General features: G+C 54.3%; 97 protein-coding genes, 4 tRNA genes, 1 pseudogene and 1 other annotated feature (1 of these 103 running past the window's edge). Of the genes and pseudogenes, 46 read left to right on the top strand and 56 right to left on the bottom strand.

The genetic code is table 11. The annotated features are described in order from the left end of the window. Positions 1 to 2,101 carry the 3' portion of an RNA polymerase-associated protein RapA gene (gene rapA / locus AAGR08_RS15520; RefSeq protein ID WP_345827283.1) on the top strand. 806 nt of this gene lie to the left of the window's left edge, so the window shows 2,101 of its 2,907 coding nt (coding positions 807-2,907); its start codon lies off the left edge, out of view; its stop codon occupies positions 2,099 to 2,101. A gap of 19 nt (positions 2,102 to 2,120) precedes the next feature. Beyond that, complete coding sequence (gene rluA, locus AAGR08_RS15525) at positions 2,121 to 2,780, top strand: bifunctional tRNA pseudouridine(32) synthase/23S rRNA pseudouridine(746) synthase RluA (protein WP_345827284.1); 660 nt, start codon at positions 2,121 to 2,123, stop codon at positions 2,778 to 2,780. Positions 2,781 to 2,926: 146 nt separating this feature from the next. Here the strand turns inward: rluA and djlA are convergent, their stop codons facing one another. Further along, complete coding sequence (gene djlA, locus AAGR08_RS15530; protein ID WP_097094961.1) at positions 2,927 to 3,739, bottom strand: co-chaperone DjlA; 813 nt, start codon at positions 3,737 to 3,739, stop codon at positions 2,927 to 2,929. A gap of 182 nt (positions 3,740 to 3,921) precedes the next feature. On the opposite strand from djlA, the gene lptD reads away from it, so the two are divergent. Genes lptD through apaH form a run of 6 tightly spaced genes read left to right on the top strand, consistent with a single transcriptional unit; the run spans position 3,922 to position 10,750 of the window. Beyond that, positions 3,922 to 6,300, top strand: a complete 2,379-nt coding sequence (lptD, locus tag AAGR08_RS15535; RefSeq protein ID WP_345827285.1) for an LPS assembly protein LptD — start codon at positions 3,922 to 3,924, stop codon at positions 6,298 to 6,300. A 54-nt stretch (positions 6,301 to 6,354) separates the two neighbouring features. Continuing rightward, positions 6,355 to 7,650, top strand: coding sequence for a peptidylprolyl isomerase SurA (gene surA / locus AAGR08_RS15540; RefSeq protein WP_097094962.1), 1,296 nt, complete (start codon positions 6,355 to 6,357; stop codon positions 7,648 to 7,650). Then, on the top strand, positions 7,640 to 8,632 hold the full coding sequence (pdxA, locus tag AAGR08_RS15545; protein ID WP_345827286.1) for a 4-hydroxythreonine-4-phosphate dehydrogenase PdxA: 993 nt from the start codon (positions 7,640 to 7,642) through the stop codon (positions 8,630 to 8,632). Before surA ends, pdxA begins: the two co-directional genes overlap by 11 nt. Beyond that, the gene (gene rsmA / locus AAGR08_RS15550) at positions 8,625 to 9,449 is read left to right on the top strand and encodes a 16S rRNA (adenine(1518)-N(6)/adenine(1519)-N(6))-dimethyltransferase RsmA (protein ID WP_097094964.1); all 825 of its coding nucleotides are present in this window, start codon (positions 8,625 to 8,627) and stop codon (positions 9,447 to 9,449) included. Before pdxA ends, rsmA begins: the two co-directional genes overlap by 8 nt. A 4-nt stretch (positions 9,450 to 9,453) precedes the next feature. Beyond that, complete coding sequence (apaG, locus tag AAGR08_RS15555; RefSeq protein WP_097094965.1) at positions 9,454 to 9,831, top strand: Co2+/Mg2+ efflux protein ApaG; 378 nt, start codon at positions 9,454 to 9,456, stop codon at positions 9,829 to 9,831. A gap of 49 nt (positions 9,832 to 9,880) precedes the next feature. Continuing rightward, positions 9,881 to 10,750, top strand: coding sequence for a bis(5'-nucleosyl)-tetraphosphatase (symmetrical) ApaH (apaH, locus tag AAGR08_RS15560; protein ID WP_345827287.1), 870 nt, complete (start codon positions 9,881 to 9,883; stop codon positions 10,748 to 10,750). A 47-nt stretch (positions 10,751 to 10,797) separates the two neighbouring features. Here apaH and folA read toward each other — a convergent pair whose 3' ends face one another. The 10 genes from folA to ribF form a co-directional block, all read right to left on the bottom strand. Beyond that, positions 10,798 to 11,277, bottom strand: a complete 480-nt coding sequence (gene folA, locus AAGR08_RS15565; RefSeq protein ID WP_097094967.1) for a type 3 dihydrofolate reductase — start codon at positions 11,275 to 11,277, stop codon at positions 10,798 to 10,800. A gap of 285 nt (positions 11,278 to 11,562) precedes the next feature. Next, complete coding sequence (locus AAGR08_RS15570) at positions 11,563 to 12,705, bottom strand: autotransporter domain-containing protein (RefSeq protein ID WP_097094968.1); 1,143 nt, start codon at positions 12,703 to 12,705, stop codon at positions 11,563 to 11,565. A gap of 236 nt (positions 12,706 to 12,941) precedes the next feature. Next, positions 12,942 to 16,166 carry a carbamoyl-phosphate synthase large subunit gene (gene carB, locus AAGR08_RS15575; protein ID WP_345827288.1) on the bottom strand — a complete coding sequence of 1,075 codons (3,225 nt, stop codon included), beginning with the start codon at positions 16,164 to 16,166 and terminating at the stop codon, positions 12,942 to 12,944. A gap of 13 nt (positions 16,167 to 16,179) precedes the next feature. Next, the gene (carA, locus tag AAGR08_RS15580; RefSeq protein WP_097094970.1) at positions 16,180 to 17,328 is read right to left on the bottom strand and encodes a glutamine-hydrolyzing carbamoyl-phosphate synthase small subunit; all 1,149 of its coding nucleotides are present in this window, start codon (positions 17,326 to 17,328) and stop codon (positions 16,180 to 16,182) included. A 469-nt stretch (positions 17,329 to 17,797) separates the two neighbouring features. Beyond that, positions 17,798 to 18,613 (bottom strand): 4-hydroxy-tetrahydrodipicolinate reductase, encoded by an 816-nt coding sequence (dapB, locus tag AAGR08_RS15585; protein ID WP_345827289.1) that lies wholly within the window; start codon positions 18,611 to 18,613, stop codon positions 17,798 to 17,800. 223 nt (positions 18,614 to 18,836) lie between these two features. Beyond that, complete coding sequence (gene ispH, locus AAGR08_RS15590; RefSeq protein ID WP_064737614.1) at positions 18,837 to 19,790, bottom strand: 4-hydroxy-3-methylbut-2-enyl diphosphate reductase; 954 nt, start codon at positions 19,788 to 19,790, stop codon at positions 18,837 to 18,839. Continuing rightward, on the bottom strand, positions 19,771 to 20,241 hold the full coding sequence (gene fkpB, locus AAGR08_RS15595) for an FKBP-type peptidyl-prolyl cis-trans isomerase (protein WP_097094972.1): 471 nt from the start codon (positions 20,239 to 20,241) through the stop codon (positions 19,771 to 19,773). The genes ispH and fkpB overlap by 20 nt, the downstream gene beginning before the upstream one ends. Positions 20,242 to 20,244: 3 nt before the next feature. Further along, entirely contained in the window at positions 20,245 to 20,745 is a 501-nt protein-coding gene (gene lspA, locus AAGR08_RS15600) for a signal peptidase II (RefSeq protein WP_097094973.1), read from the bottom strand. Continuing rightward, a complete protein-coding gene (gene ileS, locus AAGR08_RS15605) occupies positions 20,745 to 23,564 on the bottom strand; it encodes an isoleucine--tRNA ligase (RefSeq protein ID WP_345827290.1) in 2,820 nt (939 codons plus the stop codon). Before ileS ends, lspA begins: the two co-directional genes overlap by 1 nt. Positions 23,565 to 23,591: 27 nt before the next feature. After that, on the bottom strand, positions 23,592 to 24,530 hold the full coding sequence (gene ribF / locus AAGR08_RS15610) for a bifunctional riboflavin kinase/FAD synthetase (protein WP_097094975.1): 939 nt from the start codon (positions 24,528 to 24,530) through the stop codon (positions 23,592 to 23,594). Positions 24,531 to 24,848: 318 nt separating this feature from the next. On the opposite strand from ribF, the gene rpsT reads away from it, so the two are divergent. Next, on the top strand, positions 24,849 to 25,112 hold the full coding sequence (gene rpsT, locus AAGR08_RS15615; RefSeq protein ID WP_036619798.1) for a 30S ribosomal protein S20: 264 nt from the start codon (positions 24,849 to 24,851) through the stop codon (positions 25,110 to 25,112). A 61-nt stretch (positions 25,113 to 25,173) separates the two neighbouring features. On the opposite strand, the gene nhaR is transcribed toward rpsT, so the two are convergent. The 4 genes from nhaR to dnaK form a co-directional block, all read right to left on the bottom strand. Next, positions 25,174 to 26,067 (bottom strand): transcriptional activator NhaR, encoded by an 894-nt coding sequence (nhaR, locus tag AAGR08_RS15620; RefSeq protein WP_345827291.1) that lies wholly within the window; start codon positions 26,065 to 26,067, stop codon positions 25,174 to 25,176. A gap of 37 nt (positions 26,068 to 26,104) precedes the next feature. Beyond that, positions 26,105 to 27,283 carry a Na+/H+ antiporter NhaA gene (nhaA, locus tag AAGR08_RS15625; protein ID WP_345827292.1) on the bottom strand — a complete coding sequence of 393 codons (1,179 nt, stop codon included), beginning with the start codon at positions 27,281 to 27,283 and terminating at the stop codon, positions 26,105 to 26,107. A 227-nt stretch (positions 27,284 to 27,510) separates the two neighbouring features. Then, the gene (gene dnaJ, locus AAGR08_RS15630) at positions 27,511 to 28,644 is read right to left on the bottom strand and encodes a molecular chaperone DnaJ (protein ID WP_097094978.1); all 1,134 of its coding nucleotides are present in this window, start codon (positions 28,642 to 28,644) and stop codon (positions 27,511 to 27,513) included. Positions 28,645 to 28,748: 104 nt separating this feature from the next. Continuing rightward, complete coding sequence (dnaK, locus tag AAGR08_RS15635) at positions 28,749 to 30,653, bottom strand: molecular chaperone DnaK (protein ID WP_097094979.1); 1,905 nt, start codon at positions 30,651 to 30,653, stop codon at positions 28,749 to 28,751. Between the two features lie 298 nt (positions 30,654 to 30,951). Here dnaK and satP point away from each other — a divergent pair, with 298 nt between their 5' ends. Beyond that, on the top strand, positions 30,952 to 31,512 hold the full coding sequence (gene satP / locus AAGR08_RS15640; protein WP_345827293.1) for an acetate uptake transporter: 561 nt from the start codon (positions 30,952 to 30,954) through the stop codon (positions 31,510 to 31,512). 33 nt (positions 31,513 to 31,545) lie between these two features. Here the strand turns inward: satP and AAGR08_RS15645 are convergent, their stop codons facing one another. The 4 genes from AAGR08_RS15645 to AAGR08_RS15660 form a co-directional block, all read right to left on the bottom strand. Beyond that, complete coding sequence (locus AAGR08_RS15645) at positions 31,546 to 32,856, bottom strand: MFS transporter (protein WP_345827294.1); 1,311 nt, start codon at positions 32,854 to 32,856, stop codon at positions 31,546 to 31,548. A gap of 111 nt (positions 32,857 to 32,967) precedes the next feature. Continuing rightward, positions 32,968 to 33,555: a molybdopterin adenylyltransferase gene (mog, locus tag AAGR08_RS15650; protein WP_345827295.1), complete on the bottom strand. Its 588-nt coding sequence runs from the start codon at positions 33,553 to 33,555 to the stop codon at positions 32,968 to 32,970. A gap of 107 nt (positions 33,556 to 33,662) precedes the next feature. Beyond that, a complete protein-coding gene (tal, locus tag AAGR08_RS15655; protein ID WP_097094983.1) occupies positions 33,663 to 34,616 on the bottom strand; it encodes a transaldolase in 954 nt (317 codons plus the stop codon). Between the two features lie 162 nt (positions 34,617 to 34,778). Next, complete coding sequence (locus AAGR08_RS15660) at positions 34,779 to 38,207, bottom strand: inverse autotransporter beta domain-containing protein (protein WP_345827296.1); 3,429 nt, start codon at positions 38,205 to 38,207, stop codon at positions 34,779 to 34,781. A 381-nt stretch (positions 38,208 to 38,588) separates the two neighbouring features. Here AAGR08_RS15660 and yaaA point away from each other — a divergent pair, with 381 nt between their 5' ends. After that, positions 38,589 to 39,365 carry a peroxide stress protein YaaA gene (gene yaaA, locus AAGR08_RS15665; protein WP_097094985.1) on the top strand — a complete coding sequence of 259 codons (777 nt, stop codon included), beginning with the start codon at positions 38,589 to 38,591 and terminating at the stop codon, positions 39,363 to 39,365. Between the two features lie 74 nt (positions 39,366 to 39,439). On the opposite strand, the gene thrC is transcribed toward yaaA, so the two are convergent. From thrC to AAGR08_RS15685, 4 genes are all read right to left on the bottom strand, one after another. Continuing rightward, positions 39,440 to 40,723 carry a threonine synthase gene (gene thrC / locus AAGR08_RS15670; RefSeq protein WP_097094986.1) on the bottom strand — a complete coding sequence of 428 codons (1,284 nt, stop codon included), beginning with the start codon at positions 40,721 to 40,723 and terminating at the stop codon, positions 39,440 to 39,442. A 3-nt stretch (positions 40,724 to 40,726) separates the two neighbouring features. Then, positions 40,727 to 41,656 (bottom strand): homoserine kinase, encoded by a 930-nt coding sequence (gene thrB / locus AAGR08_RS15675; RefSeq protein WP_097097598.1) that lies wholly within the window; start codon positions 41,654 to 41,656, stop codon positions 40,727 to 40,729. Positions 41,657 to 41,658: 2 nt separating this feature from the next. Then, the gene (gene thrA, locus AAGR08_RS15680) at positions 41,659 to 44,121 is read right to left on the bottom strand and encodes a bifunctional aspartate kinase/homoserine dehydrogenase I (protein ID WP_345827297.1); all 2,463 of its coding nucleotides are present in this window, start codon (positions 44,119 to 44,121) and stop codon (positions 41,659 to 41,661) included. A gap of 26 nt (positions 44,122 to 44,147) precedes the next feature. Continuing rightward, positions 44,148 to 44,270, bottom strand: a sequence feature (Thr leader region). A gap of 196 nt (positions 44,271 to 44,466) precedes the next feature. Then, the gene (locus AAGR08_RS15685; protein ID WP_345827298.1) at positions 44,467 to 45,171 is read right to left on the bottom strand and encodes a tRNA/rRNA methyltransferase; all 705 of its coding nucleotides are present in this window, start codon (positions 45,169 to 45,171) and stop codon (positions 44,467 to 44,469) included. Positions 45,172 to 45,760: 589 nt separating this feature from the next. Here AAGR08_RS15685 and arcA point away from each other — a divergent pair. Further along, positions 45,761 to 46,477 (top strand): two-component system response regulator ArcA, encoded by a 717-nt coding sequence (gene arcA, locus AAGR08_RS15690; protein ID WP_097094989.1) that lies wholly within the window; start codon positions 45,761 to 45,763, stop codon positions 46,475 to 46,477. Between the two features lie 47 nt (positions 46,478 to 46,524). On the opposite strand, the gene creA is transcribed toward arcA, so the two are convergent. Further along, positions 46,525 to 46,998: a protein CreA gene (creA, locus tag AAGR08_RS15695; protein ID WP_097094990.1), complete on the bottom strand. Its 474-nt coding sequence runs from the start codon at positions 46,996 to 46,998 to the stop codon at positions 46,525 to 46,527. Positions 46,999 to 47,192: 194 nt separating this feature from the next. Between creA and robA the strand changes: the two genes are divergently transcribed. Continuing rightward, on the top strand, positions 47,193 to 48,071 hold the full coding sequence (gene robA / locus AAGR08_RS15700) for an MDR efflux pump AcrAB transcriptional activator RobA (protein WP_097094991.1): 879 nt from the start codon (positions 47,193 to 47,195) through the stop codon (positions 48,069 to 48,071). 69 nt (positions 48,072 to 48,140) lie between these two features. Here robA and gpmB read toward each other — a convergent pair whose 3' ends face one another. Continuing rightward, positions 48,141 to 48,788 (bottom strand): 2,3-diphosphoglycerate-dependent phosphoglycerate mutase GpmB, encoded by a 648-nt coding sequence (gene gpmB, locus AAGR08_RS15705; protein WP_097094992.1) that lies wholly within the window; start codon positions 48,786 to 48,788, stop codon positions 48,141 to 48,143. Positions 48,789 to 48,839: 51 nt separating this feature from the next. Here gpmB and yjjX point away from each other — a divergent pair, with 51 nt between their 5' ends. Further along, positions 48,840 to 49,361: an inosine/xanthosine triphosphatase gene (yjjX, locus tag AAGR08_RS15710; protein WP_345827299.1), complete on the top strand. Its 522-nt coding sequence runs from the start codon at positions 48,840 to 48,842 to the stop codon at positions 49,359 to 49,361. On the opposite strand, the gene trpR is transcribed toward yjjX, so the two are convergent. Both trpR and sltY read right to left on the bottom strand, forming a co-directional pair. Continuing rightward, entirely contained in the window at positions 49,358 to 49,681 is a 324-nt protein-coding gene (gene trpR, locus AAGR08_RS15715; RefSeq protein WP_097094994.1) for a trp operon repressor, read from the bottom strand. The two genes, yjjX and trpR, sit on opposite strands and share 4 nt — an antisense overlap. A 1,010-nt stretch (positions 49,682 to 50,691) precedes the next feature. Beyond that, positions 50,692 to 52,611 carry a murein transglycosylase gene (gene sltY, locus AAGR08_RS15720; protein ID WP_345827300.1) on the bottom strand — a complete coding sequence of 640 codons (1,920 nt, stop codon included), beginning with the start codon at positions 52,609 to 52,611 and terminating at the stop codon, positions 50,692 to 50,694. Between the two features lie 258 nt (positions 52,612 to 52,869). On the opposite strand from sltY, the gene atzF reads away from it, so the two are divergent. From atzF to urtE, 8 genes are all read left to right on the top strand, one after another. Next, positions 52,870 to 54,666: an allophanate hydrolase gene (gene atzF / locus AAGR08_RS15725; RefSeq protein WP_345827301.1), complete on the top strand. Its 1,797-nt coding sequence runs from the start codon at positions 52,870 to 52,872 to the stop codon at positions 54,664 to 54,666. A gap of 2 nt (positions 54,667 to 54,668) precedes the next feature. Beyond that, positions 54,669 to 58,286, top strand: a complete 3,618-nt coding sequence (gene uca, locus AAGR08_RS15730; RefSeq protein ID WP_345827302.1) for an urea carboxylase — start codon at positions 54,669 to 54,671, stop codon at positions 58,284 to 58,286. A 9-nt stretch (positions 58,287 to 58,295) separates the two neighbouring features. Then, entirely contained in the window at positions 58,296 to 58,994 is a 699-nt protein-coding gene (locus AAGR08_RS15735; RefSeq protein WP_345827303.1) for a GntR family transcriptional regulator, read from the top strand. 28 nt (positions 58,995 to 59,022) lie between these two features. After that, positions 59,023 to 60,291, top strand: coding sequence for an urea ABC transporter substrate-binding protein (gene urtA, locus AAGR08_RS15740; protein ID WP_097094999.1), 1,269 nt, complete (start codon positions 59,023 to 59,025; stop codon positions 60,289 to 60,291). 140 nt (positions 60,292 to 60,431) lie between these two features. Beyond that, positions 60,432 to 61,997, top strand: a complete 1,566-nt coding sequence (urtB, locus tag AAGR08_RS15745; protein WP_345827304.1) for an urea ABC transporter permease subunit UrtB — start codon at positions 60,432 to 60,434, stop codon at positions 61,995 to 61,997. Next, positions 61,997 to 63,073: an urea ABC transporter permease subunit UrtC gene (gene urtC / locus AAGR08_RS15750; protein ID WP_345827305.1), complete on the top strand. Its 1,077-nt coding sequence runs from the start codon at positions 61,997 to 61,999 to the stop codon at positions 63,071 to 63,073. Before urtB ends, urtC begins: the two co-directional genes overlap by 1 nt. Next, the gene (gene urtD, locus AAGR08_RS15755) at positions 63,066 to 63,857 is read left to right on the top strand and encodes an urea ABC transporter ATP-binding protein UrtD (RefSeq protein ID WP_097095002.1); all 792 of its coding nucleotides are present in this window, start codon (positions 63,066 to 63,068) and stop codon (positions 63,855 to 63,857) included. Before urtC ends, urtD begins: the two co-directional genes overlap by 8 nt. A 1-nt stretch (position 63,858) precedes the next feature. Next, positions 63,859 to 64,557 carry an urea ABC transporter ATP-binding subunit UrtE gene (urtE, locus tag AAGR08_RS15760; protein ID WP_345827306.1) on the top strand — a complete coding sequence of 233 codons (699 nt, stop codon included), beginning with the start codon at positions 63,859 to 63,861 and terminating at the stop codon, positions 64,555 to 64,557. A 71-nt stretch (positions 64,558 to 64,628) separates the two neighbouring features. Here the strand turns inward: urtE and AAGR08_RS15765 are convergent, their stop codons facing one another. Genes AAGR08_RS15765 through rbsK form a run of 3 tightly spaced genes read right to left on the bottom strand, consistent with a single transcriptional unit; the run spans position 64,629 to position 67,891 of the window. Continuing rightward, positions 64,629 to 65,642 (bottom strand): aldose 1-epimerase family protein, encoded by a 1,014-nt coding sequence (locus tag AAGR08_RS15765; protein ID WP_345827307.1) that lies wholly within the window; start codon positions 65,640 to 65,642, stop codon positions 64,629 to 64,631. Continuing rightward, complete coding sequence (fucP, locus tag AAGR08_RS15770; protein WP_345827308.1) at positions 65,639 to 66,964, bottom strand: L-fucose:H+ symporter permease; 1,326 nt, start codon at positions 66,962 to 66,964, stop codon at positions 65,639 to 65,641. The genes AAGR08_RS15765 and fucP overlap by 4 nt, the downstream gene beginning before the upstream one ends. A gap of 9 nt (positions 66,965 to 66,973) precedes the next feature. Then, a complete protein-coding gene (gene rbsK / locus AAGR08_RS15775; protein ID WP_345827309.1) occupies positions 66,974 to 67,891 on the bottom strand; it encodes a ribokinase in 918 nt (305 codons plus the stop codon). 360 nt (positions 67,892 to 68,251) lie between these two features. On the opposite strand from rbsK, the gene deoR reads away from it, so the two are divergent. The 4 genes from deoR (at position 68,252) to AAGR08_RS15795 (ending at position 71,742) form a co-directional block, all read left to right on the top strand. After that, positions 68,252 to 69,016, top strand: coding sequence for a DNA-binding transcriptional repressor DeoR (gene deoR, locus AAGR08_RS15780; RefSeq protein WP_345827310.1), 765 nt, complete (start codon positions 68,252 to 68,254; stop codon positions 69,014 to 69,016). Between the two features lie 238 nt (positions 69,017 to 69,254). After that, positions 69,255 to 70,922 carry an energy-dependent translational throttle protein EttA gene (gene ettA / locus AAGR08_RS15785; protein ID WP_345827311.1) on the top strand — a complete coding sequence of 556 codons (1,668 nt, stop codon included), beginning with the start codon at positions 69,255 to 69,257 and terminating at the stop codon, positions 70,920 to 70,922. Positions 70,923 to 70,972: 50 nt separating this feature from the next. Continuing rightward, the gene (locus AAGR08_RS15790) at positions 70,973 to 71,140 is read left to right on the top strand and encodes a YhfG family protein (protein ID WP_345827312.1); all 168 of its coding nucleotides are present in this window, start codon (positions 70,973 to 70,975) and stop codon (positions 71,138 to 71,140) included. Between the two features lie 5 nt (positions 71,141 to 71,145). After that, entirely contained in the window at positions 71,146 to 71,742 is a 597-nt protein-coding gene (locus AAGR08_RS15795; protein WP_345827313.1) for a putative adenosine monophosphate-protein transferase Fic, read from the top strand. Positions 71,743 to 71,776: 34 nt separating this feature from the next. Here AAGR08_RS15795 and nadR read toward each other — a convergent pair whose 3' ends face one another. The 3 genes from nadR to serB all read right to left on the bottom strand — a co-directional run bounded on the left by nadR (position 71,777) and on the right by serB (position 75,485). Further along, entirely contained in the window at positions 71,777 to 73,003 is a 1,227-nt protein-coding gene (gene nadR / locus AAGR08_RS15800; RefSeq protein ID WP_097095008.1) for a multifunctional transcriptional regulator/nicotinamide-nucleotide adenylyltransferase/ribosylnicotinamide kinase NadR, read from the bottom strand. A gap of 105 nt (positions 73,004 to 73,108) precedes the next feature. Then, positions 73,109 to 74,494: a DNA repair protein RadA gene (gene radA / locus AAGR08_RS15805; RefSeq protein WP_345827314.1), complete on the bottom strand. Its 1,386-nt coding sequence runs from the start codon at positions 74,492 to 74,494 to the stop codon at positions 73,109 to 73,111. 13 nt (positions 74,495 to 74,507) lie between these two features. Further along, positions 74,508 to 75,485: a phosphoserine phosphatase gene (gene serB, locus AAGR08_RS15810; protein WP_097095009.1), complete on the bottom strand. Its 978-nt coding sequence runs from the start codon at positions 75,483 to 75,485 to the stop codon at positions 74,508 to 74,510. 107 nt (positions 75,486 to 75,592) lie between these two features. Between serB and AAGR08_RS15815 the strand changes: the two genes are divergently transcribed. After that, the gene (locus tag AAGR08_RS15815; RefSeq protein WP_345827315.1) at positions 75,593 to 76,273 is read left to right on the top strand and encodes a YtjB family periplasmic protein; all 681 of its coding nucleotides are present in this window, start codon (positions 75,593 to 75,595) and stop codon (positions 76,271 to 76,273) included. A gap of 138 nt (positions 76,274 to 76,411) precedes the next feature. Here AAGR08_RS15815 and yjjG read toward each other — a convergent pair whose 3' ends face one another. The 3 genes from yjjG to AAGR08_RS15830 are packed head-to-tail and all read right to left on the bottom strand — an operon-like array spanning position 76,412 to position 77,937. Continuing rightward, positions 76,412 to 77,095, bottom strand: coding sequence for a pyrimidine 5'-nucleotidase (gene yjjG, locus AAGR08_RS15820; RefSeq protein WP_345827316.1), 684 nt, complete (start codon positions 77,093 to 77,095; stop codon positions 76,412 to 76,414). A gap of 19 nt (positions 77,096 to 77,114) precedes the next feature. Further along, on the bottom strand, positions 77,115 to 77,555 hold the full coding sequence (gene rimI / locus AAGR08_RS15825) for a ribosomal protein S18-alanine N-acetyltransferase (RefSeq protein ID WP_097095012.1): 441 nt from the start codon (positions 77,553 to 77,555) through the stop codon (positions 77,115 to 77,117). Continuing rightward, complete coding sequence (locus tag AAGR08_RS15830; RefSeq protein WP_097095013.1) at positions 77,527 to 77,937, bottom strand: DNA polymerase III subunit psi; 411 nt, start codon at positions 77,935 to 77,937, stop codon at positions 77,527 to 77,529. The genes rimI and AAGR08_RS15830 overlap by 29 nt, the downstream gene beginning before the upstream one ends. 106 nt (positions 77,938 to 78,043) lie before the next feature. Between AAGR08_RS15830 and rsmC the strand changes: the two genes are divergently transcribed. The 4 genes from rsmC (at position 78,044) to AAGR08_RS15850 (ending at position 79,543) form a co-directional block, all read left to right on the top strand. Continuing rightward, complete coding sequence (gene rsmC, locus AAGR08_RS15835) at positions 78,044 to 79,075, top strand: 16S rRNA (guanine(1207)-N(2))-methyltransferase RsmC (protein ID WP_345827317.1); 1,032 nt, start codon at positions 78,044 to 78,046, stop codon at positions 79,073 to 79,075. A gap of 142 nt (positions 79,076 to 79,217) precedes the next feature. Next, positions 79,218 to 79,304, top strand: a tRNA-Leu gene (locus tag AAGR08_RS15840). 36 nt (positions 79,305 to 79,340) lie between these two features. After that, positions 79,341 to 79,427: transfer RNA gene (locus AAGR08_RS15845), tRNA-Leu, on the top strand. 29 nt (positions 79,428 to 79,456) lie between these two features. Continuing rightward, positions 79,457 to 79,543, top strand: a tRNA-Leu gene (locus AAGR08_RS15850). 102 nt (positions 79,544 to 79,645) lie between these two features. Here AAGR08_RS15850 and AAGR08_RS15855 read toward each other — a convergent pair. Further along, positions 79,646 to 79,930 (bottom strand): DUF1435 domain-containing protein, encoded by a 285-nt coding sequence (locus AAGR08_RS15855; RefSeq protein WP_097095015.1) that lies wholly within the window; start codon positions 79,928 to 79,930, stop codon positions 79,646 to 79,648. 228 nt (positions 79,931 to 80,158) lie between these two features. Between AAGR08_RS15855 and AAGR08_RS15860 the strand changes: the two genes are divergently transcribed. The 3 genes from AAGR08_RS15860 to AAGR08_RS15870 all read left to right on the top strand — a co-directional run bounded on the left by AAGR08_RS15860 (position 80,159) and on the right by AAGR08_RS15870 (position 82,960). Continuing rightward, positions 80,159 to 81,253 carry a diguanylate cyclase gene (locus AAGR08_RS15860; protein WP_345827318.1) on the top strand — a complete coding sequence of 365 codons (1,095 nt, stop codon included), beginning with the start codon at positions 80,159 to 80,161 and terminating at the stop codon, positions 81,251 to 81,253. A 352-nt stretch (positions 81,254 to 81,605) separates the two neighbouring features. Beyond that, positions 81,606 to 82,400: a siderophore-iron reductase FhuF gene (gene fhuF, locus AAGR08_RS15865; RefSeq protein ID WP_345827319.1), complete on the top strand. Its 795-nt coding sequence runs from the start codon at positions 81,606 to 81,608 to the stop codon at positions 82,398 to 82,400. Between the two features lie 95 nt (positions 82,401 to 82,495). After that, on the top strand, positions 82,496 to 82,960 hold the full coding sequence (locus tag AAGR08_RS15870; RefSeq protein WP_345827320.1) for a YbaK/EbsC family protein: 465 nt from the start codon (positions 82,496 to 82,498) through the stop codon (positions 82,958 to 82,960). Here the strand turns inward: AAGR08_RS15870 and AAGR08_RS15875 are convergent. The 4 genes from AAGR08_RS15875 to AAGR08_RS15890 form a co-directional block, all read right to left on the bottom strand. Further along, positions 82,957 to 84,177: an MFS transporter gene (locus tag AAGR08_RS15875; RefSeq protein WP_097095019.1), complete on the bottom strand. Its 1,221-nt coding sequence runs from the start codon at positions 84,175 to 84,177 to the stop codon at positions 82,957 to 82,959. The two genes, AAGR08_RS15870 and AAGR08_RS15875, sit on opposite strands and share 4 nt — an antisense overlap. A 253-nt stretch (positions 84,178 to 84,430) precedes the next feature. Continuing rightward, positions 84,431 to 85,414, bottom strand: coding sequence for a nucleoside hydrolase (locus AAGR08_RS15880; RefSeq protein WP_097095020.1), 984 nt, complete (start codon positions 85,412 to 85,414; stop codon positions 84,431 to 84,433). 12 nt (positions 85,415 to 85,426) lie between these two features. Beyond that, positions 85,427 to 86,449, bottom strand: a complete 1,023-nt coding sequence (locus tag AAGR08_RS15885; protein WP_345827321.1) for a LacI family DNA-binding transcriptional regulator — start codon at positions 86,447 to 86,449, stop codon at positions 85,427 to 85,429. Between the two features lie 75 nt (positions 86,450 to 86,524). Beyond that, on the bottom strand, positions 86,525 to 87,922 hold the full coding sequence (locus AAGR08_RS15890; protein WP_097095022.1) for an MFS transporter: 1,398 nt from the start codon (positions 87,920 to 87,922) through the stop codon (positions 86,525 to 86,527). Positions 87,923 to 88,506: 584 nt separating this feature from the next. Here AAGR08_RS15890 and AAGR08_RS15895 point away from each other — a divergent pair. After that, positions 88,507 to 89,061, top strand: coding sequence for a histidine phosphatase family protein (locus AAGR08_RS15895; RefSeq protein ID WP_097095023.1), 555 nt, complete (start codon positions 88,507 to 88,509; stop codon positions 89,059 to 89,061). Here the strand turns inward: AAGR08_RS15895 and AAGR08_RS15900 are convergent. Next, positions 89,054 to 90,004: a WD40 repeat domain-containing protein gene (locus AAGR08_RS15900; protein ID WP_345827322.1), complete on the bottom strand. Its 951-nt coding sequence runs from the start codon at positions 90,002 to 90,004 to the stop codon at positions 89,054 to 89,056. The two genes, AAGR08_RS15895 and AAGR08_RS15900, sit on opposite strands and share 8 nt — an antisense overlap. A gap of 417 nt (positions 90,005 to 90,421) precedes the next feature. Between AAGR08_RS15900 and AAGR08_RS15905 the strand changes: the two genes are divergently transcribed. Beyond that, positions 90,422 to 91,435, top strand: coding sequence for a capsular polysaccharide synthesis protein (locus AAGR08_RS15905; RefSeq protein WP_345827323.1), 1,014 nt, complete (start codon positions 90,422 to 90,424; stop codon positions 91,433 to 91,435). Here the strand turns inward: AAGR08_RS15905 and AAGR08_RS15910 are convergent. Further along, entirely contained in the window at positions 91,409 to 92,332 is a 924-nt protein-coding gene (locus AAGR08_RS15910) for a LysR family transcriptional regulator (RefSeq protein WP_097095026.1), read from the bottom strand. The two genes, AAGR08_RS15905 and AAGR08_RS15910, sit on opposite strands and share 27 nt — an antisense overlap. Positions 92,333 to 92,452: 120 nt before the next feature. On the opposite strand from AAGR08_RS15910, the gene AAGR08_RS15915 reads away from it, so the two are divergent. Together AAGR08_RS15915 and opgB are read left to right on the top strand one after the other, a co-directional pair. Then, positions 92,453 to 92,842, top strand: a complete 390-nt coding sequence (locus AAGR08_RS15915) for a tautomerase family protein (RefSeq protein WP_345827324.1) — start codon at positions 92,453 to 92,455, stop codon at positions 92,840 to 92,842. Positions 92,843 to 93,057: 215 nt separating this feature from the next. After that, positions 93,058 to 95,349: a phosphatidylglycerol--membrane-oligosaccharide glycerophosphotransferase gene (opgB, locus tag AAGR08_RS15920; protein WP_345827325.1), complete on the top strand. Its 2,292-nt coding sequence runs from the start codon at positions 93,058 to 93,060 to the stop codon at positions 95,347 to 95,349. 66 nt (positions 95,350 to 95,415) lie between these two features. On the opposite strand, the gene AAGR08_RS15925 is transcribed toward opgB, so the two are convergent. After that, on the bottom strand, positions 95,416 to 96,123 hold the full coding sequence (locus tag AAGR08_RS15925) for a GNAT family protein (RefSeq protein ID WP_345827326.1): 708 nt from the start codon (positions 96,121 to 96,123) through the stop codon (positions 95,416 to 95,418). A gap of 107 nt (positions 96,124 to 96,230) precedes the next feature. Here AAGR08_RS15925 and AAGR08_RS15930 point away from each other — a divergent pair, with 107 nt between their 5' ends. Continuing rightward, positions 96,231 to 97,679, top strand: a complete 1,449-nt coding sequence (locus tag AAGR08_RS15930; RefSeq protein WP_097095030.1) for a PLP-dependent aminotransferase family protein — start codon at positions 96,231 to 96,233, stop codon at positions 97,677 to 97,679. Here the strand turns inward: AAGR08_RS15930 and AAGR08_RS15935 are convergent. The 3 genes from AAGR08_RS15935 to AAGR08_RS15945 form a co-directional block, all read right to left on the bottom strand. Beyond that, a complete protein-coding gene (locus AAGR08_RS15935; RefSeq protein WP_345827327.1) occupies positions 97,676 to 98,161 on the bottom strand; it encodes an RcnB family protein in 486 nt (161 codons plus the stop codon). The genes AAGR08_RS15930 and AAGR08_RS15935 overlap by 4 nt on opposite strands. 202 nt (positions 98,162 to 98,363) lie before the next feature. After that, positions 98,364 to 99,146, bottom strand: coding sequence for a MetQ/NlpA family ABC transporter substrate-binding protein (locus tag AAGR08_RS15940; protein WP_345827328.1), 783 nt, complete (start codon positions 99,144 to 99,146; stop codon positions 98,364 to 98,366). Between the two features lie 17 nt (positions 99,147 to 99,163). Then, entirely contained in the window at positions 99,164 to 100,180 is a 1,017-nt protein-coding gene (locus tag AAGR08_RS15945; protein WP_345827329.1) for an isopenicillin N synthase family oxygenase, read from the bottom strand. 213 nt (positions 100,181 to 100,393) lie between these two features. On the opposite strand from AAGR08_RS15945, the gene AAGR08_RS15950 reads away from it, so the two are divergent. Continuing rightward, the gene (locus AAGR08_RS15950; protein WP_345827330.1) at positions 100,394 to 101,071 is read left to right on the top strand and encodes a YecA family protein; all 678 of its coding nucleotides are present in this window, start codon (positions 100,394 to 100,396) and stop codon (positions 101,069 to 101,071) included. Between the two features lie 85 nt (positions 101,072 to 101,156). Here AAGR08_RS15950 and AAGR08_RS15955 read toward each other — a convergent pair whose 3' ends face one another. The 4 genes and pseudogenes from AAGR08_RS15955 to AAGR08_RS15970 all read right to left on the bottom strand — a co-directional run bounded on the left by AAGR08_RS15955 (position 101,157) and on the right by AAGR08_RS15970 (position 105,449). Then, entirely contained in the window at positions 101,157 to 102,212 is a 1,056-nt protein-coding gene (locus tag AAGR08_RS15955; RefSeq protein ID WP_345827331.1) for a DUF1176 domain-containing protein, read from the bottom strand. 79 nt (positions 102,213 to 102,291) lie between these two features. Further along, positions 102,292 to 103,476: pseudogene (locus AAGR08_RS15960) on the bottom strand (arabinose transporter); the annotation flags it as partial. Positions 103,477 to 103,515: 39 nt separating this feature from the next. Then, the gene (locus AAGR08_RS15965) at positions 103,516 to 104,385 is read right to left on the bottom strand and encodes an SDR family oxidoreductase (protein WP_345827332.1); all 870 of its coding nucleotides are present in this window, start codon (positions 104,383 to 104,385) and stop codon (positions 103,516 to 103,518) included. Positions 104,386 to 104,558: 173 nt separating this feature from the next. Further along, positions 104,559 to 105,449: a LysR family transcriptional regulator gene (locus AAGR08_RS15970; protein ID WP_345827333.1), complete on the bottom strand. Its 891-nt coding sequence runs from the start codon at positions 105,447 to 105,449 to the stop codon at positions 104,559 to 104,561. Positions 105,450 to 105,539: 90 nt separating this feature from the next. Here AAGR08_RS15970 and AAGR08_RS15975 point away from each other — a divergent pair, with 90 nt between their 5' ends. Continuing rightward, entirely contained in the window at positions 105,540 to 106,319 is a 780-nt protein-coding gene (locus AAGR08_RS15975) for an NAD(P)H-dependent oxidoreductase (protein WP_345827334.1), read from the top strand. Between the two features lie 30 nt (positions 106,320 to 106,349). Here the strand turns inward: AAGR08_RS15975 and AAGR08_RS15980 are convergent, their stop codons facing one another. The 3 genes from AAGR08_RS15980 to AAGR08_RS15990 form a co-directional block, all read right to left on the bottom strand. Continuing rightward, a complete protein-coding gene (locus tag AAGR08_RS15980) occupies positions 106,350 to 106,679 on the bottom strand; it encodes a DUF1493 family protein (protein WP_345827335.1) in 330 nt (109 codons plus the stop codon). A gap of 313 nt (positions 106,680 to 106,992) precedes the next feature. After that, positions 106,993 to 107,286 carry a contact-dependent growth inhibition system immunity protein gene (locus tag AAGR08_RS15985; RefSeq protein ID WP_345827336.1) on the bottom strand — a complete coding sequence of 98 codons (294 nt, stop codon included), beginning with the start codon at positions 107,284 to 107,286 and terminating at the stop codon, positions 106,993 to 106,995. Positions 107,287 to 107,294: 8 nt separating this feature from the next. Further along, entirely contained in the window at positions 107,295 to 108,119 is an 825-nt protein-coding gene (locus AAGR08_RS15990; protein ID WP_345827337.1) for an RNase A-like domain-containing protein, read from the bottom strand. 1,959 nt (positions 108,120 to 110,078) lie between these two features. Between AAGR08_RS15990 and AAGR08_RS15995 the strand changes: the two genes are divergently transcribed. Continuing rightward, positions 110,079 to 110,612, top strand: coding sequence for a hypothetical protein (locus AAGR08_RS15995; protein WP_345827338.1), 534 nt, complete (start codon positions 110,079 to 110,081; stop codon positions 110,610 to 110,612). A gap of 253 nt (positions 110,613 to 110,865) precedes the next feature. Next, the gene (locus tag AAGR08_RS16000) at positions 110,866 to 111,195 is read left to right on the top strand and encodes a hypothetical protein (RefSeq protein ID WP_345827339.1); all 330 of its coding nucleotides are present in this window, start codon (positions 110,866 to 110,868) and stop codon (positions 111,193 to 111,195) included. Between the two features lie 463 nt (positions 111,196 to 111,658). Here the strand turns inward: AAGR08_RS16000 and AAGR08_RS16005 are convergent. Further along, positions 111,659 to 111,743, bottom strand: a tRNA-Leu gene (locus AAGR08_RS16005). 300 nt (positions 111,744 to 112,043) lie between these two features. Here AAGR08_RS16005 and AAGR08_RS16010 point away from each other — a divergent pair. Next, complete coding sequence (locus AAGR08_RS16010; RefSeq protein ID WP_097095043.1) at positions 112,044 to 112,553, top strand: DUF2501 domain-containing protein; 510 nt, start codon at positions 112,044 to 112,046, stop codon at positions 112,551 to 112,553. A 45-nt stretch (positions 112,554 to 112,598) separates the two neighbouring features. Here AAGR08_RS16010 and AAGR08_RS16015 read toward each other — a convergent pair whose 3' ends face one another. Next, entirely contained in the window at positions 112,599 to 113,975 is a 1,377-nt protein-coding gene (locus AAGR08_RS16015) for a PLP-dependent aminotransferase family protein (protein WP_345827340.1), read from the bottom strand. A gap of 127 nt (positions 113,976 to 114,102) precedes the next feature. Between AAGR08_RS16015 and AAGR08_RS16020 the strand changes: the two genes are divergently transcribed. After that, entirely contained in the window at positions 114,103 to 114,582 is a 480-nt protein-coding gene (locus AAGR08_RS16020) for a carboxymuconolactone decarboxylase family protein (RefSeq protein WP_097095045.1), read from the top strand. Positions 114,583 to 114,677: 95 nt separating this feature from the next. Next, complete coding sequence (locus AAGR08_RS16025; protein WP_097095046.1) at positions 114,678 to 115,313, top strand: hypothetical protein; 636 nt, start codon at positions 114,678 to 114,680, stop codon at positions 115,311 to 115,313. Positions 115,314 to 115,343: the final 30 nt, after the last annotated feature.

The following is a 115,343-nucleotide window of genomic DNA, read 5'->3' on the forward strand; positions in this document are numbered from 1 at the left end:
GGCGGATGCCGATTGGGATCTGCTGGTGGTCGATGAAGCGCACCACCTGGCGTGGAGCGAAGACGCACCGAGCCGTGAATATCAGGTTATTGAGCAGCTGGCCGAGAAAACGGCTGGCGTGCTGCTGCTGACCGCAACGCCGGAACAGCTGGGCTTAGAGAGCCACTTTGCCCGTCTGCGCCTGCTCGACCCGAATCGCTTCCACGATTTTAGCCAGTTCGTTGAAGAACAGCAGCATTACCGCCCGGTGGCGGATGCCGTCAGCTCGCTGCTGGCCGATCACGCCATCAGCAAAGATGAAATGAATCTGATCAACGATTTGATCGGTGAGCAGGATATCGAGCCGCTGCTGCAGGTGGCTAACAGCGATCGCGACGGCAAAGAAGATGCGCGTAAAGAGCTGGTTTCAATGCTGATGGATCGCCACGGCACCAGCCGCGTGCTGTTCCGCAACACGCGTAACGGTGTAAAAGGCTTCCCGAAACGCGAGCTGCATCAGATTCGCCTGCCGCTGCCGGCGCAGTATCAAACCGCGATTAAAGTCTCCGGCATTATGGGCACGCGTAAAAGCGCAGAAGAACGCGCGCGTGACATGCTGTATCCCGAGCAGATTTATCAGGAATTTGAAGGCGATAGCGGAACCTGGTGGAACTTTGATCCGCGCGTAGAGTGGCTGATGGGCTATCTCACCAGCAACCGCAAAGAGAAAGTGCTGGTGATCTGCGCTAAAGCGGCCACCGCGCTGCAGCTGGAGCAGGTGCTGCGTGAGCGCGAAGGCATCCGCGCCGCCGTCTTCCACGAAGGTTTATCGATCATCGAGCGTGACCGCGCGGCAGCCTTCTTCGCCTCAGAAGAGGATGGTGCGCAGGTGCTGCTGTGCTCAGAAATCGGTTCTGAAGGCCGTAACTTCCAGTTCGCTAGCCGCCTGGTAATGTTCGATCTGCCGTTTAACCCGGATCTGCTCGAGCAGCGTATCGGTCGTCTCGATCGTATCGGCCAAATGCATGACATCCAGATTCTGGTGCCGTGGCTGGAAAAAACCGCACAGGCGGTGCTGCTGCGCTGGTATCACGAAGGTCTGGACGCGTTTGAGCATACCTGCCCAACCGGCCGCGCCATTTACGATAAAGAGTACTCTCAGCTGATTGAATACCTCGCCGCGCCGGAGAATCCGCAGGGGCTGGATGCGTTCATCACGGAAAGCCGTAAGCAGCATGATGCGCTGAAATCTCAGCTGGAACAGGGGCGCGATCGCTTGCTGGAACTGAACTCCAATGGCGGTGAAGCGGCGCAAGCGCTGGCGAACGCGATCGGCGAGCAGGACAACGATACCGATCTGGTCAGCTTCGCGCTGAATTTGTTCGATATCGTCGGCATCAATCAGGAAGATCGCAGCGATAGCCTGATCGTGCTGACGCCTTCCGATCATATGCTGGTTCCCGATTTCCCAGGCCTGCCGGAAGACGGTTGCACCGTGACCTTTAACCGCAATCAGGCGCTGTCGCGCGAAGATACCCAGTTCATCACCTGGGAGCATCCGCTGATCCTCAATGGTCTTGACCTGATTCTTTCGGGCGATACCGGCAGCTGCGCGCTATCGCTGCTGAAAAACAAGGCGCTGCCGGTAGGCACGCTGTTGGTCGAGATGATCTATGTGGTGGAAGCTCAGGCACCGAAAAACCTGCAGCTCACCCGCTTCCTGCCGCCAACGCCAGTGCGTTTGTTGATGGACCGTGCCGGTAATAACCTGGCTGGCAAGGTCGAGTTCGAAAGCTTCAACCGTCAGCTGAATGCGGTGAATCGTCATACCGGCAGCAAGCTGGTGAATGCGGTGCAGCAAGACGTGCATGAGATTCTGACCCAGGCGGAAAAAGTGATCGTGCCGGAAGCGCAGGCGATTATTGCTGCGGCGAAAGTCGAAGCCGAAGAGAAGCTGGGAGCCGAACTGTCACGCCTTGAAGCGCTGCGCGCCGTTAACCCCAACATCCGTGATGATGAGGTTGAAGCGCTGGAAAGCAATCGCGAGCAGGTATTGGAAAGCCTCGGCGACGCCGGCTGGCGTCTTGATGCGCTGCGCCTGATCGTCGTGACGCACCAATAATGTTCAGGACCACGACATCATGCTGATGGAAGCGTACAACCCGCCGCTCGAACCCTGGCTGCATATTCTGTATCAGGACGAGCACATTATGGTGGTGAATAAACCGAGCGGGTTGCTGTCGGTGCCGGGCCGCCTGGAGGAGCACAAGGATAGCGTGATGACGCGCATCCAGCGTGATTTCCCGCAGGCGGAATCGGTGCATCGTCTTGATATGGCGACCAGCGGCGTGATTGTCGTGGCCCTGAATAAAGCCGCTGAGCGTGAACTCAAGCGCCAGTTCCGTGAGCGTGAGCCCTCTAAGTATTATGTGGCGCGCGTTTGGGGCCATCCGGCCGCCGAGAAAGGCTTAATCGATCTGCCGCTGATTTGCGACTGGCCAAATCGACCGAAGCAGATGGTGTGTTTCGAGAACGGCAAAGCAGCGCAGACCGAATATCAGGTGCTGGAGTATGAAACCACCAACAGTGCGCGCGTACAGCTGAAGCCCATTACCGGGCGTTCCCACCAGCTACGTGTGCATTTGCTGGCGCTGGGGCATCCGATTCTTGGCGACCGCTTTTATGCGCATGAGGAAGCGTTGGCGATGGCACCACGTTTGCAACTGCATGCCGAGTCGCTGACGATTACCCATCCAGCGTTTGGTAACAGTATGACGTTTAGACAGCCGGCAGATTTTTAGTTTCGTCCCTCACCCTAGCCCTCTCCCGCAAGCGGGCGAGGGAACCGTTTTGTGCGATGTTAAAGTGAATCACTCAACCTCAAAATTTGCTCGATCAGCCCCCTCTACCGCTTGCGGGAGAGGGCCGGGGTGAGGGAAAAACAACCTTACTTAAACCCCTTCTCCTTACGAATCAAATCGTAAGCCGCCTGAATTTCCTGGGCTTTCTGTTTCGCCATCTCCATCATTTCCGGCGGCAAGCCTTTCGCCACCAGCTTGTCGGGATGATGCTCGCTCATCAGCTTGCGGTACGCGCGCTTGATGGTGGTGCCATCATCGCTGCTTTTCACGCCCAGCACGCTGCAGGCATCTTCTAACGTAGGCCCACGTTGCGACTGTTGATAGGCCCCGCCGGAGTAAGAACCGCCGCCACCAAACTGCTGGCCGCCTTCCATCATACGCAGGAACTGATCAAACTGTGCTCGTGAAATGCCCAACTCTTCGGCGATGACATACAGCACCTGCCGCTCGTTGGGATGCAGTGAACCATCGGCGAACGCCGCCTGAATCTGGATTTCCAGAAACATCCGAATCAGATCGAAACGACCAAAGCAGGCGCTGCGCAGCTCGCGTAGTTTACTACGCAATGGATAGTCGCTCTGTTTGCCTTCACGAAAAGCCCGCTGTGCGGCGGTACGTGCATCACCGTGCAGCTGCATACGATCCATAAATAAGGAAGCAATCTGGATATCTGCTTCGGTCACGCGCCCTTTTGACTTGGTCAAATGGCCCATCACCTGGAAAGTGGTACTGAAAAACAGCGTCTGACGCGCCTGGTTATTGGCAAAATAACCCTGTCCCTTCACGCTGCGTACTTTGTCAAACATGTGACCAATGATCAGACCCAGTACAATGCCCCAAAAGCCTGCACCGGAAAATATCCCGATAGCCAGACCGATTACTTTTCCCCAGTAGCGCATAAACTCCTCAATTCGCCATGCTTGCGGCTGAAAATTGCATTATCATACCTGTCATTTATCTCAGCGCCTAACGGCAACGCGGACAGACAAGGATTAACACTGGCGCAACGCCGGGCAGTAAGTTAGTCTCTGACCGGATTGTCGGCATGATGCCAGTTTTCATGGAATTATCGAAACCGCGTATGAAAAAACGTATACCTACCCTGCTGGCTACCATGATTGGTGCAGCGCTTTATAGCCAGTCATCACTTGCCGACGATCTGATGTCGCAGTGCATGCTGGGCGTGCCGAGCTACAACCGCCCGCTGGTTAATGGCGATACCAATTCGCTGCCGGTCACCATCAATTCTGATTCAGCCAAAGGCAATTATCCGAATGACGCGGTGTTCACTGGCAACGTCGATGTGCAACAGGGCAATAGCCGCCTGCGTTCCGACGAGGTGCAGCTGCATCAACGTCCGCAGGATGGCCAAACCACGCCGGTTCGCACCGTGGATGCGCTGGGTAATGTGCACTATGACGACAATCAGGTCATCCTCAAAGGTCCGAAAGCTTGGTCAAATCTGAACACCAAAGACACCAATGTGTGGAACGGTGATTATCAGATGGTTGGCCGCCAGGGCCGCGGCGATGCCGATCAGATGAAACTGCGCGGTAATAATCGCTATACCATTCTGGAAAACGGCAGCTTTACCTCCTGCTTGCCGGGTTCCAATAGCTGGAGCGTGGTGGGTTCCGAAGTGATTCAGGACCGCGAAGAAGAAGTCGCGGAGATCTGGAACGCCCGCTTTAAACTCGGCAATGTGCCGGTGTTTTACAGCCCCTATTTGCAGTTGCCGATTGGCGATCGTCGTCGTTCTGGCTTCCTGATCCCGAATGCGAAGTACGGTAGCAATAACGGCTTCGAATTCATGCTGCCGTATTACTGGAATATCGCGCCACAGGCCGATGCCACCATTACGCCGCATTATATGGAAAAACGCGGTCTGCAATTGCAGAACGAATTCCGCTATCTGACGGTGTTTGGTGCGGGTCTGATGGAGCTGGATTATCTTCAGTCAGATAAGCAGTACGATAACGACAAAGCCGTGCGCGGAATCGCACAGAATGACAGCTCCGATCGCTGGTTATTCTTCTGGCGTCATGCAGGCGTTTACGATCAGCACTGGCGTTTCAATGCTGACTACACCAAAGTGAGCGATCCGTATTACTTCAACGATCTCGACTCGAAGTACTACAGCTCCACCGACGGTTACGCCACGCAGAAGTTCAGTTTTGGCTATGCGGACACCAACTGGGATGCCACCCTGTCGAGTAAAGACTTCCAGGTCTTTGGTAACACCAGCAACAGCAATGTCTATCGCGCTCAGCCTCAGCTCGATCTGAATTTCTATCAGAACGATATGGGACCGTTTGATGGCCACGTCTATGCGCAAGCGGTGAAATTTACCAACGTAAACAGCCGCATGCCTGAAGCGACGCGTTTGCACTTCGAACCTACGCTGGATCTGCCACTGTCAAACGGCTGGGCAAGCCTGGATACCGAAGCGAAATTCCTAGCAACCCATTACCAACAAGAAAATATCAACGCCTATAACAACGGCGAAATTGCGAACGTCGGCGGTTCAAGCGGTCGTTTGGATGATTCGGTTAACCGTACTCTGCCGCAGTTCAAAGTCGATGGTCGCTTAGTATTTGACCGCGATATGGATTGGGAACCTGGCTATACGCAGACGCTGGAACCGCGTGTGCAGTACCTTTACGTTCCTTATCGTAACCAGAGCAATATCTACCCTTACGACTCAACCCTACTGCAAACTGATTACACCGGTTTGTTCCGCGATCGTACCTACAGCGGCCTGGATCGCATCGCTTCCGCTAACGAAGTGGCTTCTGGTGTTACCACGCGTATTTATGATAACGATCTGGTTGAACGTTTTAACGTTTCTGTGGGTCAAATCTACTCGTTTACCCCGTCTCGTACCGGCGTAAACCAGACGAACAAAGAAGATGACACCGGCAGCCTGGTCTGGGCCGGCGACACTTACTGGAAAATCAGCGATCGCTGGGGCGCGCGTGGTGGACTGCAATATGACACGCGCCTCGATAACGTGGCGCAGGGCAACGCCGTGGTTGAGTATCGTCAGGATGCCGATCGCATGGTACAGCTGAGCTACCGCTACAGCAGCCCGGAATACGTAGCGCAGGCGTTGAATAACTCAAACCTGGTGACGGATCCGATTTACAAAAACGGGATTTCGCAGGTGGGTGCCACCGCCAGCTGGCCAATTGCCGATGCCTGGTCACTGGTTGGCGGTTATTACTACGATACCCGCAACAGTCGTCCGGCTGAGCAGCTGGTCGGCCTGCAGTACAGCTCGTGCTGCTACGCCATCCGTCTGGGTTACGAACGCAAGATCAACGGTTGGGAAAACAACGACAGTAAGTATGACAACCAAATCTCATTCAACATTGAGCTGCGTGGTCTGAGTTCCAACTATGGCTTAGGCACCAATGAAATGCTGCGTCAGGGCATCATCCCTTACCAGCGCGCTTTCTGATGTTGTGATATTTGACAGGCTATCCCGCAGTGCGGAAACAACAATGGATAAAGTATGAAGAACTGGAGAATGCTGATTCTTGGTGTGGCGATTACCGCCAACACTGCGTTCGCAGCCCCACAAGTGGTTGATAAAGTTGCCGCTGTCGTGAATAACGGCGTGGTACTGGAAAGTGACGTTGATGATATGATGCGCACCGTGAAATCACAGGCGCAGCAGGCAAAACAGCAGCTCCCTGATGACAAAACATTGCGTCATCAAATCCTGGAACGCCAGGTCATGGATGCCATCATTCTGCAGATGGGTGAAAGAGCGGGCGTTCAGATTACCGATCAGCAACTGGATGAGGCTATTCAGAACATCGCCGCGCAGAACCGCATGAGTCTCGATCAGCTGCGCAGCCGTCTGGCGTACGATGGCATGGACTATAACGTGTACCGTGCGCAGATTCGCAAAGAGATGACGATCGCTGAAGTGCGTAATAACGAAGTGCGTCGCCGCGTCACTATCCTGCCGCAGGAAGTCGACACGCTGGCCGCTCAGGTTGGCGCACAGAACACGCAGGGTACCGAACTGAATATCAGCCAGATTCTGTTGCCGCTGCCAGAAAATCCAACGCAACAGCAGGTTGACGATCAGGAAACGCTGGCTCGCCAGCTGGTCGGTCAACTGAAAGGCGGCGCCGACTTTGGCAAACTGGCAGTGACCTACTCTGCCGATCCGCAGGCGCTGAAAGGCGGCAACATGGGTTGGGGCAAGATTGAAGAGCTGCCAACGCTGTTCTCGCAGGCGCTGAGCACGGCGAAGAAAGGCGATATTGTCGGTCCAATTCGTTCAGGCGTGGGCTTCCACATCCTGAAAGTGAACGATCTGCGTGGCGAAAGCAAAAACATCTCCGTGACCGAAGTCCACGCGCGCCACATTCTGCTGAAGCCGTCACCGATCCTGACTGATGCGCAGGCACAAGCCAAGATCGAACAGATCGCAGCTGATATTAAAAGTGGCAAAACTACCTTCGCCGCTGCGGCTAAACAGTTCTCTGACGATCCGGGCTCAGCAAACCAGGGCGGCGATCTCGGCTGGGCATCCCCGGAAATTTACGATCCGGCGTTCCGTGATGCATTGCTGAAACTGCAGAAAGGCCAGGTTAGCCAACCGGTTCACTCCTCATTTGGCTGGCACTTGATTCAGCTGCTGGATACGCGTCAGGTTGATAAGACCGACGCAGCGCAAAAAGAGCGCGCGTATCGTATGCTGTTCAACCGTAAATTTGCGGAAGAAGCGCAAACCTGGATGCAGGAACAACGCGCCGGTGCTTACGTGAAGATCCTGGATAACAATGGTCAGTAATTATCGTGTAGCGATCACCCCCGGCGAACCTGCCGGGATTGGTCCCGACCTCACCGTTCAACTGGCGCAGCAAAACTGGCCAGTTGAGTTGGTAGTCTGCGGCGACGGCGAGCTTCTGCGCCGTCGCGCTGCTTTACTGGGTTTACCGCTGACGCTACGCGATTATCAGCCTGGCGTCGCAGCACAACCGCAGCAGGCGGGCACCCTAACGCTGCTGCAAGTAGATATTGCTCAGCCGGTCACGGCTGGCGAACTCTGTGTCGCGAACAGTCACTATGTGCTGGCAACGCTGGCACGCGCCTGTGACGGCTGCCTCAACGGTGAGTTCGCCGCGTTGATTACCGGCCCCGTGCATAAAGGCGTTATCAATGATGCCGGCATTCCATTTACCGGCCATACCGAGTTCTTTGCCGATCGCGCTGGCGGCGATTTGGTGGTGATGATGCTGGCAACGGAAGAGCTGCGCGTTGCGCTGGCCACCACCCATCTGCCGCTGAAAGAGGTTTCCGCTGCGATTACCCGCGAAAGTCTGCATGAAGTGATCGCCATTTTGCATCGCGATCTGCAGCAAAAGTTTGGTTTGCCAAATCCCCATATCTTCGTCTGTGGCCTTAATCCGCATGCAGGCGAAAGCGGCCATATGGGCCGCGAAGAGATTGATACCATTATTCCGGCACTCAACGAGCTGCGTCAGCAAGGCATCCAACTCACCGGACCACTGCCCGCGGATACGTTGTTCCAGCCGAAATATCTGCAACATGCCGACGCAGTGCTGGCGATGTATCACGACCAGGGCTTACCGGTGCTAAAATTTCAGGGGTTTGGTCGTGCGGTGAATATCACCCTTGGCCTGCCCTTTATCCGGACTTCTGTCGATCACGGCACCGCGCTTGAATTAGCCGGCCTTGGCCAGGCAGATCCGGGCAGCTTTATCACGGCGCTTAATCTCGCCATCACTATGATCAAGAGCAGTAATGAATAATCGCGTCCATCAGGGGCATTATGCCCGTAAACGTTTCGGGCAAAACTTCCTGAACGATCAGTACATTATCGACAGCATTGTCTCCGCCATTCACCCACAAAAAGGTGAAGCGGTGGTGGAAATTGGCCCCGGCCTTGGTGCGTTAACCGAGCCGGTAGGCGAGCGTCTGGATGAGCTGACCGTTGTCGAACTGGACCGCGACCTTGCCGCGCGTCTGCAAACGCATCCGTTCCTCGGTCCCAAGCTGACCATTTTCCAGCAGGATGCCATGACCTTTGATTTCTCCGCGCTGGCGCAGGAGAAAGGTCAGCCGCTACGCGTGTTCGGCAACCTGCCGTACAACATCTCGACGCCGCTGATGTTCCACCTTTTCAGCTATACTGGTTCGATTAAAGACATGCACTTTATGTTGCAGAAAGAAGTGGTGAATCGCTTAGTCGCCGGACCGGGCAGCAAAGCTTATGGCCGTTTAAGTGTGATGGCGCAGTATTACTGCCAGGTCATTCCTGTGCTTGAAGTGCCGCCAGAGTCATTCACGCCGGCACCGAAAGTGGATTCGGCCGTGGTGCGTTTAGTGCCTTATATGCAGCCGCAGTATCCGGTCAGCGATATTCGTCTGCTGAGCCGCATTACCACTGAAGCCTTTGGTAAACGCCGTAAAACGCTGCGCAACAGCCTCGCTCATATGTTTGCGGCTGGTGCGCTGGATCAATTGGACATCGATGCCTCGCTGCGTGCAGAAAACGTTTCTGTGGCGCAATATTGCCAACTGGCAAACTGGTTGAGCAATCATCAGGCAGAAACTCCGGAGAATTGAGTGCATGAGTGAATTGGCCCGCGTCTGTGTCCATGTACATAGTCAGTATGTGGAGTCGCAATCCTTGCCCGACGAGGATCGCTACGTGTTTGCCTACACCATCACCATCCGCAATTTAGGGCGCAGCAGCGTACAGCTGCGCAGCCGCTATTGGCTCATCACTAATGGCAACGGTCGCGAGACTGAAGTGCAAGGTGAAGGCGTGGTCGGCGAACAGCCGCACATTGCTGCCGGCGGCGAATATCAGTATACCAGCGGCGCAGTTCTGGAAACGCCGATGGGCACCATGCAGGGCCACTATGTGATGATCGATGACGCGGGAGAAGAGTTCCACGTCGAGATCCCGGTGTTCCGACTTGCGGTGCAAACCCACATTCATTAATCCTCCCCCGCCCGGCCAGTCCGGGCGGCGCGTTTTCATCGGACTGACAATGAGTACATACCTGATTGGCGATATTCATGGCTGTTATGACGAGCTTCGTGCGCTATTGGCGCAGGTAGATTTCGATCCGCAGCACGACACTCTATGGCTTACCGGCGATCTGGTGGCGCGCGGCCCCGGCTCGCTTGAGGTGCTGCGCTACGTGAAATCGCTGGGAGATTGCGTACGCTTAGTGCTGGGCAATCACGATCTGCATCTGCTCGCTGTGTATGCGGGAATCAGCCGTAATAAGCCGAAGGATCGCCTGACGCCGCTGCTGGAAGCCGATGATGCCGATGAACTGATCAACTGGTTACGCCGTCAGCCGCTATTGCAGGTGGATGAAGAGAAGAAACTGTTGATGGCTCATGCCGGCATTACGCCGCAGTGGGATCTGGACACGGCGCAAATGTGCGCGCGCGAAGTAGAAGCAGTGCTTTCCAGCGACAGCTATCCGCTGTTTCTCGACGCCATGTACGGCGACATGCCTAATAACTGGACGCCGGAGCTTAGCGGGCTAGCACGCCTGCGGTTTAGCACCAATGCGCTGACGCGCATGCGCTTCTGCTTCCCAAATGGCCAGCTGGATATGATTTGCAAGGAATCCCCGGAATCTGCACCACCGCCGCTGAAGCCGTGGTTTATGGTGCCGAGCAAGATCGACAGCGACTACACGCAGATTTTTGGTCATTGGGCGTCACTGGAGGGGAAAGGTACACCGGAACACGTTATTGGTCTGGATACCGGTTGCTGCTGGGGCGGAACACTGACGCTGCTGCATTGGGAAAGCAAACACTATTACGTGCAAGCCTCCAATCGCGAGCAGGCGATGGCGGAAAGTGCGGTCAGCGCACACCCACCGTTAAGCGATACGCCATAAATAAAAAAGGTCGCCATGCATGGCGACCCTACGAATAACAAATGTAATCAACGGCGATCCAGAATCTCGAAGCAGTAGCTGTGTGAGTTCTGCTCATCGGCATCGTGGAATTCGCTGAAGGTAGATTGCCACTCATCCGGCTCGTAATCCGGGAACTGCGTATCCCCTTCCACTTCCGCGTCGATATGCGTCAGATACAGACGATCTGCGCGCGCCAGCATCTGCTCGTAAACGCGTCCACCGCCAATCACCATCATCTCGTCAACATCACCTGCGGCTTTCACTGCTTCTTCCAGCGACGTTACCCAGGTAACGCCTTCATGGTTGCCTGGCTGGCTGCTGACCACAATGTTCAGACGCCCAGGCAGCGGACGACCGATAGATTCAAAGGTCAGACGGCCCATAATCACCGGCTTATTCAAGGTATTACGCTTAAACCACGCCAGATCAGCAGGCAGGTTCCAAGGCATGGCGTTTTCCATACCGATAATGCGATCCGCAGCCAGCGCCGCGATCAGACTAATCATGTTAAAAGACCTACAGGAAAAAATTGGCGCCATCATACGTAAAGGCGAAACTTTCGTCGATAGGCCGCCCCCGCTATTTGCGTAAAGCTCCGATGCCACCGCACTTTTGTTATTGGACAGAGTTTTGCACCGACTTTTCCAGCAATAGCGGGGAGAGGCGCCAGAAATTGCTGGTGAGACGGCACAACTCAGCGCATCACGGCAGATCGTGGGTAGCGCAGTGTAAAGAAAAGCGCACTCTGTGCGATAAAAGAAAACGGCTCCCGCGGGAGCCGTTAAGACAGGTTAGAAATCGTAGCGCAGACGCACGAGGTTTACGTTACCCAGTGATTTATCGGTGCTAGATGTGATGACATATTCGTAATCAACACGGAAGCCATAGTCGAGCTGTGCGCTCACGCCAACCCCATTGTCGATACGTTTGTAATCACGTCCGTTGACGAACTCCAGACGGTCACCCATGAAGTAAGGCTGGATGGATTTCACCGCGTACTGACCAATCGGGAATTTGTAACCTGCGAAGTATTCAACGCCCCACGCGTCATCGGCGAAGTAGTTGTTGACGGTATTGCGTTTGGTAGGCGAGAAGTTCTCATACCAACCGGCGCCGGCTGACAGCGTCCAGTTATCCGGCGTCCAGCTCAGTGCGGTACCGTAGATATTCTGGTCGTAGCGCTTGCTGTCGCCGTTGCCTGGATTATGGATATCAGCACGGGTGTAGTTCCACGCGGTGCCCCATGCCAGATCTTTGGTGATGTGGTAGTTAACACCCAACGAGCCACCGCCTTTACGCTTGTAGCGCAGGCCATTTCCCGGCAGGAAATCATCATCTTCAAACAGATATGCCGCGTACACATCCGCATCACCGAAGGTGTTTTTGTACTTCAGCATTTTGCGTGAACGATAAGAACCGTCGTAGTCACCATTGATGCCGTTGCCCGGTGCCTGGGCCAGCATATCGTAGTCCCAGATATCGGTTTTCGCGCCTACTACATCGTAATAAACGCTGTTCTGCTGACCAAAGTAGAGTTCACCCAAAGAGGCGCTTTTGAAGCCGGTATAGAGCTGGCGACGCGTGGTATTGTTAGCACCATCAGCATGATGATTATCCCATCCCCACCATGCAGGGAAATTAACACCCAGCTCGTAATAACCTACCCAACTCACGTCATCAAACAGGTAGTAGTTAGCGGTAAAACGGAAACGTGAACCACCATCATAACCATTGCGTTTGTATGATTGGTCGTTAACCCCGTTCTGATGCTGGAACTGTGGACGAATACTGCCGCCCACTTTGAAGTCAAGACGGCTAAGCGGATCGCCTGCCTGTGGATCCTGCTTCAGCAGAGTGATTTCCGCCTGGCTAGCAAGTGGCGCCGCTGCGAGTAATGCAGCAATAGCGCTGAGAGTGAAAGCACGCATTTTCATTTTTTATTCCCAGTAAAGGTGAGCGCTCTATTGATGAGCGAGCGAAATAGTACGGTGCGCTTACTGGGTTGTTATTTATAATTTTGTGCGGATATTCCTGGATGTAACAGTTTCCGCATCAACTGATAAATACTATGTCAAATTAATATGATTTTTACAGATAACGATATTTGCCTGGTCACTAAAGGCAAAAAAAACGGCCCACACAGGAGCCGTTTTCATACCGCAATGTCTGCTTAGCCTTTAATTTGTGCGTGCATTTCCTGCACTGAGATAACTTGCTCAGTCGGATCGGCATTAAGCGCCATCGCCGTCGCAAAACCGCCGTTCAGCGTGGTGTCGTAATGCACTTTATATTGCAGCGCGCTGCGACGAATCAGCTTGGAGTCTTCAATTGCCTGACGTCCCGCCGTGGTGTTCACGATATAGGCATATTCGCCATTCTTCAGACGATCCTGAATGTGTGGACGACCTTCGTGCACCTTGTTCACCAGACGAGGATTAATACCCGCTTCGCCCAGCACCACTGCGGTGCCGTGTGTCGCATCCAGCTCGAAACCAAACTTCTGCAGCTTCGCCGCCAGGTCGACGATACGTTTCTTATCGCCTTCACGCACCGACAACAGTGCACGACCGGTTTTCTTCATGTTGCTCTGCGCGCCTAGCATCGCTTTCGCAAAGGCTTCCGCGAAGGTACGACCCACGCCCATCACTTCACCGGTAGAGCGCATTTCCGGGCCAAGAATCGGGTCAACGCCTGGGAACTTGTTGAACGGCAGCACCACTTCTTTCACCGAGTAATACGGTGGAATCACTTCTTTGGTGACGCCCTGCTCCGCCAGCGTTTTGCCTGCCATTACGCGCGCCGCCACTTTGGCTAGCGCCACGCCGGTGGCTTTCGACACGAACGGTACGGTACGTGCGGCACGCGGGTTAACCTCAATCAGGTAAACCTCGTTGTCCTTCACCGCAAACTGCACGTTCATCAAGCCGCGTACATTCAGCTCAAAGGCCAGTTTCTCGACCTGCTGACGCATGACGTTCTGGATTTCCGTGCTCAGCGTGTAGGCCGGCAGTGAACACGCAGAGTCACCGGAGTGCACGCCCGCCTGCTCGATGTGCTCCATAATGCCGCCAATCAGCACGCGCTCGCCGTCGCAAATCGCATCGACATCCACTTCAACCGCATCGTCGAGGAAGCGATCCAGCAGTACTGGCGCATCATTAGAGACGGAAACCGCAGTTTGGAAGTAGCGCTTCAGGTCAATTTCATCGTAAACGATTTCCATCGCGCGGCCGCCCAGCACATAAGAAGGACGCACCACCAGCGGATAGCCGATGCCGGCCGCTTTTTCTACCGCCTGCTCCAGCGTAGCCACGGTGGCGTTCGCTGGTTGCTTCAGGCTCAGGCGATCAACCGCCTGCTGGAAACGCTCACGGTCTTCTGCACGGTCAATCGCATCCGGGCTGGTGCCAATCACCGGCACGCCAGCCGCTTCGAGCGCGCGCGCCAGTTTCAGCGGCGTCTGGCCACCGTACTGCACGATCACGCCTTTTGGCTGCTCAATGCGCACGATTTCCAGCACGTCTTCGAGGGTAACGGGTTCGAAGTACAGGCGGTCTGAGGTATCGTAATCGGTCGATACGGTTTCCGGGTTACAGTTAACCATGATGGTTTCGTACCCGTCTTCACGCAGTGCCAGCGCGGCATGCACACAGCAGTAATCGAACTCGATGCCCTGACCGATACGGTTTGGACCGCCGCCCAGAATCATGATTTTTTCACGATCCTGGTTTGGATTGGCTTCGCACTCTTCCTCGTAGGTGGAGTACATATACGCAGTATCGGTGGCGAATTCAGCGGCGCAGGTATCAACGCGCTTGTAGACCGGATGCAGGTTAAATTGCTGACGCAGCTTGCGGATTTCACCTTCTGAAACGCCCGCCAGCGCAGCCAGGCGCACATCGGCAAAGCCTTTACGCTTCAACGCGCGCAGGAATTCGGCACTGAGCGAGTTCACGCCTTCGCGCTCAACTCGCTCTTCCAGACGCACCAGCTCTTCAATCTGTACCAGGAACCAGCGGTCGATGTTGGTGAGATTGAATACGCCATCCACTGACATGCCGGCGCGGAAGGCATCGGCGATGTACCAGATACGGTCAGAACCGGCATCTTTCAGTTCACGGCGGATGCGCGTTAAGGCCTCGGGATCGTCCAGGCTGACTTTTGGGTCAAAACCGTTGGCGCCGACTTCGAGACCACGCAGCGCTTTCTGCATCGATTCCTGGAAAGTACGGCCAATCGCCATCACTTCACCCACCGATTTCATCTGCGTCGTCAGACGATCGTTGGCACCGGCAAACTTCTCGAAGTTAAAGCGAGGAATCTTGGTCACGACGTAGTCGATTGACGGTTCGAATGATGCCGGCGTTAAGCCGCCGGTGATGTCGTTCATCAGCTCATCGAGGGTAAAGCCTACCGCCAGCTTTGCGGCCACTTTTGCAATCGGGAAGCCGGTAGCTTTCGAGGCCAGCGCCGAAGAGCGCGACACGCGCGGGTTCATTTCGATGACGATCATACGGCCATCTTTCGGGTTCACCGAGAACTGCACGTTAGAACCGCCGGTTTCTACACCGATTTCACGCAGTACCGCCAGCGAGGCGTTACGCATGATTTGATACTCTTTGTCGGTCAGGGTTTGCGCTGGTGCCACGGTGATGGAGTCGCCGGTGTGAATGCCCATCGCATCGAAGTTTTCGATTGAGCAGACGATGATGCAGTTGTCGTTTTTATCACGCACCACTTCCATCTCGTACTCTTTCCAGCCAATCAGCGACTCATCAATCAGCAGCTCATTGGTTGGCGACAGATCCAGACCGCGTTCGCAAATCTCTTCGAACTCTTCGCGGTTATAGGCGATACCGCCGCCGGTGCCGCCCATGGTAAAGGAAGGACGGATGATACACGGGAAGCCAACGTCTTCGGCCACCGCCAGCGCTTCTTCCATATTGTGCGCAATACCGGAACGCGCCGTGCCGAGACCAATGCTTTTCATCGCCACGTCAAAACGGCGGCGATCTTCGGCTTTGTCAATCGCATCGGCGGTGGCACCAATCATGGTCACGCCGAACTCCGCCAGCACGCCCTGACGCTCCAGCTCCAGCGCACAGTTCAGCGCTGTCTGGCCGCCCATGGTTGGCAATACTGCATCCGGGCGCTCTTTTTCGATAATTTTGCGTACCACTTCCCAGTGAATCGGCTCGATGTAGGTGGCATCGGCCATTTCCGGGTCGGTCATGATAGTGGCCGGGTTCGAGTTCACCAGAATGACGCGGTAACCCTCTTCGCGCAGCGCTTTACACGCCTGCGCACCGGAGTAGTCAAATTCGCATGCCTGGCCGATGACGATCGGGCCAGCGCCAAGGATCAGGATGGATTTTATGTCTGTACGTTTTGGCATCAATGGCTCCTGATTACTTCGCGTTAGAACGGTAAGCTTCGATCAGTTCGATAAAGTGATCGAACAGCGGCGCCGCGTCGTGCGGGCCTGGGCTCGCTTCCGGGTGTCCCTGGAAGCTGAAGGCCGGTTTGTCGGTGCGGTGAATACCCTGCACGGTTTGGTCGAACAGCGACACATGCGTCACGCGCAGATTCGCTGGCAACTGGCTGTCATCAACCGCAAAACCGTGGTTCTGCGCGGTAATCATCACGGTATTGTTATCGAGATCTTTCACCGGATGGTTCCCGCCGTGGTGGCCGAGTTTCATCTTGACGGTTTTGGCACCGCTCGCCAGCGCTAACAGCTGGTGGCCGAGGCAGATACCAAATACGGGAATGTCCGTTTTCAGGAACGCCTGAATGGCCTTAATGGCGTAGTCGCACGGCTCAGGATCACCAGGACCGTTCGACAGGAAAATACCGTCTGGATTAAGTGCCAACACGTCTTCCGCCGAAGTTTGTGCCGGTACCACCGTCAGGCGGCAGCCGCGATCCACCAGCATGCGCAGGATGTTGCGCTTAGCGCCGTAATCGTACGCCACCACATGGAACGGCAGCGCTTCAGCGCTTTTTTGCTCCGGCAGGTCGCCTTCCAGCGTCCAGCTGCCCTGCTGCCACGCGTAAGTTTCTGCGGTGGTGACTTCTTTCGCCAGATCCATCCCTTTCAGGCCCGGGAACGCCTGCGCTTTCTGCAGCGCCAGTGCGGCATCCGGATTATCGCCCGCAATAATGCAGCCGCTCTGTGCACCTTTCTCACGCAGCAAACGGGTCAGTTTGCGCGTATCGATATCGGCGATGCCGACGATGTTATTGCGCTGCAGATAAGCTGACAGGCTTTCTTCACTGCGGAAGTTGCTGGTAATCAGCGGCAGATCGCGAATAACGAGGCCTTGTGCATGAATTTGGCTGGATTCTTCATCAGCGGCGTTAACGCCAACATTGCCGATATGGGGATAAGTGAGGGTAACGATTTGGCGGGAATAGGAAGGATCAGTGAGGATTTCTTGATAACCGGTCATTGAAGTGTTGAAAACAACTTCTCCCACTGCCGACCCCGTAGCCCCGATGGCCCGACCGTGGAATTGGGTTCCGTCTTCCAGAACCAAGAGCGCTGACTTAATCAAAACATCCTCCAGGGAATAAACAGTCACAATATTTGCATATTAATTCAAAAGCAGTGCCAGAATCAATGCAAAACCCGCCTGAGTACTCGAATTTTGGCAAATTGCGCGCATTCTAATGATCGGCCTGCGCCTTGTCTACACCATGAGGTTATTTTTTTGTATATTTCGGGCACCTGAATGTTAAAAATGGCGAAAGACGATAAAAGAGTGAGATAACTCGGAAAAATAATCGGTTGCCTGACGGCAATGATTACAAAGCGGTGCTAACTCGCATAAATTTTTGACCAAATGGTCAAAAATGACCTTTTTAAGCCTGATAATTATGCTAAAACAATCAAAAACAACAAACTCATAGAGATAATGACTCAAGATGTCCTTTTTCACATAAAATAAAGGGCAATGATCACATTGCCCTCGTCAATCAAGGTCTTACCGATTGAAATAACCACATCACGATGGTTCACAACACTCACAACATCGATAAATCCAGCACATCACGCATATCATAAAGGCCAGATTTCTTACTCTTAAGCCAGCTTGCCGCCTTAACTGCGCCATTTGCGAAGGTCATACGGCTGGAAGCCTTGTGGGTAATCTCTACGCGCTCGCCAATATCTGCAAACATCGCAGTATGCTCACCGACGATATCGCCCGCGCGCACCGTAGCAAAACCGATGGTTTGCGCTTTACGCTCGCCGGTATGGCCTACACGGGCATAGACCGCGTGCTCATCCAGATTCCAGTTCATAGCATCGGCAATCGCTTCGCCCATCGCCAGCGCGGTTCCTGAAGGTGCATCAACTTTATGACGATGGTGCGCTTCGACGATTTCAATATCCGCGTAGTCGCCCATCACTTTTGCCGCTTGCTGCAGCAGGTTCAGCACCAGATTAACGCCGACGCTGAAGTTGGCGGCAAACACAATGCCAATCTCTTCTGCCGCCGCGCTAATCGCGGCTTTACCGGCTTCATCAAAGCCGGTGGTACCGATCACCATCGCCTTTTTATGCTGGCGGCAAAACGTCAGATACTCCAGCGTGCCTTCCGGACGGGTGAAATCGATCAGCACATCGAAGTCGTTGACCACTTGTCGCAGATCGTCGGTGACAATCACGCCGGTTTTACCAATGCCCGCCAGTTCACCGGCATCTACACCCAGCAGCGATGAACCGCTACGTGCCAATGCCGCACCGAGTGCGACACCTTCCGCCTGCTGAACGGCCTGAATCAAATTGCGTCCCATGCGACCCGGCGCACCAACGATAGCAATGCGGATTTCACTCATAATTATTCATTCCTGATACAAATCTATGCATATAAAGCGTAAACAGGTTAACGGTCCGATAACCGTCACGCCACAATAATAAAGGGATAATAAGAATTTTATGCCAGCCGCGGAACATTATCAGTAAAAGCAATCTCGCATGCTGGAAGTGGGATTTTCCGTGGCGACAGACAAAGAAAAGGCCGAACAATGTCGGCCTGATTTCTACTGCGGCGTGAACCGCTTACTGCACGTTGCGCACGTCGACGCGCAGTTCTTTCGGTACTTCAAACACGATGTTCTCTTCGCGACCAATCAGCTCAATGGCGGCTTCACCACCAAGCTCGCGCAAACGTTGAATCACCTGCTGCACCAGAATGTCCGGCGCTGATGCCCCCGCGGTAACGCCGATGACCTGCTTATCTTTAACCCACTCTTCCTGGATGTCATCCGCTGAATCAATCAGCTTCGCCAGCTTGCCAGCACGCTGCGCCAGTTCCGCCAGCCGGTTGGAGTTAGAGGAGTTTTTCGAACCCACCACCAACACCACTTCGGCATCACGCGCCAGCACGCGCACCGCTTCCTGACGATTGGTAGTGGCGTAGCAGATGTCATCTTTACGTGGGCCGATAATCGCCGGGAAGCGCTGACGCAAGGCATCAATCACGTCCGAGGTATCATCAACGGAAAGCGTGGTCTGCGTCATAAAGCACAGGTTGCTCTCATCTTTCACATTCAGCTTGAAGACGTCTTCCGGAGATTCCACCAAATACATGCCGCCGTTCGGATTGCTGTATTGGCCCATGGTCCCTTCCACTTCAGGATGACCCGCATGACCAATAAGAATGGCTTCAACACCTTTACGGCTGGCGCGCGCCACTTCCATATGCACTTTAGTCACCAGCGGACAGGTGGCATCAAACAGCATGGTAAGGTTACGTGCTTTGGCTTCAGCGCGAACTGCTTGTGATACACCGTGCGCGGAGAAGATCAGAATCGCGTTGTCCGGCACTTCGGCGATCTCTTCAATGAAGATTGCACCGCGCTCGCGCAGGCTGCTCACCACGTAGCGGTTATGTACTACTTCGTGACGCACGTAGATGGGCGCGCCGTACATCTCCAGCGCGCGCTCAACGATGCTGATGGCGCGATCAACGCCTGCGCAGAAACCGCGTGGGTTAGCTAACAGGATTTGCATCGTTGGCCTCCAGCACCGGATCAATCTCCAGCACTTCAATGTCGAACTGAATGCGTTGACCCGCCAGCGGATGGTTAAAATCCACGGTGATCGAGTCACCAGAAACTTCACGGATCACACCCGGCATTTCGCTACCGCCCCTGCCGCTGAACAGCATGATGGCGCCCACTTCCGGTTCGCCCGCATCGTTGAAGTCACGACGCGAGAAGTACTGAACCAGGTCAGGACTGGTGCCGCCAAACGCATCTTCCGGTTCCAGAGTAAAGGCGTGCTTATCACCCACTTTACGCCCGATGAGATGCTGTTCCAGCGCGGCCGATAAGCTGCCATCACCCAGACGGAACAGCGCAGGTTTGCCGTTGGCGCGCGTGGATTCAGCTGTCGAGCCATCTTCCAGCTTCAGTGTAAAATGCACCAGCAACGCGCTATCGCGCTGAACTAAGTCTGTCATCTTTTATTCCTTAGCCGGTTTGCCGTTCGGGCTGAGAAAACCTTCTAACACCACCAGCGCCGCCCCGATGCAGATGGCGCAATCGGCGATATTAAAGGTTGCGAAGTGCCAGTCACCGACATAGAAGTCGATAAAATCGACCACAAAGCCGTGATATGAACGGTCAAACAGGTTGCCTAACGCCCCGCCGATAATCAGCGCGTAGGCGATATTGGTTAACTTGTTAGCGGCGCGGTTGCGATACATCATCACCAGCAGCGCCACCACGATAGCAATGGCGATACCGGCAAAGAACCAGCGCTGCCAGCCGCCTTTATCCGCCAGGAAGCTAAACGCCGCGCCGTAGTTGTGCGCGTAGAACAGATTCAGGAACGGCATAAGTGGCTGCGTTTCATGCAGCATCATGTTGTTGATGACCCACATCTTGCTACCAAAATCGATGGCAATCACCACCAGCACCAGCCACAGCCAGCGCAAACCGGTTGAACAAAGCGCTTTACTCATCAGGCAAATTTCCGCTGTTCGCCATTACCGGCAACGTTGGTATAGCAACGACCGCATACTGCAGCGTGCTCGGGATTCTGGCCTACATCGGTAGTGTAATGCCAGCAGCGCGGACATTTCTCGCCTTCAGCTTTGTGCAGCGCGATTTTCAGACCTTTTAACAACTCGCTCTGCTGCGCTTCATCGCTGGCTGTGGCGTAATCCGCTACGGTTGCGCCTGAGGTTAGCAGCACAAAGCGCAGCTCATCGCCCAGCGCCTGCAGCTTGGCTGCCAGCTCGGCATCCGCGTACAGCGTGACCGTGGCTTCCAGCGCACCACCGATGCGTTTATCGCTACGTGCCTGTTCAATAACCTTGTTCACTTCGCCACGCACTTTCAGCAGGTCATCCCAGTAGGCGTCGTTCAGCGCTTCGTTATCCGCTAAACCAAACAGGCCTTGATACCACTCTTCGGTGAACACGTATTTCACGCGATCGCCCGGCAGATAACCCCAGATTTCATCGGCGGTGAAGGACATGATGGGTGCCATCCAGCGCACCAGCGCTTCCACAATGTGCCACAGCGCGGTTTGGCAGCTGCGACGCGCCAGGCTATCGCCTTTCGCGGTGTACTGACGATCTTTGATCACATCGAGATAGAACGAGCCCATTTCGATGGAGCAGAAGTGCATCAGGCGCTGCACCACTTCATGGAAATCATAGTTCTCGTAGGACTGCACGATATCCTGCTGCGCTGCCAGCGCACGGCCGACCGCCCAGCGATCTACCACGACCATTTCTTCCGGCTTCACGCAGTCGGTCGCCGGATTGAAGCCAGCGAGGTTAGCCAGCAGGAAACGCGCGGTGTTACGGATACGACGATAGCTATCCGCGGCACGCTTGAGGATTTCGTCGGATACCGCCATCTCACCAGAGTAATCGGTTGAGGCAACCCACAGACGCAGAATGTCCGCGCCCAGCTTATCCATGACGTCCTGCGGTGCCACGGTGTTGCCGATGGATTTCGACATCTTGCGGCCCTGACCGTCAACGGTAAAGCCGTGCGTTAGTACCTGACGATAAGGCGCTTTGCCTTTCATTGCCGTGGAAATCATCAGGGAAGACATGAACCAGCCGCGATGTTGATCCGACCCTTCCAGATACATATCTGGCGTGTGGCCACCAAACTCTGGACGCGCATCCACCACCGAGTAGCTGGTCGATCCGGAGTCAAACCAGACGTCTAAGGTATCTGGCACTTTCATGTAGTGATCAGCGTCGTCGCCCATGAGATCGCGTGGATCGAGATCCCACCATGCCTGGATGCCGTCCTGCTCAACCCGTTTGGCGACTTTTTCCATCAGCTCCAGGGTATCTGGGTGCAGCTGCTCGCTCTCTTTATGCACGAACAGCGCCATCGGCACGCCCCACGTACGCTGACGTGAGATACACCAGTCTGGACGGTTGGCCACCATCGCTTCGATACGCGCCTGGCCCCAATCCGGAATCCACTGCACGCCTTTAATCTCTTTCAGCGACTGCGCACGCAGGCCTTTCTGATCCATGCTGATGAACCATTGCGGCGTAGCGCGGAAGATGATCGGCGTTTTGTGACGCCAGCAGTGCGGATAGCTGTGCAGCAGTTTCTCAACGTGCAGCAACGCGCCCTTCTCTTTCAGCAGCTCAACGATCATGTCGTTGGCTTTAAAGACGTTCACGCCATCCAGCGTAGGATACGTGCCTGGCAGATAAGCGCCGTCCGGACCAACCGGATTGGCGGTTTCCAGGCCATATTTCTGACCGATCACATAGTCATCCGGGCCGTGACCAGGTGCAGTGTGTACCGCACCGGTACCGGCTTCCAGGGTTACGTGTTCACCCAGAACTACTTTGGATTGGATCTGCTCAAGGAACGGATGCTGGAACAGTTGCAGCTCAAGTGCCGCGCCGTTGCATTCGCCCAGCACTGTCCAGTCGCTGATGCCGGCGCGCTTCATCACGCTTTCAACCATCTCTTTAGCGAGGATCAGGCTGCGGCTTTCAATCTGCAGCAGCTGGTATTCAAATTCCGGATGCAGCGAGATACCGCGGTTGGCCGGCATGGTCCACGGCGTGGTGGTCCAGATAACCAGCGAAACCGGGCCTTCTGAGCGGGTTACACCAAACTTTGCGCGTACCGCGTCAGCATCAACGGCATTGAACATCACGTCGATGGACGGTGAGGTTTTGTCGTAGTACTCGACTTCCGCTTCAGCCAACGCAGAACGGCAATCCATGCACCAGTGCACCGGCTTGGCGCCTTTGTGCAGATGCCCGTTGCCGATGATTTTACCCAGCGCGCGGATGATGTTGGCTTCAGTCTGGAAATTCATCGTCAGGTAAGGACGATCCCAGTCGCCTAATACGCCGAGACGGATGAAGTCATTTTTCTGACCTTCTACCTGCTCAGCCGCATATTGACGGCAAGCTGCACGGAATTCAGCCGCGCTCACTTTCTCGCCCGGCTTACCGATCATCTGCTCAACTTTGTGTTCAATCGGCAAGCCGTGGCAGTCCCAACCAGGAACGTACGGCGAGTCATAGCCCGCCATGCCTTTCGACTTAACGATAATGTCTTTCAGAATCTTGTTAACTGAGTGACCAATATGAATGCTGCCGTTCGCATAAGGAGGGCCATCATGCAGAATAAAGGTTTTTTTCCCTTTTTTGGCTTCGCGGATGATGCCGTACAGGTTGTCATCATACCAACGTTGCAGCATTCCCGGTTCACGCTTGGCCAGATCGCCACGCATCGGGAACCCCGTTTCCGGCAAATTCAGGGTAGATTTATAGTCACTCATCAGATTCTCGATTCCGTATTTCGGTCATTAAACCGGTGTTTTTAGCCCAAAGAATTGGCGGGCCGTCACCACATCTTTCGCAATTTGTTCTTTCAACGCGTCCAGCGAAGCGAAACGCTGTTCATCGCGAATCTTCTGTTTCAGCACCACTTCAATGTGACGCCCATAAAGATTCATATGTGTGTCAAGCAGATGAACTTCAAGCTGCTGACGTAAACCTTTCACCGTTGGACGTGTACCAATATTTGCCACGCCCGGCAGCGGCTGTTCGCCGAGGCCTAAAACTTCAACCGCGAACACGCCTTTCACCGGCGTAACGGTACGCCTTAAAGGAAGGTTAGCCGTAGGAAAACCGATGGTGCGCCCAAGTGCATCACCGTGCACTACGCGGCCTGAGATGCTGAATGGATGGCCCAGCAGCGCTTCAGCTTGCGCAAAATCATCCTGCGCTAGCGCCTGACGAACACCTGTGCTGCTGATACGCTTGCCGCTATCACAAAAAGTCTGGGTGCTGATGACCTCAAAGCCATACTCCGCACCGGCTTTCTGTAATAACAGGAAATCCCCCTGGCGACCAGCGCCAAAGCGGAAATCATCGCCGACCGCGAGGAATTTAACGTTCAGCTTATCGACCAACAGCTCAGAGATAAAACTCTGCGCTGAATGCGCAGCAAAGCGGCGATCGAAACGCACGCAGAGCACTGCATCGACGCCCGCTTGTTCGAGGTATTTCAGTTTTTCACGTAAACGCGTGAGGCGCGCCGGGGCTTTATCGCCAGCGAACAATTCAAGCGGTTGTGGCTCGAACAGCATCACCACCACCGGCAGATTGCGTTGTCGTCCTTCGGCAATCAGTTGCGCCATCAAAGCCTGGTGGCCGCGATGTACGCCGTCGAAATTACCAATGGTCAGGACGCAGCCGCGATGCTGCTCTTTCAGATTATAAATACCGCGGATAAACTTCATGGCTGACTCAAACCGGTGGAAATCGGCGGATTATACCCTTGAATGGCGTTGAGGTTAACCCGTATACGTGCCTTTCCTGCTTCTGAAGCGGGTTAATCCGTATGTGGCCAGTCGCTTAGCAAGGATCTGAAGATTTTTGCTGCGAAATACTGTATTCAACGACGCGTTGCTGGTAGAATCCTGCGCCATCAATTACGTAATCGAGTGTTGTTACTAAAACGACGCTTATTTGCACAAATCCATTGACATAAGAAGGCGCAAAAGGCATAGTCCTCGGCCTTTGATTTGTCCATATAGATCACATTTGGGAGTTGGACCTTGGCTAATATCAAATCAGCTAAGAAACGCGCCGTAACATCTGAGAAACGTCGCAAGCATAACGCAAGCAACCGTTCAATGATGCGTACTTTCATCAAGAAAGTATACGCGGCTATCGCAACAGGCGACAAAGCTGCTGCGCAGAACGCATTCAACGAAATGCAACCACTCGTGGACCGTCAGGCTGCTAAAGGTCTGATCCACAAAAACAAAGCTGCACGTCATAAAGCAAACCTGACTGCACAGATCAACAAACTGGCTTAATCGCCCGTCTGTTAATCGCTTTGTAGAAAGAACCGGCGCTTAGCCGGTTTTTTTATGCCTGTCATTGCGTGGTAAACAGCGTACTGAAATCGCGATGGCAAATCCGCTGTACCGCCGGATGCTGGATCATACGTTCGGCAAAGATCACGTGATACTCTTCCAGCACCGTATCTAAACGCCCAATTTCCCGGATAGCATCATCACGATAGATGTCTGCGCCGTACAGTGAGGGGGCGACGAAAATCGCGTTATTTAGCGCACCAAACGCCTTCATCAATGCCGCATCATCAAATTCCCCTAGAATCTCCACCTGCAAACCCTGGCTATGAATCCAGTTCAGCAGTTTGCGTCCGAGCATGGAGCGCCGTCCCGGAATCAACAAGCGTCGCGCTTCCAGACAAGCGGGAAACGGCATGGTTGGCAACGGGGTGTGACACCAGAAGCTAACTGGACACTCACCAAGTTTGACCGAAAACAGCCCTTCCTGCTGCGTGGAATCAATCGGGCAATCGGAGAGGATCATATCCAGCTTATGCTGGCTGAGCTGCTCCAGCAGCATCTCGTGTGTCGATTCAAAGCAGCGCAGATGGATTCTCTCATCAGCGACCACCGCAGCTTCCAGCACCTTGCTCACCAACTGCTTAGACAGCGCATCCGCGACGCCCACGTCAAACAGCAGATGCGACTCTTTGCGGTAGTTAACGATATCGAGCATCTCCTGGCTCAACATGAACATGCGGTCGGCGTAGCGGAACACCAATTGTCCGAGTTCTGAAGGCACTAAGCCGCGTCCCTGACGGCGAAACAGCACGCCGCCTAACTGCTCTTCCAGTGACTTAATCTGGCCGGTAACGGTTTGTGGCGCAAGGCACAGCACATCTGCCGCCCGCACCACCGAACCGGTTTTGCACACCTGCCAGAAATAGTAGAGATGATTGAAGTTAAGCTGATTCATCGGCAAAAAAAGAGGGCTTGCGCCCTCTTTCCTCTCTTTAACGCAGTTTGATGTGCAGCAGCGTATAACCGATCACCGCTGAGAGCATTGAGCCGCTAAGAATCCCCAGTTTGGAGAAGGTCACCAGTTGCTCATGTGCGGCATCAAAGGCCAGCGAGCTGATAAATATCGACATGGTGAACCCAATACCGCACAGCACGCCAATCGCCATGATATCGCGTATCGTAGTGCCTGCAGGCAGCACCGCCAGCCGCCACTTCACCGCCAGCCAGCAGAACAGCGTAATACCCAACGGTTTACCGACCAGCAATCCCAGAATGATACCGAGCGGTTCTGGCGACAGCGTATCCATAAAGGTAATGCCGCTCAGTGAAATACCGGCATTCGCAAAGGCAAACAGCGGCAGAATCAGCCAGTTTACCCATGGCATCAAGCCATGCGCTAAATGCTCAGCCGGTGAATGGCCGTTCTTCTCTTCCAGCGGCACGAAGAAGCCGACAACAACGCCCGCCAGCGTGGCGTGCACGCCAGATTTCAGCACCGCAGTCCACAGCACTATGCCGACCAGCATATAGATCGCGATATTGCGTACACCACAGCGATTAAGAATCGCCAGCAGCACAATTGCCCCCGCCGCCACGCTCAGCGACAGTACAGAGAGATCGCTGGTATAGAACAGCGCGATAATCACGATGGCGCCGAGGTCATCAATAATCGCCAGCGCCATCAGGAATACTTTCAGCGCGGTCGGAACACGACTTCCCAATAGAGCCAGCACGCCTAAAGCAAAGGCAATATCGGTAGCAGTGGGAATCGCCCAGCCATTGCGTGCAATAGGATCGCCATGGTTTAACGCAAAAAATATCAGTCCCGGTAAAACCATGCCGCCGAGCGCAGCAATAACCGGAAATATGGCGCGATCGCGGCTGGCCAGTTCGCCAGTAACCAGTTCGCGTTTCACTTCTAAGCCGATCACCAGGAAAAACAGCGCCATCATAGCGTCATTGATCCAAAGCAGCAGGTTTTTGCTGATATCTAATGCGCCAAAGCGAATTTGTACCGGTTGCGCAAGCAATGATTGATAGCCCTGAGCGGTCTCCGCGCTGTTCGCTAATATCATTGCCACCACGGCGGCCAGAATCAGTACCAGGCCATTACTGGCATCACTGGCGATGAAGCTTTTCAGCAAGCTTCGAATACTGCGGGGTTTGTTCACAACTCCTCCTGAGTAGAGACATTTGGCTGAGAAGTGTAGCGATTCAAACACCTCGTTAAAAGCAGCTTATTTCTCAGTAATTGCTCGATAATACCGATTTTTAGCAGGTTTTTTTGGCTTACATCAATTCCGGCAAAATTGAGAATATATCAGGAGCGGCAGGTTAACAGCGAAACATAAAAAAAGCGGAGAGTTTCCTCTCCGCTTCGTTAGCATGCCTGGCGAGATTAACGTGTCAGATCGTCAAAGAACTTTTTCACGCCATCGAAGAAGCTTTTGGAGCGCGGGCTGTTTTTCTCGCCGCCTGCACCACCAAAGCTCTCTTCCAGTTCGCGCAGCAGCGCTTTCTGTTTGTCATTAAGGCTCACTGGCGTTTCTACCACCACACGACACAGCAAATCGCCTACCGCACCGCCACGTACCGATTTCACCCCTTTACCCCGCATCCGGAACAGTTTGCCGGTTTGCGTTTCAGAAGGCACTTTCAGGTTTACGCGGCCATCAAGGGTTGGCACTTCAATCTCGCCGCCCAATGCTGCCATAGCAAAGTTGATCGGAACTTCGCAGTACAGGTTGTTATCTTCACGCTCAAAGATCGGGTGTTTTTTCACCGAAACCTGAACGTAGAGATCGCCCGCCGGTGCACCGTGCTCGCCCGCTTCACCTTCACCGCTCAAGCGAATGCGATCGCCGGTGTCGACGCCCGCCGGGATTTTCACCGATAGGGTTTTACTGCGCTCAACACGACCGTGACCATGACAAGCATTGCACGGATCTTTGATCACCGAACCGCGACCATGGCAGGTTGGACACGCCTGCTGCACGGTGAAGAAACCCTGGCGCATCTGCACCTGGCCCGCTCCGTGACAGGTTGAGCATGTCTGCGGTTTGGTGCCCGCTTTGGCGCCGCTGCCGTGGCAGACATCGCACTCTTCCAGCGTAGGAATGCGGATCTCTTTGGTCACGCCGCGTACCGCTTCTTCCAGCGTTAGCTCCATGTTGTAGCGTAAATCGGCGCCACGAGAGGCACGCTGACGGCGGCCACCACCAAAAATATCGCCAAATACGTCGCCAAAGATATCGCTGAAATCAGCACCGCCGCCGCCGAAGCCACCGCCGCCACCCATACCACCTTGTTCAAAGGCTGCATGACCGTATTGGTCGTAGGCCGCACGCTTCTGCGCATCGGTCAGGATTTCGTAGGCTTCCTTAATTTCTTTAAACTTCGCTTCGGCTTCTTTATTGTCCGGGTTACGGTCCGGATGGTATTTCATCGCCAGGCGCTTATAAGCCTTTTTGATTTCACGCTCATCTGCGGATTTAGAGACGCCTAAGATCTCGTATAAATCACTCTTAGCCATATTTGTTCTGCCCTTAACATGATCGCACGGGCGTGGAGAAATCTCCTACGCCCGTGCTGGTTTCAACGGCTGTCAGGCCAGCCGTCGCGCCCGGTCAGGGGCAATTATTTTTTGTCTTTTACTTCTTCGAATTCAGCGTCGACTACGTCGTCATCTTTCTTCGCAGAAGCATCGCCAGCGTCAGCTGCCTGACCCTGCTGCTGTGCCAGCTCCATCAGTTTGCTGGACACTTCCATCAATGCCTGCATTTTGGCTTCGATTTCAGCTTTATCTTCGCCTTTCAGCGCGGTGTTAAGCTCGGTCAGTGCCGCTTCGATCGGTGCTTTATCGTCAGCAGACAGCTTGTCGCCCGCTTCATCTAACTGCTTACGGGTGCTGTGCGAAATCTGATCGCCCTGGTTACGGGTCTGCACCAGCTCTTCGAACTTACGGTCAGACTCGGCGTTCGCTTCCGCGTCACGCACCATTTTTTCGATCTCTTCCTCGTTCAGACCAGAAGACGCCTTAATGGTGATCTTCTGCTCTTTACCGCTGTTTTTGTCTTTCGCAGACACGTGCAGGATACCATCCGCATCGATATCGAAGGTGACTTCGATCTGCGGCATACCGCGCGGTGCAGCCTGAATACCGTCGAGGTTGAACTGGCCCAGTGATTTGTTATCACCCGAACGTTTACGCTCACCCTGCAGCACGTGAATGGTCACGGCAGACTGGTTATCTTCAGCCGTCGAGAACACCTGGCTGTGTTTCGTTGGGATGGTGGTGTTCTTGCTGATCAGCGAGGTCATCACGCCGCCCATGGTTTCGATACCCAGCGACAGCGGAGTAACGTCCAACAGCAGTACGTCTTTCACTTCACCCGCTAACACGCCACCCTGAACCGCAGCACCAACGGCAACTGCTTCATCCGGGTTCACGTCTTTACGTGGCTCTTTACCAAAGAACTCAGTGACTTTGGCCTGAACCATTGGCATACGCGTTTGACCGCCAACCAGGATCACGTCGTTGATGTCTGAAACCGACAGACCCGCATCCTGCAGAGCGACTTTCAGCGGCTCGATAGAACGCGCAACCAGATCTTCAACCAGTGATTCCAGTTTCGCACGGGTCACTTTGATGTTCAGGTGCTTAGGACCGGTTGCATCAGCCGTGATGTACGGCAGGTTAACGTCGGTCTGCTGCGCAGAAGACAGCTCGATCTTCGCTTTCTCAGCGGCTTCTTTCAGACGCTGCATTGCCAGTGGATCGTTGTGCAGATCGATACCCTGATCTTTCTTAAATTCAGCCACCAGGTAGTTAATCAAACGGCTATCGAAGTCTTCACCACCAAGGTGGGTATCACCGTTGGTTGCCAGCACTTCAAAGGTTTTCTCGCCATCAACGTCATCGATCTCGATGATTGAGATATCGAAGGTACCGCCACCCAGGTCATAAACCGCGATAGTACGGTTGCCTTGACCTTTGTCCAGACCATAAGCCAGCGCGGCTGCGGTTGGTTCGTTGATGATACGTTTTACTTCCAGACCTGCGATACGGCCGGCGTCTTTAGTCGCCTGACGCTGCGCATCGTTGAAGTAAGCTGGAACGGTAATAACCGCTTCGGTTACTGCTTCACCGAGGAAATCTTCCGCGGTTTTCTTCATTTTTTTCAGCACTTCAGCAGAGATCTGCGGCGGTGCCATTTTCTGGCCTTTTACATCCAGCCATGCGTCGCCGTTATCAGCGCCGATAATTTTGTAAGGCATGATTTTGATATCACGCTGTACTTCTTCGTCCTGGAAGCGACGGCCAATCAGGCGCTTGATCGCAAACAGGGTATTTTGCGGGTTGGTCACAGACTGACGTTTAGCCGGTTGACCTACCAGAGTTTCGCCATCTTGTGCATACGCAATGATCGACGGCGTGGTGCGATCGCCCTCGGCGTTTTCCAGCACGCGTGCTTTACCACCATCCATAACCGCAACACATGAGTTGGTTGTACCCAAGTCAATACCAATAATCTTACCCATCTAAACGTCTCCTACTTAAATTCTTTGCCAATTTGGGTTGTGAAACAGAGATGCGGTCAAACTGACCACTTTCAACTGCTGGAGCAGGCTTTTTTTTGCTGCCTCACAACGCTCGATGACAACTAAATGGGGCCGGTTCGATGCGCATCAAGGGTTAAAACTAAAAAAAATTTCATTCTCTGCGCGATTAAGATCAAAGTTGGCCAAAATGAGGTTGATTATTATGCAGCGCCTCGCGCCCCCAGCGGTATGCGTGGGTAAACATTAAAAATATCTTAAACGCTGCTTCTGAGGAATTATGAGCAACACTACGCTGGCGAATCCCGCCCCGTTGGGCCTGATGGGATTCGGTATGACTACCATCCTGCTCAATTTACACAACACCGGTCTGTTCGCGATGGATGTGATCATCCTGGCAATGGGCATTTTTTATGGCGGCATCGCGCAAATTTTTGCCGGGCTGCTGGAGTACAAAAAAGGCAATACCTTCGGGCTGACCGCCTTCACCTCTTACGGCAGCTTCTGGTTAACGCTGGTCGCCATCCTGCTGCTGCCGAAACTGGGAGTGGCTGCCGCGGCGGATGGCCACTTCCTCGGCGCGTATCTGGCGCTGTGGGGGATTTTCACCGCGTTTTTATTTTTCGGCACGCTGAAGTCAGCGAAAATGCTGCAGTTTGTGTTTGCCAGCCTGGCGCTGCTGTTTGCGTTGCTGGCAATCGGACATCTGGCTGACAACGCTGGCTTAATACGTTTTGCCGGCTGGATTGGCATCATTTGCGGATCGAGCGCGTTCTATCTGGCGATGGGCGAAGTCCTGAACGAAAAGTTTGGCCGCAGCGTGTTGCCAATCGGTGATTAAAAAAACGCGGAGCCTGTTGGGCTCCGCGTTTTTTTATGAAGAGTGCAGCGACACATCCAGCTGTGCATGCCGCTGGCGGCTATCTCGCCACAGCCAAACGCCCACCAGAAAACCCATCACCGCTAACGCCAGCACATACCACGCGGGTGCCATCGGCGTCAGACTCATCATTAGCGTCACGCTAATCGGCGTCAGTCCACCAAAAATGGCGTATGAGACATTGTACGAGAAAGAGATGCCGGTAAAGCGCACCGCCGCCGGAAACGCCCGCACCATAACAAAAGGCACCACGCCCACCACGCCGACGCTCAAACCCGCTAAGCCATACCAGACAAACAACATTTCTGGTGTGTTGCCCAGCTGATGGAAGAAGTTCCAGCTCGCGATGGCCAACAGTATCGAACCCACCACCAACGTACGCGCCGCGCCAAAGCGATCCACCAGCCATCCGGCGATGATGCACCCCAGCAACAGCATAATGGTAGCGACACTGTTGGCTTGCAGGCTGAGCGCCGCTGAAATGCCATGCTGTTTCTGCATCAGCGTGGGCGCCATCAAAATCACCACCACAATGCAGGCTGACAGCAGCCAGGTGAGCAGCATCGAAATTACGATGCCGCGCTTATGACTGGTGAGAATGGTTTGCAGCGGCAATTTATCTGCCAGCGCTTTACGCTGCTGCAGCTGCTGGAACACCGGCGTTTCATGCAGCCAGCGGCGCAAATACATTGCCAGCAGGCCAAATATACCGCCGAGGAAAAACGGAATGCGCCAGCCGTGATCGCGAATTGCCGCCGGGGATAGAGCGGTATTCAGCACGGTTGCCACCAGCGAACCCAACAGAATGCCGGCGGTTAATCCGGCTGTTAGCGTGCCGCAGGCAAAGCCGATGCGTTTCTCAGGCACATGTTCGGCCACAAACACCCACGCGCCAGGCACCTCACCACCAATCGCGGCGCCTTGCAGCACGCGCATCAGCAGCATTAACAACGGCGCAGCGATGCCGATGCTGGCATAGGTTGGCAGCGCACCCATCGCCAACGTGGGCAACGCCATCAGCAGAATACTCAGGCTAAACATCTTCTTGCGCCCGACCTTGTCACCAAAGTGCGCCATGATGATGCCGCCCAGTGGACGCGCCAGATAGCCAGCGGCAAAGATGGCGAAGGTTTGCACCTGGCGCAACCATTCGGGGATGTCTGGCGGGAAAAATAGCTCGCCAATGACGGCGGCAAAGAAGACAAATATAATGAAGTCGTAGAATTCCAGCGCCCCGCCAAGGGCGGCTAGCGACAGCGTTTTGTAATCCTGTCCATTGAGTCGACGCGAGGTGTGCGAATCCATAATCCAGCAGTATCCAAAGGCTAAACAGACGTTTGTAAAGATTGAATTACTATACCGTCAATATTTTGCCACACCAGCGCTGCTAGATTTTATGCCTGAAAATGCCGATCTTTAGTTATTTGTCTCACGGCGGGCGCTTTTAGGGCGAAAAGCTGCTACGACGTCGCGATGCGTTTCCACATATGGCCCTTCAAGCAACTGTAAACAATAAGGTACAGCGGCAAAAACCCCCGGCACTTTGACCGTTCCATCGTCAGCTTTCAGCCCCTCCAGCGTCTCTTTGATGGATTTCGGCTGGCCCGGCAAATTGAGGATCAATGACTGCTTGCGGATCACACCAACCTGACGCGAAAGTATCGCCGTGGGTACGAACTGCAGGCTGATCTGGCGCATCTGCTCGCCAAAACCCGGCATTTCACGATCGGCGACCGCCAGCGTGGCGTCGGGCGTTACATCGCGCCGCGCCGGTCCGGTACCGCCGGTGGTGAGCACCAAATGACAGAACAGCTCGTCGACCAGTTCGCAGATCGCCTGCTCAATCATCGGCTGCTCATCCGGCACCAGCCGCGTTTCGATTTCAAACGGCGTGGCAAGCGCGGCGGCGAGCCAGCTTTCCAACGCTGGAATGCCCTGATCCTGATAGATGCCGTTTGCCGCACGATCGGAAACGGAAATTAAGCCAATACGTAAAGTATCCATAGTGTTATCGCTGTGTAGGCTGCAAATGGGGGAAATGAAAAGGATAATACAGTAGCGAGGGAAGCGGGTAAAACCGTGGCGACTCGACGCCGCCACGACATATCACCTTACAGCAGTTCGGCGATCATCTTCTCAAGTTTGCCCTGATCGATGGCAAAGTTGCGGATGCCTTCGGCCAGCTTGGTCACAGCCATTGGATCCTGGTTATGCTGCCAGAAGAATTCAGCTTCGGTCATTTTCGCCGGGCGCGCTTTCACTTCGCCGGTATAGCTCAGTTTGCGCTCAACGGTACCTTCGCTCTCCGCCAGCTCTTTCAGCAGGCCTGGAGAGATGGTCAGACGGTCGCAGCCAGCCAGCTCAATGATTTCACCAACGTTACGGAAGCTGGCGCCCATGACCACGGTTTCATAACCGTGCTGCTTGTAGTAGTTGTAGATTTCAGCCACAGAGACCACGCCTGGATCTTCGTGTGCTGCGTACTCTTTCTTATCGGTGTTCTGCTTGTACCAGTCGAGAATACGGCCTACGAATGGCGAAATCAGGAACACGCCCGCTTCGGCACATGCACGCGCCTGCGCGAAGGAGAACAGCAGCGTCAGGTTACAGTTGATGCCTTCTTTTTCCAGCTGCTCGGCGGCACGGATGCCCTGCCAGGTTGACGCCAGTTTGATCAGAATGCGGTCATTGCTGATGCCGGCATCGTTGTACAGTTTGATCAGGCTACGCGCTTTCGCGATGCTCGCTTCAGTGTCGTAAGAGAGGCGCGCATCGACTTCCGTCGAGATGCGACCCGGGATCAGTTTAAGAATTTCCAGACCAATATTGACGGCCAGCTTGTCAGAAACCAGCGCCAGCTGATCGTCTTTGTTGCTGCTCTGCTGACGCGCCCAGCTAATGGCTTCGTCAATCAGTTTGCGGTATTCAGGGATTTGCGCGGCGTTCAGAATCAGAGAAGGGTTGGTAGTAGCGTCCTGCGGCTGGTACAGCTTCATCGCTGCGATATCACCGGTGTCGGCGACTACGGTGGTCAGCTGACGCAAGGAAGTAAGTTTGTCCGTCATGTTCTTTTCTCTTAGTTGACTGTCAGGGTGAAAAAAGCTGAAGGGATAATATCATGCAGCAACGGCGGTGCAAGGAGAGGTTCAGTGCACAGAGTGCTACTGAAAAAAGGGAAAAGAGGCAGCTAATCTGCCTCTTGGGAAGAAAATAAAACTATTTTAAACTCATTTTATACATAGAGTCTGATAGTACAGCGTTCCGGTATTAGCATGATATTCAGCACTATCTTGATGGAAATGGTAGAGAGAATTATCAGACCAGAATAAGGTTGCTATCAAACGCGTTAAATCGCCCCATTCACCAAACACCGTTCCTACACCCCTAACGCCTTTAGCCCCCAGCAAGGTGGAGTTGGGAAGAACGGCTCCTTCAGATGCGCAATACGATTTTGCAACTGAATAAGTGATGTCGCTATTAGGCGAAGGAACAAACGCCCAGTGTTTAATCGTAAAGCTGTAGCGCAATGATGTTGCTGTTGTCTTATCTTTGGCACTGATTTCAACCGTGCGGCTAGCAGGCAAGTCGTTAATTGTGACTTTACCACTCGCATTGACGGTTACCGCAGGGTCGCTACTGCTCCAGATAAAGTCGGTTGCCGCTGCCGCCAGATTATTCACCACCACATTGAAGCTGGCATTTTTCAAGCCGGTTTGAGGGAATGCAGCACCAGGCTGATAGCTACGAACGGCGCCATTGGCCAGATCCAATCCCTGAATGCTACTTATTCCCGAGAACGTGAGATCGCGAGTCAGCACATTCCCTGACGTTGCGGTTAAGCGAGCAGTGCCAATCTTTGTGCTGTTAATCTCCACGGAAAGATTGCCATCTTTGTCGGTAGATACTTCGGGATTTGCTGGTGTAGCGCCGTTCGTGGCGCTGAACCGCACTTTCACGCCTGCCACCGGGTTACTATTAGCATCCACAACTTTCATCGATACGCGGTTGGCTTCTTTTCCTGCTTCGGCACGATCGCGGGTGATAATAAAAGTAGCATCATCAACTTTAGCGGTGCTGGCATCAGCAATAAACTGAATATCCTGCGTCATTTGCGAGCCATTGAATGCCGCGCTGACCTTGCTGGTTCCTGCGCGCAGGTTCGTCGCGGCAACGATCACTTCCCCTTGTGCATTACTCGCTGTGCCACTGCCCTGTATAGATGCACCATTGGTCGCCGTAAAATTGATGACCTCGCCTGCAATCGGATTATTCAAGGCATCCTTAAGCACTGCTTTTAACGTATTTGTCGCACTGCCATTGGCAACCACACCATTCTGCTGCACCACAAAGTCGGTGACTTTTGCCGTAGCAACATCAGCAATAAAGTGCGTATCCAGCTTACGCTGCTTACCGTTGGTTTCGATAACGACATTCGTGATGCCAGCCAGCGTATTACTGACTTCAATAGTCGCCACGCCGCTTGCATTGGTCACCACGGTATCGGCCTTTAATTTAGCGCCATTGCTGGCTGAGACGGTGATGCTCTGTGCGGGAACGTCGTTGCTATTGGCATCAACGACTTTCACCTGCAAGGTGTTCATCGCCGTGCCATTGGCGGCACTGTTATCCTTCACCAGCGTCAAGGTTGGCGAAGCAGATCCGTTATCGGCAATAAACGTCGTACTCAACTCCTGAGATTGACCATTGACCTGTACAGTAACCCGCGCTTCACCGGCTTTTTTGTTGAAGACATCCGCGACGAAGACACCATTTTCATCGGTAATCACATCGCCCTGTATCGTCGCGCCATTGGTCATCGTCAGGGTCATCTTCATGCCCGCGACCGGGTTACCGAAAGCATCCAGGATACGTCCGGTCACCTGGTTAAATGAACCGCCATCCGCAATGGCATTATCCTGTTTAACCAGCAGCGTTCCCGGCTCAAAGGTGGCCGTTGTGCTGTCAGCAATAAAGTCCACTGCCGTTGTCTGTTGTTTCCCGCTGACTTCAAATGTCACGGGAACTGATATCGCCTTGTTATGTCGGATGTCCACGCTGACTTTACCCTGGGCATCACTCAAGGCTTTATTGCTGGAAAGCAGAGCGGCGGAGGATGTGCTGAAGCGAACTTCGACGTTTTCCAGCGGCTGCCCGAGATTGTCCAGAATTTCAGCCGTGATTTGGTTGTGTTCAATCTGGTTGGCGACCGCGTGATTCTTAACCACCTTCACGGCGCCAAATGAACCGGTTGCAGGCATAACTTCAACCACGGTCTGTACACGTTTGGAAGCGTTGCCTTTTTCATCCCGAGCGACGGCGGAAATAACATACTTGTTCGCATTCAGGTCACGATCGTAATGATAGGCGGGCAGCATAATCACTATCGAATCAGACTGTTGTTGAACCATTTTCGCACCGGCAGCCAAAATAGGTCCTATATCCCAATCAATCGCCTTGAGCGGATATTTTGACCTGACATGACCTTTGATTAATAACGTATCACTGGCATTGCCGCTATGTTTAGGCGCGATATCCAGCGTGACGGTATCGTTACGGCGGTAATCAAGAACGATAGTATTATTACGATCGACTAAATCGTAGCGACTGCCTGCTAATGTTCGGGTTTGTTTTACGCGATCGCTATCAAGATGATCGCTCCATTTATCACCCAGGCGATAATTCAGCTGCAGATTGAACTGCGTTTCGTTATTACCGCCGCTTCCGCTTCGATAGTTACTGCCTAATGTGACCAGTGGAATTGGGGTGTAATTAATGCCCATGGTCATTGCGGAAGGATCTTTCTGACGGTGGTCTTTGCCAAATAAAGCCACTTCGTTACCGCGATATTTTTCATACGCCAGCGTCCCCCCTAATTGCGGGTAGATCGGCAGCCAACCTTCGAAGCGCAAATCGTAACCATTGGCTGGACGCTCATCATAATCGACAAAGTCGCGCGACTGATGCCAGTCGCTAATGCGCCAGTAAGTGTTGGCTGAGATTTTAGCAAAATCACGCCCCAGTTCTGCTCCCACACTAAAACGACGATTTTTACCGGTAAAGTCATTATCCAGAAAGGTATTAATACCCATCATCCAGCTATCAGCGAAATAACGACCGCCAATACCGATATTCCCGGTGGTACGTTGATCGATATGGCGCAGCCCCAGCGAATTAAATAACAGCCAGGATTCACGATCGTACAGCGGGAAGAGAACATCGGCAGCACTGCCGTCCAGCCCACCTTTTGCATCAACGTTCAGCGCAACACGCGCCGATCCATATAAATTTAGCCAGCTTTCAACTGAACGATTCACTTCATTAACGGCAGCACCGCGTACCAGCGAACTGGCGGCATTGGCGCTGTCTTTCTGGCTGAGTACCGTCGCCAAAGTTTGTGCTTTATCACTGTAAGTGGCGTAACGTTCTTGTTCAGTTTGTTGTAAGGTTTCAGCCTGTTTGGCCGTGAGCGCTTTTTCATTGTCGCGACTTATTGAAGCGGCCTGCGCGACCGGCAGCAATGTTGAACTTAATAGGGTGGCGATCTGTATGGATAACGTCGTCCAGGCAACCCATTTTTTACCCGATAATTGAACTGATGATCTATTTCGCTGCGACCGTCTTTTTTCTTTTATTAATTTATTTTCTTCATTGCTCATAACCATTCATCCATATAGTTAAAGTTTCACTCCATTGCTAATAGAGATATGCGCCAATAGCCATTAACAGCCGCTTTAATTTATCAGAAGAAAACGATTGAACAAAAATAATAACTAATTGATAAATAAACACAAAATACAAAAAGACATCCTTTGAGACCGTTCTCAACATTAAACTTTAAGACTTTTATAAAGAAAAAAAGTTAAATTTAAGACTGGGCTTAACCTGCACCACAAATAACATCGACACCTCTATTTACCGTTTCTTAAAAGTCCACCTGTTGCTTTGATAATTAACAACGCACTCTGGCCGGTTCGATTACGCAGATGAATTTGTTACACTCATCACGTCATTTCAAAACTCAATGGAAAAGCAAAACCATGCTGATTGTCATCTCTCCTGCGAAGACGCTGGATTACGAAAGCCCGCTGGCGACCAAGCGTTTTACTCAGCCGGCGTTGTTAGACAAGTCACAACAGCTGATTCAGGTGGCGCGCAGCCTTTCACCGGCGCAAATCAGCTCGCTGATGGGCATTAGCGATAAGCTGGCGCATCTCAATGCCGATCGTTTTCACAGCTGGCAACCCACATTCACACCAGATAACGCGCGTCAGGCGATTCTGGCGTTTAAAGGTGATGTCTATACCGGTTTGCAGGCTGAAACCTTCAACGATGGCGATTTCGAGTTTGCCCAGCAGCACCTGCGCATGCTTTCTGGCTTATATGGCTTGCTGCGACCACTCGATCTAATGCAGCCCTATCGTCTGGAGATGGGGATCAAGCTGGCGAATCCGGCCGGGAAGGATCTTTACGGCTTCTGGGGCGATCTGCTAACGGAGAAGTTGAACGAGGCAATTGCGGAACAGGGCGATGAAGTGCTGATCAATCTGGCATCCGATGAGTATTTCAAAGCCATCAAGCCAAAACAACTCAACGCGCAGTTGATCAAACCGGTTTTCCTGGATGAGAAGAACGGCAAATTTAAAGTCATCAGCTTCTACGCTAAGAAAGCGCGTGGTTTGATGAGCCGCTATGTGATTCAGAACCGCCTGACCAAGCCAGCGCAGTTGAAGAAATTCGATGTGGATGGCTACTTCTTTGATGCGGCAGAAAGCAAAGATAACGAGCTGGTGTTTAAGCGCCGCGAGCAGAAATAAGCAGGGTCGCCATGAATGGCGACCCCATCTCAGCATGGTTATGTAGGGTGCGCATTAATGCGCACCTACTGGATTTACTTCAGCAAAAACGCCCGCAGCTCAGCGAAATCGCCTTTCAGATTGTGTGACAGCAGTGGCAAATCGGCACGCTCGGCCAGCTCTTTTGGCAGCGGCAGATCCTGACCTAAAATCTCATCTACGCTCTCTTTGAACTTCGCCGGATGCGCAGTCCCAAGGAACAGGCCATATTCGCCCTCCTGCAGATTATCGCGCAGCAGACGATAAGCGATTGCCGCATGCGGTTCTGAGATATAGCCAATCTCCGCCAGCTCGCGCATAGTGGATTTGGTGGTTTCATCAGAAACCGCACCGTAAGCCAGATCGGTCAAACGCCAGGTTTTGCGGCGGAACAACTCTTCCACGCGCGGCCAGTTGTTAGGCTGGCTAACATCCATCGCATTCGACAGCGTAGCCACCGTCGCATTTGGCTGCCATGCGCCGTTGCCGAGGAAGCGCGGCACGGTGTCATTGGCATTGGTCGCAGCGATAAAACGCTTGATCGGCAGACCCAGCGATTTCGCCAATAGACCCGCCGTCAGATCACCAAAGTTACCGCTTGGTACGGAAACCACCAGCTGGTTGCGCTGCTCTTGTGGCAGCTGCGCCACCGCTTCGAAGTAGTAGCAAATCTGCGCCAGCAGGCGGCTGATGTTAATAGAGTTCGCCGAGTTCAGACCAATCGCCTTCTTCAGCTCTTCATCATCAAATGCCTGTTTTACCAGCGCCTGGCACGCATCGAAATCGCCTTCAACCGCGATGGTTTCAATGTTGCCGCCCAGCGTACAGAACAGTTTCTCCTGCAACGGGCTGATTTTGCCCTGCGGATAGAGAATCACCACGCGCACGTTTTCCATGCCGTAGAACGCATGCGCCACGGCGGCACCGGTATCGCCGGAAGTCGCGGTCAGAATGGTGATCTGCTCATCCGCGCCGCTTACGTACGAGAGCATCTGCGCCATAAAGCGGCCGCCAAAATCTTTAAACGCCAGCGTTGGGCCGTGGAACAGCTCAAGGCAAGCCACATCAGCGCTCACCTTCGCGACGGGAGCCGGGAAAGCAAAGGCGTTTTTCACGCGCTCAGCCAGCTGATGCGCCGCAATTTCATCGCCAATGTAAGCAGACAGGATTTTGCTGCTGCGGCTGACGAAATCCATCTCCAGCATGGCATCGATATCGGTTAGTTCAAATTCCGGCAGTTCGAGCGGGAAAAACAGCCCTTGCTGCGAGCCGAGGCCCTGTTTAACCGCCTGAGCAAAACTAACCTGCTCGTTGTGATCTTTAAGGTTGTAGAGTTTCATGCATTATCCCAATTTACGTGCGCCAGCCGTATCAAGACGGCAGATGTGGACGAAACCTTCTTCATTCTGCAGATAGTGCTGGCTCAGCCAGTCCGCCATCCGCTGTGCCGTTGCCATCTCGTTGCAAACGGCGAAAAGCGTGGGGCCAGAACCCGAAATGCCGCACGCCAGCGCGCCAATATCCTGCGCGGCTTTACGCGCATCGGCGAAGCCCGGCAGCAGTTTGGTACGATACGGCTCGGCGATAACATCCTGCATAAGTTTAGCCGCCAGCCCAGGCTGGCGCGTATGACAGGCGTGAATAAAGCCCGCCAGCAGACGTCCATGCTTGATGGCATCTTCTTTGCGATATTGCGCCGGCAAAATGGCGCGCGCTTCGGCGGTGGAGACTTTGATGCCCGGATAGGCCATCACCCACAACCATTCGTCAAAGCACGGCACCTCCTGACTGATAATGCCGTTCTCTTCAATCATCAGCTGTACGCCACCGAGGAAGCATGGCGCGACGTTATCGTAGTGCACGCTGCCGGAAATCCGCCCTTCCAGCTCGCCCATCAGCGCCAGCAGTTCAGTATCATTCAGCGGTTTGCCGCAGAACTCGTTCATCGCCATTAGCCCAGCCACCACCGAGCAGGCGCTGGAGCCGAGGCCGGAACCGATCGGCATATTTTTTTCCAGCGTCATCGCCACCGGAACCTGTTTGCCAATCGCCTGGCAAAAACGCTCCCAGCACTGATAAACGATGTTCTCCTGCGGATTGCTCGGCAGTTTGCTGACAAAGCGCCCGGAATTCACCAGGCTAAAGCTGTCGGCCGCTTCCACGGAAACACAGTCACCCAGCAGGGTGCCATCCACCGGCGAAACCGCTGCGCCTAGCACATCAAAGCCGACGCTAACGTTGCCTATCGAGGCCGGTGCATAAATTTTTACCATCATCAAACTCCCAACTTCCACGACAGCGTACGCAACAGGTCAGCAAATACGCCAGCAGCTGTTACATCATTCCCCGCACCATATCCACGCAGAACCAGCGGGATGGGCTGATAATAGCGGCTGTAAAATGCCAGCGCATTCTCACCGTTCTTCACTTTGTACAGCGGATCGTTGCCGTCCACCGCATCAATCTTCACTTTGCAGACGCCGCCCTCTTCAATCGCACCGACGAAGCGCAGCACTTTCCCTTCGTCACGTGCTTTGGCAATGCGCGCCGCAAAAGCATTATCCAACTCCGGCAGGCGTTCCATAAACTGCTCAACGTCGGCGATATCCGCCAGGCTGGCGGGCAGCAGCGGTTCGATGTCAATATCGCTCAGCTCCAGCTGATGTCCGGCTTCGCGCGCCAGAATCAGCAGTTTACGCGCCACGTCGGTGCCGGAAAGGTCGTCGCGCGGGTCCGGCTCGGTAAAGCCCAGCTCACGCGCCATTTTGGTGGCTTCTGACAGCGAAACGCCTTCATCGAGTTTACCGAAGATAAAGGAGAGTGAACCCGAAAGAATACCGGAGAATTTGATCAGCTCATCACCGGCGTTCATCAGGTTTTGCAGGTTTTCGATCACCGGTAAACCGGCGCCCACGTTGGTGTCGTACAGGAACTTACGGCGCGACTTCGCTGCTGCGGCACGCATCTGCTGGTAATAATTCCACGACGAGGTGTTGGCCTTTTTGTTCGGCGTGACCACATGGAAGCCCTCGGCGAGGAAATCCGCATATTGATCGGCCACCGCCTGGCTGGAGGTACAATCGACGATCACCGGATTCAGCAGGTGATACTCCTTCACCAAACGAATCAAGCGGCCGAGATTGAACGGCTCTTTGGCTTCGCTCAACTCCGCCTTCCAGTTGCTGAGGTCGATACCGTGCACGTTGGTTAACAGCGCACGCGAGTTAGCGATGCCGCACACGCGCAGATCGATATGCTTCTGTTTCAGCCACGCTTGCTGGCGGTGCAGCTGATCGAGCAGCGCCGCGCCAACGCCGCCAACGCCGACCACGAACACTTCGATCACCTGATCGGTGGCGAACAGCATTTGGTGCACCACGCGTACGCCAGTGGTGACTTCATCATTGCTCACGACGACCGAGATGGAACGCTCAGACGAGCCCTGCGCAATCGCCACGATATTGATATTGGCGCGCGCCAATGCCGAGAAGAATTTAGCGGAGATGCCGCGCAGCGTTCGCATGCCATCGCCCACCACCGAGATCACCGCCAGCTGTTCCAGCACGTCGAGCGGATCGAGCAGGCCATCTTTCAACTCCAGGTAAAACTCCTCTTCCAGCACGCGACGCGCACGCGCCTGGTCGCTTTGCGGTACGCAGAAGCTGATGCTGTATTCGGAAGAGGACTGAGTGATCAGTACCACCGAAATGCCGGTGCGTGACATGGCAGCGAACACGCGCGCCGCCATGCCCACCATGCCTTTCATACCCGGACCGGAGACGTTAAACATCGCCATGTTGTTCAGGTTGGTAATGCCTTTCACCGGATTTTCATCCAGCTCGCCTTCGCCGCCAATTAAGGTGCCAGGCGCTTGCGGATTGGCGGTGTTTTTGATCAGGCAAGGAATCTGAAACTGGGCGATAGGTGCGATAGTGCGAGGGTGAAGTACTTTAGCGCCGAAGTAGGAGAGCTCCATCGCTTCCTGATACGACATGGATTTCAGCAAGCGCGCATCTGGCACCTGACGCGGATCGCAGGTGTAGACACCGTCGACATCAGTCCAGATTTCACAACAGTCGGCGCGCAGGCAAGCGGCTAACACGGCAGCAGAATAGTCAGAGCCGTTGCGGCCCAGCACCACCAATTCGCCCTTCTCATTGCCCGCGGTGAAACCGGCCATCAGGATAAAATGATCCGCCGGGATCTGGCTGGCAGCAATGCGGCGGGTGGATTCAGCAATATCAACGGTAGATTCAAGGTAATGACCGACGGCCAGCAGCTTTTCAACCGGATCGATAACGGTCACTTTATGGCCGCGCGCCTGTAGCAGCGCTTCCATAATAGCAATCGACAACTTCTCGCCACGGCAGATGATGGCTGCGTTGACGGCATCGGGACATTGGCCCAGCAGGCTGATGCCGTGCAGCACTTGCTTTAATTGCGCAAATTCCAGCTGTACGCGGGTTTTCAGTCCGTCGAAGTCAAAACCGGGCTGCACATCATGCAAGCCTTGCAGCAGGTCGGCAAAAATGCGTTCGGCATCACTGATATTCGGTAACGTATCCTGGCCGCTGATGGTTTTCTCAATCATCGCCACCAGATGATTGGTAATTTTCGCTGGCGCAGAGAGAACGGTCGCAACCTGTCCCTGTTGTGCATTGCTTTCCAGAATGTCCGCCACGCGGAGAAAACGATCCGCATTGGCCACTGAGGTTCCGCCGAATTTCAGCACTCGCATAGTTGAAGCTCTCCTGAATTTTTGCCGAAAAAAAAGCCCGCACTGTTTAGGTGCGGGCTTTTTTCTTTGTTTTTCCTGTATGCGTCAGCCCGCACCGTTACCTGTGGTAATGGTGGTGGTAATAATAATTGTGGTGTTCAGGCTGAGTTTACGCATTTAGATTTTTTTCTGTCTGTCTTTGTCTTGTCCGTCTGCCTTCCAGAAGTAAAGCAAAGCGCACGTTAAGTCAACGAATTTGTCTTAGCCGCGCCCGCTTCACCGCTGCGCACTGCTGCGCTTGTCGGGGTAAATCCTATTGCGATCGTTCACGAGATGAGGGGATTAACCCGATCTGTCACTAGCAACTCAGGATTTATCCGAGCAATTATCTATAAGTTTTTTTTCTACATCGTGGAGTAAGCGATGCAGCATGGCGCTATCGCGCTGTTCCAACAGGCCAATGCGCTGGTCGATCCAGTCAGACATTTTGACGTCATCGCTAACATCGAGTTTCACCAACAGCTGGTGGAAACGCTCTCGCAGCGCCTGAAGTTGATGGGCGTTGGCCGCCTCGGCAGGTTCGGCCGCAATCTGATTCAGCGCTGACAGCTGATAACAATACACCATCACCGCCTGGCCAAGATTAAGCGAAGGATAGTCATTCGCCATGGGAATGCCGGTCAACAGATCAACCTGCTCCAGCTCTTCATTGGTTAAGCCGCTGTCTTCACGGCCAAACACCAGTGCGATACGGCTTAGCCACTGACGTTTTTCCTGCAGAATGTTTTCTACCTGAACGGGTGTAGCGTAATAGCGAAACTTCGCGCGGCTGCGTGCGGTGGTCGCCACGGAGAAATCCACATCCTTAAGCGCCTCGCTCAGCGTGGCATAGGTTTTTACGTTTTCGAGGATCTCGCCGGCACCGTGCGCCACACGCCGTGCTGCCGGATCTTGCCAGGCATCGCTGGCCACAATGCGCAACTCGCTGAATCCCATGGTTTTCATGGCACGAGCAGCCGCGCCGATATTTTCCGGACGGGCGGGAGAGACAAGGATTAAGGGGAAATGCATGATTTTTCCATCGAGCAATTAACAACTCGCATTATGTTGGCATGCAGCAGAGAAAATACCAACCGTCGCGGTGTGAGAAAATAAGATGTTAAGGATATTAAAAGAGGAGAAAATCTCTGTGTAGGGAAAATTAGTGGGCATAAGCAAAATTATAGCACTTATCTGGCACAAACCCCTTTCATTTCAATTTATTGAAATATAATTTCCTGCGCATTTACCTTTCCGTTCGGCCAGGGATAAATGTAGCGAAAATGCTGCATTTTGTGAGCTAAACTAGCATTCCCGGAGAAGTTTTTCATAAAAGTGTTAACGTGCTACACTTGCATTTGATATAAGTCAACGAAGCGTTGTTTTTATGCTTATCGGTTGTTGTTGGTGCTGTTAGGTTGCTGTTAATACGGTTAGGATGAGCGCCAGTCCGATACCCTCGGGGCGCGCAAATATCCATCCTGACTGGCTGAGCTAACACTGAAGTTGACGTAGATGGATGGTGTATTCCGAAGATTATTTCGTATACCGGTTGCGACAAGGTTCAGCAACCGCCGTACGCCCTGTTTTCGATTTGTTGGCAAATTTTAGGTAGCGAAACATGCAGACCCCGCACATTCTTATCGTTGAAGACGAACTGGTCACGCGTAACACCCTCAAAAGCATCTTTGAGGCAGAAGGTTACGTGGTCTATGAAGCCACCGACGGCGCCGAGATGCATCAGATTTTGACGGAGAACGACGTCAATCTGGTGATTATGGATATTAACCTGCCAGGTAAAAACGGTTTGCTGCTGGCGCGCGAATTGCGCGAACAAGCAAACGTGGCGCTGATGTTCCTGACAGGTCGTGATAATGAAGTGGATAAAATCCTCGGTCTGGAAATTGGTGCCGATGATTACATCACCAAACCTTTCAACCCGCGTGAATTGACTATTCGTGCCCGCAATTTACTGTCGCGCACCATGAATCTGGCAATGCCGAGTGAAGAGCGCCGTCAGGTTGAAAGCTATCGCTTTAATGGCTGGGAGCTGGACATCAACAGCCGCTCACTGATTAGCCCGAATGGCGAACAGTACAAACTGCCGCGCAGTGAATTCCGCGCCATGCTGCACTTCTGTGAGAACCCAGGCAAAATCCAAACGCGTGGCGACCTGCTGAAGAAAATGACCGGTCGCGAGCTGAAGCCGCATGACCGTACCGTGGATGTCACCATCCGCCGTATTCGCAAGCATTTCGAATCTACGCCAGATACGCCAGAAATCATCGCCACCATTCATGGCGAAGGCTACCGCTTCTGCGGTGAACTGCAGGATTAAGTTTGAATGAAAAAAAACGCCCATCAGGGCGTTTTTTTATGCCTGCATTAATGCCAGGGCATAATCGGCACGGCGCTAAGCGCATTTTTTGGCGAACCATCCACCACTTTGTCTGAGTAGCTCAGGTACACCAGAGCATGACGTTTCTGGTCAAAGAAGCGCACTACCTGCAGTTTCTTGAATACCAGCGATGTCCGTTTCTTGAACACCACTTCACCTTGCGACTTGCCTTGTGCGATTTTATCGCTAAGCTCTACCGGCCCAACCTGTTGGCAGGAGATGGCGGCGTCAGAAGTATCTTCCGCCAAACCCAGTCCGCCCTTAATGCCACCGGTTTTTGCCCGACTGATATAACAGGTTACATTTTTTACATCGGGGTCATCGAAGGCTTCCACCACGATCTTATGATCGGGCCCGAACATCTTGAATACCGTGTCTACAGAGCCGATTTCCTCGGCCTGAACGCCAGCGCTGAACACATAAGTTGCCAGCGTGATTATAAGAATACGAGCTATTGTCATTGAGTTACCATTGCCAATCGAATAGATGAGAATGTAATGTACTGTCAATCGAACCCAGAACCAAACCTAAACGGGTTTTAACCCGCATTGACTTAGCACACTCGATTAGCAAACCGCCCCCACGCTTTTGTGCATTTCGTGCTATTATTCGACGACTTCATAGTTGCGCCACCAGAGAGTTATGAGGATGTTTTATGGACCAAGCCGGTATCATTCGCGATTTGCTTGTCTGGCTGGAGAGCCATCTGGATCAACCGCTTTCATTAGATAACGTTGCGCAGAAAGCGGGCTACTCCAAGTGGCATCTGCAGCGTATGTTCAAGGAAGTAACCAGCCACGCGATTGGCGCGTACATTCGCGCGCGTCGGCTGTCGAAAGCCGCGGTGGCCTTGCGCCTGACCAGCCGCCCCATTCTCGACATCGCCTTACAATATCGCTTCGATTCACAGCAGACGTTCACGCGCGCGTTTAAAAAGCAGTTTAACCAAACGCCCGCCTGGTATCGTCGCTCATCGGAGTGGAACTCCTTTGGTATCCGTCCGCCGATTCGGCTGGATGACAGTAGCCTGCCAGAAGCGCAGTTTGTTACCCTGCCAGAAACTGTTCTGGTCGGTCAGACGCAGAGCTACTCTTGCACGCTGGAGCAGATATCCAGCTACCGCGATGAGATGCGCATTCATTTCTGGAAGCAGTTCCTGCTGGAAACCGATACGGTGCCGCCGGTGCTGTATGGCCTGCATCAGGTACGTGCCAGCCATGAAAAGGATGATGAGCAGGAGATTCTCTACACCACGGCGGTGCCAACCGATCAGCAGGCATTGAGCATGCAATCGAATCAGAGCGTGATAGTTGACGCGGGCGATTACGTACAGTTTACCTATCAGGGTGCGCGTAGCGCGTTGGGGGAATTCATCCTGCTGCTGTATGGAACCTGCATGCCTACGCTCGGTTTAGTGCGTCGCCAGGGGCAGGACATTGAGCGCTTCTATACGCACGGCGGCAAGAAGCGTAGCGAGCCACCGGCAGAGATCCGCTGCGAATACCTGATTCCGATTCGCCCGCAAAATCATTAATCCTATCAGCAAGGTGCGCATTAATGCGCACCCTACAACATCGTAAGGTCGCCATTGCTGGCGACCTTTTTAACGCTGAAGTTCATCCAACGCCGGCGCATCCAGATGCGAAACATCGCCCGCCGTTTCCACCACCCAACCCGCCGCCAGCCACGCACTCTGCTGATGGTCCACGCGGGAAATCGAGCAGTTACGCAAACGCAAACGACGTTCCGCATGCGCAGGCAGGCCAAGAATGGTGCTGACCAGCACGCCAAGCGCCATGCCGTGGCTAACAATCAGCGGACGACTGCCGGCCGGCAATTCCAGCAGTGCATTCAGCGCTTCGTGCATACGCGCCGCCATCTCCGCCATCGATTCACCGCCCGGGATACGACCCGCCGTGGTCCCGTCCACCAGCGTTTTACGCCAGTTTTCCTCTTCTTCCGTCAAACCATCGAGAGGACGCTGTTCCAGGCAGCCCATGTTGAGCTCACGCAGACGCGCATCGAGCGTAACGGTGCAGCCACACGCATCGGCGATGATCTCCGCCGTGCGACGTGTACGTCCTAAATCGCTGGCAATCACGTGGGTAATGCCCAGCGATTTCACGCGCTCGCCAACCTGATGAGCCTGCAGCTCACCTTTTTCCGTTAGCGGGCTGTCAGATTGCCCTTGAATGCGTCGCGCCGCATTCCATACCGTTTCACCGTGACGAACAAGATAGACCTGTAGCATGCTTAATTTCCGTTATACTGCGACAAATTTGCCTCGAGGGTTCAATCAATTATGTACCATGTTGTCGCAGCCACCATCAACCCGGCAAAAATTCGCGCGATTGCGCAGGCGTTCAACGACGTTTTCGGCGAAGGATCCTGCCACATTGAAGGGGTCGAGGTCGAGAGCGGCGTCGCAGCCCAGCCAATTAGCGATGTTGAAACGCGAACTGGCGCACGTCAACGCGTAGCCAACGCGCGTCAGCAACGTCCACAGGCCAATTATTGGGTGGCGATTGAAGCGGGAATTGAGGGAGATTGTGCCTTTGCGTGGATGGTGATTGAGAATGCACAGCAGCGCGGTGAATCGCGTTCCGCCAGCTTTACCCTGCCACCGATTGTCGTGGCTGGCTTAGCGGCCGGACGTGAACTCGGTGACGAAATGGCACGCCTGACCGGCGTAGAGAATATCAAACACAAAGGCGGCGCGATTGGTGCCTTTACGCATGGCCTGCTGAGCCGCTCGAGCGTGTATCACCAGGCGTTAATTCTGGCGCTGTGTCCTTTCACCCATCCGCTCTACGAGCAAGACTAATCGCGACCAAGATGCGCCTCTAGCCAGCGTTTCAGCTCTGGCGGCGCTTCTTTCAGACTATTTGAGCCGCGTGTAATGGTGGCGATACCCACGCCTAACTCATTTTTCAGTTCACGCTGGCTCATCTCACCGCTCATCAGCTCTTCGATAATGCGCAAACGCGTGCCGTAAGATTCACGCTCATCGGGCGTCATCATCAGCTGTAGCAACGGTAGCGCGACGCCATCGGCAAAGGCGTTTTGCATTAATTCAATAAAACGCAGCCAGTTATCTTCAACAGGCTGAGCCGATTCCGGCTGGGAAGAAAGGGGTTGGCTCATGGCGGGCTTCCGTACTCATTAGCGAGTACGGAAGCATAGCACAGTCAATCCGGATTTCGCTTGGAATTTGCAAATTATCCTTGTTTAAGAGCTTAAATTTTGACAGCAACAATGCGCTTCGCTGAGTACAATCCTCTTATTAAAAAGCGCGCAGGCTTCTCACAACCGTTTAGTTTCGCAAACAGAAAAATTATCGAGCAATAGAGCAGACTTTTCGTAGTTTGTTTTCAGCATTCAAATAGAATGCCTTGCAGATTTTAATGACCGTATTTTATACTCTTACAGCGTAATTGTAACAAAGGAATGATAAAATAAAATGGATTCAAACATTAAAAATGAACTCATAAAAAGTGGCTTCACTGAAAGTGAACTAAAGAAACTTAATTTCGTCCTTAAGAACAACAATCGTGAAAAATACCCTGACCTCATTTCTATCATGCCAGAAATGAAAAGAAGATTTATTCGTGGCTGCCTATTGTCTGTAATTATTTTACTCACTTACCCACTTTCAATTTCAGACTATAACGATACATCCGAACTGTTCATTAACTTATTGGTGGTGCTATTCTCGCTGCTAATGATTTATTTAATAACCCCACTAAGCCTATGTTTTAAGTGTTATCTTTTTATAAAGAATTTTTAGAAAAAAACATTAATCTTTCTGCATATAAGCACCTCATTCATTAAATCACGCCAAAATTAATCATTTTGAAAACAGAAAAAGTATTCCCTTGAATGCCTATCTGACTATTCTTCAGATAACATAATCAACTAACTGATTTTCAATCTTTATCTTACAATGAGCATTAACTCAATTAAATATTGAGTTGGTTCCACAAAAAGAACCTTATTTTTTGTGTGAACGCTAAGTAAGGCATTATCTACGCCCTAATAAAATATGCCTACAATAAAAAAGGATCTCCATGAGATCCTTTTCAAACTTAGAGCCCGACTACATTATTTCCTCAAAAACTTCTTCATGGAGGAAACGGCTCATTTCTATGTGCCCCTCAATACTGACGATTCCACTCACTGTCGGCGAGGATCTTGTCCGGCTTACCCATGAAATAACGATAATACGCATCGTAGGCCAGCACGTTTTTCACGTAGCCACGCGTTTCTGAGAACGGAATGGTTTCGATAAACGCCACCGCATCCAGCTTGCCGCCGCTGTTATTCTGCCAGGTACGTACGCGTCCCGGGCCAGCGTTGTAAGCCGCCGAGGCAAAGATACGGTTCTGACCAAACTGCTGATAGACGTACTCCAGATACTGCGTGCCAATCTGGATATTGGTCTGCGGATCCAGCAGTTGGCTGCTGTTCACATAGCCGGGAATGTTATACATCTTCACGGTATGCGTTGCCGTGCCGGGCATCACCTGCATTAAGCCGCTGGCGCCTACCGGTGAACGTGCTTTTGGATTCCACGCGCTCTCCTGACGTGAAATCGCCATCGCATAACTCGGTGGAATGCCTTTGTCGCTGGTGTATTGCTGATACAGATTTTGCCACGCCAGCGGGAAGCGCTCTTTCAGGCTATCCCACATCTTCGCGGTGATGGTGGCCTGCACGCTAAGATCCCACCAATCCTGCTCGTTGGCATAACGCGCCAGCATCTGCTGCTGTGAACGGGTTTTGCTGGAGATGAGATTGGCCCATTCGCTGCGCGCCAGGTTATCCAGTCCCCAATACATCAGCTCACGCACGCGCGCCATCTCGGCGCCCTGCACCACGCTCTTGTCGGCTGCTGGCGCTTGATCGACCTGCAACGGATACTCCACGCCAAGCCGCTGCGCCGCCACCATCGGATAGAAGCCGCGCGCCTGCATCAGCTTACGTAGAATCTCATCCGCTTCCTCCTTGCGGCCCTGCGAAATCAGCAAATCCGCCTGCCAGTATTGCCACTCATCTTTCTCTTTGGCTTCCACCGGCAAACGCGCGATCCAGGTATTCAACCCGCGGCGATCGTTCTGGCTCAGCGCCAAACGTACACGGCGCTCCACCAGCGCGGTGGATTCGCTGTTCATCACCACCGCATCACGCCAGCGCGCCTGCTCGCTGGTGAGATCCGCGCCCATCATGCGCCACACCACGGTTTCTTTTAGATCCTGCTCATCGGCCTGGCTCATCTTCTGCGCCTGCACCAGCTGCGGAATCATCATACGCGCGTTGTCCATATCCTCACGCGCCACGCGGGCGAAGGCATAGCTGGTTGCCATACGAGTGAAATCAGTGGGGCCCATGCTGCTGGCAAAGGAAGTGACGGTTTGCGGATTCTGCTGCAGCGCAATTAGCGCGCTGGCGGTGGTTTGATAATCCGCCGGCAGCATTTTCGCCAGATAATTCACCAGACTATCGTTACCGGCTTTCATCGCCAGACGGATACGCTCCAGAATGGTGATCGGCGAGAGCTGCCCGCTGGCTTGCCAGACCGAGAACAGCTTATCGCAGTCATTCGGCAACGCGGTGCCGCGCAGCCAAATCTCTTTCGCGCCGGCAAACGCAGCCTGCTGCTGTCCGGTGGCCCATTTGGCGTAATACCAGTTACAGCGCGCCTGCACCGGTTTTGGTTCATCCGGGCTGAAACTCAGCACGCCTTGCCAGTCCTGACGATTAGCCAGCACATTCACAAAGCGCGTTGAGAGCGAGCGCGCCGGCGGCAGCGTAGGATACTGCTGAATAAAGTTTTTCACCGCCAGCGGCGTCTCTTGATCGAGATCCTGCGCCAGCAGGCGATATTGCAGATACGGGTAGAGCGGATAATCCTGCAGCGTTGGCATCAGCTGCGTTACCTGGTCCATCTGTTTATTATCCCAGGCTTGCTTGATTTGCGCATAGCGCTGTCGCTGCTGATCCAGCGAATCGGCCCATACGCTGCTGGCCGTGCTGGCCAGACAGATCCCTAGCATCCAGTAACGCCACTTCTCCATTACGCTCTCCTCTCAGTGCTGCGATCCAGCTCATGCCAGACTTCCTTCATGCTAACCAGGCCAACCGCCTCTTGCCATGTTCTTCACAAAATTTACGCTCGCGCACCGCCATTGCGCAGCGTTTGCGCCGCCGTTGTGCAATTTATCATCAGAAAAACGTATTACACATCAATTAACTACGCACTTTCATCGGCTTACAAAAATGGCACGCGCTTTGCTCTGTTGAATTCCATCTTGTATACCAGTTGGAATTCACTCATGGCATCGACCTTTGGCTTTACGCTCCAGGATTGGCAGCACAGTTACCAACAGGATCCACAGCAAATTACCTCCCTGCTGGCGGCGCATCTTGACGCCATCGACCCGCAGGATAATGCCTGGCTCTATCTCGCCACGCCCGCGCAGCTGCAGGCACAAATCGAGCCGCTGCTGGCCAGCTACCAGCGCAATCCGGCCGCGCTGCCGCTGTTTGGCGTACCTTTTGCGGTGAAAGACAATATTGATGTTGCCGGTTGGCCGACCAGCGCCGCCTGCCCTGCCTTCACTTATACCGCTCAGGCCGATGCTTTTGTGGTGGCACAGCTAAAAGCCGCCGGCGCGGTGGTGATGGGTAAAACCAACCTCGACCAATACGCCACCGGCTTAGTCGGTACGCGTTCACCGTTTGGTGCGGTGAGTAACACCTTCAATCCTGATTATGTCAGCGGCGGTTCCAGCTCCGGCTCGGCTTCGGTCCTGGCGCGCGGGCTGGTGGGCTTCTCACTCGGCACCGATACCGCCGGTTCGGGCCGCGTACCGGCCGGTTTCAACAATATCGTCGGCCTTAAGCCCACCAAAGGCTGGTTCTCCGCCAGCGGCGTGGTGCCGGCTTGCCGCCTCAATGACACCATTTCGGTGTTCGCGTTAACGGTGGAAGATGCCTTCGCGGTGGCCACGGCGGCGGGCGGCTATGACGCGGGCGACGCCTACTCGCGCAGCAATCCGCACACCGCGCCAGCCAATTTCAAAGCGCAGCCCGATTTCGCCATTCCCGCCTCGCCCGAATTTTTCGGCGACAAACAGGCCGAAGCGGCGTGGCTGGCGGCGCTGGAGCAACTGCAGGCGGGTGGCGCGACGCTGCACCCGATCGATTTCTCCGTGTTCCACCAGCTGGCCGAACAGCTCTATTACGGCCCGTGGGTCGCCGAGCGCACCGTCGCGGTGGGCGAGATGATCAATCGTCCGGAAGAGATGGATCCGGTGGTATTCGGCATTGTCAGCAGCGGCCTGAAATACAGCGCGGTGGAAGCCTATCAGGCGGAATACCTGCGCGCCGAGCTGACGCGTCAGATCCAGCAAACGCTGGCGCAGTTTGACGCGCTGGTGGTGCCCACCTCGCCCACCATCCACACGCTGGCCGAAATGCAGCAGGAGCCGGTGCACTACAACTCGCAGTTTGGCACCTACACCAACTTCACCAACCTTGCCGACCTCAGCGCGCTGGCGCTGCCAGCGCCCTTCCGCGCCGATGGTTTACCGGCGGGCATCACGCTGATTGCGCCCGCCTGGCAGGATCGCGCGCTGGCCGCTTTCGGTGTGCGCTGGCAGCAGCAGATGGCGCTGCCATTGGGTGCCACTGGCAAAGTACAGCCTGCGGAATCTGCCACCTTGCCGCTCTCTGCCGATCATGTGCGCGTGGCGGTGGTTGGCGCGCATCTCACCGGCATGCCGCTCAACTTCCAGCTGACAACGCGTCAGGCGGTGCTGGTGGAAGAGACGCAAACCGCCAGTAACTACCGCCTGTTCGCCCTGCTCGATGGCCCGATTAAGAAGCCGGGCCTGCTGCGCGGCGAGAGCGGCGCGGCGATTACCGTCGAGCTGTGGGATATCCCGCTGGCACGCTTTGGCGAGTTCGTAGCAGAAATCCCCGCCCCGCTCGGCATTGGCTCGTTAACGCTGGCCGACGGCCGCAGCGTCAAAGGCTTTATCTGTGAACCGGCGGTGCTGTCGCAGGCGCTGGAAATTACCGAATTTGGCGGCTGGCGTAACTGGCTGGCTGCTCAGGGGAGTAAATAAGCATGTTCAGCACCGTTTTGATTGCTAACCGTGGCGAAATCGCCTGCCGCGCCATCCGCACCTTAAAACGCCTCGGCGTGAAAAGCGTCGCCGTCTATTCCGATGCCGATAGCAACGCGCGCCACGTCAAAGAAGCCGATGTGGCGATCGCGCTTGGCGGCGATAAAGCCAGCGACAGCTATCTGCGCATCGATAAAATCCTCGCCGCCGCGCAGGAAACCGGTGCCGAAGCCATCTGGCCCGGCTACGGTTTCCTCTCGGAAAGCCTGCCGTTCGCCGATGCCTGTGAAAAAGCTGGTATCGCCTTTGTCGGCCCCACCGCGCAGCAGATTGGCGAGTTTGGCCTGAAACACCGCGCGCGTGAATTAGCCGCCAGCGCTGGCGTGCCAATGACGCCGGGCACGCCGCTGCTGAGTTCGCTGGACGAAGCCTTAAGCGCCGCCGACAGCATCGGTTATCCGGTGATGCTGAAAAGCACCGCTGGCGGCGGTGGCATTGGTCTGACGCGCTGCGCCGACGCCGACGCGCTGCGCAACGCGTGGGAGAGCGTGCGCCGTCTTGGCGAGCAGTTCTTCAGCGATGCGGGGGTGTTTTTAGAACGCTGCATCGACCGCGCACGCCACGTGGAAGTGCAGATTTTTGGCGACGGCCGCGGCAAAGTGATTGCCCTCGGCGAACGCGACTGCTCGCTGCAGCGCCGCAACCAGAAAGTGGTGGAAGAAACGCCGGCGCCGAATCTGCCACAGGCCACGCGTGAAGCGCTGCTCTCTTCGGCGGTGCGCCTTGGCGAGCGGGTCAACTATCGCAGCGCCGGTACGGTGGAGTACATCTACGACGCCGAGCAGGATGCTTTCTACTTCCTCGAAGTGAACACCCGCCTGCAGGTGGAACATCCGGTCACCGAATGCGTCACCGGTCTCGATCTGGTGGAGTGCATGCTGCAAGTGGCGGCGGGCGATGCCATCGACTGGGCGCGTCTGCAGCAGGTACCGCAAGGTGCGTCGATTGAAGTGCGTATTTACGCCGAAGATCCGTTGAAAAACTTCCAGCCCAGCCCCGGCGTGCTGACCCACGTCAGCTTCCCGGATGATGTGCGCGTCGATGGTTGGATCGACACCGGCACCGAAGTCTCGGCGTTTTACGATCCGATGGTGGCCAAACTGATCGTGCATGCCGAGACGCGTGACGCGGCGCTAGCAAAAATGCAGCAGGCGCTAGGTGCCACGCAGCTACACGGCATTGCCAGTAACCTCGATTATCTGCGCCAGATCGTCGCCACCGAGGCCTTCCGCAGCGGCAAGGTGTGGACGCGCTTCCTCGACAGCTTCACGCCATCCGCCAGCGTGATTGAAGTGCTGCAGCCCGGCACCTTCAGCAGCATTCAGGATTTCCCTGGCCGCCTCGGCTACTGGGATATCGGCGTGCCGCCGTCCGGCCCGATGGACGATTTCGCCTTCCGCCTCGCCAACCGCATTGTCGGCAACCACGACAGCGCCGCGGGCCTCGAATTCACCCTGCAAGGCCCCACGCTGCGCTTCCATAGCGATGCGGTGATCGCCTTAACCGGCGCCGATTGCCCAGCCGATATTGATGGCGACAGCATCGCCTACTGGCAACCCGTCAGCGTCAAGGCGGGGCAAACGCTAACGCTGGGCCGCGCCCAAAGCGGCTGCCGCACCTATTTAGCGGTGCGCAACGGCTTCGACGTGCCGGAGTATCTCGGCAGCCGCTCAACCTTCTCGCTCGGCCAGTTTGGCGGCCACGCCGGACGCACCCTGCGCGTCGCCGATATGCTGCCGATCTCCCAGCCGCAGCTGGCGGCCTGCACCACGCCCGCGCCGGTTAGCGCACCGCAGCCGCTCGATCATGCACTGGTGCCGCATTACGGCAGCGAGTGGCGCATTGGCGTGCTGTACGGACCGCACGGCGCACCGGATTTCTTCACTCAGGCGGCGATTGATGAGTTCTTTGCCAGCGACTGGCAGGTGCACTACAACTCCAACCGTCTCGGCGTACGCCTGGTTGGCCCAAAACCGACATGGACGCGCGCCAACGGCGGTGAAGCCGGTCTGCACCCGTCCAACGTACACGACTGCGAATACGCCATTGGCGCGGTGAACTTCACCGGCGACTTCCCGGTGATCCTGACGCATGACGGCCCAAGCCTCGGCGGCTTCGTCTGCCCGGTGACCATCGCCAAAGCCGAGCTGTGGAAAGTGGGCCAGGTGAAACCGGGCGACCGCATTCGCTTCCACCCGATCAGCGCTGACGAAGCGGTGGCGCTGGAAAAAGCCCAGGCGCACAGCGTGGCCACCCTGCGCAGCGCGCATGCACCAACCTTTACCGTGCCATCGCTGGCCGCTAGCGACATCGGCTCCGCCACCCTGCTGGCGGCGTTACCGGCCACGGCAACCACGCCCGCGGCGGTCTATCGTCAGGCGGGCGACAAATATGTGCTGATTGAGTACGGCGACAACGTGCTGGATCTGGCGCTGCGCCTGCGCGTGCATCTGCTGATGAATGCGCTGCGTGAGCGCGCGGTGCCCGGCGTGGAAGAGCTATCGCCTGGCGTACGCTCGTTGCAGGTGCGCTACGACAGCCTGATCCTCAGCCAGAAACAGCTGATGCAGCTGCTGCTGGAATTGGAGGCTGGACTTGGCGATGTCAGCCAGCTGAAAGTGCCGTCGCGCATTGTCTGGCTGCCAATGGCGTTCGAAGACAGCGCCACGCTCGGCGCGGTTGAGCGCTACAAAGAAACCGTGCGCGCCAGCGCACCCTGGCTACCGAACAACGTCGATTTTATCCAGCGCATTAATGGTTTAGCCAGCCGTGAAGCGGTGCGCGACACGATTTTTGACGCCAGCTACCTGATTCTCGGCCTCGGCGACGTCTATCTCGGCGCACCGTGCGCGGTGCCGATCGATCCACGCCATCGCCTGCTGAGCTCCAAATACAGCCCGGCACGCACCTTCACCGCCGAAGGCACCGTTGGCATTGGCGGCATGTACATGTGCATCTACGGCATGGATTCACCGGGTGGCTATCAGCTGGTGGGCCGCACCCTGCCAATCTGGAACAAGTTCCTCAAAAACCCGCAGTTCGCCGCCGACGAGCCCTGGCTGCTGCACTTCTTCGATCAGGTGCGCTTCTACCCGGTAACGGAAGATGAGCTGACGCAGCTGCGCGATGACTTCCGCGAAGGCCGCGCCACGGTGCGCATCGAAGAAACGGTATTCGACTTCGCCGCGCATCAGCAGTTCCTGGCCGATCATGCTGCATCGATTCGTGATTTTCGTCAGCGCCAATCCGCCGCCTTCGAACAGGAGGTGACGCTGTGGGCGCAGGAAGAGCAGAACGCGCCGCTCACCAGCGAGGAGACGTTGGTGGTGGCCGAAGCCGACGACGATGCGCTGGCGGTGTGCGCCGATATGAACGGCAACATCTGGAAAGTGCTGGTTCAGCCGGGTGACGTGGTGGAGGCCGGTCAAACGCTGATCATCGTGGAAGCGATGAAAATGGAACTGGCGATTGTCGCGCCGCAGGCAGGCCAGGTGAAACGCATTGCCTGCCAGGCAGGACGTCCGGTGAGTCCGGGCGATGCCCTGCTGTGGCTGGAATAAGGAGACGGCATGAACACGAACCCACGCAGCAAAGGTCGCCCTGAAGCATTGGCCGAGAAAGTGTATCAGGCGCTGAAACAGGACATTTTTGAGTTCCGCCTGATGCCTGGCGACCGTTTCAGCGAAAACGAAATCGCCGACCGGCTGGAAGTCAGCCGCACGCCGGTGCGTCAGGCGTTGTTCTGGCTGGAGCGCGAGGGCTACGTCGAAGTGTGGTTCCGCAGCGGCTGGCAGGTGAAGCCGTTCGACTTCGCCTATTTCGAGGAGCTGTACGATCTGCGTACCGTACTGGAGTGCGAAGCGGTGCGCCGCCTGTGCGCGCTGCCTGTTGCGCAGTGCGCACAAACCTTAACGGCGGTGAAAAGCTTCTGGATTGATGCGCTACCGCTGGCCGATGGCAAAGCGGTCTCCGCGCAGGATGAAGCCTTTCATATGGCGCTGGTGGCGGCCGCCGGCAATCAAGAGATGGCGCGCATCCACGCCGAACTGACCGAAAAAATCCGCATCATTCGCCGTCTCGATTTCACCCGCGACGACCGAATCGAGGCGACATACCGCGAACACGCTCAGATTTTACGGGCGATTTTCCAGCAACAGACCGAGGAGGCGCAGCGCATTTTAACCGACCACATCGCCGTCAGTAAGGCTGAGGTCAGAAAGATCACATTGCATATGTTACAGCAGGCTCGACTTCAACCCATTGAATAACAACATAAACACAGTTAGGGGTTTACTGATGAAAAGACGTTCGTTGCTCAAGGCTTTTGCGCTCTCTGCCTCGGTGGCCAGCATGGGCTTTGCCTTTGCCGCACAGGCTGCTGACACCATCAAGGTGGGCATTATGTCCTCACTCTCCGGCACCATGGCGATCTCCGAGACGCCGCTGAAAGACGTGGCGCTGATGACAATCGATGAGATCAACGCCAAAGGCGGCGTGCTGGGTAAAAAGCTGGAGCCAGTGGTGGTGGATCCGGCCTCCAACTGGCCGCTGTTCGCCGAGAAAGCGCGCCAGTTGCTGACGCAGGATAAAGTCGCGGCGGTATTCGGCTGCTGGACCTCGGTCTCGCGCAAATCGGTGCTACCGGTGTTTGAAGAGCTGAACGGCCTGCTGTTCTATCCGGTGCAGTACGAAGGCGAAGAGATGTCGCCGAACGTGTTCTACACCGGTGCCGCGCCTAACCAGCAGGCGATTCCTGCGGTGGAGTACCTGATGAGTGAAGATGGCGGCAGCGCTAAACGCTTCTTCCTGCTGGGCACCGACTACGTTTATCCGCGCACCACCAACAAGATTCTGCGCGCTTTCCTGCACAGCAAAGGGGTGCAGGATAAAGATATCGAAGAGGTCTACACGCCGTTTGGTTACAGCGATTACCAGACTATCGTTTCCAACATTAAAAAATTCTCTGCCGGTGGCAAAACCGCGGTGATCTCCACCATTAACGGCGACTCCAACGTGCCGTTCTACAAAGAGCTGGCGAATCAGGGCATCAAAGCCACCGATATTCCGGTGATCGCCTTCTCGGTGGGTGAAGAGGAGCTGCGCGGTATTGATACTAAACCGCTGGTTGGTCAGCTAGCGGCGTGGAACTACTTTGAGTCGGTGGATAACCCAACCAACGCTAAGTTTGTCGCCGATTACCGCGCCTATGCCAAGGCACACAATCTGCCGAACGCCAATACCGTCGTCACTAACGATCCTATGGAAGCGACCTACGTTGGGCTGCATATGTGGGCACAGGCGGTGGAGAAAGCCGGCACCACGGATGTGGACAAAGTACGCGCGGCGATGGCGGGCCAGACCTTCAAAGCGCCGGACGGTTTCACTCTCACCATGGATAAAACCAACCACCACCTGCACAAGCCGGTGATGATTGGCGAAGTGGAAGAGAACGGCCAGTTCAACGTGGTGTGGCAGACCGAGCAACCGGTGCGCGCCCAGCCGTGGAGCCCGTACATCGCGGGTAACGACAAGAAGCCCGATCATCCGGTGAAATCAACGCAGTAAGCCCTCACCCTAACCCTCTCCCGCAAGCGGGAGAGGGAATTGATCGAGCATACATTTGGCAGCATCCCCCTCTCCCTGTGGGAGAGGGCCGGGGTGAGGGCATCAGACCGCACCTAACTACCTCCTTCAGGGCCAGAACCATGACAATTCGCCGTTATCTCTGCTGTCTGCTGTTACTGCTGCCCTGGCTCGCCCAGGCGGGCGATGGCGCAGACTTCGCGGCCGCCAGCCGCACCCAACAAGCCGTGCTGCTGCAACAGTGGGCCGCCGCGCCGCAGGCCAGCCGCTTGCCGCTACTCGAGGCGTTGCGCAATGAAACCGTGGTCATCGACCAAAAACAGCAGCCGTTCAGCAAACAGGGCGATACGTTGCAGCCGCTCGACAGCGCGCAACAGCCCAGCGGCGACACGAAAAAGCTGTTTATGAATAATCGGCTGCGCGTAGTAATCGCCAGCGCCCTCGCCGCCCACCAGCTGGTGAGCGAGGACCCCGCGATCCGCTTGCGCGCTGCACAGCAGCTGCAAAACGATGGCGTCGCGGACATGCTGCCACTGCTTGAACAGCGCCTCGCCAGTGAGAAAGACACGCAGGTTCATGCGGTGCTGCTGATGGCGGCGGCAAACCTGCAACTGGCCAGCCCGGATGCCGCGCTGCGCCTCAACGCGGTGACGCTGCTCGGCGAATCCAGCGATCCCAACATTCAGGCTAGTCTTACTCGCTTAACCCAGGCCAGCAATGAACCCGATGCCAAAGTACGCGAGGCCGCCGCCGCCAGCCTGAAGCAGATTAAACAGCGCCTGATGTGGGGCGATCTGCTCGGCCAGGCGTTTATCGGCCTGTCGCTCGGCTCGATTCTGCTGCTGGCGGCACTCGGTCTGGCGATCACCTACGGCCTGCTGGGGGTGATCAACATGGCGCACGGTGAAATGCTGATGCTCGGCGCCTACGCCACCTGGTTTGTGCAGAGTCTGTTCCAGCAGTTCGCGCCGCAGTGGCTCGCCTGGTATCCGCTGCTGGCGCTGCCGGTGGCATTTCTGGTCACCGCCTGCATGGGCATGCTGCTGGAGCGCACCATTATTCGCCATCTATACGGACGCCCGCTGGAAACGCTGCTCGCCACCTGGGGCATCAGCCTGATGCTGATTCAGCTGGTGCGCATGCTGTTTGGTGCACAAAACCTCGAGGTGGCTAACCCAGGTTGGCTCTCCGGCGGCCTGCAGCTGTTGCCGAATCTGGTGCTGCCGTACAACCGCATCGCAGTGATCCTGTTCGTATTTGCCGTTCTGGGCCTCACCTGGCTGCTGCTAAACAAAACCCGGCTTGGCCTCAGCGTGCGTGCCGTGACGCAGAACCGGGCAATGGCCGACTGCTGCGGCGTACCCACCGGACGCATCGATATGCTGGCGTTTGGCCTCGGTTCCGGCATCGCCGGGCTCGGTGGCGTGGCGCTGTCGCAGTTGGGCAACGTTGGCCCAGAGCTCGGTCAGGGTTACATCATCGACTCTTTCCTTGTGGTGGTGCTGGGCGGCGTTGGCCAGCTGGCGGGCACTGTCGTGGCGGCGTTTGGCCTCGGCATTCTTAACAAAGTGCTGGAACCGCAGATTGGCGCAGTGCTGGGCAAAATCCTCATCCTCGTGCTGATCGTGCTGTTTATCCAGAAACGTCCGCAGGGGCTGTTTGCCTTCAAAGGGAGGGTGATTGACTGATGAGCCAACCAATGACGTTAACCCTCGCGCGGAAAGCGCCGCGCCTGACCCTCAGCCTGGGTGTAGCCATCACGGCGCTGCTGCTGGTGCTGCCGTTTTGCGCCTTGCTGCCCGCCACGCATCCGCTGGCGATCTCCACCTACACGCTGACGCTGGTCGGCAAAATCCTCTGTTACGCCATCGTCGCGGTAGCGCTCGATCTGGTGTGGGGTTACGCCGGTTTGCTGTCGCTCGGCCACGGTTTGTTCTTCGCGCTCGGCGGCTATGCGATGGGCATGTATTTGATGCGTCAGGCCTCCGGCGACGGCTTGCCGGCGTTTATGTCGTTTCTTTCGTGGAACGAGCTGCCATGGTTCTGGGCGGGCACGCAGCATTTCGCCTGGGCGCTGTGCCTGATCGTGCTGGCGCCGGGCCTGCTGGCGTTGGTGTTCGGCTTCTTCGCCTTCCGCTCGAAAATCAAAGGCGTCTACTTCTCCATCATGACGCAGGCGCTGACCTACGCCGGCATGCTGCTGTTTTTCCGTAACGAAACTGGCTTCGGCGGCAACAACGGGTTTACCGGCTTCACCACGCTGCTTGGCTTTAACGTCACCGCGACCGGCACGCGCATCGGGCTGTTCGTTGCCACGGTGCTGCTGTTGCTGGTGAGTCTCGGCATCGGCTTCGCGCTGGCACGCAGCAAATTCGGCCGCGTGCTGACGGCAGTGCGCGATGCGGAAAACCGCCTGATGTTCGTCGGTTACGATCCCAAAGGCTTCAAGCTATTTGTCTGGACGCTCTCGGCGGTGCTGTGCGGGCTGGCGGGCGCGCTCTATGTGCCGCAGGTTGGCATTATCAATCCGAGTGAAATGTCGCCGACCAACTCGATTGAAGCCGCAATCTGGGTGGCGTTAGGCGGACGCGGCACGCTGATTGGACCGCTGCTTGGCGCGGCGATCGTTAACGGTGCCAAGAGCTGGTTTACCGTCGCCTTCCCGGAATATTGGCTGTTCTTCCTCGGCCTGATGTTTATCCTGGTCACGCTGTTCCTGCCGCGTGGCGTGATTGGCCTGCTGCGCCGGAGGCGTGATGACTGAACACCTGTTTACCCAACCTCATCCAGCGGATCGTCATCGTGCGCAGACCGATCCGGTATTGCAGCTGGAGAAGATCAACGTGTCGTTCGACGGTTTCCGCGCGCTGACCGATCTTTCCCTGAAGATCGGCGTCGGCGAACTGCGCTGCGTGATCGGCCCCAACGGCGCGGGTAAAACCACGCTGATGGATGTGATCACCGGTAAAACCCGGCCGGACAATGGCCAGGTGATCTACGACCAGGATACCGATCTCAGCAAAATGTCGCCGGTGGAGATCGCGCGCGCCGGCATTGGACGCAAGTTCCAGAAACCCACGGTGTTTGAAGCGCTCACGGTGTTCGAGAATCTGGAAATCGCGCTGAAAAATGACAAATCGGTGTGGGCCAGCCTGCGCGCCCGGCTGAACGGCGAGCAGCAGGATCGCATTGATGAGGTGTTAAAGCTGCTACGACTTGGCGGCGAGCGTCAGCGTCAGGCCGGTTTGCTGTCGCACGGCCAGAAGCAGTTTCTGGAAATCGGCATGCTGCTGGTGCAGGACCCGCATCTGCTGCTGCTGGATGAACCGGCGGCGGGCATGACCGATGCCGAAACCGAGTACACCGCCGAGCTGTTTCGCAGCCTCGCCGGCAAGCATTCGCTGATGGTGGTTGAGCACGACATGGGCTTTGTCGAGACCATTGCCGATCACGTTACCGTGCTGCATCAGGGCCAGGTGTTGGCCGAGGGATCGTTACGCGAAGTGCAGGCGGACGATCGGGTTATCGACGTTTATCTGGGGCGCTAACATGCTACAAGTGGCGGATCTGAATCAATTTTACGGCGGCAGCCACATTCTGCGCGGCCTGTCGTTTGAGGCTAAACCAGGTGAAATCACCTGCCTGCTGGGACGCAACGGCGTGGGCAAAACCACGCTGTTGAAGTGTTTGATGGGGCTGATTCCGGCCAAATCCGGCGAGATTCGCTGGCAGGACAAAGTGATTAACGGCCGCAAGCCACACCAGCGCGTGCAGGCTGGCATCGCTTATGTGCCGCAGGGGCGTGAAATCTTCCCGCGTTTAACGGTGGAAGAGAATCTGCTGATGGGGCTGGCGCGCTTTTCTGGCGCGCAGGCCAAAGCGGTGCCGGAGGAGATCTACCAGCTGTTCCCGGTGCTGCGCGAGATGAAAGCGCGCCGTGGCGGCGATTTGTCGGGCGGTCAGCAGCAGCAGCTGGCGATTGGCCGCGCCCTCGCCTGTTCACCAACGCTGTTGATCCTCGATGAGCCTACCGAAGGGATCCAGCCGTCGGTGATCAAGGAGATCGGCGCGGTGATCCGCCAGCTGGCGCAGCGCGGTGATATGGCGATCCTGCTCGTCGAGCAGTTTTACGATTTCGCCGCCGAGCTGGCCGACAGCTATCTGGTGATGTCGCGCGGTGAGATCGTGCAGCGCGGCGCCGGATCCAGCATGGAAGCCGACGGCGTGCGCGGGTTGGTGGCGATTTAGTCGCGCCGTTTAATCGTAGGGTGCGCATTGATGCGCACCTGGTCGCCATGAATGGCGACCCTACGGTTTAATTACAAAATCCCGGTTTCGACGCTGAAGTGGCGCTGCTCGCCGGGGGCCAATTCGATCAACGTTCCCGCGTGCTGCGCCGCCTTGAACCCCTCCGGGCGGCAGGTTGCCGGCAGCACATAGGCAGCGACCTGCTGATCGCGATTATGCAGCATCCAGCGCGTAGCGTGTGGGAACTGCTGGCTGGAGAAGCGCGTCATCAGGGCAAAACCCTGCGGCGAGTGCAGCTCGAACTGCACCTCATCGCCATACTGCAGCAGATCGTCGGCGAAGAACACGATCTCCGGATCGCACATCTCAGGCTGATCCAACTGCTGAAACGCCAGTGGATCGGCCGCCAGCCGCTCGGTATAAGCGCGCCACTGCGGCGTAGGCTTGACGTGTGCCGGGATCGAGGTGCGCAGCTGGAACGCATCCGTCGGGATTGACTGCTGGAAACGGCCCTGCTCAATCCACGCGCTGTTGAGATGGCACATGTACTGCAAGGGCATCGGCGCACCGGCCAGATTAGTGACGTTCATCTCAATGTGCAGCCTTGCCGCATTGGCCTCAAGCCGCACTGCAGGCGCAGCGAGATAGTGATGACCGAAGCCCTTCACATATTCGGTTTCGCCTTCCAGTGACAGGCGATCGTTTTCCAATACCATCCACGCGCTATCCATACGCGCACAGGCCATTTCGCCGTGCAGCGGATGGTCGTCATCGACCGCCGGGCAGCCGTTGGCCAACAGCCCGGAGTGGAAAGCAAAGCAGCCGTAGGTATCAATTATCGAACTGCCGAGCAGCGGCTGTTTAAAGCTGTGCCCCATCGTGAGCGAATACCCATCAAAATGGGCGTCCCACACCATCTGGCCGTAAAACGGCAGCACGATCACCGTGCCGCGAGGGTTGCTGATGCGCACCGCTTCCACGCCCGCCGGGTAGCGAAACAGCTCAACGTGAAAAGTCTCGTTGCGCAGCAGCGTGCTCGGTGTTTCCTGAAACTGTTCACGACGTAACGGCAAACGGGTTTTCATGGCATCTCCTCGACTAAACGACCGGCCGCTTCCGCCTGCTTTTTATGGCGCAGTTCGCCCCAGAAGAAGAAGCCAACCCAGGCAAAGCACAGCAGTGATACGCCAAAGGCCAGCTGCATCGATCCCAGATGATCGGAAACAAAGCCCTGCAGCGCGGGAATAAAGGCGGCACCGACAATCGACATCACGATAAACGCACCTGCCACTTCAGTGTATTTGTTATCGACAGTCGCCAGCGTACCGGCATAAATGGTCGCCCAGCAGGGGCCGAACAGCGCGCTGACAAAGATGGCGGCATACACGGCAGTAAAGTTCGGCACAAACATCACCCACGCCAGCGTGATCACGCCGAGTACCGAGTAGGCAATCAGCACTTTTTCCGCGCGGAAACGCGTCATCAGGAAGTTGGCCACAAACTTGCCGATAAAGAAGCCGATAAAGCTATAAATCATGAAGTTGGAAGCATGACGTTCGTTAGTTGCGCCGAGCGTCAGCGCCAGACGAATGGTGAACGACCACACCGCCACCTGCATGCCGACATACAGAAACTGGGCCAGGATGCCGCGTTTAAAGTGACGATTAGTCGCCAGATAGCGGAAGGTTTCGCCGAGCGACGGCAATGATTTTTCGCTGCTTTCTGGTTTACAGCGCGGATAGCGGGTGAACAGGAACAGCAGCATCACCACCACCAGCACCATAACCAGATATTTGTACGGTTCCAGCGTGTGCTCCAGCATGGAAAGGCGGAACGCGTGCGCCTGTTCAGCGTTCATGCCCGCCAGCTGGCTTGCCAGACTGTCGCCATCCTGGAACACCAGATATTTGCCCAGCACGATGCCCATTAAAGCACCCACGGGATAGAACGTCTGGCTGATGTTGAGCCGCAGCGTCGCATGATCGCGATGACCAATCATCGAGCTATAGGTATTGGCCGCCGTTTCCAGAAAACTCAAACCAATGGCGATGGCAAAAATCGCCGCAAGGAACATGGTGTAAGTCGCCATGTGTGAAGCGGGATAGAACAGCACGCAGCCGACGATATACAGCGCCAGACCGAGCAAAATCGCCAGTTTGTATGTCGCTTTGCGGATCACCAGCGAGGCCGGAATGGCAATCAGGAAGTAGCCGCCGTAGAACGCGCTCTGCACCAGCGCGCTGGCGAAGTCGCTCAACGCGAATACGCTTTTGAACTGGGTGATCAGGATATCATTCAGGCTCGCCGCACAGCCCCACAACGGGAACAGGCACGAGAGCAAAATGAACTGGAACAGCGGCGTTTTATTCAAATAGCCATCAGATTGCTGAACAATGTTCGTTTGCATAACTCGACCTCAATGAACGTTGAGAAAACGCTGGAAGCTTTCCGCGTCGGGATAGGAGCGCTGCGTGCCGCGACCGGTCACGCTGCAGGCGGCATAGGCGGAGGCTTGTACCATCGCGCCCGCAATATCGCCGGTTTTCACCAGCGCCTGTGCAAAGCAGCCAATGAAGGCATCGCCCGCGCCGCTGGTGTCCACCGCGTTGACAGCGGTAGGTGCCACGTGATGCAGCTGGTCGCCAGACATCCACAGCGAACCGCGGCCGCCGAGCGTGATGATCAGGTTTTTCAGCCCGCGTTTGAGCAGTGATTGCCCCGCCAGTTGCACTTCTTCATCGGTGTTAACCGGCATACCGGTGAGGATCTCCAGCTCGGTTTCGTTCGGCATGAAAAAGTCGCATTTACAGGCGTAGTCAATATTGAGATCCGCCACGGCGGGTGCCGGATTGAGGATCACGTTGATATCGTGCTGGCGGGCAAAATCAATGGCGTAATAGACGGTTTCCAGCGGGATCTCCAGCTGGAGGATGATAAGCCTACAGGCTTTCAACGCGTCGGCGGCGGCATCGATATCGGCTGGTTTCAGCTGCTGGTTGGCTCCTTTGATAATCAAAATGCGGTTTTGTGATTGATCGTCGACGAAAATCGGCGCGACACCGCTCGAGGTACCGGGCGCGCTCGTTACAAAGCGCGTATCAACGCCCTGCTGTTGCAGATTGGCTACGGTGTTCGGCGCGAAGAGATCGTCGCCAACTTTGCTGACCATCATGACGCTCGCCCCCATTTTCGCTGCCGCAACCGCCTGATTCGCACCTTTACCGCCACAGCCAATGGCAAAATCGGGGGCTTCCAACGTTTCCCCTGCTTTAGGTAACTGATTGGTATAGGTAATGAGGTCAACCATGTTTGACCCAATGACCGCGATATCCATTTTTTTCTCCCGGTAAATTTTCAACGCCTAAATGTTATAAAAATCACAATATCAGGTTAATAAAGTTAATTATGTGATAAATTTCACACCTCAGAGTTGCCAATAAAAGCCGAAAAACAGCCAAACATTCATGGAATGGAATGTTATTATTCTAACAAAGCAACATCATTAAGAAGTAAGCCAACCGATGAGCGAAGCGCGGTGATTAAGGATTTGCGTGGCGTTTGCGGGGCGATCTCATTACAGGTAAGATTGAAAACCGACCTGCGGGACAGGTCGCAACTGATTAAAAACTGTGAGATTTATCGTGATTTTTGACCAGGCAACTTCGACTTCAGGATTCATAACGCAGAGATGATCATGGAAACCCGGCGCGACGAACGTATTCACAAGTTGGCTCAGGCGTTAAAACGCACTGATAAACTGCACCTGAAAGACGCGGCGCAGCTACTGGGCGTTTCAGAAATGACCATCCGCCGTGACCTTACCGAACCCGCCTCAAGCGTGGTGCTGCTAGGCGGTTATATTGTTAGCGATCCGAAAAACCACGCTGGCCACTATTTCATTTCCGATCAACATGGACAAAATGCCGCACGCAAGCAGCGCCTGGCGCAGGCCGCGGCGGACCTAATCGGTGAAAATGACACGGTGTTTTTTGATTGCGGTACCACGCTGCCTTACATCGTCGATGCGATCCCAGATGGCCTGCCCTTCACGGCGATTTGCTGCGCCATGAACACCTTCCTGACGCTGAAAGAGAAACCGGCCTGCAATGTGATCCTTAGCGGCGGCGAGTTTCATGCTGATAATGCGCTGTTTACGCCGATTGGCGCACATTCGATCCTCGACGATCTCTGCCCCACGCTGGCCTTTATCTCCGCGGCGGGGATCGACCATGAACAGGGCGCAACCTGCTACAACATCAATGAACTGGCGATGAAGCACCATGCCATGCTGCGAGCGCGCCAGCGGGTGCTGGTGGCCGACAGCAGTAAGTTTGGCAAAGTGCTGCCGGCACGGATTGGCGACCTGCGCGGTTTTGATTTGCTGGTGAGCGACAGCGCACCGGAACCGGCGCTGAAGAACTGGCTGGCGCAACATAACATCCCACTGCGCCTGCCATAAGATCATAGTTCCTGTATTTTCAATAATCTGCTCACGATCCATACCCTAAATAATTCGAGCTGCAGCAAGGCGGCAAGTGGGTTCATCCCCAGGAGCATACATAAGTATGTGACTGGGGTGGACACACGCAGCCAACGCCGCTGCAGCTCGAAGTATGACGGGTATGAATAAAGGGGGAAAACGGCTAAACTTCTGCATCAGTTGTCCACCACTCACAGACCAAAAGGCTCATAACAACGTGGCTCAATTCGTCTATAGCATGCATCGCGTCGGCAAAGTCGTTCCGCCGAAGCGTCACATCCTGAAGAATATTTCTCTTAGCTTCTTCCCTGGAGCAAAAATCGGCGTCCTCGGCCTAAACGGTTCCGGTAAATCGACGCTGTTGCGCATCATGGCCGGTATCGATACCGATATCGAAGGGGAAGCACGCCCGCAGCCGGGCATTAATGTTGGCTATCTGCCGCAGGAACCGCAGCTGAACCCGGAACACACCGTACGTGAATCCGTGGAAGAAGCGGTTTCCGAAGTGGTGGGTGCGCTGAAGCGCCTTGATGAAGTCTATGCGCTGTACGCCGATCCGGATGCCGATTTCGACAAACTGGCCGCCGAGCAGGGCCGTCTGGAAGAAGTGATCCAGGCGCACGATGGTCACAACCTTGATACGCAGCTGAACCGTGCGGCCGATGCGATGCGTCTGCCAGACTGGGATGCCAAAATCGCCACCCTTTCTGGTGGTGAACGTCGCCGCGTCGCGCTGTGTCGTCTGCTGCTGGAAAAGCCAGACATGCTGCTGCTCGACGAACCGACCAACCACCTGGATGCGGAATCCGTGGCGTGGCTGGAACGCTTCCTGCACGACTTCGAAGGTACCGTTGTGGCGATCACGCACGACCGTTACTTCCTTGATAACGTTGCCGGCTGGATTCTGGAACTGGACCGCGGCGAAGGTATTCCGTGGGAAGGTAACTACTCTTCCTGGCTGGAGCAGAAAGATCAGCGTCTGGCGCAGGAAGCCTCTTCTGAAGCTGCGCGTCGCAAATCTATCGAGAAAGAGCTGGAGTGGGTGCGTCAAGGCGCGAAAGGCCGTCAGTCGAAGGGCAAAGCCCGTCTGGCACGCTTTGAAGAGCTGAATAACACCGATTACCAGAAGCGTAATGAAACCAACGAACTCTTCATTCCACCTGGCGCGCGCCTCGGCGACAAAGTGCTGGAAGTGACCAATCTGAAGAAATCGTATGGCGATCGCGTGCTGATCGACGATCTGACCTTCTCCGTACCAAAAGGCGCGATTGTCGGCATCATCGGTCCGAACGGCGCAGGTAAATCCACGCTGTTCCGCATGATGTCAGGCCAGGAGCAACCCGATTCTGGCACCATCGAGCTGGGCGAAACCGTCAAGCTGGCGTCGGTTGATCAGTTCCGTGACGCGATGGATAATTCCAAAACCGTATTTGAAGAAGTCTCTGGTGGCCAGGACATTATGCGGGTCGGCAATACCGAGATGCCAAGCCGTGCTTACGTTGGCCGCTTTAACTTCAAAGGCACCGATCAGGGCAAACGCGTCGGTGAGCTGTCAGGTGGCGAGCGCGGTCGTCTGCACCTCGCGAAACTGCTGCAAGTGGGCGGCAACCTGCTGCTGCTCGATGAACCGACCAACGACCTCGACATCGAAACCCTGCGCGCGCTGGAAAACGCCCTGCTGGAATTCCCTGGCTGTGCCATGGTGATCTCGCATGACCGTTGGTTCCTCGACCGCATCGCCACCCATATCATCGATTATCAGGATGAAGGCAAGGTGGAGTTCTTCGAAGGTAACTTTACCGAATACGAAGAGTACAAGAAACGCACTCTCGGCGCCGACGCGCTCGAGCCAAAGCGTATCAGGTACAAACGTATGGCGAAGTAATTTATAAAAGGTGCCAGCAATGGCACCTTTTACTTAATATGAGGTGTGCGATGAGAAAAGATCAAAAAAGTCGTTCAATGAAGCGTGAAGAGATGATTTACGAGCAAACTAAACATGCCAATTTTATTGCCAGCTCTTCGCTGGAAGGCATTGAGATCCCTAAAGAGCCTGTATTTACCTCGCTGGCGCAAGTTCGTAAACACTTTCAGCAGAGTTAACCATCATGGATCGCTACTCTTCATGGCGCGATCACTATTGCTATCCCGATTCTTCGATACTGATTAATCGCTATAACATTCGTGATGGTGAACAACTTGAAGCTGCCGAACGTAGCGTGACAGCCCTTACTATTAATCAAATCACCCTGCTTCATCCCCCTTTCTCATTAAACACATTGAGCACCATTCACCGTACATTATTTGCCGAACTCTATTCATGGGCAGGCGATATTCGCGATATTGCCATTAGCAAAGGCAATACACGCTTTTGCCAACCTATGTTTATCCGACGCGAAGCTGAACTGCTGTTTAGTAAAATGGAACAGGAAAACTGGCTCAGCGATCTTAACCATCCAGAGTTTTGTCAGAGACTGGCATGGTATTACGGTGAACTCAACATTTTGCATCCGTTTCGCGAAGGCAATGGACGAACACTACGCATTCTGTTTGAACACATTGCGTTGAATGCAGGATATCGTATCGATTGGTCTAATTTGCAGGTTGAGGATTGGCTAAAAGCGAATATTTCAGCTTACGAGATAGGTCCTGATGCGCTTAATACGCTTTTCTTACAGCATGTATTTGTCTTGCCTGAGCCGTGATTTAGGCGGCTATGACACCGCCTGATATTGTGTTTTAACTGCCCAGCATCTGCTTCACCAACTCTACACAGCGCAGGAAGCGCGCATCGTAGTCATCCTCTTTTACGTGGACAAACTCAATATTGTTTTCGCGCAGCATGGTGATGAGCATCGTCTGGAACTCACGGCGATCCATTGAGCTGCCGAGGCTGCGTAAACCATCCGCCACCCACGGCACATTGTTCTCCAGCAGAATCACCAGATCGAAACGGTATTCATCAATCAGCGCCTGCACAAACGGATGTTCACGCCCTTCGTACTTGAGGCAAAACGCCTGCGTGGTGATGAAGTCAGTATCAATAAAGGCGACTTTGCTGGCGTATTTCACCGCGAAATCGATGTACTGCGCCTGTCCCAGCGCGATTTTGTCGTAGTCGGAATACTGTAACGCCATCTCATCGCCGCCGAGGTGCGAGAACACATAGTCGCGGCCATATTCCCACGCGCTGGTGGTATTGAAGATGTTTGCCAGCTTGTTCACCAGCGTCGATTTACCGCTCGACTCGCCGCCCAGCACCGCCACGGTGCGCACGAAGAACGGCTTCACTTCGGTAGGAATGTATTCCCAATAGCGGAACGGATCCTGGCGAATCTGACCGCCGCTGATGTTCATAAACGATCGATTAGGATCAACCACCACCGCCGGAATACCGAGGTGCTGCTCATACATCGCGGCATCAGGTTCTTCGCTGGTGTAAACACAATTCGGCTCTATGCCCTGCTCAGCCAGAAACGTTTTAACGCCGCCGCTCCACACGTCCCAGCCGTGCGGATAAGGTTCAATGCCTTCCTCATTAAACGAGTGGATGCGGATATTTTTCTGGTATTTGAAGGTTTGCAGCAGCCAGCGCAAACGATCGCTGATGGTCGGCTGCTGTGACATGGCGCTGTTTTCAAACAGTTCACGATCGCGCGGATCGTCGTGGCCCATGATGATATGCAGTTCATCCACCTGGCTACAGGCGCGCTGGATCAAATAGATATGGCCGGTGTGCAGCGGATAAAATTTACCAAATACCACACCAACGGTTTTGTCGCGACGGGGAAATTCCAGCCCCAGAAAACGGTGTAACGCTTCCAGCTTCTGCGCGCTCGGGCTTTTGATTTTGGCGTTGAGCAGCTGGCTTAAGTAGCCTTTGGTCATTCCGCTGGCATCGGCAACCTGCTGCAGCGTGTGGCCTTGCTGGCGAATGGCTGTTTTCAGGTAGTCAAACGATGACATTTAGTGCCTCCTGCGTGGAATAAAGGGCGGTGCGGCCTTTAAGACGGTGCGCATAAATGCGCACCCTACGAATGTAGGGTCGGCATTCATGCCGACCGGTAAAACTTATAGCTCATCCAGAATCGCCAGCGCATCCGCCAGCTTCTTCGCGCTGTACACCTTCATCCCTTCTACCGGTTTTTTCGGTGCGTTACCGGCCGGGACAATGGCGCGCTTAAAGCCATGCTTTGCCGCTTCAGCAATGCGCTCCTGGCCGCTCGGCACCGGACGAATTTCGCCCGCGAGTCCGACTTCGCCAAAGATCACCAAGTCCTGCGGCAGCGGACGATCGCGGAAGCTGGAGACCATCGCCATCAAAAGTGCTAAATCGACGCTGGTTTCGGTGACTTTTACCCCGCCGACCACGTTGACGAATACATCCTGATCCGCCATCTGCAACCCGCCGTGGCGATGCAGCACCGCGAGCAAAATAGCCAGACGATTCTGCTCCAGACCTACCGCCACGCGGCGCGGATTGCCCATCATTGAGTGATCGACCAGCGCCTGAATCTCCACCAGCAGCGGGCGCGTGCCTTCCCATAGCACCATCACCGAGCTGCCCGAGGTGATTTCATCACCGCGTGACAGGAAAATGGCCGACGGATTGCTCACTTCACGCATGCCCTGCTCGGTCATGGCGAACACGCCGAGCTCATTCACCGCACCAAAGCGGTTTTTATGGCTGCGCAAGGTACGGAAACGTGAATCAGCATCACCATCCAGCATTACCGAACAGTCGATACAGTGTTCCAGCACTTTCGGGCCGGCTAGCGAACCATCTTTGGTGACGTGGCCGACCATAATGATCGCCACGCCGCGCGTCTTAGCGAAGCGCGTCAGGTACGCGGCGGTTTCACGCACCTGCGCTACGCTACCCGGCGACGACTGGATCTCCGCCATGTGCATCACCTGGATCGAGTCGATCACCATCAGTTTCGGCTGTTCCTGCTCGGCGATCAGGCAGATCTGCTCGATGCTGGTTTCCGACAACATATTCAGATTTTCGGTCGGCAATCCCAGACGATGGGCGCGCATCGCCACCTGTTGCAGCGACTCTTCGCCGGTGACGTACAGGGTTTTCATCCCTTCCGCCAGCTTACACATTACCTGCAGCAGCAGCGTCGATTTACCGGCGCCCGGATTACCGCCAATCAGAATGGCGCTGCCCGGCACCACGCCGCCGCCCAGCACGCGATCGAACTCTTTGAAACTGGTAGAGAAACGCGGCAGGGCTTCGAGACTGATTTCCGATAGCTTCTGCACGCGGCTAACGCCCGCGTTGCCGCCGGCATAACCGCTTAGACGCTCGTTACGCGCCGCCGCAGGCGAGGCGGCAATGCGCACCTCGGTGATGGTGTTCCACGCATGGCAGGCGCTGCATTGCCCCTGCCAGCGCGGATAATCAGCGCCACATTCGTTACAAACGAAGGCGCGTTTTGCCGCTTTGGCCAAATCAAATCCTCAGTTAACGCTCTTCGTGAATCAGGCTGCCGGTCAGGATGCAGAATACGCCCATCAGGTCAGCATGGCGGATGATGATTTCCGTCTGCTCATTCACTTTAGGTTTAGCATGATACGCGATACCCAGCGCCGCCGTTTTAATCATCGGCAGATCGTTAGCGCCATCGCCAATCGCCACGGTTTGTTCCGGGGCAATCTCAAAGCGTTGTGCCAGATCGTTCAGGGTATCGGCTTTAAATTGAGCATCGACAATCTGTCCCAGCACCTGGCCAGTCAGCTTGCCGTCGCGAATTTCAAGCTCGTTAGCGACTGCCGCAGCCAGATGCAGCGTTTGACGCAAGTAGTCGGCATAAAACGTGAAGCCGCCCGAGGCAATCGCCACCTGCCAGCCCAACGCCTGCAGTTTCTGCACCAGCGTGGTTAAGCCCGGCATCAGCGGCAGCGCATCACGCACCTGCATCAGGATATTGGCATCGGCGCCCGCCAGGGTGCCCACGCGCTCGCGCAGACTGGCTTTGAAATCGAGTTCGCCGCGCATCGCGCGTTCGGTGACGTCCGCCACCTGCTCGCCGCAGCCCGCCAGTTTAGCGATCTCATCGATGCACTCAATCTGGATAGCAGTGGAATCCATGTCCATCACCAGTAAACCTGGCGTTTTCAAATGCGGGATCTTACCGAGTGGCGCCACGTCGAAACCGGCTTCGTGTGCCAGTTTGCTGGCGCGCGGCGTCAGTGAACCGGCTAACCGTACCACCTGATACTCATCGACATTCCAGGCGCTGACGATCACCATCGCCGCACCGAGCTTGTGCTGGTAATCGGTCAGTGTTTGTTTATCGAGCCCGCGCCCATACAGCAGCCAGCCAGTCCGACCGGCACGGTAATCCAGCGGCATCACTTCATCACCGCTGAGGGAAAGGGGTAGACCCGGCCAAAGTGAAACATCGGCGGGCAGATCGCACCAGGTAAGACGATTTGGCATTACAGCTCCTGTAGGGACAACAAAACCACGCAAGAGGCTACCTTGTCTGCGCGGGTTCTGGCAACATAATTGCCAGCCTTTCTGCTGTTACATCACACGGGTTTCTGATGGTTAAAACCGCACTGAAATTTCGCCTGCATCGCACGGTGATTGTTCTTATCTCGCTGGCTCTATTAGTGGTACTGATGCAAGGCGCATCCTGGTTTAGCCTCGGCCACCAAATGGCGCGATCCGAACAGGTTGAAGAACTGGCGCATACGCTGACCAGACAAGTCGCTTTCAGCCTTAAACCGCTGATGGACAACAGTGATGATAACCGTGCGCAGATTGCTGCCATCCTCAATCAAATGACCGACAACAGCCGCATTCTTGATGCCTCAGTTTATGCTGACGACGGCAGCCTGGTGGCACACAGCGGCGAGAGCATTAATGTGCGCGACCGTCTGGCGCTGGATGGCAAACGCGCGGGCAGCTACTTCAACCATCAAATCGTGCAACCACTGGAAGGCAAAGAGGGCCCGCAAGGTTTTCTGCGCGTCACGCTGGATACCCACGTGTTGGTGACGGAATCCCGCCAAGTGGATAACACCACCAATATCCTGCGTTTGATGATGTTACTGGCGCTGGCCATCGGCATTATCCTGACGCGCACCCTGCTGCGTGACCGCCGCACCCGCTGGCAGCAATCACCGTTCCTGCTAACGGCCAGCCGCACGGTGAAAGAGGATAAAGAGAAAGAGGAAGAGGAAGAAGAAGCGGCGGCCTCAGAGACAGAAAAAGGGCGTTAACAACATCGGCGGTTTTACCTCATCTGAACGCTTCATGAATAGATTCGTGAATAGATACTTGAATAGATTTTTTGCACAAAAAAGCCCGCACAGCGGGCTTGTTAGCATCATCTCGATGTTAACGATGAATAGATACTTTTAACCTTCAGTAATTAACGCTTCTAGCTCGGCCAGCGTTTTTACCTGCCAGGTTGGCGTGATATGTTCCGGCAACGGACGCGTACCATGATCGATCCAGCAGGTCTTCAGGCCAGCATTCATGCCGCCGAGAATGTCCGATTCTGGCGTATCGCCCACCATTAGCACGCGGCGGCGATCCGGGTTACCCAGTAACGCCAGCGTGTGATCAAAAATCGCCACGTCCGGTTTCGGCACGCCAACCTGCTCGGAAATGACGAGCGCATCAAAGATATCGCGGAAACCGGTGCGTTCAAGACGCGCCTGCTGTAGCGCCGTGAAACCATTGGTGATGATAGCGATCTTCACTTTGCCTTTCAGCGTATTCAGCAGATGCGCCGCGCCCTCAAGCGGCAGGCAGATATCGGCCATGGCGCTGAGAAAATCGCTATTAAGCACTTCCGGCGCCACGCTGAGCTTTTCGCCCCACAAGGTGAAACGTCGCGTTTGCAGCTGCAGCGCGGAGATAGTGCCATTCTGATAATCAACCCATAACGGTTTGTTGATCGCCTGATAGTCGCTGTAATCCTGCGCGCTAAACTGCACGTCGTAGCGGGCAAACATACGCTGCAAACCGGCATAAGCATCGAAATGGAAAAGCGTGTCGTCTGCATCAAACAGGATGCAGTCCCAGTCGTTTAGCATGGTGCTCCTTTCAAATCGCTTAAAGGGTTAGCGCCATAATAATGGCATCTTCTCGCCCGCTGGCGGTGGGATAGTAGTTGGGGCGTACGCTCACCTGGTGGAAATCCAGCTGCTCATATAATGCAATCGCCGGTGTATTTGAGGCGCGCACTTCCAGCCACAGCGTCATTACGTCGCGCTGTTCCAGCTCGGCAATCACATGCTGCAACAGCTGGCGCGCGAGGCCACGACGCTGAAAATCGGGATCTATCGCGATATTAAACAGCGACGCTTCATCCAGCACCACTTGGGTGATGGCAAATCCGGCCAGCTGACCTTCTGCTGCAATGCGGAAATTAACAAAACGTTCGCCTTGGTTGCTGGCAAACGTCTGCTCGCTCCACGGGAAAGCATGCGCGCGACGTTCAATTGCCAGCAGCTGCGGCTGGTCTTCAGGGGTGACTAAAGAGATGGCTGTCATGGTTACACATCTGTTGCCACAGGGCGCGTTTTGCCGCGCCGCTGCTGATCAGTTCATTAAAAACGGCGGTATTGAAGGTAATGCCGTTAAAGGGATGCTCGCTCTCCACGCCCAGCAACCAGCCGGCGCAATCCACCTGCTCCGGCAGCATTTGCAGCTGTTCGGGCGTTAGCGCCATCACCTGCGCAGGTTGGATATTCAGCGCACGCAGCACGTCGCGAATCAGCGGTTCTTGCAGCGTCGGCGCCTGTTCGGCTACCAACACTAAACGCGTATCGGGCAAAAGCGTGACGGCAATTTCCCCTTGCAGCACGCGCGGACGCCGCAGCTGATACTGCGTAATCCCCATTTGCTGTAGAAGCCAGTCGCGCCTTGTGCTCATGCTATTACCCGTTATGCTGCCAGAATGCGACGCTATGCTAGCAAACCCATCGAACATGCGCCAACAAAGCACTATAATCGCCGCTCTGATTTAACAGGAGCGTTCCATGTCTGCTTTTACCCCGGCCAGCGAAGTGATTCTGCGCCACAGTGATGAATTTACCGCCCGCCACGTGTTGTTTGCTGGCGACCTGCAGGATGACCTGCCCGCCCAGCTAGAAACCGCGTCGAGCCGCGTGCATACCCAGCAATATCATCACTGGCAGAACCTGAGCCATCGCCTCGGTGAACGTGCGGTTTACAGCATGGTTGCCACGGCGGCAGATGTTGAAGGCTGCGATACGCTGGTCTATTACTGGTCGAAAAACAAACCCGAAGCGCAATTCCAGCTGCAAAACCTACTATCGCTGCTGCCGGTTGGCTGCGATATCTTCGTGGTGGGTGAAAACCGCAGCGGCGTGCGCAGCGCCGAAGGCATGCTGGAAGCGTGGGCAACGCTGGAGAAAGTCGACAGCGCGCGCCGTTGCGGCCTGTATCACGGTCGTCTCGACAAGCAGCCAACTTTTGACGCCAGCAGCTATGGCAATACTTATCAGCTCGACGATCTGACTATTCACACTTTGCCGGGCGTGTTCAGCCGCGATGGTCTGGATATCGGCAGCGATCTGCTGCTCTCCACGCTGACGCCGCACTTCCGCGGTAAGGTGCTGGATATCGGCTGTGGCAGCGGCGTGCTGGCGACCGTGATGGCCAAAGTATCGCCGCGCGTGCGTTTATGGCTGTGTGATGTGCATGCCGCCGCCATTGAAGCCAGTAAAGCGACGCTGGCGGCGAACGAACTCGAAGGAGAAGTGTTTGCCAGCAACGTGTTCTCTGACGTAACCGGCCGTTTTGACATGATCATCTCCAACCCGCCGTTCCATGATGGTCTGCAAACCAGTCTTGAGGCCGCCAACACGCTGATTCGCGGCGCGTTGAAGCATCTGAACAGCGGCGGCGAACTGCGCATTGTGGCCAACGCCTTCCTACCCTATCCACAGATTCTGGATGAAACTTTCGGCAACCATGAAGTGCTGGCGCAAACCGGCCGCTTTAAGGTGTATCGTGCCGTCTATGGTCGCGGCGCCAAAACGCGTTAATCCGCGATTCCACCAGCGCGGCGGCAGAAACGTTGCTTTTTACAGCGATCGTTTTGCCGTCGCGAAATATGTGTTGACGCAATGAGTAAAATCTCTAAAATGCGCCTCCGTGGTTAGCAATACTTTAGAGTGTTGTGAGTTTGCGATGGTGGCGGAATTGGTAGACGCGCTAGCTTCAGGTGTTAGTGTCCTTACGGACGTGAGGGTTCAAGTCCCTCCCTTCGCACCAAACTCATAATCACACAGTTTATATCGTACGCACTGAGCGATGGTGGCGGAATTGGTAGACGCGCTAGCTTCAGGTGTTAGTGTTCTTACGGACGTGAGGGTTCAAGTCCCTCCCTTCGCACCAATGCGATGATATAAACAGACAACTAAGATGCGATGGTGGCGGAATTGGTAGACGCGCTAGCTTCAGGTGTTAGTGTTCTTACGGACGTGAGGGTTCAAGTCCCTCCCTTCGCACCAACAGTTGTCACTCCTTCCCGGCAGTAAATTCCCTAAAAGATTTTGCCAACGAACTTCACGCTCATAGCGTGATGTTGTCGTTTCTGCGATTTGCCCACTGCGTTAAATAACGTGGAAATTGACCGATACTGCGGCTAAACCGCCGGCTAAAGCCAGGCAAGAAGGCAGCAGTAAATAGTGGCGCAGACGATGGTGAAACAGCATCACGATGGTCAGCAGCAGCGCCACGATCATCACCACGCGCCACTGGCTAAAGCTGGGTTCCCACAGGGCAAAAACCGGCATCGCTGCACACGGCAATAACACACCCCAGCCACTGTCCAGACGCTTACCCATTATCCAGCTCACCCCCCATAAGCCGCAGGCGGCCATCATCGCCACGATCATCGCACAACCCTCAAATGATAAGTATTCGTATTATCATATGACAATATTTCTCATATTGCAGCGGATTTTTATCCTCCGTCATGTCGGATGACAGAATTATTGGAAAATGCTAAATTGCCGCCGATAACTATAATCGCCAACACAACAATAACGTGCTCACTATCCGGGTAGGAACGCTATTTATTCCGGGTAGCGCTTTGATATATCAGGGCAGTCACGAGAATAATAATGAAATTACAATCTTATGAAGAGTTGAAACACAGTAAATATCGGCTGTCGCTGATGCTTTTTCTGTTTCTTAATGTCGCCGTTTCGCTTTTTTGTCTGCTGCCATTTTTAGGCAGTGATAATCCCGTACGATCGCTGCCGGTCGCGCTGGTAGCGGGCTGTAGCACCACACTGCTGCTTATTTGCTTAATGGTGTCAAAACAAAAATTGCCGCTATTAAATCCTGTCGCATTTCTATTAGGCGCATTATGGGCATGGCATATTAACCTCAGATATCATCTGGTTTACTATTTTGATGGCAGCTTTTTAATAATTAGCCTGTTAAGCGTCTTTTTTATCAGTGCCATTGCCTTAAGTGATTATTTGATCGCATTTTGTTTACACATTACACCGCCCGTATTAACAGTATTGTTATTGGACGATGGGCAGCATTTAATGATGATCCTCTTCACGATTATGCTGCCGTTAATCGGATTTTCACTGCACCATTTAATGCGACGCCGCTTTGATACCTTTACGCTGCGCCTGGTCAGCCAGCTGTATGAGGAGAAAGAGAGCTTTAGTGATTTGAGTATGCTTGATCCCCTCACCGGCTTATATAACCGTCGCGGACTGAAGAATCGTCTTGATACCATCATGGAAAACCACGCAGGCAGCCACTTTGTGCTGCTGCTGGATATCGACCATTTCAAAGCCTACAACGACAATTACGGCCATGCGATGGGCGATCAGGCACTGGCGCGCGTGTCCGTGGCGATTCGTGATGCGGTGCGTTCACGCGATGTCGTAACGCGCTACGGTGGCGAAGAGTTTCTGGTGCTGTTAACCAACGTGAATGCCTCTATTGCGATGAAGCTGGCCGAACGCATTCGTCAGTACGTCGTCGATTTGGAAATCCCTCACCGCTTTAATGAAAAGGTTTCCACGCACGTTACCGTGAGTGCCGGCATCGCACCGATTTATGCTGAGGACTTTGAGCAAGCGGTGTCCAATGCGGACCGCGCGCTCTATGTGGCGAAAAATCAGGGGCGCAATACCATTCTTGCCTGGGAAGATTTGCCGAAAGTGGCGCAGGTGAGTAACGAGCTGACATAAGGTTTGGTTTGGTATGCCTGGTCGCCATGAATGGCGACCCTACGGCGGCACGGCCTGTCTTTTCTCGCGGACTGAACCCTGGTCGCCATGAATGGCGACCCTACGGCGGCACGGCCTGTCTTTTCGCGCGGATTAAACCTTGGTCGCCATGAATGGCGGCCCTACGGCGGCACGGCCTGTCTTTTCACGCGGATTGAAACCTGGTCGCCATAAATAGCGTCCCTGCGATGTACCCGTAGGGTGCGCATTTATGCGCACCAGGCCAAACGTACCACACGTGCAGAAAAGTTGTGCAATAAACCGGGAACGATTATCATTTGTCTCTCGATTCCCGTTATCACTCAGGACCGGCATGGCCATCATCACGCGTCTGGATCATCGCTACAGCGAGCATCCCCTGATCTTCATGCAGAGCGACCGCAGCTTAGCGAGCGCGCTGGAAGATCTGATGCGCGATCAACGCAGCTATATGCTGGACAACCTCAAGCTGGGCCAACCGGCACCTGCCGGAACCTTAACGCTAGCCGAGTGGTCAAATCCCGTTCACTTTCGCCGCCTGACGCAGCGCTACAGCGATTACCTCTACCGCGACCATCCCGATGTTCAGCAGGAAGCCAAGCCGCTGCAGTCGCTGTGGGCGCAATGGTATTTTGGCTTGTTGTTGCCGCCGTTAATGATGGCGCTATTGCTGGAGCCGCGTGCGTTGAACTGCTCGCCGCATCTGATTCACGTTGAATTCCACGAAAACGGACACCCCTGCGCTTTCTGGATCGATGTGCAGGAAGATGAAGACGCGCGCTATCTCAATGGGCAGCAGCGCATCGATCGCCTGATTCAGCAATGCCTGATTCCTGCGGTCAACGGTATGGCCCAGCACGGCGATATCAACGCCAAACTCATCTGGAACAACATGGGCTATTCGTTTTACTGGTTTCTTGGCGAGCTAAAAAACCAGCTGCCGCAACACACGGTGTTACAACTCGAGCAGGTGCTGTTTTTCAGCAAATCGCTGCGGGATGGCAGTGATAACCCGTTGTACCGCACCATGATCCCGCGTAATGGCGAAATGGAGCGACGCAGCTGCTGTCAGCGCTATCGTATCCCCGACGTTGAGCGCTGCGGTAACTGCACGTTAAAAGCGGTGTAACGCCCGCGCATTCTGTTACAGATTCTCCTTTTCTCTCGTTTACAGTTTTCCTGCCTTATGGCATTTTTTTGGCTCTGTTTTTACCGGAGAAAAAAATGAGCCTGGAGTCGGTACGGCACTTCTTTGCCGAACATGCACCGGATATCGACATCATCGAGATGCCGGAAAGCACCGCCACCGTTGAGCTGGCCGCACGCGTACATGGTGTTATGCCGGGGCAGATTGCCAAGACCTTGTCGCTAAAAGTGAAAGATGACGTGGTGCTGATTGTGACGCGTGGCGATGCACGCCTCCACAACCGCAAGCTCAAGGCGGCGCTCGGCGCCAAAGCGCGCATGTTAAGCGTGGATGAAGTGGTGAACTGGACCGGACATCCGGTGGGCGGCGTGTGCCCGTTCGGGCTGGAAAACCCGCTGACCGTCTATTGCGATGTCACGCTACGCAGCTTCGAAGAAGTGTTGCCAGCAGCCGGATCGATTCATAGTGCAGTACGCATTTCACCGCAGCGTATGGCAGATCTCACCGCGGCAAAATGGATTGACGTCTGCGAGGCGCTTTAACGCGTCTCGCGCGCGGCAGCACCGGAAATTTCGATGCCGCGCGTCTCGCGACCAAACGCCACTAAGACGCAGATCAGCACCGCCACCGTCCCGGCCACAATCGCCATGCCCAGGCCATAATTGCCGCCGTGCGCCTCGGCGATGCGTGATTGCACCGTCGCATTAACCGAGGCGATCAGGTTACCCAGCTGATAAACAAACCCCGGCAGCACCGCGCGCGCATTAGCGGGCACCAGTTCGGTGAGATAAGTCGGCACCACGCCCCACGCGCCCTGCACCATAAACTGCATCAGAAATGCGCCGATGCCTATCATCCAGGAACCGCTAGAAAATGCCCACAGCGGTAACACCGGCAGCGCAAGGAACGACGCCAGAATAATGGCTTTCTTGCGGCCAATACGCTCCGACAGCGCACCAAAAGTGATCCCGCCCAGCATTGCCGCGATGTTGTAGCTAATGGCGATAATACTGACGGTGTGCGGATCGAACTGATGCTGCACTTTCAGGAAAGTGGGATACAGATCCTGCGTGCCGTGGCTGAAGAAGTTAAAGCAGGCCATCAGCAGCACCATGTAGATGCAGATTTTCCAATGTTTACGAATGATCGGCAGCAAGGCGGTACTCTCTTTGCGTTCACGCGCCGCCAGCCATACCGGGGATTCCGGGACTTTAAAGTAGATGAACGGCAGCAGCAGAATCGGCAACGCGCCAATCAGGAACATTCCGCGCCAGCCAACCGTTTCGAAAAACAGACCAAAAATCACGGAAGCCAGCAGATAGCCGCACGGATAACCGGCCTGGAAAATACCCGACATTAAACCGCGTGAGCGATCCGGAATCGTTTCCATCGCCAGCGACGACGCTACGCCCCAAATCCCGCCCATAGCGACGCCATAAATCACCCGGAAACCCAGGAATGCTGCGAAATTAGGTGACCACGCCGACAGCAGCTCAAACAGCGAAAACATAACGATATTCAGCATCAGAATCGGCCGACGACCATATTTCTCCGCCAGACGTCCAAAGATCAGTGCGCCAATCGGGCGAACCGCCAGCGTAAGCATGATGGCAATGGAAACGTCGGAGACGCTGGTGTGGAAATATTGGGCAAGATCGCTAAGCACAAACACTAAGATAAAGAAGTCGAACGCATCCAGCGTCCAACTCGCGAAACTGGCAAAAGCCACGTTGCGCTGGGTCGCAGTCCAGTTAAACATGTAGGTATCCTGTCTGATTAGCTTCCGGATCGTTGGCCGGATTTTATTGTAGAAGTTACCGCGCAAATAATTGCATCAGTTACTAATGTGTTAACTATTTGTATATAGCATGTCAGAAAGGTGACTTGAGGCGGGAATTGTCAGCGAGTGATTCGAGGTGTAAGAAAGCGTGTCATGTTGAATACGGTGGTCGCCATAAATGGCGCCCCTACAGCATTGTAGGGTGCGCATGTATGCGCACCTGAAAAACGGTTCAGCGTTTCAGCTGATTAAACGCCTTTTCGATCATCTCGAGCAGCAGCGCGTTATTAACGGTTTGAATCACATGCACCAGCGCGCCGCTCTGTTCCGGCACGCCCACATCCAGTCGCAACGGGGTGCGATAGCGCCAGCTCTTGCCGCGCGTGGCACCCGGGCGCAGCTCAATATCCACGTGGTAATCAACACCGTCAGCGACACGCTGGTTAAGCAGCCACGCCACCACCAGCGCATCATGAATCCAGCAGCCTGGCAGATGACGGGTGCGAATTGAATAGTCGATCCACGGTCGCAGCGTCTCACGCACAAACTGCGGCAGCGGATGATCGTTGGCGGTAAGACGCGTCAGATCCTGATGGGTCAGCAAGGTTTGCGTAGTGGCATCCATTGGCACCAGCGTGATGGTTGCGCCACTGTGCAGCACCTGATGTGCCGCTTCTGGATCGAGTCCAAAATTAGTGTCTTTGATGTAATCATCCAGCGCAAACACGCCGCCCATGATAACAATCTCCGCCACCGACTCTGCCATTTGTGGATAACGCTGCAGCGCTAGCGCCACGTTGGTTAACGGGCCGATTGCCACCAAGGTAAATTCGCCAGGATTGTCGCAAATCAGCTGCCCCATGACGCCAGCGGCGTCATAACCATCGGCGGGAATACGCTGCGGTTGACGCACGCCCTGCCAAAGTTCTCCCAGCTTTTCATCGGCAACATGGTCAAGCCGTGCGCGCCATGGCGCAGGATCTTCCCGCAAGGCCTGCAATGCCCCCTGCACCACAGGAATATTGAGCCCCAGCCGCTGCATCAAATCTTTCGCTACCTGCGCGCCAACCGCACTCGGCGTGTTGCCGGTTACGGTGGTGATCAGCTCAAGCGATAGCGACTTTGATGCCAACGCTAACGCCAGTGCCAGGCCATCATCGGTGTTAGCACCCGCAATACCGTTTCCTGGATCACAATCGATAATCAGTCTTTTCATAGAGTTATAGTTTTATTGTTGTTGAGTAAGCTGGCAGCCGCAGGATTCACCAATTTCTAGATGGTGAGGAAATTCCGCCAGCTGTGCGTCGCCATCCCAGTTCTTAAGCATGGCTATCGCACTGCGCGCCATATCGCGCAGCGGCTGACGGACGGTAGTAAGCGTTGGCACATGAAATGCCGATTGATCGGTGCCGTTAAAACACACCAGCGCGACATCCTGCGGCACGCGCAGTCCATGCTCCGACAGCGCGCGAATGCAGCCAATCGCCTGGCCTTCATTACTGGTAAACAGCGCGCGAGGAAGGCAACTGCTCGCCACCATGCGCTGCGCGGCGTCATAGCCGCCCTGACGCGTATAGTTGGCGGGGAAAATCATCGCCTCATCCGCCAGCACTCCTTTCTCCGCCAGCGCATCACGCCAGCCCTGGATACGATCCTGCGCATTAAGCATGTCTAGCGGACCGCTGATCATGCCCACCTGCTGATAACCGTGGCTGAGAAGATGTGCGGTGACCTGACGTGCCGCCTCGCGCTCATTCACGCGCAGCATGCTGACGCCCGGACGCGGCTCGATACGATCCAGCATCACCAGCGGTGTGCCGCTGGCCTGAATCACATCAATATAGGGATGGCGATCAACGCTGTTGTAGAACAGGCCATCCACCTGACGATTGAGCAACCCCTGAATGATCTCCAGCTCACGCTTACGGTCATCACCGGCGTCGCCCAGCAGCATGACGTGGCCGTGGTTCAGCGATTCCTGTAACAGCATGTGCGCCATTGAAGCAACAAAGGGATTGCCAATATTCGGCACCACTAAACCGTAGGTTTTGGTGCTGCCGGAAGCCAGCGCGCGAGCCACGGCATTGGGGCGATAGCCGGTTTGTTTGATGGCATCCAGTACGCGTTGCCGCGTGGCTTCTGCCACCGGACGCGGACCGTTGTTGATCACGTAACTGACCACTGCCACCGACGTTCCCGCCACTTTGGCAACATCGGTACGTGTCACATTTCCGGTTGGAGACTTCGCCATTCCTTTGCCTCTGCGTAAAGGCCATTGGCCGGAATATCCGGCCAATGGCTGTGATGATTTACGCGACTCTGCGGGTCAGATTGCATCTTCCGGCAGATTGAGATCGCGTCCGCGCGTTTCCGGCGCCACGAAGGTGGTGAGAAAACCAATGCTGGCCATCGCGGAGAAATAAACCGCAATCGGCCACCAGTGTCCGGTAAACGATAGCAGCGCCGCCGCCACTAATGGCGCGGTGCCTCCTGAAAGGATAGACCCCAGCTCTTTCGCCACCGCCATCTTGGTATAGCGACGCTTCACGCCGAACATCTCAACACCCCACGCCGCCTGCACGCCGAAGATGCCCAGCGATGCCAGCGCCATGCCCACGACGATAACCGCAATGACAATTGCCGGATCGTGGCTATCCATCAGGCTAAATGCAGGCCAGGCGTAGAACATCAGCAGCAGGCAGAAGCAGCGGTAGGTGATGCGGCGGCCAAAGCGATCCGACAACCAACCGGCAAAAGGAATGATCAGGAAGCCCAGCAGCGAAGCGATAAACACCGCTGTAGTGGGAACTGATTTGTCGAGCATCAGCACCTTCGCGACGTAACCGACGATAAAGCCCTGCGCCAGATAGGACGGGCCATTTTCGCCGATGCGTAAACCAACCATGACCCAGAATGCACGACTGCGCTGCCAGAAGCTGCGGGTATCGACGTCCTCTTCCGCCTGCGCCAGCGTCGCGCTGCGCTCGGCCTGCAATTCAGCCTGTTGACGCTCAAATACCGGCGTTTCGCGCAGGTGACGGCGAATCCACAGTGCCACCACCGCAATCACTACGCTGCTGAGGAAAGGAATACGCCAGCCCCACGCCAGCAAACTCTCTTTATCCATCTGAATGACCGCCAGCCATACCAGCGAGGCGATCAGCGTACCGCTGTTCGATCCAAGGGCAATCACTGACGAGACCAGGCCGCGACGCTCAACCGGCGCATATTCGCCGAGCATCACCGTGCCGCCCGACAGTTCCGCGCCAGCGCCTAATCCTTGGGTAAAGCGCAGCAGCACCAGACACGCCGGTGCCCAGACGCCAATGCTGGCATAGGAAGGAATCAAACCAATTAGCGTGGTGGAGGCACCCATCAAAATGATGGTGGCGATCATCACCGTTTTACGGCCTTTACGATCGCCTATCCAGCCAAACAGCAGCGCCCCAATCGGACGGGCAATAAAGCCCACCGACCAGGTAGCAAAACTGGAGAGTAACGCAATGGCCGGAGTGGCTTCGGGGAAGAAAACATCGCCAAAAATAATTCCGGCGGCCAGGCCATAAAGGGCAAAATCCGCATATTCCATCGCGGTGCCAAGCCAGCAGGAGAACGTGGCGCGCCAGAAATCTTTGCGGCCAGCATCTGTTTCAAGCCGCGCGTCGGCAGCTGAAGAGGAGGAGTTGAGTGAGCTTTGTTGCGAAACGGAGTGATGTACCGTCATAACCATTTCCCTGATAGAGGTAAAAATAGCAAACGCCCTTCCGTGGGTCAGTTCCCTTGCAACAAGCGGAACTCCCCGGTGACGACGTTCAGTAGGCAAACCTGGATGAAAAATCAGTAAAGAATTCCCTGGTGTTGGAATTCGCTTCTTCGCCTTTACCCGCCGATGTAATTTTCATCGATCGCATTAGTGAGGCAAATGTAACTGGGTCATCTCAAGGCCAACTTCGTCTCTGGCACCGTGAGTTATCACTGTGAATACAGTCTATCTACGCGCGTAGATAAATCAAGCGATAATCGTGATATTTATTAATTAATCTTCACTATAACTCTGGGGCACGAGATAAAAAAGACGTTAATTCATGACATTACAGCTAATGCCGGTAAGCAAAAAAACATCCAAAAACGCGTAATTGACGATAATTGCTTACCATTCAGTGCAGGCAAATGATTTTCCATCGCGCTGTTTTTCGCACAGTTAAGTGAAGGTTTAATGACAAGGGCGTATTACTCTTAAAACCCTTCGCTTACGCGCGATGCACCCTGCAACTGCATTACACTGAAGCCAGATTATTCGGGAGCCTTATGACCATCATCCTTATGCGCCACGGAAAACCCGATCATCCGGTCACCGGACGTTTCACGGCACAAGCGCTGGCCGCGTGGAGTGAAGGCTACGATCAGGCTACGATCTGCGACTCTCCGCCGCCGCGCAGCGTGACCATTGCGCGCCAGGCAAGCGTGATCGTCACCAGTCCGCTGCCGCGTGCACGTTCTTCTTTAGCGCGTCTGGGCTTGCAGCCGCAGGCGGTGGACGCCGTGTTTAGCGAAGTCGCGATGCCTACCCTGCCGTTTGCGCGCCCGCACCTGCCGCTCAGCGTCTGGCTGGCGTTGTTACGTCTTCTCTGGCTATGCGGCTATTCAGGGCATGTCGAATCTGTGCAGCATGCGCGCGATCGGGCGCGACGTGCGGCGGATAAACTGGTGGCACTGTCGCAGCAAGGCACGGTGCTGCTGGTAGGACACGGCATCATGAATAAGCTCATCGCGCGTGAGTTGCGTAAGCGCGGCTGGCAGGCAGAGAAACACGCCAGCAGCCGTCACTGGAGCAGTGCGATTTATCACCGCCCGTTTATTTAAGCCTGAAATAGCTCAGCACTTCACAGCCAGTGCCAGCCTGCGGCGTGGCAATCACCTTCATTTGCAGCAAATCAATCAGGCTGAGTGAACCATCACCTTCGTTGGCAATCAGCAGGCTGTGGTTATCTTCACTGAAGCAGCCATCCATCGGCTTATTGCCTACATAAATATCACCAAGTGGATTAAGCAGATCGTCGAACAGCGTCACCATCGGCTCCTGATCACCTATCGCCACCAGCCGCTCGCCGTTGGCGCTAAAGCGCACCACCTGACAAGGCTGCTTGTGGCCTGGCAACGTCAGACGCTGACGGATGCGGTGGCTTTGCCGATCCACCACATACAGCAGCGGAGCATCGGCCGCACTGGCGACCAGGTAGGGATGTTTGGGTGAGGCGGCGATACCTGAAATGGGGCCGGGCATCAGGATATTATCGATAATGCGTCCTTCCGCCTCACACAGATCGACCACGGTAATGCTGGCATCCTCTTCGTTCTCGGTAAATAACTTGCGTCCACTGGGTGATAGCGTCAGCCGATGCGCATTATGCGACGGCAGCTGAATAGTTTTTTCCAGCCGATCGCTAACGGGATCAATCACCGCGACCACCGCACTGGTTTCACAACAGAGATAGACTTTGCCGTCACGTGCTAGCTGGCCGCTATGCGGCCCTTTCAATGGTGATAAATCGATAAAGCCGCTGATCTGGCGTAAACGCAAATCGATAATCGCCACTTTATGGCCCGGATGCGGATTGTCGCCATGAATACCATCGCCATAGATGGGTACGTAAGCCTTCTCCAGCTGTGGCAACAGCAACAGCTCATGCGGGCGTGGTGGAAATGCGTTGAGCTCTTGCTCTACAGCGAAGGTGTCTGGATTGAGAAACAGTACGCGATTGCCCTGCTTATCGACCGCCAGTAATCCACGGTTATGTTGCTGCATAGCGTCTCCTTTTGTTAATCACCTTCTTTAAGCGTAGCTAACCCACCATAGCGGTGGGATGTTCGCGGCGGGCCAGCGAAAAATGCAGCAGGATTAACCAGTGATCTGACGCCCATTTTTTAAAGCGGGTCGCAACGTTAGCGGCAGTATCGTTATTTTATTAGGAATAATCTTAAGTGGATAAAATATAACTAACAGCCATCCCCCCTTTTATTTACCCTTTATATAAAGCTTAACGGACCCTTCATTTTCCGGTTTATCTGAAAGAAGCAAAAAGTGATAGCCTCATCGCACAGAATGTTTTATTAAGCATAGGAAAGTAGGTTCTTACACAGCACAAAGAAAGGGATAACGAAGAGCGCTCAGCGCCAGTAACAGGGAAGCCTTGCCGCCATAATCACAATAATCAGGTGCATCATGACTAAAAAACGCCTCCAGCCAGCGTTAACGCTCTGGCACAACTGGAAAAGGCTTGCCTTTACCAGCCAGACTTTCCTGCAGAAAAAACAGCATAATGCGCTCTGTGCGCCGGAATACGATCCCAGCGAAGAGGAGAATATCGTGTTACTTTCTGGTGACAAAGATTTGCCAGAAATTCCGAAAAAAGTTTGGCTGTATTGGGATAATGAATATTTACCAAAATCCATGGCATTAAATATTAAAAAAATTCGTCAGGATAATCCCGATCATGAGATCCATTTATTAAACCGTCTAACGGTAAAAGAAGTATTGCCCGACTTTATATTTACCTCTTCTCAATTAACGGCGCAGCAAAAGAGTGAAGTGATTCGTCTGGAATTACTGTTGCGTTATGGCGGCATAGCCATAGATTGCAGCACGTTATTATTTGAAGATCTTTCCTGGGTGCATCGCGCGCATCAGGAACGTCGCATGGATGTGATTGGTTATTATCGCGAAATCTCTACCATAAATTTTCTTGCGCCAGTGATTGAGAGCTGGTTCCTGGCCGCTGCGCCCAATAATCCCTTTATCCGCGAATGGCAGAAACACTACGCGCCCGTCAAACATCTTGGTGAGCAGAATTATTTCAGTGAATTAAGTAAGCGCGATGATTATGCATTGCTGACGCAAAAAATAGCCGAGCCGCGGCAGCAACTGGGGTCGTTAGCACAGCAGGTCGCGATGCGTGAATATCGCCGGGTCAATCTCTATCTGCGCAAATGCGAGGCCAATGCCTATTACTATCAGCGCCTGAGCGGCTGGAAAAGCGAGGCGTTTACCCACGCGGTGCTGTTCCACCAACGTCCACAAACGCCACCGCCGATCATCAAACTGAGCGGTAATGAACAGCTGCATCTCGACTTTAATCTGCGTCTGGGTCACTACAATCGCAGCAGCTTATTGGGTCAGATGATGCAGCCGCACTCGCCTGTTGCGCTGGCGTCACCCATCAACAAAGCGCGCGCGTAGCCAGTGGATAAAGGTGGTGACCGCCCGCGGCACCTGTGCAGCATACGGGCGCACCACCCACAAACGATTGGCAAAGGCATCAATCGTTTGCCACTGCGGCAGAACCTGCTGCAGCGTGCCGCTGGCTAACGCCGCACTGGCGCTGAAATCGGGCAACATCGCGATCCCTAATCCCTGCAACGCCGCGTCGCGGATTGACTCGCTGTTGTTGGTGGCAAAGTTCCCCTGAATTTTTACCTGCACCGTTTCGCTATCACCGCCAGCGGGACGGAAGCGCCACTGCGGCGACTCCAGCCCGCGCGGATAATACAGGCAGTTATGCTGCTGTAACGCCTGCGGCGAGTCGGGCATGCCGTGCTGTGCCAGATAGGTGGGCGACGCGACCAGCAGCGCCTGAGTTTCACACAGCGGTAGCGCGACATGGGTTTCCGGCAGGTTATCGCTGTGACGGATAGCCAAATCAAAGCCTTCGCTGCCCAGCGACACCAAACGATCGGTAACGTCCAGCTGCAAACGTACCTGCGGATAATCGCGCAAGAAATCGCCAATAATCGGCACCAGCTGCTGACGCGCAAATGCCACCGGCGCGGTGACGCGCACCATGCCGCGCACCGGACCGGCCTCATCACGCACGCTGAAAAAACTCTGCGCAATACGCGCAAATGGATCGCGCAGCTCGTCCACCAGCTTTTCCCCGGCAGAGGTGAGCCGCACGCTGCGCGTGGTGCGCTGTACCAGCGCCACGCCCGCCATTTTTTCCAGCTCTTTAATCTTTTGGCTCATCGCCGCTTTGCTGACGTCTAATCGCTCAGCCGCGCGGGTAAAACTACCCAGCTCGGCCAGCACCGTAAGCCAATGCAAATGTACCCAAAGGTGATCGGTTTTAATTTCTTTCATATAGATTGTTCAAAATAATAAATAATCATTTTAACCAGCGCGCTTTTTCTTTCCTGCAGCAAGCGGCAGCATAGCGCCACATCCTACTCTTTTCATCTACGCAAAAACGAGGGTTTATTGATGCCATTACTGACATTTGATGTGATTCAGGGCCGTTCTGAAGCAGAGTTACGCACCTTACTGGATGCCGCACATCGCGCGGTGTTAACTGCTTTTAAAGTGCCCACGCGCGATCGGTATCAGATTGTTCACGAAAACAAAAGCTACCAGATGGTCTTTCAGGACACTGGCTTAGGGTTTGAGCGCAGCGATAATCTGGTCATGGTGCGCGTCTATACCAGCCCGAGAAGTGAAGAACAAAAGTGTCTGTTCATGGCAGAGTTAGCGCGCGAGCTACTGGAAAATTGTGGCGTCAGGGGCACTGATTTGATGATTAGTTTTATCACCAACAGTAAAGGTGACTGGAGCTTTGCCGACGGTGAAGCGCAATATCTGACCGGAAAACTCTAATCCCTCGCCTCTGCCCTCGCTGGCAGCAGCCGTTGCGTTGCTGCCAGGCCAAACCACAGCCTGCTTAAACTCGCCTTAAACGAATCGGAATGCATCGCACAAATCTGGTTGGATGTGTTGCAGCAATATGACACCCAATATAGATTGACGCAAAAACCCCCAAAGAGGGTCGTTGGCGCAGGGAATGCGTATTCATTCAAGATGAGGATCTGACGTTGTCCGAACTGTTTTCGGTTGTACTCTTTTTGGCTGCGATTGCAGTCTACTCCTATAAAGCTGGGCGAAATAAATTCTGGTTTGGTGTGATTTTGCTGTTGCTCACCCTGTTCATCGTGCTGAACGTCACGCTGATCGCCAGCAACTATTTTACCGGTGACGGCATTAATGACGCCGTCCTGTACACCCTGACCAACAGCCTGACTGGCGCAGGCGTGAGCAAATATGTGGTGCCAGCCATTGGCTTAATCATTGGCCTGTTTTCCCTGTTTTGCCTGCTTTCGTGGCTATTACGTCGACGTAAGACACAGCATCACCTCGGGTGGAGTTTGCTGGCGATTGCCTGTGCCGCCGGTTCCGTGCAAACCACGCCTGCGTTTCGCCAGGTGAAAGAACTGATCTCCTCACATACGCGCGCCGCTGACTCCGATTTCGCAAGCTATTACAAAACGCCAAATAAGGTCATTGCCGAACCGAAGCTCAATCTGGTTTACATCTACGGCGAAAGTCTCGAACGGACCTATTTTGATCAGCACGCCTTTCCCGGCCTGGCGCCGGAACTGAGCCGCGAAAAAGATAACAGCATCGATTTCAGCCAAACCGAGCAGCTGCCCGGCACCGATTACACGATTGCAGGTATGGTCGCTTCTCAGTGCGGCATTCCGCTGTTTGCCCCTTTCGATGGCAATGCCTCGGCATCACTCTCCAGTTTCTATCCTCAGAACATCTGTCTTGGCGACATACTGAAAAATTCTGGCTATGAAAACTGGTTTATCCAGGGGGCGGATTTACGCTTTGCCGGTAAAGACACCTTCCTGCTTTCACACGGTTTTGACGCGGCCAATATGTACGGCTCGCAGGAGCTGAAAAGCCGGGTAGCAGACCCTAACTATCGCAATAACTGGGGCTACTACGACGATACGGTGATGGATGAGGTTTTTGAGAAATACGAGGAGCTGTCACGTACACAAAAGCGCTTCGCATTGTTCACACTAACGGTAGATACACATCATCCTGATGGCTTTATCTCGCGTAGCTGCCAGCGAAAAAGTTACAGCTATGATGGCAAACCCAACCAGTCTTTCAGCGCTGTGGCCTGCTCGCAGGAGCATGTGGCGCGCCTGATTGCGCGCATCAAGGCTTCACCGTGGTTTAAGAACACCATCATTGTCGTGACCTCCGATCATCTGGCAATGAATAACACCGCGCATCAGTATTTGATTAAGCAACCGCGCCATGACCTGTTTATGGTAATTCGAGGGGATCAGCCACAGGCGCAGGTGCTCGACAGCAAACGCAGCACGCTGGATAACGGTGCGACCGTGCTGGATATTCTTGGCGGCGATAATGCCATTGGCCTTGGCCGCAGCGGTCTCTCTTCTACCTCGCTGTCGACCCAGTTCGACGATATGGCAAAGCGCGTTATTGGCTGGAAGGCGGATATTATTCAGTTGTGGAATTTTCCCAACAAAATGGACGCTATCACCATCGATCAGCAGAAAAACACCTTCAGCTTCTCCGGCGCGACCTTCAAACTGCCAATTCTGTTCCGCGTTTCCGATAAGCATGTCGAGCCGCTGCCGGAAGGCGAATATTCGGAACCCCTGCGCTATCAGCTGGCCAAATTCGCTGCCGCTGACAAGTTCGTTTGGGTGGATCGCTGCTTTAAAATGGCTCGCCTGTGGCAGCCAGATTTGGCGCTTTCAAACGATTTATGCCTATCGATGGGGCAAATGGGTGCCAAACCTCGTGTTACCCGCATCGATAAACCCCTCTGGAAAGGTAAGGCGACGTTCCCAAAAGCCGAGGTCAGCGCAGAGACGTTCCAGCTTAATGAACAGCAGATACGCATCGAAGACAATGCGATTCGTTACAATGCGGATAGCTTCCTGCTGACGGTGCCTGGCGCGCCTAACAGCGTTAAAAGCTTTAAGGGGATATCGCGTCCTGAAAGCTGGGGACGCTGGTCAAACGCCAATCTGGCGCCTGAAGTGAACATTGAATATAACGATCCGCTGCCCGAACGCTTTGATCTGGTGATCACCGCTCGCGCTTATGGCCCGAATGCACACCGCGCCATTCCAGTGCGCGTGGGCGATGAGGAACAGCAGCTGAATTTGGGTGAAGACTTCACCACCACCACGCTGCATTTCACCAACCCAACCGGCAGCCGCAATCTGGTTATTGTCCCGCCGGAACCGCAGGAGTCGAATGTGGGCAATATCATTGGCCAGGATCCGCGCCGATTAGGTATCGGTATGGTGGATATAAAAATCATTCCTCAGCCGTAAAGCTAAGCGGTAGCTACTCTGGGTAGCTACCGCTTTAGCTGGGACCCGGTGCGTATGAATGTGCCATTAAGGGCGCAGTGCTTCCAGCCTCTCGCGCTGCGTGCCATCCGCATTAAAGTTCTCCGCCGCTAGCCAGCGCTCGAAGCCCTGCTTCACCTGCGGCCATTCGCTATCGATGATTGAGAACCAGCAGGTATCGCGGCTGCGGCCTTTATAGACGATCGCCTGTCGGAATGTTCCCTCAAACTGGAATCCCAGGCGCCGCGCCGCGTTGCGTGAGGGCTGATTGCAGCTATCGCATTTCCACTCATAGCGGCGATAGCCCAACTGATCAAAGGCATAGCGCATCAGCAAATAATGCGCTTCTGTTGCCATGCGGGTTTGCTTGAGTAACGGAGAAAAAGCCACGTGCCCAACTTCCACCGAGCCGTGGGTAGCATCAATGCGCATCAACGCCAGGGTTCCCACCGCACGATTGCTGTGGCAATCGATCACCGCGAAATGCATCGGATCGCGACCGTTTTCCAGCTTGCGCACATAGGCAACATAAGCGGCTTCATCTGCAAAGGGTTCGGCGAACATATAGGTCCAGTCGCGACCATCACCCGCCTGCGCATAGGCGGCATACAATTCACCACCATGGCGTTGCGCATTCAGCGGCTCAAGGCGGCAATACTCCCCGGCGAAAGTTTCATAGCTCGGCCAGGCGCGGGGCTGCCAATCCGGCAAGGGTGCGCCGACAGGTTGTCCATAGGCATTGATGTAGTGCGACATTCCTCATTTCCTTTCTGTGTAAGGGCCTGAGAAGCAGAGTGCCACTTTGCTGGTGTGTTAAAAAGCGCCACAATGACGCAAATTGATGGATCCACGGAAACGCATAAATGAGTGACGTTGAACTGCATCAACTGTTGCTGGCCCCGCTGGAGCGAAAGGGCGAGCAGACGCTGCAACAACAGCTATTCCAGCGCATCAAACAGGCCATCCTGGCGGGCAAACTCACCGCAGGCACGCGCTTGCCCGCCACGCGCCAGCTGGCACTGGAAGTGGGCGTCTCGCGCAATACGGTGATTGCGGTCTGCGCGCAGTTGCAAGCTGAAGGTTTTCTACTGAGCGATCGTCAGGGCAGTCATATCACCCACATGGCGCAGTTGCCTGATGACCATGCGCAATACGTCAGCAGTGAGATCGCGTTGTCGCCGCGCATTGCCCAGCTGCGATCCAGCCATCGCACGTTCAGTCAGGAGATGGCGCTGCGGCCAGGCATTCCTTCGCTGGCCCATTTTCCGCTGGCGCAGTGGCGACGCGCGCTGAACCGGGTGATGTTGCATCAGCCACAGCAACTGCTGGGCTATGGCGATCCCCTCGGTGAGCGCACGCTGCGGGAAGCGCTGGCGCAACATCTTGCTCTGGCGCGTGGCGTTCGCTGTACGCCCGAGCAAATCGTGATCACCGAAGGCGCGCAGCAGGCACTCACGCTGTGCGTCGCGCTACTCAGCAACCCAGGCGACATTGGATGGGTTGAGGAGCCCGGATATCGCGGTGCAAAAGCCGCAATGCGCCTGGGCGATATGCGTATTGAGCCGGTAGCCGTTGATGCACAAGGGTTGGTCGCCGGGCCGGAAAAGTGGCAGCAGCGGACGCCGCGGCTGATTTACACCACGCCAACCCACCAATATCCTACCGGCGCGATCATGAGTGCCCCGCGCCGTCTGGCGCTGCTGGCGGCGGCACGTGAACATCAAACGTGGATTATTGAAGATGATTACGACAGTGATTTTCGCTACAGCGGTGAGCCGATCGCTGCCATGCAGGGCATGATGCAGCCCACGCCAGTGATCTATATTGGCTCCTTCAGTAAAACGCTGTTCCCCGCGCTGCGCCTTGGCTTCATGGTGATGCCCGCGCAGCTCATCGCGCCGCTACGCCCTGCTCTGCATGAACTGCTGCGCGGTGGCAATCGTCCCGAGCAGCAGGCTCTGGCACTGTTTTTACGCAGCGGCGACTTCAGCCGTCACCTAAGCAAAATGCGCCGGCTGTATCGTCAGCGCCAGGCAACGTTGCGCCAGGCCTTGCAGCACACTTTTGGCATGCAGGTGCCATTGCTGGGTGGGGATTGCGGAATGCATTTAGTGTTATCGTTAGCGGAGGAACACAACGATATGGCGATGGTGGATCGATTGATCCAGAGTGGTTTTGCGCCAGGTGCGCTATCAGGATTTTATCTTGGCGAGCAGAAGCAGCAAGGGCTGGTGCTGGGTTACGGTAACACCAGCACCAGCCAGATTATGGCAGGTGTTGCGCAGCTAGCGCGTCTGCTGCGCGGGGATTAACCGCGGAAGAAGATTTCACCCGATTTGCCCATTACGATCTTGCCGCTGTCATCGGTAATCAAAATGTAGTTGGCGTTGATATAGGCCCAATGTGTGCCTGGCTGCGGTGCCGGCAGATGACGCGGCTGCCATTCGACAATGGTGTACTGCTTTTTACGGTATTCGTCTGGCACCACATCGCCCACTTTGTACTCTTTGTAGTCGATGATAATGGTCGTCAGATCGTAATTGTTTGGTGCAGCAGCATCGCCGCTTTGCGGTGGACGAATAGGTGCTACATCGCCACTCGATTCGGCCGGTTCATTGCTGGCAGGTGCATCGGCAGTTGGCGCCTGTGTTTGTGCATCGGGTGCGGGCTGCTGCACCTGCGGCGGCGGTGGTACGTTATCCGTTTGCTCGCCTTCCGCCAGCGCGGCCGGAGTAAGGCTTAAAGCGCCCAGAAAAATTCCTGCAGAAAGAAGGGTGACGTGTGTCCTGCGCATTGGTGATTTCCACTCTGGTTAATTATTAACTGTCCAATTTACTGACAAGCGCAGCACGCTGAAGGTTCCCCCGGCGCGCCTGGCGCGTCAAATTTCGCTGCTCAGCATACCTCAGCTGAGGCGAATTTTGGCGCAGTAAAATTGCAAGCAACCATGTTAATGGCAATCACCGCCCCCTGCCAAAAACAGGGGGTGGCGAGCATTATTGATGAACAGGAATAACCGATCCCCGGTAATGCTGGTTAATAAATTCAGCGGTTTGCTTTGACTCAAGATCTTTCGCTAATTCGAGAATGCGTGGATCTTTAGCCAGCTTAGGTGTCGTTACCAGCACATTGGCGTAGGGGTTGTCCTTCGCCTGTTCCAGCGCCAGCGCATCCTTCGAAGGCACTAAACCCGCTTGCAAGGCGTAGTTGCCGTTGATGATCGCCAGCTGCGCGTCGTCCAGCGCGCGCGGCAGCTGCGGCGCTTCAACTTCAATAATCTTCAAATGGTGTGGATTGTCGGTAATGTCTGCGCTGGTCACCAGGGTGTTGGCGCGGGTGCTGTTCAGTTTAAGCAAACCATTGGCCTGCAGCAGATAAAGGGCGCGGCTCAGGTTGGTCACGTTGTTCGGCACCGCCACCTGTGCACCATCAGGCAGATCTTTCAATGATTTCACTTTGTGCGAATAGATGCCCAGCGGCTCAATATGCACGGTGGCAACCACCGAAAACGTCTCGCCTAGTGCTTTTTCCTGATCGCGCAAATAGGGAACGTGCTGGAAGTAGTTGGCATCCACATCCCCCCGCGCCAGCAGTTCGTTAGCGTTGAGGTTGCCGTTAAGCTCAATCACGTTAAGATCGAGCTTCTTGTCGGTTTGCTTGATGTGGTTGAGGATTTCACTGTGCGGTACCGCATCCGCCGCCACGCGCAATGCCGCCGCCGAAGCATAAGTGCTGAATACCGACATCATCGCTAACGCTGCTATCACCTTTTTATTCATGAGCTTCCCTTAGTTTCTTATGATTTAACGCTATGGAGAGTGTCAGCGTAATAACGCTGCGCCACGTCGCGATGCGATCGCAAACGCCCTTTGAGGTAGTTCCAGCCCACTTCGCGCAGCAGCGGATTGCTGGGATCGCTGGTGGGGCCGCGCGCCTCCGCCGCCAGCTCTGGTGGCAACGAGTAGAGCGGGACTTCGGCATCCAGTTGCGCACCAAGAAAGAAGGCGATTGATAGCCGCTCCTGACTGGCGGGTGGTGATATCACGCGGTGCACGGTAGCGCGCAGATAACCGTTGGTGGCAATTTCCAGCAGTTCGCCAATGTTCACCACGAACGCGCCCGGTTTTGGCAGCGCATCCACCCAATGGTCAGGCGTCACTTCCACCTGTAAACCCGGCTGATCGTCCTGCAACAAAAAGGTAAGAAACCCGGAGTCTTTATGGGCGCCAACGCCTTGCTGGCTGGCATCTGCCGCCTGACCGGGATAGCGAATAAGCTTCACATGTTCGTTGGGATGCGTACCGTACAGCGCATCGAATGCATCCGGCGGCAGCGAAAGAGACCGGGCAAAGGCGCGCAGTAAGCGCAGCGAAACCTGCGTCATCGCCTGCTGCCAGGCGTGGATCACCGGACGCAGCTGCGGCAGCGATTCCGGCCAGAGATTAGGCCCTTGCAATTGCTTCCACGCCGGATCGCCCGGCTGCAACGCCAGCGCCTCGCGCTCGGCACCAATATCAAATTGCTCGCGCTGATCGCGCTGCTCGCGGGTATATTCCACGCCCGCGCGGTTGTAGCCGCGAAAGTGCGGCGAGTGAATCATCGAGACGCGCTGTTTCTCGTCATCCGGCAATGCAAAGAAAGCCCGCGTGATACTTTGCACGTTCTGCAGCAGCTGCGGATTGATGCCATGATTAACCAGATAAAAAAAACCAACGTCACGTGCGGTTTCCCGCAGCTCGGCAAGATAGTGCGCCTGTTCAGCATCCGGCAATTCCAGCAGCGCTAAATCCAGTACCGGCAAAGTGGTTGCCATACTTTTTCATCCTTTATCGGGAAACGTTCGGTGTTTACGCTGCCATCTGTCGGCAATAGCAGCCAATACTGTTGTGCACTATGTTATGGCGAATGATTTTTAGGATAGGTTCAGCAATCGATATGCAAAAAGCGGTAAATCACGCCCGCTTCCCGCTATAATCGCCGCCATTAACTTGGGCATTGCCCTTATTGACAAAGCAGGAGACGCCGTATGAACCAGGGCCCATTAACGGAAAAAGAGCTGAACTGGCTTGAAGATATGCTGGAGAAATATGGCAATGAACACTCGGTGGTAGATACCGCCGAGCTGGATGGCATGCTGACGGCACTGCTTTCCGGCCCAAACGATATCGAACCGAGCGAGTGGTTGGTGGCAATGTGGGGCGGCAAAAAGCACATTCCTAAGTGGTCCAACGAGCGTGAAATGGATCGCTTTATGACGCTGACTTTCCAGCATCTCAACGACATTGCTGAGCGCCTGGCCGAATTCCCGGAGCAGTTTGATCCACTGTTCGGTACGCAAGAGATGGAAGGCCAGGAATTTACCGTGGTGGAAGACTGGTGCTACGGTTATTTGCGCGGCGTGGCGCTGGATGCGGATTGGTCGCTGCTGCCGGCATCCCTGCAGCCGATGATGGAGGCGATTACTCTGCACGGCAGCGAAGAGCAGCTGGCGAAGCGTGAAGCTTTCACGCCAGAAGAGTTTGAAGCCAGCATCGATGCGATTCGCCCTGCCGCGTTAGAGCTGCATGAATACTGGCAGGAACAGCGTATGGCGCAGCCGGATCCCGAGCCACAGTTACCGCACTTTGCCGGGGAAAAAACCGGACGCAACGATCCTTGCCCGTGCGGCAGCGGCAAAAAGTACAAGCAGTGCTGCGGTAAATAATCCCCGACACGCATGAATGGATACCCTACATAATCCCGTCGTAGGGTCGCCATTCATGGCGACCTGGTGCGCATAAATGCGCACCTTACGGAATCACAGCCGGTTTCACTTCGGTGACCCACGTTGGCAACTGCCACGCGCCGCCGGCGCGAATCGCGCGACACATGCCGGTGGTTGCATCACTACTTTGTACAAAATCTTTGCCATCCCACACCCACGCCGCCGTGCTCCAACAGTCGCCGATGCCGCGTCCTTTCTGTGCTTCCGCGATGACGCCTTCGCTGTAATCAGTACCTGAATCCGTTACCAGCTGCGGTTTGCCCTGTAACCTGGTGTCGATCAACCAAAAACCGTAGCCTTCGTTATAAGCACCGCGCCAGCACAGCGCGGCAATCAGCACGTGCGCACTGTCCACCGGCGTTAACGTCAGTGGCTCTGCGCCCTCTTCCGGCTGATCGTCGGAAGGCGCGAGATTGTCGCAGCTGTCATCATCGGTGAGAGACGCAATCAGCTTCGGTTTCAATAGCGCCAGCTCATCGGCAGTTAACGGGCGCGCATCGGCTTTCGCCACCTTCACCTGCTGAATCACCGGCATGGCCTGCGCCGCCGGAACGCTACTTTCCGGCTTATTTCCCTTGCGCACCAGGGCGCCCGGCGTGCTGAGACGTCCCTGCGCGTCATCCATTTTCAGTAGCGTCGCGAACGCGCCATTGCTGGAGAGATCGAACGGCTCTTCGCCACCGCGAAATTCCACCTTGCCGCTGTTTTTAATGGCGTTAATCAGCGCCTGAGTTTGCTCATCGGTCAGCGTCCATTCGTCATTTTCTGCTTTCGCTACCGCTCCCAACGCCCGATCGTCAATCCACAACGTTAGAGTATCAACCTGCTTCGAATCATCGTCGCCGGTATCGGCCAGCACTACGCGGCCATGCGTCGTCGCGTTTGGCCCGCCCGCACGCACCAGCAGCACCGAGCCACCTGCGCCCTCTTCGGCGCTGTAACCCGCCGCGCGACAGGTCAGCGTGTTATCGCAAGCCAGCTCCCAGTCTTTATGGCTAAAGGAGACACCATCTTGATCTGCCAACAACGGCGCACTCAAGCCGGCAAGCAACGACATCGCCAGCAGCAATCGGGTAAACATGCCATCTCTCCATAATGGTAAAGAGGGCTAGTGTGATGACTTTTGTGACGCGGGAGAAGTGAATTTTTTGCGGCGATGACTATTCCGTTACGCGTTGCGTCTCCGGCGCACGCGCCAGTAAACCTGCTGCCACCAGCACCGCGCATCCCACCGCTATAGCACCCGCCAGATACACCGATGCAATGCCAAAATGGCCCGCCAGCGCGCCAGCAACCGGACTGGTGATCGCCAGCGCGATATCAAGAAATGCCACATAAGCGCCCATCGCCAGGCTGCGCGTTTGCGGCGGCGCGCGACGTACCGCTTCCACGCCAAAGCCCGGAAACGCCAGCGAATATCCAAAGCCGGTTAGCGCTGCGCCGAGATACGCCACATTGGCACTCTCAGCTCCCCAAATCAGCAGCTGCCCCAGAGCTTCAATAATCACACACACCAACGCCACGCGTGCTCCGCCCAACTTGTCGGGGAGATGGGCAAAGAACAGACGCGCCACGATAAACGTAACGCCAAAGGCGGTGAAAGCCAGCGACGCGTTGCCCCAGGATTTAGCCGCAAACAGCAGCGCGATAAAAGCGGTGATCATGCCAAATCCCACGCTGGCCAGCGCCAAACCCAGGCCCGGCCGCCAAACCGCCCCCATGACTTTATAAAATGGCGTACGCGTTGTTGCCGTCGGCTGGACGCCGCGCTGACGGCTGATAAACAGCAGCGGTAACAGAGGGATGAGGATGATGGCTACAGCAATACCGCTAAAGTGCCAGGCGTGATAAACGGCCACGCCAAGCGGTGCGCCCAGCGCCCACGCGCCATAAATCGCAATGCCAATCCACGCCATCACTTTGCCCGCATTGCCCGGCCCTACCAAACCTAATCCCCAGCCGAGTGCACCTGTGGCTATCAGGCTCTCTCCCAGCGCCAGCACCACCCGGCCCAGCAGCAAAATAGCTACCGACGTGTGGGTTTGATGAATGAACAGCAGCGACAGCAGGTAGATGCAACCCGAGCTGGCAATGACCAGCAGCCCGGCAATCACAGCACGTTTCGGTCCGCGCATATCGGCAAAATTTCCCGCCCAGGCACGCGTCAGCAGCGCGGCAATAAATTGCGCACCGATCACGGCGCCAATCATGAGCGTATCCATGCCGAGGTTTTGTTGCAGATGCAGCGGCAGTACCGGCAGCTGCATCCCCATGGTGAGAAACGAAATAAATACCGCCAGCGAGAGTGGCAGCAACGTCATAAATACAGTGGATTTCATGATGGTATTCCGGAAAGCTGTCGCTTAAGCCGCGACAGCCAACGATTAAATATGGGTGTAATAAGCGGGGTTGTTGAGTTCCGTCAGCAGATCGGGGCCGGTTGGCATCCAGTCAAGCAGTGCGCGCGTTCGTACGCTCGATACCGCCATGTTGCCGGCCGCCATGTTCGCGAACCAACCAAAATGCTCACGTTCGCGCGCCTCGGCAGGCAGGCCAAGTTGCTGGGCCAGTGCCTGCGCAATAGCCTGGAACGGCACGGCCTGATCTGCAACGGCATGGTAAACACGCTCGGTTACCCCTTGTTCCAGTGCCAGGCGATAAACGCGCGCGGCATCACGGCGATGCACACCCGACCAAAGGTTTTGCCCATCGCCATACCATGCTGAAACGCCGGTTTCACGGGCCAGCCGCACCAGGATCGGGATAAAACCGTGATCGCCGAGGCCATGTACGGAAGGTGCCAAACGCACCGCCGCCACGTGCACACCTCGCTGAGAAAGCACATTGGCTGCGGCTTCCGACTGGCGTGGTGAGACCGGTTTGGGCTGATCCAGCTCCGTTGCGCCGCTCGCCATGCCTGATAAACCGGACGTCACCAGCAGCATGCGATCGGAGCCTTCAATTGCCGCGCCCAGCTGCTCAATCACGCGTCGATCCTGCTCGCAATTCTCCACGAAACGGGAGAAATCGTGGTTGAAAGCGGTATGAATCACTGCATCGGCGTTTTGCGCAGCGTGGCGCAGAATATCGCTATCCTCCAGCGAGCCGTGAATCACGTGAGCACCGGCTGCCGCCAGCGCCCGGGCTTTATCTGTGGAACGTGCCAGACCAGAAACTTCATGGCCTGCTGCGATCAGATCTTCCACCACCGCTGAGCCCACCCAGCCGGTGGCACCGGTTACGAATACATGCATGGTCTGTTCTCCTGAAAATGATAAACGCGAGTGTTTCGTCGTTTTCATATGATGCAGGGAGAAAAACCGCGGCGCTAATCGCATTGGATTTCAGATAAAAGCGTGAAAAAAAGCCTTATGGAAAAGTAGGTTACGCTCAATAACACCCGCTTAACTCGCGTTAAGGTTCAGGTTTATAGCGCTGCCACAATTTGTTGTCGCAGCCATTGCTGTGCCGGATCGCGATGCAAACGCTCGTGCCACAGCAGCAAAATATCAAAGCCTTCAATGTCGAGCGGCGGCGCTATAACCGTGAGCTGTTGAGCATGACGTACCAGACGCTCAGGCAGCACCGCAACGAGATCGCTATTTGCTAAGACATCCAGCATAAACAGAAAATGTGGCACCGAGAGCGCCACGCGGCGACTTCGCCCCCGCTTTGCCAGCGCGCGATCTGTCGCCGCAGTGAACCCACCACCATCCGGCGACACCATGACAAACTCCAGCTCGCAAAACTCATCGAGCGTTGGAGGCCGTTGCAGCTGTGGGTGATTGCGCCGTCCTGCCAGCACATAACGCTCGCTAAACAATTTACGCTGATGCAGCGTTGGCGGCGCGTTGTCACCGGTATGAAACACCAAATCCAGCTCGCCCTTTTCCAGCTGCTGCGCGACCTGCGGTGGATTAAGGGCAAATATCGCCATACGACTGAGCGGTGCCGCAGCACGGACCAAATTCAATGCGGGCAGGATCAGCGCTGAGGACATGTAATCGGTGGCGGCGAGGCGCCAGGTCACATCCGCAATGGCTGGGTTGAAAGCATCCGGCGGCGCGACCGCGCGCTCCACCGCCTCCAGCGCCAGACGCAACGGCTCGCGTAACGCCTCAGCGCGTGCGGTTGGCAGCATGCCGCGCGGACCGGGCAACAGCAGCGGATCGTCAAACAGTAGCCGCAGCCGCGCCAGCTGGGCGCTGACTGAAGGTTGTGAGAGATGCAGACGCTGCGCCGCACGCGTAACGTTGTGCTCGCTTAACAGTACATTGAGCGTCTGCAACAGATTCAAATCCAGTGAGTTGATATTCACCCTTTCTATACCTGAGATATCAGCAATTGATTTCCACTATAGTCAGCGCGGCCGTAATCTGCAGCTGTTTTCATCTCACAGGATTAAGCCATGAATATACTGATTGTGTATGCCCATCCGGAACCGCACTCACTTAGCGGTTCACTTAAAGATTTTGCGGTACAACATCTGCTGCACGCTGGACATCAGGTGCAGGTTTCCGATCTCTATGCCATGCAGTGGAAAGCGCAGCTCGACGCCAGTGATACGCACGCCCCGCTGGTCGGCAGTCATTATGATGCCACTGTGGATTCACGCTTCGCCTACGATCATCAATTGCAAGCTGCGGATATCGCCGCCGAGCAGGAAAAACTGCGCTGGGCCGACACGGTGATCTTCCAGTTTCCGCTGTGGTGGTTTTCCATGCCGGCCATCATGAAAGGTTGGTTTGATCGTGTTTACGCTAACGGCTTTGCCTACGGCGTGGGCGAGCACAACGACCAGCATTGGGGCGATCGTTACGGTGAAGGCAATCTCAGCGGCAAACGCGCCATGCTCGTGGTGACGACCGGCGGCTGGGAATCGCACTACAGCCCGCGCGGCATTAATGGCCCGATAGACGCGTTATTGTTCCCCATCCATCATGGCATGCTGTTTTATCCTGGCTTTAGCGTGCTGCCACCGCTGGTTTTCTATCGGGTGCAGAAATCAGCGCAGGAGCGTTTTGCCGGCTGGTGTGATGCGCTAGCAACGCGTTTAGATACGTTGGCCGAAACGGCACCGATTGCCTATCGTCAGCAGAACGGCGGCGATTATGCGATACCTGCGCTGACGTTAAAGGATGAATTTGCGCCGGAAGAGCGCGGTTTTGATGTGCATGTGAAGAAGTGAACTGCGGCAGGCTCTGCGGGGAGCCTGTCTTTATTCGTACAACCAGCGCCCCACTTTTGCCGATTCAATTAACATTCCCAGCGTAAAATCAGGCACCACCGGCACGTCGCGCTTATTGAACGGGTTGAGAATTTGCACCAGCGAAGGCTCAGCGGGATAGTAAGTTTCGATGACAAACTCTCCGCGCTCTACGCTGAATTCATTGAAGAATTCGTCCATCAGAGCAGCGGCTTCCTCGCGCTCAAAGTTGAGATCGCTATCAATATCAATCTGCGGTGTCAGCGTCTTTTGCTTAAACAGGTAGACGCCGTCGTAACGTCGCACCAGCTCGTAGATACGCTGCTCGATTTCATCTGTCATAGCCTCTGCACCTCCACTGATTCACCGGAGCGCCATTCTGCCATGCAAACTTGTCAGCAGGATGAAAAAAAAGTTCAAACAGAGAATTTTGAGACAAAGGGAGAAATATCGGAGCGAAGCGGGGTTTTTACAACATCCATAACAGGCGTCTGGATAGGCTCAACGCGTATCGCCAGCGACCTACGCTTATATCTAAAATGCAGTGTTTAGTGGAGTTGATAGCGATTTATAACCTGCTGCGCCACGAATTTTTATCGTTGATTCAATCCCTGCCAGAGATCGTCTGAAGAATGTGCAATCGCTGGCACTTCATCTAATCACTCAACGCAATAATGACGTTCTCGAGAAAAAGTCGTGCAGTAAACCCCCATGCTGTGGGTGAGAACTCCCCCTCAGCAAGGTTAGAAAAAACCAGATTGAGTTCGTTTTCATCCGGATAGGATTCTAACAATTGATGTGCTTCGCGAATGGTTTCCTGAATAGCTTTGGTATTTTCAACGTTTTTGTAGGCGGCTAATATTTCATAAAAATCTTCACCAAATAAATCATAATCCTGACCAAAAAAGACCCGCACCAAAACGCCAAGATGATCGAACTTTGTATTCATATGATCCCCTATTTTATTATCGGGTATGCTGTGAGGATATAATATGGTTGGCCATTATATACTTTCTTTAATAAAACTACGCGAGCACTGCTTGTCATCACTTTTGTTGTACTTCCCTGTCGAAAACCAAAGCCAATAGTATTTCCTGTGCTATGTGTCAATTCAAGAACATTTGCTGATGATGAGTTGCTAGCCCATTGCTTAACAGTGTGCCGGTTAACTTTTAATGTTTGACTTATGACTTTCTCTGCAACCTGTAAATCGGTGAACGTAGAGGCCGATTGCATGCCAGAGCTTTTCCCCAAACGCTGCAATAATTCCTCTGATGATTTACCCACATGCCTTGCAATTGTGTGCCCACCACCTTGAATACCACTAACTGCTTCATGTTTAGAGAGATTAATTTTTCCGGAGTGAACCGAAGCCACTCTGGCTGCGCCCATTATCGCCGCAAATCCCAGAGGTACGGCAACATTTACAGCTAGACCTATCTTGTATGCAGTATTTTCATCAGCACCAAATTCCTTAGCTAAGGCCTCTGCTGCACGATGTGTCGCACTTCGCGTATTCAGCCCTGTGATAACTCTATCAGCAGCCGTTTTAACAGCATCCATACTGTGGGCACCAACAGCAACGCAACCCACTTTCGTCAGCCCAGTTGGTTCAGGTACAGCACAAAGTGTCGCTGCCCCAGCCATTTCAGCGACGCCTAAAACAAAATCCAGACTACCCCATACTCGATTGCTGAGTGTTTCGTCTTCTGTTACAGATTTATCAGAAATCACCGCCGCCAACTGAACGGGCGTTAGAGCAACAATTAAACCTTCCGTCATAATTAAGCTCATCCAATGATATAAAAATGATATTAAATCCTAGGTCCAACGTACCAGCACTCACTTCTAATACATGATATTTTATCAAAACCTAAAAAATAACTTTTAAGCCTTCAAGTTAGTCAGAGTGGTAAATAAAACCTATTATTACTTCTCCGTTCTTGCCTAAAAATGTTACCCGCGTTTTGGTATAGATGTCATAGCCTACCTTCAGATGCTGCCATTTTTTTATCATTTCATGCAATGTTCTACCTTTTAATCTCATGCAACAAAACCTTCTAACTCGCAAAGAGTTAAGACATAGATTTTTGAACCTTTCATTCAAGAAAGAATAGGTGATTATGTGTTCTTCCTTTTAGCGATTCCTTTACCAACTCATGTCGCTTGGAATTGGATTGTTATTTTTCTACTACGTAGAAACAAATCGTAAGATTCAAAATTTATAAGTTATTAGTTCCTGTAAGATTACCTATAAATTTGATGAAGCATGAATTTCTCTCAAGAGCTTTTATTGTTCGCTCAAAGAATTCTCATACCTTCGCCAGCACACAACAAACCGATATTTGAATCCTAACTAAATTAGTCAAGCACACGTTAGGGTCATTATGTTTAATGCGACCAAAAATGGGTGAAAGTTGCCTGCTTTATAACAAGTTTTCGTGCGGAATTAGGGTAATTGGCGGGATCAGCCATCCTGATATTTTGGGATTTTGCGGTTTAGGATTTCCGGCAGGATGTGCCGCGCTTAGCAAAGCAGCCGTTGAGATGGGATATTTTCTGCAATCAATTGTGGAGTAAAGGCATGGTCTTATGGAGTCGCCCACGGCGGGGGAATTTGAAATGAATAAAACATTAGCCACTATTTTATTGTGCCTGGCTGCGGCTAAGGCGTCAGCCGTGCAGGTAACGCTAACTGATGTTGAGCGTGTGGAGAAAGGGAGAACTACCCTATGCATTTACACAGGGCATAACTTAACCCGTACTGTTGAAGTGCCAGCAAGTGAGAATTGCAAGGCAGCGAGGACTTTTGATACGAAGGAATAATTACCTGGGTGGAAATATTTCTTTTGAATTTATTGTAAAGAAACTCAAATCCTAATTTTTCTTCAACAAATACCCCTTCTTTATCCGTGAAATACCACTTAAATGGGCAAGAACAATCCCCCGATCAAAAAATAAAAAAAAAGTGCTGAGCGGTTGACACTAAATGCAAGCCTTACCGGGTGCGGATCAAGGAATTTTGCCACCCGGTAATGACGATTTTTTAGTGAAAATCAACTCTTGTTAAGAAGAGATTGCTGACTAGAATACTCATCATCTTGTAGCTCAACCTCCCACTACCCCCAATATATTGGGTTTTTCAGCATACTTGCGCACACAGGTTGGCATGTATGAATTTAAATTGCATAGTCGGAGACACTTTAAAATCGATATTAATCAAGAGCGAAGTGGAGTTAACGCAAGCGAGAGGTATGAAGGTTAAACAGGAAAAACGCCAAGTATTTTCCCCTGTAAATTTAACCCCTATTTTTTTATACATGTGTTTTAAAGCGCTTTAAAGGCCCTATAAACGGTTGACGATGTCCAACTAGGTATACGTCAAAAGTTACCAGAAAAGCCCGGAGAATCGATCTGACGAACGCTGGGAGCAGAAAATGTACATAACCGGAAGATTAAAGATGTGCATTGTGAAATGACGTGGTAGCATTGGCATTCTGGTGATCATGAATGCCAGAAACGAAAAAGCAGCTATCAGGCAAAAAGGTTTCCAGGCCCGCCCGATAGCTGCTCATGCTCCAGTTCAGAGACTGAAGCGGCTCAACCAAATTTTCAGATCTGGTTAAGTCGTTGCGGAAGACTACGGCTAAATTACGTAGATTTCCAGAAGATTTTGGATTCTTGCAAATCTTACTTACATCTCTGTTCTAGGTTGATCCGTAGCAAAATGGAGAAAACTCTATGAATTCTAAAGATTTTAATCAGCGTAAAGTTACCGATGATTACGCACCTGAACAAGCCCGCATCAAGTTAGCTTCCTTCTTCGAAGGACATCCATCAGCTTTAGAAGCCGTTCAAGCGCTCAACCGCACACAAGCTTGTGTACTTGCAGCCTTATTGGACAGAAAATCGATTACCACATCAGGCTATACAATCCCGGCTGATTATGGTGTTAAGCGTGCCTCTGCTGTGATTCATGCATTAGAGAAGGAATACTCATTCCCGATCTCCAGTCGCCGCGTAGAAACTGAATCGGATGTTGGAAATCGAACAAAGCAATCACTGTTCTTTATTACTGATGAAGATCAGGAAAGGTTAAAAGCTGAACCGGAAGTAGTCTTTAAAGAACGTCATGACAGTGCCTGCCGCAAGAAGGAAAGTCAGGCTCAGAAAGACATTAAACGCTTGGTAAAAGAATACGGAGAAGAAGGTGTTCTAGAGCTTCTTAAAAGAGCTGCCAACGATGATGCAGGGCCTGATTCAAACGCTGGGTAAAATTAATCATAGCTGGGGCTGAAGCCCCAGCTTATTTAGGTATAAAAAAGACGATCCTAAATTTCACCTGAGCTCATGTAATTTTTTCCTTTCTCCCCTACCTATCCCCACTCATCAGAAATTACTCACCTAAAGCGTTGTGACGAGGTTATAGCCTATCGAACGTATAAACCCACTCTTCATCTACTCAGGTCTTGCATTCCTTTCCTTTACTAACTACTGTTTATTTATACAGCTTTTAAGTGGTGGTTTTATGGGCAACAAGAATGGTTTTGATCCTAGTGTAACAAGAGGCGTTCAAGTCTATTGGGAAAGAGCCGAACGGGTGACAGTAGTGCACTCAGGCGGCTTTCTGGACAGAGTTGATCAGGGTTCAGTAGTTCTCTTTGAAACTAAGCGTGAGGGTGAAGAACGGATGTTTTGTTTTGGTCGCACCACGAACACAGCTTATTGGTTCGTGATGCATCAGCCTGTGTCGATTTTTGAGGTAGGTAACTGGTTCAATCATCATCAGATGATGTTAGATGCACATAATGGTGATCTAGATGAGTTCTGCGACATACAAAGAGAGTTGCCCTTCTGAAGGCAATAGAAGCCATAAAGTCCCGTTGGTGGTACTAGCAACAAGCGGAGCGTAGCGACTTCATCAACTGTCCAGATTGATCACAACCTTATCAGGATAACCCTGTACCGTTAGGAGCGTGGCTGAGACGCTGGCAGAGCCTGCATTTCGTGTGCAGGTACGTTTACCACCATAGACCTGTTTTGGGGCTGAACAACGCTACACATCGGGACATCGGGCTTGAATGCGTGCGATCAAACTGTTTTGGGATATTTAGAGACGTGGGCAACGTCATAGCTGTTCAAGTTGAGAAACTGTACGTGTTTGAAGCTTGGAACGACACGCCGCTATGAGTTAGTATTCCCGAAGATCTACCACTACTAACTAAGCGGCAATTCTTGGTGAAAGACTTATTACATTTCTTACATGCAAGAGAGATAGAATTTTAATTCTAACTCACTGTTTTATAAGAAATTAAAGTGAATGGTGCCGAAGGTCGGACTCGAACCGACATGTATCTCTACGGTTGATTTTGAATCAACTGCGTCTACCGATTTCGCCACTTCGGCACTGAAGGGATGCGGAAAACGTTGGGGATTATACCGTTACGCGCAAAGTGCGCAACTGGAATCGTTGCGGATGTGCGCTAAGCGTTGAAAAAATCAGCACTCCGCGCTCAACTGCCTGTAAAATCATCAATCGAGCATGAGTTTTACCTCGCTCTTCCACTCCTACCCGTTTCAATGCCCGATAAAACCAAGAACTGTCTCATTCTCCTGTTATCCGTCGTGCTCTCAGGAACTTTCTTAAAGCAAACCTCTCTTAACCAAAACTGACGCAGTCAGAACATAAAAGACAACGAGGTTGAGATGAAATTACAACGCATGATTTGGGGATGTGGCATCGCGGCAGCACTGGTTGCGGGGAGCGCATCGGCGGCGAGTTGGCAGGATCAGCTAAGCAGCGCGGCATCACAGCTTTCGCAGCAGAATAGCAGCACCGCGGGTAGCGCTAACGCGCAGAACGGCGGGCTGTCGCTCTCTTCTGTTACGGGCCTGCTGAACGGCGGCGATAAAGCAGTGAGCGCCAATAGCATGACCAACGCTGCGGGCGTGATGTCCTATTGCGTGCAGCATAACGTGGTGGATAACAACGTGACGTCGGTGAAGGATCAGGTGCTGAGCAAGCTTGGCTTAAGCAGCCCTGCCGCGCAAGCGCAGAAAACCGATTATCAGCAGGGTGTACAAGGTTTGCTGAATACCGGCAACGGCCAGCAGCTGAATCTGCAAAGCCTGAGCAGCTCACCGATGGGCGAGAAGCTGAAAACCAAAGCCTGCGATGTGGTGCTGAAGCAGGGTAAAAAATATATCGGCATGTAAGGACGCGCCGGTATCAAGGCGCGAGCTGTCCCTCGCGCCTTTTCTTTATTTAAACGCATCTCGCGTTTCGCGCGCCGTTCTTTGCAACAGCGCGAATGCCTGCTCTGGCGAGCGAATATTGGTGTAACCAATCACTAATCCATAGCGCTTCTGCGTCTGCATATACCAGCCGGAAAGCGGCAGTACGCGGAGTTGATGCCGCTGCCAGATTTCTGCCAACGCTTTGTCCTGCGTGCCGCGACGCAAAAAGGCGACAATGTGCATGCCGCCATCCGTGAGTTCGAAATCAAACATTTCCGGAAAGCATTGCTGTAGTGCATCCAGCATCATGCGGCGTCGCTGCTGATACAAAATGCGCATTTTCTTAATATGACGATAAAAGTGACCTTCGCTGAGGAACTGCGCCAGAATCTTTTGCGGCAGCAGCGACATGCCGGTTTCAAGGATTTCACCTAACTCGTTGAAACGCGCAATGGTCTCTTTCGGCATCACCAGATAGCCAACGCGCATCGCTGGCATCATGGTTTTGCTGAAGGTGCCGGTGTAAATCACGCGATCGTGTACATCCAGGCTTTTCATCGCCGGAATCACTTTGCGCGTGTAATGAAACTCGCCATCGTAATCATCTTCAATAATCCAGCTGTCGTGCTGTTGTGCCCACTCCAGCAGCTGATGTTTGCGGGGCAGCGATAAAGTGACCGCCAGCGGACTGTGATGCGTAGGCGTCACGATGGCGAAACGTGCATCCGGGTGATAGCGCAGCAGATAATCAACATCCATCCCCTGGCGATCGACTGGCACATAATGCAGATTTGGGGCGATGCGCTTCAGTAATTTTTGGCCAAAGAAATAGCCAGGATCTTCAAACAGCACTTTATCGCTCGGCTGCGCCAGCACAGCCAGAATCAGCCGCAGGTTGGCGCGATAGCCGCTGGTGATAAAGATCTGTTCCGGCTGGCAGTTGAGCCCGCGAGAAATACTCAGATAGCTGGCGATCGCCTCGCGCAGCGGCTGATAACCCATGACCGGTGGCAAGATCATCTCCTCTGGCCGCAGCGTACGTGCAGCCTTGCCGGATATAAGCAGCCACTTCTTGTGCGGAAACTCATCCAGAGCAGGAATGCCAAGTCGCAGTTCACCTTTGCTCTCACGCGGAGAATTTTCGCTGGCCGGTGGCGCGGAAACGGCTGCTTTTTCCGACGCTGTAGCCAGAAGCAGCTGTGGATTGACGCATGTGCCCTTCGCGCCCTGGCTGACGAAATATCCTTCGCCGATGAGGATTTCATAGGCGGCTTCTACCGTTTTGCGCGCTACCTGCAATTCACTCGCCAGCGTACGAATGGCTGGCACACGATCTCCTGGCTTTAACCGCCCTTCAAGAATGTGCTGACGATACCGCGCATAAATTTCTTTGTATCCCACGCTATGTCCTACCTATTTTAACGGTTTTTGGCCCTTTCAGCTCAGACATAGAAGTTTATGATGTCCCCTATCAACCACGCAATGCGTGGCGAGCCATTAAACGTTTATTCTGCAAGAGGAAAGCAACATGACATCGCGCGTTAATCACTTCAAAACCGTACCTGCTTTAGTTAAAGCCATGTCCGAACTCTCAACGGCTGTCGGCAACACATCGCTGGAAGCCTCACTGAAACATCTGGTCGATCTGCGCGCTTCGCAGCTCAACCAGTGCGCCTTTTGTGTGGATATGCATGTAAAAGAGGCCAAACTGCACGGCGAGCGCGAACTGCGTTTGCATCATGTGGCTATCTGGCGCGAATCTCCGCTGTTTACCGCCAAAGAGAAAGCGGCGCTGGCGCTGACCGAAGCGCTTACGCGTCCGGGCGACCACGGCATTGAGGATGCGTTATATAGCGAAGTGCGCGAGCACTTCTCCGAAGTCGAAACCAGTGAACTGACATTCTGCATCGCCACCATCAATACCTGGAATCGCCTGATGGTGCTTTCACGCATGACTCCCGGCGCATTTGATAGCGCGTATGGCCTGGATCGCGCTGATTTGCGTTAATTTTTACCACCCGCAGTGCAAGCTGCGGGTGGCACCATGTTCATCTGCGCTGTCGGAGGCTATAGTGGGTTTTTGCACCACATAGGACAGCGCACATGAAAGGCATCAACATTGCGATTTACTTCGATCCCGACCAGATTCACATCTGCGTTCACCAGCAGGATGACAGCTATCTCAGCCAAACTTTCATTTACGACGACAGCGTAATTGAAGAGATTTATCAATGGCTGGAGCAGTTCACACCGAATCGCACCCACATTTGCCTGATTGAGCACGATACCGCTGATGTCCTTGCCGATGAACTGGTGGATAACGGTTATCACGTCCATCAGGTGACGCAACACGATCTCCTCACCTGGTTCGCCAACGAGCCACCCGCCGAGCCCGACGGATCCCCGGTACGCGCGCTGCTGCGCTATCTGCAAAACGAGCAGCCGTCTGAATATCAGTCCCGCACGCCGCAGATTGAAGCGCTGATGGATTTGCTGGATGAGTTGGACGATCTTGAAGGTGTCGATGAAGTCGAAGATGAAGACAATCTGCCGGATGATGTACTGCGCCTGATGAAGCAGAAGAAGATCACTGCGCAAGACGCGGCGCAGCGATTGCTGCCGGATGTGAATGAGCGTATTCGCGAGCACTTAATCAACTATCCCGAACTGATGACGCCCGAACTGCTGGAGGATTTCTTCCCCGAGCTGATCGAAGCGCTGGATACGCCGAAGCACTGATATTCGGTATTTCGGTACGCAGAGATTTCT

This window comes from Pantoea sp. BRR-3P, from assembly GCF_039621635.1.
GTDB lineage: Bacteria > Pseudomonadota > Gammaproteobacteria > Enterobacterales > Enterobacteriaceae > Pantoea > Pantoea floridensis.

Bases quoted from the DNA above. Each gene is read 5' to 3' on its own strand.
- rluA (WP_345827284.1), top strand. From the start codon at position 2,121: ATGCTGATGGAAGCGTACAACCCGCCGCTCGAACCCTGGCTGCATATT.
- djlA (WP_097094961.1), bottom strand. From the start codon at position 3,739: ATGCGCTACTGGGGAAAAGTAATCGGTCTGGCTATCGGGATATTTTCC.
- lptD (WP_345827285.1), top strand. From the start codon at position 3,922: ATGAAAAAACGTATACCTACCCTGCTGGCTACCATGATTGGTGCAGCG.
- surA (WP_097094962.1), top strand. From the start codon at position 6,355: ATGAAGAACTGGAGAATGCTGATTCTTGGTGTGGCGATTACCGCCAAC.
- pdxA (WP_345827286.1), top strand. From the start codon at position 7,640: ATGGTCAGTAATTATCGTGTAGCGATCACCCCCGGCGAACCTGCCGGG.
- rsmA (WP_097094964.1), top strand. From the start codon at position 8,625: ATGAATAATCGCGTCCATCAGGGGCATTATGCCCGTAAACGTTTCGGG.
- apaG (WP_097094965.1), top strand. From the start codon at position 9,454: ATGAGTGAATTGGCCCGCGTCTGTGTCCATGTACATAGTCAGTATGTG.
- apaH (WP_345827287.1), top strand. From the start codon at position 9,881: ATGAGTACATACCTGATTGGCGATATTCATGGCTGTTATGACGAGCTT.
- folA (WP_097094967.1), bottom strand. From the start codon at position 11,277: ATGATTAGTCTGATCGCGGCGCTGGCTGCGGATCGCATTATCGGTATG.
- AAGR08_RS15570 (WP_097094968.1), bottom strand. From the start codon at position 12,705: ATGAAAATGCGTGCTTTCACTCTCAGCGCTATTGCTGCATTACTCGCA.
- carB (WP_345827288.1), bottom strand. From the start codon at position 16,166: ATGCCAAAACGTACAGACATAAAATCCATCCTGATCCTTGGCGCTGGC.
- dapB (WP_345827289.1), bottom strand. From the start codon at position 18,613: ATGAGTGAAATCCGCATTGCTATCGTTGGTGCGCCGGGTCGCATGGGA.
- ispH (WP_064737614.1), bottom strand. From the start codon at position 19,790: ATGCAAATCCTGTTAGCTAACCCACGCGGTTTCTGCGCAGGCGTTGAT.
- fkpB (WP_097094972.1), bottom strand. From the start codon at position 20,241: ATGACAGACTTAGTTCAGCGCGATAGCGCGTTGCTGGTGCATTTTACA.
- lspA (WP_097094973.1), bottom strand. From the start codon at position 20,745: ATGAGTAAAGCGCTTTGTTCAACCGGTTTGCGCTGGCTGTGGCTGGTG.
- ileS (WP_345827290.1), bottom strand. From the start codon at position 23,564: ATGAGTGACTATAAATCTACCCTGAATTTGCCGGAAACGGGGTTCCCG.
- ribF (WP_097094975.1), bottom strand. From the start codon at position 24,530: ATGAAGTTTATCCGCGGTATTTATAATCTGAAAGAGCAGCATCGCGGC.
- nhaR (WP_345827291.1), bottom strand. From the start codon at position 26,067: ATGAATCAGCTTAACTTCAATCATCTCTACTATTTCTGGCAGGTGTGC.
- dnaJ (WP_097094978.1), bottom strand. From the start codon at position 28,644: ATGGCTAAGAGTGATTTATACGAGATCTTAGGCGTCTCTAAATCCGCA.
- dnaK (WP_097094979.1), bottom strand. From the start codon at position 30,653: ATGGGTAAGATTATTGGTATTGACTTGGGTACAACCAACTCATGTGTT.
- satP (WP_345827293.1), top strand. From the start codon at position 30,952: ATGAGCAACACTACGCTGGCGAATCCCGCCCCGTTGGGCCTGATGGGA.
- AAGR08_RS15645 (WP_345827294.1), bottom strand. From the start codon at position 32,856: ATGGATTCGCACACCTCGCGTCGACTCAATGGACAGGATTACAAAACG.
- mog (WP_345827295.1), bottom strand. From the start codon at position 33,555: ATGGATACTTTACGTATTGGCTTAATTTCCGTTTCCGATCGTGCGGCA.
- tal (WP_097094983.1), bottom strand. From the start codon at position 34,616: ATGACGGACAAACTTACTTCCTTGCGTCAGCTGACCACCGTAGTCGCC.
- AAGR08_RS15660 (WP_345827296.1), bottom strand. From the start codon at position 38,207: ATGAGCAATGAAGAAAATAAATTAATAAAAGAAAAAAGACGGTCGCAG.
- yaaA (WP_097094985.1), top strand. From the start codon at position 38,589: ATGCTGATTGTCATCTCTCCTGCGAAGACGCTGGATTACGAAAGCCCG.
- thrC (WP_097094986.1), bottom strand. From the start codon at position 40,723: ATGAAACTCTACAACCTTAAAGATCACAACGAGCAGGTTAGTTTTGCT.
- thrB (WP_097097598.1), bottom strand. From the start codon at position 41,656: ATGGTAAAAATTTATGCACCGGCCTCGATAGGCAACGTTAGCGTCGGC.
- thrA (WP_345827297.1), bottom strand. From the start codon at position 44,121: ATGCGAGTGCTGAAATTCGGCGGAACCTCAGTGGCCAATGCGGATCGT.
- AAGR08_RS15685 (WP_345827298.1), bottom strand. From the start codon at position 45,171: ATGCATTTCCCCTTAATCCTTGTCTCTCCCGCCCGTCCGGAAAATATC.
- arcA (WP_097094989.1), top strand. From the start codon at position 45,761: ATGCAGACCCCGCACATTCTTATCGTTGAAGACGAACTGGTCACGCGT.
- creA (WP_097094990.1), bottom strand. From the start codon at position 46,998: ATGACAATAGCTCGTATTCTTATAATCACGCTGGCAACTTATGTGTTC.
- robA (WP_097094991.1), top strand. From the start codon at position 47,193: ATGGACCAAGCCGGTATCATTCGCGATTTGCTTGTCTGGCTGGAGAGC.
- gpmB (WP_097094992.1), bottom strand. From the start codon at position 48,788: ATGCTACAGGTCTATCTTGTTCGTCACGGTGAAACGGTATGGAATGCG.
- yjjX (WP_345827299.1), top strand. From the start codon at position 48,840: ATGTACCATGTTGTCGCAGCCACCATCAACCCGGCAAAAATTCGCGCG.
- trpR (WP_097094994.1), bottom strand. From the start codon at position 49,681: ATGAGCCAACCCCTTTCTTCCCAGCCGGAATCGGCTCAGCCTGTTGAA.
- sltY (WP_345827300.1), bottom strand. From the start codon at position 52,611: ATGGAGAAGTGGCGTTACTGGATGCTAGGGATCTGTCTGGCCAGCACG.
- atzF (WP_345827301.1), top strand. From the start codon at position 52,870: ATGGCATCGACCTTTGGCTTTACGCTCCAGGATTGGCAGCACAGTTAC.
- uca (WP_345827302.1), top strand. From the start codon at position 54,669: ATGTTCAGCACCGTTTTGATTGCTAACCGTGGCGAAATCGCCTGCCGC.
- AAGR08_RS15735 (WP_345827303.1), top strand. From the start codon at position 58,296: ATGAACACGAACCCACGCAGCAAAGGTCGCCCTGAAGCATTGGCCGAG.
- urtA (WP_097094999.1), top strand. From the start codon at position 59,023: ATGAAAAGACGTTCGTTGCTCAAGGCTTTTGCGCTCTCTGCCTCGGTG.
- urtB (WP_345827304.1), top strand. From the start codon at position 60,432: ATGACAATTCGCCGTTATCTCTGCTGTCTGCTGTTACTGCTGCCCTGG.
- urtC (WP_345827305.1), top strand. From the start codon at position 61,997: ATGAGCCAACCAATGACGTTAACCCTCGCGCGGAAAGCGCCGCGCCTG.
- urtD (WP_097095002.1), top strand. From the start codon at position 63,066: ATGACTGAACACCTGTTTACCCAACCTCATCCAGCGGATCGTCATCGT.
- urtE (WP_345827306.1), top strand. From the start codon at position 63,859: ATGCTACAAGTGGCGGATCTGAATCAATTTTACGGCGGCAGCCACATT.
- AAGR08_RS15765 (WP_345827307.1), bottom strand. From the start codon at position 65,642: ATGAAAACCCGTTTGCCGTTACGTCGTGAACAGTTTCAGGAAACACCG.
- fucP (WP_345827308.1), bottom strand. From the start codon at position 66,964: ATGCAAACGAACATTGTTCAGCAATCTGATGGCTATTTGAATAAAACG.
- rbsK (WP_345827309.1), bottom strand. From the start codon at position 67,891: ATGGATATCGCGGTCATTGGGTCAAACATGGTTGACCTCATTACCTAT.
- deoR (WP_345827310.1), top strand. From the start codon at position 68,252: ATGGAAACCCGGCGCGACGAACGTATTCACAAGTTGGCTCAGGCGTTA.
- AAGR08_RS15790 (WP_345827312.1), top strand. From the start codon at position 70,973: ATGAGAAAAGATCAAAAAAGTCGTTCAATGAAGCGTGAAGAGATGATT.
- AAGR08_RS15795 (WP_345827313.1), top strand. From the start codon at position 71,146: ATGGATCGCTACTCTTCATGGCGCGATCACTATTGCTATCCCGATTCT.
- nadR (WP_097095008.1), bottom strand. From the start codon at position 73,003: ATGTCATCGTTTGACTACCTGAAAACAGCCATTCGCCAGCAAGGCCAC.
- serB (WP_097095009.1), bottom strand. From the start codon at position 75,485: ATGCCAAATCGTCTTACCTGGTGCGATCTGCCCGCCGATGTTTCACTT.
- AAGR08_RS15815 (WP_345827315.1), top strand. From the start codon at position 75,593: ATGGTTAAAACCGCACTGAAATTTCGCCTGCATCGCACGGTGATTGTT.
- yjjG (WP_345827316.1), bottom strand. From the start codon at position 77,095: ATGCTAAACGACTGGGACTGCATCCTGTTTGATGCAGACGACACGCTT.
- rimI (WP_097095012.1), bottom strand. From the start codon at position 77,555: ATGACAGCCATCTCTTTAGTCACCCCTGAAGACCAGCCGCAGCTGCTG.
- AAGR08_RS15830 (WP_097095013.1), bottom strand. From the start codon at position 77,937: ATGAGCACAAGGCGCGACTGGCTTCTACAGCAAATGGGGATTACGCAG.
- rsmC (WP_345827317.1), top strand. From the start codon at position 78,044: ATGTCTGCTTTTACCCCGGCCAGCGAAGTGATTCTGCGCCACAGTGAT.
- AAGR08_RS15855 (WP_097095015.1), bottom strand. From the start codon at position 79,930: ATGATCGTGGCGATGATGGCCGCCTGCGGCTTATGGGGGGTGAGCTGG.
- AAGR08_RS15860 (WP_345827318.1), top strand. From the start codon at position 80,159: ATGAAATTACAATCTTATGAAGAGTTGAAACACAGTAAATATCGGCTG.
- fhuF (WP_345827319.1), top strand. From the start codon at position 81,606: ATGGCCATCATCACGCGTCTGGATCATCGCTACAGCGAGCATCCCCTG.
- AAGR08_RS15870 (WP_345827320.1), top strand. From the start codon at position 82,496: ATGAGCCTGGAGTCGGTACGGCACTTCTTTGCCGAACATGCACCGGAT.
- AAGR08_RS15875 (WP_097095019.1), bottom strand. From the start codon at position 84,177: ATGTTTAACTGGACTGCGACCCAGCGCAACGTGGCTTTTGCCAGTTTC.
- AAGR08_RS15880 (WP_097095020.1), bottom strand. From the start codon at position 85,414: ATGAAAAGACTGATTATCGATTGTGATCCAGGAAACGGTATTGCGGGT.
- AAGR08_RS15885 (WP_345827321.1), bottom strand. From the start codon at position 86,449: ATGGCGAAGTCTCCAACCGGAAATGTGACACGTACCGATGTTGCCAAA.
- AAGR08_RS15890 (WP_097095022.1), bottom strand. From the start codon at position 87,922: ATGACGGTACATCACTCCGTTTCGCAACAAAGCTCACTCAACTCCTCC.
- AAGR08_RS15895 (WP_097095023.1), top strand. From the start codon at position 88,507: ATGACCATCATCCTTATGCGCCACGGAAAACCCGATCATCCGGTCACC.
- AAGR08_RS15900 (WP_345827322.1), bottom strand. From the start codon at position 90,004: ATGCAGCAACATAACCGTGGATTACTGGCGGTCGATAAGCAGGGCAAT.
- AAGR08_RS15905 (WP_345827323.1), top strand. From the start codon at position 90,422: ATGACTAAAAAACGCCTCCAGCCAGCGTTAACGCTCTGGCACAACTGG.
- AAGR08_RS15910 (WP_097095026.1), bottom strand. From the start codon at position 92,332: ATGAAAGAAATTAAAACCGATCACCTTTGGGTACATTTGCATTGGCTT.
- AAGR08_RS15915 (WP_345827324.1), top strand. From the start codon at position 92,453: ATGCCATTACTGACATTTGATGTGATTCAGGGCCGTTCTGAAGCAGAG.
- AAGR08_RS15925 (WP_345827326.1), bottom strand. From the start codon at position 96,123: ATGTCGCACTACATCAATGCCTATGGACAACCTGTCGGCGCACCCTTG.
- AAGR08_RS15930 (WP_097095030.1), top strand. From the start codon at position 96,231: ATGAGTGACGTTGAACTGCATCAACTGTTGCTGGCCCCGCTGGAGCGA.
- AAGR08_RS15935 (WP_345827327.1), bottom strand. From the start codon at position 98,161: ATGCGCAGGACACACGTCACCCTTCTTTCTGCAGGAATTTTTCTGGGC.
- AAGR08_RS15940 (WP_345827328.1), bottom strand. From the start codon at position 99,146: ATGAATAAAAAGGTGATAGCAGCGTTAGCGATGATGTCGGTATTCAGC.
- AAGR08_RS15945 (WP_345827329.1), bottom strand. From the start codon at position 100,180: ATGGCAACCACTTTGCCGGTACTGGATTTAGCGCTGCTGGAATTGCCG.
- AAGR08_RS15950 (WP_345827330.1), top strand. From the start codon at position 100,394: ATGAACCAGGGCCCATTAACGGAAAAAGAGCTGAACTGGCTTGAAGAT.
- AAGR08_RS15955 (WP_345827331.1), bottom strand. From the start codon at position 102,212: ATGTTTACCCGATTGCTGCTGGCGATGTCGTTGCTTGCCGGCTTGAGT.
- AAGR08_RS15965 (WP_345827332.1), bottom strand. From the start codon at position 104,385: ATGCATGTATTCGTAACCGGTGCCACCGGCTGGGTGGGCTCAGCGGTG.
- AAGR08_RS15975 (WP_345827334.1), top strand. From the start codon at position 105,540: ATGAATATACTGATTGTGTATGCCCATCCGGAACCGCACTCACTTAGC.
- AAGR08_RS15980 (WP_345827335.1), bottom strand. From the start codon at position 106,679: ATGACAGATGAAATCGAGCAGCGTATCTACGAGCTGGTGCGACGTTAC.
- AAGR08_RS15985 (WP_345827336.1), bottom strand. From the start codon at position 107,286: ATGAATACAAAGTTCGATCATCTTGGCGTTTTGGTGCGGGTCTTTTTT.
- AAGR08_RS15990 (WP_345827337.1), bottom strand. From the start codon at position 108,119: ATGACGGAAGGTTTAATTGTTGCTCTAACGCCCGTTCAGTTGGCGGCG.
- AAGR08_RS15995 (WP_345827338.1), top strand. From the start codon at position 110,079: ATGAATTCTAAAGATTTTAATCAGCGTAAAGTTACCGATGATTACGCA.
- AAGR08_RS16000 (WP_345827339.1), top strand. From the start codon at position 110,866: ATGGGCAACAAGAATGGTTTTGATCCTAGTGTAACAAGAGGCGTTCAA.
- AAGR08_RS16010 (WP_097095043.1), top strand. From the start codon at position 112,044: ATGAAATTACAACGCATGATTTGGGGATGTGGCATCGCGGCAGCACTG.
- AAGR08_RS16020 (WP_097095045.1), top strand. From the start codon at position 114,103: ATGACATCGCGCGTTAATCACTTCAAAACCGTACCTGCTTTAGTTAAA.
- AAGR08_RS16025 (WP_097095046.1), top strand. From the start codon at position 114,678: ATGAAAGGCATCAACATTGCGATTTACTTCGATCCCGACCAGATTCAC.